Source organism: Rossellomorea sp. DA94 (assembly GCF_029834455.1).
Lineage (GTDB): Bacteria > Bacillota > Bacilli > Bacillales > Bacillaceae_B > Rossellomorea > Rossellomorea vietnamensis.
The window spans coordinates 395,343-510,685 of the sequence record NZ_CP122397.1 but is presented as its reverse complement, the minus strand read 5'-3'; the positions used below and the strand labels follow the sequence as shown (position 1 = coordinate 510,685).

The window sequence follows — 115,343 nt, the reverse complement described above, 5'->3', positions numbered from 1 at the left end:
AATCACATCACGATTATGATCCCAGATGATGACCTTCACATCCCCGTGGCCATGTTTCTCGAGGGACGGACCTAGATGATCTTTAATGAAGTCCCGTTCTTCTTCCCCTGTGTACAGGCATGAATCCCACACCTGCTTCGCTTCCGGTTCATTCTGGATCGTCAATCCCCAGATTCCGATCCCCTCTTCTTCCATCGCCTCTATATACTTCGAGTAGTAGTCTGCCCATACGGATTGAAACTCGGGCAATAGTTTCCCTCCGTTGTTCATTTCACCGTTCGTTTTCATCCATGAAGGAGGACTCCACGGAGAAGCCACGATGGAAAGTTCCCCTCCGGCTACTTCCTTCGCTTCCCGGATAAGGGGAATCACGAGCTTCTTCTCCCTCTCGATGGAGAAGATTTCCAGCGAAGTATCTCCATCTTCCACATAGGTATAGTTCCCTAATGAAAAGTCACAGCTGTTGATATGCGTCCGGCCGAAGCGGTAACCAAGTCCTTCTGACGGATCGAAATAACGGTGGATGATTTCTTTCCTTTTTTCAGGGCTGATGAGGGAAAGGCTGTGAGCCGCTGCTTCGGTGAATGCACCGCCAAATCCCAATATTCCCTGATATTTAAGCTCCCGATCGAGTTGGATGTGGGTAGAAGCACGGCCTTCAGAAAAAGAAACCGGTTCTTTTTCAGAGAACCGATCTCCTGTTTCTTTAGCTGTCAAAATCACCTTCATATTCATTGGGCTACTTCCTCGGCATTGGTATGGAGGCCATGCTTCTGTTTATGATCCCGAATGACTTCAGCATAACGGAAAGCACTGTCTTTCCAGATTCGCTCCTGGGTATCGAAGTCGATATAAAGGATGCCGAAACGCTTATCATATCCGAAGCTCCACTCGAAATTATCCATCAGTGACCATAAATAATATCCTTGAATGTTCATGCCTTCTTCATTAAGGTCAGAAACCGCTTGAAGATGCAGATTCAAGTAGTTGACACGTTCGTGATCATGCACTCTTCCATTTTCCAGCACATCATCATAGGCGGCTCCGTTTTCCGTGATATAGATTGGCAGATCCGTATATTCCTCTCTCAGGCGGCGGATGAGGTCCTTGAATTCATTCGGCGCGATATCCCAGCCCATGCCTGTTTTTTCATAATCGGAATAAGCTCCCTTATGCATGAAATCATTGGCGGCACTGAACTCGACGATCCCTCGGCTGTAATAGTTGATCCCGAAGAAATCACATTCCGTTGAAATCAGGTCCATGTCCCCTTCTTTAATAAAGTCATAGGAGTGAACATATTTTGAGAATAAGTTCATCATGTCCTTCGGGTATTCCCCTTTGAATACAGGATCTAAGAACCAGCGATTCGAGTAACCGTCGGCGTTGTTGGCAGCAAGAAGGTCATTCACTGAATCCGTGTTTGGATACACAGGTGACAGGTTCAACGTGATGCCGATGTCGGTTTCAGATTTGAATTCTTTCTTCAGCAGTTCAACCGCTTTTCCGTGGGAGAGAAGCATATGGTGGACTGCTCTCACCGCTTCATCCAGATTCGTATGCCCCGGTGCATGCACCCCTTGATGATAACCAAGGAACCCTGCACACCAAGGTTCATTATGGGTGATCCATGAATCGACGACCCCATCAAGTTCCTTGAAGCACGCTCTTGCATAGTCCATGAACCATTCTACAGATTCACGGTTGACCCATCCGCCTTCTTCATGGGCCCACATCGGCAGGTCCCAGTGATACAATGTCACGGCAGGCTTGATGCCTTCTTCTTGAAGTTTTGCCGCCAATTTTTTGTAAAAGTCCATCCCTTCCTGATTGTATTTCCCCTTTTCAGGAAAGATGCGAGGCCAGGCAATGGAAAAACGATAAGTGTCTACACCAAGGCGCTTGATATGCTGAATGTCTTCTTCGAATCGGTGGTAGTGGTCACAAGCGACATCACCATTATGCTGCTTATATACTTTCCCTGGAATGTCACAGAACATATCCCAGATGGACGGAGTTCTTCCTCCTTCATTATGTGCACCTTCGATTTGATACGATGATGTGGCGGTTCCAAAGGTAAATGTTTTATCAAATTTCATCGGTCATTCTCTCCTCTATTCTTTGATTGATCCTGCTGAAATGCTGTTGACGATATATTTAGACAGGAATAGGAAGGCAATCATGATTGGTACGACTGAAATCGCGATTCCTAAGTACATTGAACCTAAATTTTGTGCCACTTGAGATCCCTTCAAGAATCCCATCAATACTGGCAGCGTATATTTCTCAGGTGAGAACAGGATGACGAGTGGCATGATGTAGTTATTCCATGATCCAATGAACGTGAAGATCGACATCGTCGCAACTGCCGGCATCATGATCGGAATCGCCACTGTATGGAAAATCTTGAACTCACTTGCCCCATCGATGCGGGCAGCTTCGATTAAACTTGGATGAAGCGTGGTCTGGATGTATTGTCGTAAGAAGAATACGACGAACGGACTTGCTATGGCCGGAACGATCAGAGGAATGAAGGAATCGAGGATCCCCAGATTTTTACTCAGTTCGTAGAAGCCGATGAGCCCCAACTGTCCTGGGACCATCATCATCACAAGCATGAACACGAACAGGAAATTCTTCCCCTTGAATGTGTAAAAGGCAAATCCATAGGCAGTCAATGCTGAGAAATACCCTGATAATAAAGTCGTAAGGACAGAGATGATCAGACTATTCTTGAACCCCGACCAGATGTTTACGTACTCCATCATCGTCGTGTAGTTTTCAACTAAAGAACTCCCCGGTACCAAGGTGAATCCAGACAGGATCGCTTCATTTGACCTTGTCGCATTCACAAGCATCATCAGGAATGGAATGAAGCAGACAATCGCCATCAACACAAGTACGATGTAGATGATGCTCTTCACAATGGTGTTTCTGGTTTTCAGTTTGGACTCATGTGGCAAAAGTTCAGGCTTTGACTTTTCTACCTTTTGAGCCGGTACATTTTTTTCTACCGCTGTTTTCCCCAACATGCTTTACACCTTCCTTGCTTGTTTGCGTTCATTTCCATACATCCCTTTGAAGACAATCGCCGAGAAGATCAAGGTAATGACGAACAATCCATATGCGACAGCTGAAGCATATCCATAGTTATTAAACTTGAATGCCTGATTGTACAGATACAGTACCATCGTATTCAGTGATCCATCCGGAGAACCGATACCATCTGTCAGAAGCATTGGCAGATCAAATAATTGAAGACCGCCGATCAGGGATGTGATCATGATATAAAGCAAGATCGGTTTTAATAAAGGGATCGTGATTTTCGTAAACGTCTGCCATCTGTTTGCACCATCGATCAAAGCAGCCTCATAGTAGTCCTTCGAAATTCCGGAAACCCCCGCCATGACGACGATGAACGAATGACCGAACCACATCCACGTAAGGATCAGGGATACTGACAACTGTGCAGTCGCAGGCTCGTTCAGCCAATTAATCGGTTCTGATATAAGACCTATATTTAATAGAATCATATTTAATGATCCATGCTGCCAGTCCAGTAAGATACCAAACAACAGGGCGACCGAACTAATCGTGATTAAATTAGGTAAATAAAAGATTGATCTGAAAAACGCCAAACCTCTCAACTTCATTCTCATATCAGAGAAGATTAATGCGAGTACAAGGGCAAGACCAATTTGCAGGGCAAAGTTGATTCCCCATATTTTCCACGTGTTGAAAAATGCTTCCACAAAATAGCTGTCCGTGAGTAAACGGGTGTAGTTGGCAAGACCGACGACTTCCGCTGTCCCGCTTCCTGAATAGTTTGTAAAGCTGTAATAGAATGTAAGAGCAACAGGATAAATACTGAATATTAAAAAGATGATCCAAAACGGGGCGATAAACAGATAACCAAATCGATCTACTTTCTTCATTCCCCAGCCCCCCCTAGTTGATTAATAGATTTTCGGCAGGCGAAATGAAGCCACGCCGCCTGCCATTACATGTTTACTCTATTAGTTTTTTGGTACTTTAATGTCCGGATATGCGTTTTGTACTTTTTTATAGAATTCTTTGATGGCATCGTCTTTGGATTTCTTTCCGTCCACATACTGTTGCACGGCATTTCCGTAGAACGTATCAAGCTGCTGATCGTATTTCGTTACGATACCAGGCTCGATTTCTTTTGCCTGCTCAAGGAAGAATTGATAGTTGTTCTGTCCGCCAAGGAATTCACTGCTGAAGTCATCCTTGATCGCATTCGTTACAGGGTTGTAGGCAAGGACATCGCCCGTTTCTTTCGCCCAATCTGTCAGGAATTCGTCATCCTGAGTCATCATTTTCACAAAGTCATAGGCAAGTTCTTTGTTTTCTGATTTGTTGTAAACCCCTAACCATGTTCCACCCCAGAAGTACGGGCTTGGTCCACTTGTAACGGCCCAGTCACCTGTTGTTTCCTTTACGTTCGTTTTCAGGACGCTGTGAAGTCCCCAAGTAGGAAGAACATAAGAGAATACTTGTGTTTCTTTCTCTTTACCGTTTTCTTTCATTTTGATCGGCTTATCCATCGCTTCGAACCATGATGGAGACCATTCTGCAGCAAGAGCTGTATAATTGTTTTCACGAAGCTTCTTCGCTGATTCCATATACTCGATCTTTTCATCTGTCAGTTGAAGCTCATTCTTGTCGTTTACCCAAGGTTGTGGATTATCTCCTTGAGAGAACCAGCGGATGGAGCCTTCATCCGGGAACATGCTATAGCCTTTTTCTTTCATTTTCTCCGCTACTTTGAATACATTGTCCATGGAGTTCATCATGTTTCCTACTTCAGTTGGATCATCCGTACCAAGTACTTCTTTCGCGATGCTTCTTCTGTAGAAGATCCCGCCAGGAGTCGTTTGCCATGATAATGCTCTTACATTACCGTCTTTATCTTTACCTAGGTCAAATACATAAGGTACATATTTATCTTTGATTTCATCAACATTGTATGGTTTTTCTGATAAGTTTTCCCAGTAGCCAGCGTCCACCCACTGCTTAAGGAACGCGATTTCCCCTGTGAATACATCAGGAGCCCCTACGCCACTTTCAAGAACAGGCTTTAATTTCGTCGGATAATCGGCAATCGGAACGATCGTCAATTCTACCTTCACACCATTTTTCTCTTCAAACTTTGTGATCGGTTTCTTCAGTTCATCCGTGAAGGACCATACCTTTAAATCTACGTCTTTATCTTTCGAGCTACCCGATGACTTGGAATCTCCCGAACAGGCCGAAAGTACCCCTGCAACCAGTACAACCGTCATGAATATTGCCAAAATCTTCTTCATCTTAATCCCCCTTTTACATTTGTAGATATAGATACGAAAGCGGTTTCGGTTCACTTCAATTAAAAATTTCGAAACCGGTTTCGAAATTCCCGAAAAAATATAAGATTATTTCTTTTTTTCTTTTTTTACCATCGTACAAGATTCCCTGATAATGAGTTCTACCGGGATGACTTCTGTGGATAACAGCTTCTTCTTCTGGATGATCTGCTTCATCAGTAAGTGCCCCGCCCGTGAACCGATCCGGTCCGTATCCTGTCTGACCGTGGTCAGCTTCGGCGTGAGATAGGAAGACATTTCGATATCATCATACCCGATGATGGAGATATCCTCAGGAATCCTTAATCCCTTCTCTTTGATGGCTTCCATGGCACCGATGGCCATGTGATCACCTGCAACGAAGACTGCCGTAGGGATGGTTTCAAGTTCCAGGAGTGTTTCCATTGCAGCTTTTCCTTCTTCAATCGAGAACATCCCGCCGTTAACAAGATACCCATCAAGAATGGGGAGATGCTGCTCATCCATGCCCTTCGTGAAGCCTTTGATCCGCTGTGCTCCCGCATCGATCGACGGATCCCCTGAAATGTGGGCGATTCTGGTATGGCCCAACGAATGCAGATGTTTGACGGCCAATCTTCCACCCTCGATATTATCGGAATAAACAACAGAACAGTTCTGGTTGCTCATGTCGATCACGACAATCGGCAGGTGGCTATTGATCATGTCCTGAACCTGTGGATCGTGGGGATCTGAGCAGATCACGACGATTCCATCCACGGCACGATATAAGAAATGCTCCAGGTAACTTGTATCCCGATTTCGCAGATTCCTTGATGCGAAAATCAAATCATACCCTTCCCGTTCCACATACTTGCGGAAACTTTCAATAAGGGCGCTGAAGAAAGGATGTTTCAATCCGACCTCATTGTCCTCTGCAAACATGACCCCGATCGTCCATGATTTCTTCGTTGATAAGGACTGGGCATGGGCATTGGGTAAGTAACCCATTTCAGCCGCTGCATCGAGGATTTTTTGCTTCGTTTTTTGACTCACATCCGTATAATTGTTAAGAGCCTTAGAAACTGTCGTACTGGAAAACCCAGTGCGTTTTGCTAAGTCATAGATTGTAACCATTGCTGTCTCCTCTTCATCGAAAGCGCTTTCGTTAATTGTTATTATAGTCCAGACTTTTGATGGAATCAATACTATTTTTAGAAAACTTTAAAAAGTTTCAGAGATTTTGCCATGCCGCTGAGTTAATGAGTGTGGGGGTAAAAGGAATCCAGCCGAAATGAGCGGAAATCCGGCCGACACTGGACGGAATCCAGCCGATATGACAGATTATCCAGCCGTTTTACATATTTTAGAACTAACAACCTCATCCTCTCACCTACCCCACCCTCATAAATCAAAAAAGCAGCCCCCTAAAGGACTGCTTTTCTCTCAAACTATTCTTTCACTACTTTCCGTTTCCGTCCACCGATCTTCCCTTTGAATTTCATCAAGGTTTCATACACGATCGGCACAATGACGAGCGTCAAGAGCGTCGAGCTGGTCAATCCGCCGATAACGGTTACCCCGAGCCCTTTCGAGATCAATCCGCTTCCTTCAAGACCGAGTGCCAGCGGGAACAGGGCTCCGATTGTGGCAATGGCCGTCATAAGGATCGGGCGGAGTCGGGTGGAACCGGCTTCCAGCAAGGCTTCCCTTGTGGATAGGCCTTCGTTTTCTTTATGAATGACACGATCGACTAAAACGATCGCATTGGTGACCACGATACCGATCAGCATAAGTGCTCCAATCATAGAGGAAATACTGATTGTTTCTCCTGCAATCAATAACGCTACCAATGCACCGATGATCGTGAATGGCAGTGAGAACAGGATGGCAAATGGCGCTAGACCGCCGCCGAATGTGATGACAAGGATTAAGTAGACAATCGCGATCGCTGCAAGCATCGCTAATCCTAATTGTGTGAAGGATTCCTTGATGTCTTCTGTTACCCCGCCCATGTTCACATCGATGCCGGATGGAATATCCATATCCTTGATTTCCTTCTGGATATCCTGGGATGCTTTCGAGACATCGTCGGTTTTCAGTTCCCCACTCACTTGAGCAAAGACTTTTCCGTCACGTCGTGAAACGGTATCGGATGTTTCACCTTCCTGGACTTCAACAACGTCTTTAATTGGAACTTCCATACCCAGTGGTGACTGGATGGTTTTATCCGTTAAGTCGTTGATGTTTTCATACTTTTCCTTCTCCACATCAAGATAGACATTTACTTCTTCTCCATCTTTTTCAATGGTCGTAAGGACCGGACGCTGTCGTGTCTGACCAAGTTCCATGGCGATTTGACCTGCTGAGAGGCCCAGTTCGCTCAGCTTTTCCTGATCGGCGATGAACGAGTACTCATCATAGGATTCAGAGATGCTTGATCCGACTTTTTTGAAATCCTTCTTGTCTTCCATCATGTCTTGAATATCGTTGACAACAGGTTCGATGTCTTTCAGGGTTTCCCCGTATACATACACGACAATTTCATTGCTGCCGGCACTTGCAGAGAAGTCCTGGGAAGCCCATTCCCCTTTATCTGTTGCTTGTTGAAGGTCTTTGATGACCTTTTCTTTTTCTTCAGAGAAATTCTCTGTATCGTCTTTATATTGAACGTAGAAAATGGCATTATTGTTGCTTCCCGGACTCATCGGGTTTTCCCCGCCGACAGAGTACTGAATGGTTTCAGCTCCTTTACGGTCCTGGAAATATCCTTCTGCATCCTGTGCGATTTTCTGAACATCTTCTTCCGTTTGACCAGGTTCTGGTTTATACGTCGCCATGATCATCTTCTCTTCATCGGATGGGAGGAAGCTGACACCGATCAATGGAACCAGGAACAAGCTTCCGACCAGCATGGCAATCGCCAGGATCGATGTGATGATTTTATGGTTCAGCGTCCAATTCAATACGCCTTTATACCAGTTCGCTAAACGGCTTTTCTTCTCGATATGCTTCTTCCCAACGCCTTTTTTAAACATGGAGTGGGCAAGCATCGGTACGATCGTAACCGCTACAAGAAGGGAAGCCAATAGAGCAAACACAATCGTTAAGGCGAATGGCAGGAATAGTTCCCCGATCATCCCTTGTACCAATCCTAATGGAAGGAACACGGCAATCGTGACGATCGTAGAGGATGCGATCGGAACGAACATTTCTTTCGTTGCTTCACGGATCAGGTCTTTCCCTTTCAGCATTTCACCTTTCAGTGACATCCTTCTATAGATATTTTCCACGACGACAATGGAGTCATCGATAACCCGCCCGATGGCCACGGTCATCGCACCAAGGGTCATGATATTCAACGTGATATCCATTTGTTTTAAAAGTAGAATCGCAATTAATAGCGATAAAGGAATCGAAACGACGGAAATCAGCGTCGATTTGATATCCCGTAAGAACAGGAGAATGATGATGACTGCGAACACAGCACCGAATAATGCTTTGTTCAGCATCGTGCTGACTGATTCCTCAATCGGCTCCCCCTGGTCAAAGGTAGAAATGATTTCTACACCATCAATGTCTTTTTCAAACGTTTTGATCTTATCTTTGACGGCATTGACAACATCCACCGTATTGGCGTCTGCCGTTTTTACCACCTGAAGTCCGATGGATTCTTTTCCATTCGTTCTGGAAATGGATTCTGCTTTACCAACCAGTTCAATATCAGCAATATCTGAAAGTTGAATCGTTGGGATCTTCATGCCTGAAGATGCTGCTCCAGCAGGAGGTGCTTGTGGCGTTTGCCCCTGTGCAGAAGGCTGTTGCTGACCTTGAGCCGAGGCTCCACCAGTGCTTGGAGTCACAGGAATCTTCATTTCTTTCAAATCTTCAATCGTCGTGATGTTTCCGTCGACCACGACGGATTTCTGGCTATCTTTGAACGTGTATAATCCCAATGGTGCCGTCACGTCCGAGCCTTTGATCATGTTTTGAACCGTTTCTTCTGTAAGTCCGTACTCTTGAAGCTTTTCTTCGTCAAATACAAGACGGGCTTCTTGCACCTGTTGACCAGAAGCCTGTACAGAAGCTACCCCGTCCACTCCCTCGAGTTCCGGAACGATCGTATCTTCTACTGTTGAGGTCAACTGTGCCAATGAGTGGTCTTCATTCGCTACACTAAGGGCAATGACCGGAAAGGCGTTAAAATTGAGTCTTGAAACTTCCGGCTCATTGACTCCATCCGGAAAAGGAAGATCGGAAAGAGCCTCTTCCACTTCGGTCTTGGCTTCATCCATATCCTTTGAAAACTTGTATTCTATCTGAACGGCTGAAGCATTCTGATATGAGGTAGAGCTGACGACATTTACCCCATCTAAATTCTTCAAGCGTTTTTCAATCGGTTCTGAAACCTTGTCTGCAACATCTTCCGGCGTGGCGCCAGGATAAACGGTTGTCACACTGACAATCGGGGTATTGATGTTCGGCAGTGTTTCGAGTTTCATATTAAATCCTGAATATAGTCCTGCAATAATGACAATGATCGTCATCAGCCACACAGCAAACTTATTCTTAAGTACGAAATTAATAATACTGTTCACGTTGTATTCATCCCTTCTCTCTTATTCTGACCGACTAGTCATAACACAATCTAATATAACTGACCACGCAGTCATAAGTCAATATACTTATAAAACAAAAGGTTTATTTTTTGTGACCAATCGGTCATAATGTACATAAGGAGTTTATCAAGGAGAGGAAAGTATGAAGGAAAAAGAAAAATTAATCATTGAAACATCCATTAAGCTTTTTGCCACGAAAGGGTTCAACGCTACCTCCGTTCAAGAAATCGTGAATGAATGTGATATATCGAAGGGTGCCTTCTATTTATATTTCAAGTCAAAGGAAGCCCTTCTGCTCGCCATTATGAATTACTATTTCACCATGATCACGGACAAAGTAAACGAGATTGAGAACGAGGATTTATCACCATACGATAAATTCCAAAAGCAATTAGAATGTCAGCTGATTGAAATCTGTAAACATAAAGAGTTCATCATCATGCAGATCAGGGAGAACGCCATGCCGTTCAATGATGAAATCCATGATCTCCTCAGCGAGATGAAGATGAACACTCACCGGTATTACCGAAGAAGATTATTTGGGATCTATGGAAAAAAGATCGAACCCTATTTTTGGGACATCACCATGATGATTCAAGGTTTTTTCCATTCTTATTTAGAATTGGTCATGCTGGATAAAATCGATCTGGACTTTTCATATCTATCCCATTTTATATTGAGACGAACAGATGACCTTGTGGATGGTTTGCTCAAAAGCGGAGATAAGCCGGTGCTATCCTTTGAGAAACTGGATGATTTGGTGAAGGACTTTACCTCTTCGTCGAGAATCACTGAGTCGACACTCATTCACATGATCCAGGACGCGCTGGAGGTTGCTGAGGATGAGAGTATCCGGATTTCCCTGGAAGTCATTAGAGAAGAAATACAAAAAGACGAAACCCGCCCCGTCGTCATCAAAGGAATGCTTGTGAATCTGGCAGAGGATACTTCAATGAAGCACCTTATGAATGCTTTGAGGCATTTTTATCAAATACAATGAGGAAAGACCCGCTTCCGACGCGGGTCTTTCCTCATTTCCCCCTATACCCTAAAACTCTTGAATCCGTTCCGATTCATGTATGATAACCCCTTCTCCGAACGTCCCTACAGCCGCCCGGTACATGGCATAGGCAACCTGTTTGCCCGGAATGCTTCTGTATCGTTTCAGCCTGCCCACCATGACAGGGCGGAGCGCTCTTGAGAAGATCTCTCCCGCTTTTTCACCCAATCGGAACTCCTGCCTCTCCCCCAATAAAAGGGATGGCCTGAATAGATGAAGGGAAGGATAATGAAGCTCCTTCAATTCCTTCTCCAAATTCCCTTTGACCTTACTATAAAAAAACGGTGATTCCGGACTTGCACCAATCGAGGAAATCACGAGATACTGCTTTGCTCCATGTGCTTTCCCAAGTTTCCCAAGTTGAATGGGATACTCGTAGTCCACTTTCTTAAAGGCATGTTTCGTCTTGGCTTTCTTAATCGTGGTTCCGAGGCAGCAAAACACATCATCAATTTCCTCATGGGGCAGAAGCTTCATCCCATCAAATGAAATGATCCGTTCGTCCAGCTTCTCATGTTTCACTCCACTTTCTCTTCTTACAAAGGAAATCACTCTTGTATATTCAGGACTCTTTAGGAGGATATCCATCAGGTGGGAACCGACCAGGCCGGTCGCCCCTGCGATTAAGGTTACTTTAGACACATTATTTTCCCCTCTCTATATGGGTGATCTTTCTTAAGTATAATGCATTTCCATATAAAATCCTTATGTAACCACTAATAGTCTCCTCCCTATAGCCAGTGGCCGGTTCCAACTGCAAAGGCGTTAATCAACGTTTGGTGATTAACGCCTTTCGGTTACCCCTATAACTCTTCATCTTCAAAAAACTGCTGTAATTTCTCCTCTTGTTCAGGACTCGCTTTTTCTGTCGCATAAGGATTATCTTTTACACCTTGTGTATCCAAATTGGTTTTGATGGCGAAAAATGGACCTTTTGGTTCCTCGGCAATGACACGGTCATTCAACTCGTTGAAGTCCGGCATATCTTTATTTCCTTTATCCATCTTATCTTGCCCCTTCCCGGCTTCTATCCGTATTTTTATAAGCAATCAAAACGATGTCATCTGCAGATTGCTGACAAAGTTCATTTTCCATACTCTTCACTTTATTCAAGGCATCTTCAGACAAATCCGCCACGGGATATTCTTTCATAGCCGACCCCTCCTATCCATTCTCATTTGCTTGACCGATGACTTTCTCTGCAATGACGCCATTTCCTTCTTCAACCGCATGATGTTCTTCCAACGATTCTCCTGGAACGTATACCTGGCTTGGATCGCGTCGCCGGTCATTCATGGTGAATTCAGGATTCAATGGGGTGTCCATAAGCACATCTTCCGATTTCTTGTCGTTACTCATTTGTACCACCTCCACTATTTAGTATGGCTCACTACAGGAGAATCATTCCAATTTAAAAAGCGCCTGAGCAACGACCGTCGCTCAGGCGCCTTTCATCCTATTAAACCCATGTATAATCCTTTCCCCAGCTTTCCCTGGCAAGGACCTTGATTTCGTCGACTATTTCATTCTCAACCGCAAATGCATCCCCCTGCTCATACGGATTGTAGTGGAAGGCATAGAGCCGGGAGACGAACTCATGGAACGGAAGGGAGCATTCGCCTTCCAGTTCCCCGTTATCCATAACGGAAGGTTCGATTCCCTGTCCCCAATTCTGCGAACCGTCATTGTTCGGATTATAGAAATAAATCCGGTACTCCCCCCTCGGATCCTGTGTGATCCGGAGAATGGATACGGCGTGGAATCCAAGGAGCTTCCCGTGGACATTCGTGATGAAAATCCCTACCGGATTCGGATAGATCAATCCGTAATCATCATTGTATTCCGGATGATGAGTCGCATAAAACAGCCTGACAAAACCCGGATAGTCAGAAATGAGTCCGGTCAACGGATCGATGACCGTGCTGAAACCCTTCTGGACCCAATCTCCATAAAACTCCGGATTCACCCAACGATGTCCATCTTCCCCTCTGAGAGAAACCCTTCTCATCATTTCACTATAGATACGATCAAGATGCGGGACGAGAACAAGTGAAACCGGATCAAGCTCCTGATGAAGCTCAGGCGCCAATCCTCCGCTCAAGTCCTTTGAATGAACGGGTGTACCTTCAAACATGATATCGATGTCGCCATCCCTTGCAGCCCTTGGGATCAGTTCAAGCAGATACCCGGGAGCATGCTGCGCCCACAGGCTGATCCCCCGCGCTGTTTGACAGGTTGGGTTCAGGCCTTGACCGATACCGATGGGCTGCCCGAGGACATTGATGACACCTGCAAGGAGTACGGAGTTTGCTGTAATGCCATCTCCCGTTTTACATGAATTCAGAAGCGTCTTTCTTACCTCGGCCCTGATATCGAGTTCGATCAGCCTTTTGAGTCCCGGTGAGACCGGGGAATAGGAAAGAACTCCTCGTTCAAGCATGAGGGCAAGTCCGTATACGGATTGCTTCGTGGCCGGGTAGATCGCCACTTTCACAAGTTGAAATACAAGCTCTGCATTTTCATCCAGGTTCGCTTTACCTTTATCATTCAACTGAAGGGCTGTCGGTACAAGCTCAGGAAACTTCCTGCATAAATATCTTAGAAGGATGGCGTGCTGCGGAGCCACCAATCCGGTATCACGCATAGACCCGGCAAAATGTACCGCCTCTTTCTCCAGCTCTTCTTGAGATAGTTCCAACAGCTTCTTGCGATATTCACCCGGTTTCACAATACTTTTACTTAACGGGGTCGGGCCTTCAATTGCCGATACGTATTTCTCCAACACCAGACGTTCCGCTGCACTAAGATCGGAATGGAGCATTTTCTTAGCGGTCTCGATCATGGAAACGGTTCGTTTCACCATGATGGGACGCTGTGCCGTCAACCGTTCGATCTCTTTGATCAACGTAGTCGTAAGGGCTTGATAAGACAATTTATCTGAAAGGAAGTGAAACAATTCTGTAGCCCTTTCACTCTGTTCCCCACCTTCTATCCGCGCCGCTTCCGTCGCTTCAGGGAAAAGCAGATTCAGGTTCAGTACCATTACTTCATTCAGGAAATCCTGCGCCATCTCCGCCGTCACATCGGGATGTTCATATTGAGCTTCGGCTATGGAAAGCATCCTTAGCTCGCTCAGGATTTCAATAATCGAGGGCAGACCCTTTGCTTGCAGGGATCCCGCCACAAGTGGCGGTTGAAGCTTGGATGCTTTTTCCCAGGGACCGTCCTGGAATACCCCGGCTTTTTCAAAGCGGCTTGCACTTTGGTATAAAATTCCGAGACCTTCGTCAGTGTCCAGTAATCGTTGAGCTTCCTGATAGACGTCCGTTTGATACATTGATTTCGCAAACGAAGCTGCACTCTCCAATTCATTCAGCGCCAGCAAAAATCGCTCTTCCAGCTTGGAAGTTAATTCAAAAGCCATTTCAAAACTCCTTTATCGATCAGAATATCGGACAGGTTGTTCAGGCAAAAGACCAGCCTAAATATAGAAATTAAATTGTTCGTACTCTTTTAAAAGGTCCCTCATCACTTCGCTGTCTTTTCCATAGAAGAAGATGGTCCCGTAATGGTTTCCGAACCCGATCCTCTGGGCCACTTTCCCCTGGGCCGGGCTGAACATATCATGTTTTTCGAAATAAGGATGATTTTCAAGCTCGTCCGGCACCTCAAGCTTTTCTACATAATTGACATGAGGGTGAACCATTAAACACCCTGCATGGGCCTCGGCTTTCTCACCTGTCGAAGGGAAGAATTCTCTCAGTTCCTCTTCCGTTGTGTTCGGATCTCCACAAAGAATCTGTGCCTGGTACGCATTAAAACCATATGCCCGCTCAATTAAATCAAAGATATGACCACCAGGTACCCTGGCTGCAACTTCACCGAAATGAAGTGTACCGTCTGACGTGATGAAATATTCAGGATGGATGACTCCATATTCTATTTCAAACGCATCGATGAGCTGTTGAATGGCCTCCCGGATGATCGGACGCTTTTCTTCAAGTGTCGGAGAAGCCGGTACGAAATTCGAATAACCCAATCTCACGTATTCCGTTATATTTAAAAATTGGATCTTTCCTTTATGAATGAACGCTTCACACGAGAATTCCTGCCCGTCTAAGTGACTCTCCATCAACAATGGAAACTCAGATTCAGTGAGGGCATCTATATCTTCAGGATTCTCGATGGCCCGGTGTCCGACAGAGCCTGCTTTATCAAGAGGCTTGACATGAATGGGATCGTTCTTATCCCCTTCGACTTTCAAAAGGGCTTCATTTACTCGTTTCAGAAAGCGTCTTACATCCTCTTTATCCCTTGCTTCTTCAAATACACCTACTTTGATTCCCGCAATTTGGGCTTTACGCTTCATCATCCCTTTATCCCTTAAGAGGAGAGATCGGTTAAAGACACGGGGTTCGCTGCGGAAACGGGAGTTCAGTGCTCCTGCCCACTCCACGCATTCTTCATATAAAGGAATGGCGACTTCAGCACCAAGGGCATTCAGCTGTTTGTAAAGATGATCTGAACCTTCATTCAACCGATCGAAGTCCCAGCCGATAAAGGCAATATCATGCTTTTCTGCATAAGACTCGAAATCAGGTGGACCCACAACAACGAACGGTCGTTCAAGCTTCGTACACGCCTCGATGGCCGGCAGGCTCCAACCGATTAGTGCCGTTAAATAGGGTTTGGTTTTTTCTTTCACATTCTGTTTGGCCTGCTGCATTTCAAGTTGATCTAGTCCCATATTTTCCTCTCCCTTTTCACGTATTTATTCAGATTCATCTTTAGCATAACAAAGGCCCTGCTGAGAATGAAGTATTATGCTGAATTTTCAGTCTTTTCGACAAATAAAGTGTTAATGCGACTTTACCCGACACCGACTGCCTCTCAAGACCTCTTTAGATAAAAAAAGGCATATTCCCAACTTCGGAATATGCCTCATTTTCTTTATGAAAGATGTTAAAAAGGGATTCCTTCTTTCTTCGAGATGTCATCATTGAAAGTTCCCACTCCGCTGATTTTTCCCTTTTGAACATCCGGTTGTACGGAAGGATTGGAAGGATAGGTCTTACCATCAAAGCGTAAGCGTTTATAGCCTCCTTTTATCCCCCCACCGGAAACATACATGATCATATTTTTCCAACCATTCGTTTTCTCATTCTCGATGATCACGGGTGACCTGAGTAATGAAAAGGTCGTAACCAGCTTGTACTCACCGTTTTGATTTGTGAATAGTGCACCGCTGCATCCCCCACTTCCACACACTGGGGAACCAACCAGATAAACAAATGTTTCAGGCTGTTGATCATCGTTCAAGTCGATATGATTATAATAGTACTGAATGTGATCTTCACCCTTTTTTAAATCAAAAGCTTTACTAAATGCAGCTTCAAGCATTGGATCTCTTTTCGTTTCTGACTGGACATAGGTCACATCACTGACATCCACTTCAGAATTTTCCCCGTTCGGATGAGCACTTCCGATGGAACCTGTGTACGAGAAGAAGACTATAAATACTACCAGAATCAAAATATGGATATACTTCATCGGATCACCTCAATCAAATTGGTATAACCATAGTTTTACCAGCCTTACTGAGATTATCTGAAGTTTCTATCCGGAAGTCACCATTTTCTAATGCAGAAAATCCCCCTGACACATTCGTCAGGGGGATTCAACAGCTTTTATTCACCTAGATCAACATTATGATATACCTGTTGAACATCTTCAAGATCTTCAATCGCATCAATCATTTTCTCGAATTGAGCTTGATTGTCTTCAGAAAGTTCAACATCATTCTGAGCAAGCATTGTAAGCTCTGCCACTGTAAACTCAGTGATACCGGCACCTTTAAATGCTTCTTGAACAGCGTGGAATTGATCCGGCTCTGCATAAACGATCACGGAATCATCTTCTTCGATGATGTCACGAGCGTCCACGTCCGCTTCCATCAGGATTTCCATTACGTCTTCTTCAGATTTCCCTTCGATGCCAATGACTGCTGTCGCATCGAACATATACGCTACTGATCCACTCACACCCATATTCCCGCCATTCTTACCGAAAGCAGCACGAACCTCGGATGCTGTACGGTTGACATTGTTCGTCAAGGCATCCACGATGACCATGGATCCGTTCGGTCCGAAGCCTTCATAGCGCAATTCGTCATAATTTTCTTCTGAACCGCCCTTTGCCTTTTCGATGGCACGATCGACGATGTGTTTCGGTACGCTATACGTTTTCGCACGTTCAAGAACGAATTTCAACGTTTGGTTAAGTTCAGGATCCGGCTCTCCCTGTTTCGCTGCAACATAAATCTCGCGGCCGAATTTGGCATATATACGACTCGTATTGGCATCCTTAGACGCTTTCTTTTCTTTAATATTATTCCACTTACGTCCCATATCGTTTCACTCTCTTTCATTTATCTATGGATAGTTTCTGATTATAAAAGGTATATTCGTTTCTATTATACATGAAAAAGGCACCTTTTGGCTAAGTGATTCCCTTCCATCCTGTTCCGAAAAAAAAGCCGACTCAAGTGAGTCAGCCTTTTTCCTGGTATGCACTGATGGCTTCGTATTCCTCTTCCAGCAAGCGTGGAACCCGGATAAAAATCGGCATCAACCTCGTATAAGCTTCCGTCGCTTTCGGGTCTGGCTGATGGGAATGAACGGACCCTACCATTTCACTTACTGCTTCCAAAGAGTCGATCATTCCACTGCCGTACATCCCGAGTACGACGGCACCAAGGCATGAGCTTTCAAAGCTTTCCGGTACTTCCACTTCCTGATCGAACACGTCGGCAAGCATCTGGCGCCACAGCTCAGAGCGGGCAAATCCACCGGTTGCCTGGACCCGTTTCGGCGTACCGATCAATTCCTCCAGGGCAAGTAAAACACTGTACAAGTTCATGACGATTCCTTCAAGGACGGCACGGATCATATGCTCTTTTTTATGATGCATCCCGAGGCCGAAGAAAGAACCGCGTGCTTTTGCATTCCAAAGGGGAGCGCGTTCCCCGGCCATGTAAGGATGGAACAGGAGTCCTTCTGATCCCGGCTCTACTTTTGCCGCAATATCCGTTAGTACTTCATAGGGATCCTTCCCTAATCGTTTCGCCACTTCCACTTCACCGGAAGCAAGTTCGTCCCGGACCCATCTGAAGATCATTCCACCATTGTTCACGGGTCCGCCGATCACCCAGTGCTTATCCGTTAAGGCATAGCAGAAGATCCGTCCTTTTGGATCGGTCACCGGCCGGTCCGTCACAGCCCGGATCGCACCACTTGTTCCGATCGTCACGGCGACCACTCCCGGCTCGATGGCATTGACACCAAGATTTGATAGAACCCCGTCGCTTGCGCCGACAACAAATGGCGTATCGGCAGGTAAGCCCAGCATCTCTGTGTATTCAGACTTTAAACCAACCAGGCTTTCTGTTGTGGATACCGGAGTCGACAGCTGATCCTTCGAGACTCCGGCCACTTTCATGGCTTCCTCATCCCAAGCCAGGTTTTCCAGATGGAACATCCCTGTAGCAGAAGCAATGGAATAATCCACTACATACTTCCCAAACAAACGATGGAAAACGAATTCTTTAATCGAGATGAACTTTGCCGCTTTTCCGAACAATTCCGGCTTTTCGTCCTTCAGCCAGGCAAGCTTCACAAGGGGTGACATCGGATGGATCGGCGTACCGGTCCTTCTGTAAATCTCCATCCCGTTCATTTCTTTCTTGATTTTCTCCGCCCATGCAGCACTTCGGTTATCTGCCCATGTAATCGAAGGGGTCAATGGCTGGTCGTTTTCATCCACAAGGATCAAACTGTGCATGGCAGAACTGAACGACACAAATGAAATCGTTTCATTTGTACTTGAAGCCACTTCCTTGACGCACTTCAGGACTGCCTGAAAAATCTCTTCAGGATCCTGTTCAGCCGTCCCGGGCGTTGGTGTATGTAATGGATATTCGATCCCGTGACGCTCGATCGCTTTTCCTTCTTTATTAAATAGTACGGCTTTTGTACTGGTGGTCCCGATATCGACACCGATCATGAATTCTGACATCTTCGTTCCTCCTAAATAAATAGAGAAAAGGAAGAAGCGACATGGCTCTTCCCTCTTCTGCTATTATTCTATCCTATTTTAGCTAATGAATATCCCTAAAATGAACGCAACGGCAAATCCTACAAAACCGATGAGGGTTTCCATCACTGTCCAAGATTTTAACGTATCTTTTACATCTAATCCAAAGTAACGGTTCACGAGCCAGAAACCACTATCGTTTACATGGGAGAATACTGTCGCTCCTGAAGCGATGGCAATAACCATCAAACCAAGAACGGGACCTTGCATACCAAGAGTTTCGATCAGCGGGCTCATCAATCCTGCAGCTGTTACCATGGAAACAGTCGCCGATCCTTGAGCGACACGAACGACCATGGCGATCAAGAAGGCAAGTGCGATCGGTGGCAGGCTTGAACCAGCCATCATATTTCCTAATACTTCCCCAACACCGGAGTCGATCAATACTTGTTTGAATACTCCACCGGCACCCGTTACAAGGATGATGATCCCTGCAGGCTCAAGTGCTTTCGTTGCAATGTCCTGAACTTCCTGGCGGGAATATCCGCGCTTTGTTCCTAACAGAACGAACGTCAATAATGTTGCGATTGTTAAAGCTACGAATGGATGTCCCAAGAAAGTCAGGATGGAACGAATCATGTTTCCTTCATCCAGGATAACACCCGAAAGCGTATTCAATAGAATCAATACTAATGGAATCGAGATAAGAGAAGCAATCAGTGCGAAACTTGGAAGCTCTTTATCGTACTCTATTTCTTCTGCCTGCATATAGTCAGGAACCACTGCGTGAATTCGTTTTGAAATCCATTTTGCAAAAAGTGGACCAGCGATGATCATGGATGGAACACCGGCAATCGCACCAAACAGGATGACCCATCCAAGGTCCGCCCCGATCAAGTCAGCAACCGCGATCGGTCCCGGAGTCGGTGGGATGAAGCTGTGTGTGACGGCAAGACCTGCAAGCAATGGAATTCCATAGTACAGGAGTGACTTGCCTGTTTTTCTGGCCAATCCGTATACAATCGGTACAAGAATGATGAATCCTACATCAAAGAATACGGGAATGGCAACGAGGAAACCTGTGATCCCAAGGGACCATTGTGCCTTGTCTTCCCCAAATTTGTTAATCAAGGTCTGAGCCAGTCGTTCCGCTCCCCCTGATACTTCGAGCATGCGTCCGAACATCGCACCTAACCCAACGACAACCGCGACAAATCCGAGGGTTCCGCCCATACCGCTCTGTATAGATGCCACTACTTCCTGCAGCGGCATGCCGGCCGCGATCCCTACGATTAAACTTACTAATAATAGGGCAACAAAAGCGTGAAGCTTTGTTTTAATTACTAAAAATAATAAAAGAAAAATTCCGGCCAGTGCCACTAAAATGAGCATTTGATCTGACATTGTGTATCCCTACCTTTCTTTCCTCACGGCAGCCCTGCTGCCAAATTTTTTATACCACTTGATCCTGCTTATATGTTCCCGACGGGCAAGTAAAGCGTTTGCAAAACACTCTATGTAACTATGACTCTCCCATTTCAGTATGAGAGCTGCCAATTCGAGAGAACAAAACGAGCAGGAAAATTATTTTCTGTCTATCTCTATTATAAAAAATATTTTTCTTTTTGCAACCGTTTACAGAAATTATTTTTATTTTTCTACAAATCTTGTATAATGAAACTATGAAAACCCTTACAGGAGTGGTGTCAATGAGTCAACATCAACATTGTTTAGCAAGCATCCGTTCTCACTATCCTCAATTCAGTGTGACGGAGAAAAAAATCGCCGACTATATACTGGAAAACCCGAACGAGATCATCCATTCAACGATTAACGGTCTGGCAGAAGATTTGGGAGTGGCCGACTCTACTGTCTTTCGCTTTTGTAAACGAATCGGCTTTAAAGGCTATCAGGCCATGAAAATCGCCCTTGCCTCTGAAATCGTGACCGGACTTAAGGACATTCACGAACGCATCGATGAAGGTGACACGGCACAAACGATCGCCACAAAAGTATTTAAGTCCAATATCAAAACGATCGAAGACACGTTGATGGTGGTGGATGAGAAAAAGCTGATGAAAGCCGTGGACATGATGACTAGCGCCCGCTCCATCGAGTTCTTCGGAAGCGGCGGATCCGGTGTCATCGCCCTCGACGCTTACCATAAATTCATCCGGACCGGTCTGCGCGTGCATGCGGCAAGTGACAGTCACATTCAGCTGATGACCGCTTCCCAGATGACGAGTGACGATTGCGCCGTGTTCATCTCCCATTCAGGATCGACGAAGGATATTCTTCAGCTTCTCGACATTGTGAAAGAAACCGGGGCAAAGACCATCTGCATCACCAATTTCGCTAAGTCCCCATTAAGTCAGAGGGTCGACACGCCCCTCTTCACCGTTTCAGAGGAAACCGACTACCGCTCAGAAGCTCTGTCGTCCCGCATTGCTCAGTTAACATTGATTGATGCTCTCTATGTGAACTTAATGATGAGAAGGGAAACAGAAGGACAGGATGCCCTCCGGAAGATGAGGAAGGCCATTTCGGTTAAAAGGCTATAAAAAAAGGTTGATCAGTTCAGAACTGATCAACCTTTTTTTATTTTAATCCAGATGACTCATCAGTGATGCTTCATATTCCGTCACCGCTTCATCCAGCATGTGAAGACCGGCGTCGATCTGCTCTTTTGTCACCGTAAGGGGTGGAATCATGCGGATCACTTCGGAGTGATTTCCGCACAGATAAAATAAAACCCCTTTTTCAAGCGCCCGGTCAAGGATATCCATCAAGCCTTCCTGATTCGGTTTACGCGTCTTCGGATGGACGATTTCAATCCCGATCATCAACCCCACCGCCCGGATGCTGCCGATCACAGGATGTTTTTCTTTCAACATCTCGAGCCTTGAAACGGCGTATGCCCCCATCGTCTTCGTATTATCAAGGAGTCTTTCCTCCTTCATGACTTCCAGGGTGGCAAGACCGACAGAGCAAGCGATCGGGTTCCCGCCGAACGTCGTGCCATGGCTTCCAAGCGGCCACTGCTTCATCAGCTTATTGGACGCCACCGTCGCGCTCAGGGGAAGACCCGACGCAATTCCTTTCGCGATCGCCATGATATCCGGCGTCACATCGAAGGTTTGTGCCGCAAACCAATTACCCGTACGTCCGAAGCCCGTTTGGACTTCATCGAAAATCAGTAATATATCATGCCGGTCACAAACCTCCCTTACCTTCTTGAGCCAGGCTTTCGGAGGGACGATATATCCCCCTTCACCCAGCACCGGTTCTAAAATGACACACGCCACTTCTTCAGGAGTGACCTGGTGATCAAAAAGCGTTTCAAAATCCTTTTCAAGCTTGCTGACAACATAGCGGGCTGAATCCTCTCCTTCCGGACACTCCCGTTCATTCGCATACGGAATTTGATACGTCAAACCCGAAGGCTGCATGAACTTCCGATACTTACTCTTTGAGGTCGTGACACTGAGTGCACCCAATGAACGGCCATGAAAACACCCCGTAAAGGATATGACATAAGGGCGCTTCGTTACATATTTAGCAAGCTTGATCGCCCCTTCGATCGCTTCCGTCCCGCTGTTGGCAAAGAAGAAACTATCAAGGTCACCCGGAAGGATCTCCGCCAATTCATCAGCCAGGCGAAGGATCGATTCATACATGATGACACCGGAAGGACCGTGCATCAGACCGTCCGCTGCATCCTTGATCGCCTGGACGATTTTCGGATGACGATGGCCCACATTTGTCACGGCGATGCCAGAGGTGAAATCAAGATACTTCCTTCCGTCAAGCCCATAGTAGTAGCACCCTTCTTCTTTCACAACCGGTAAATTCGGATGATCCTTTGCCATGCTCGGTGCCAGACGATCCGGCATCCGTTCGATAAGCTGTTCAAACGTTCGTTCCATTTCAGTACCCCCAGATATTCTTATAGTATAATGCTAGATTGTCGAGGTTTTACATAAAGAAAAAGTGCGCCAGTAATGCGACGATTGGCAGTGTGATGATGGTTCGTTGGATGAAGATGATGAAGAGATCCAGAAAGCTGATGGGAATCTTGGATTTGATCAGCAGGATCCCAATTTCAGACATGTAGATTAATTGAGTCAAAGACATGGCCGCGATCACAAATCTCGTTAACTCACTTTCGATCCCGCTACCCACCACTGCAGGCAGGAACATATCGGCAAACCCGACGATCATCGCAGGGGCAGCATCCGCAGCCTGCGGGATTTGCAATAGTTCAAGGAGTGGGACGACCGGGTAAGCCAGCACATCAAACACCGGTGTATATTCTGCCACCACTAAAGCAAGCGTTCCAAGGGCCATGACGAGTGGAATGAGTCCGAACCAGATATCAAATACGTTTTGCAGTCCTTTTTTGGTCACTTCACCGACACTTTTCACTTCAGATGCTTTTTCAACAGCTTTTTCGAAGCCCCATTGAAGACGGGAAACATCTTCAGGTACTGTTTCAGAGATTTGCATTCCCACCGGCTCGTAATACGTATCTTTCTTACGGGAAAGAGGCGGGATGCGCGGGCAAATCACCGCTGCTGCGATCCCTGCAATGACGACGGTTCCGTATAATTGCACAAACATGGATTCTAAGCCTATGAAACTGACGATCACGAGGCTGAAAGCGATGGAAGCAACAGAGAAGTTGGTTGCAATGACGGCAGCTTCCCGTTTTGTGTAGTAGCCTTCTTCAAATTGTTTCGTTGTAATGAGGACACCAACGGTCCCACTCCCCATCCAGGAAGCCAGGGCATCAATGGAAGACCGTCCGGGCAGCTGGAATAAAGGCTTCATGATCTTCTGCAGCAGGGTCCCGAAGAAATCCATCAGTCCAAAATCTAATAGAAGAGGCATCAATAATCCTGCAAACAAAAACCATGTGGTCAAAACAGGGACCAACGAATACAGAACCGTTCCGCCTGTATAGTCGGATATGATCCATTCCGGTCCGATCCCGTTGACGGTCATGATGGCAAAGACTGAACCGATGACACGGATGGCGATCCAGAACGTACCTACATCGAACAGCCCTTTTAAAAATGGCTGGGTGACGATCCACTTAGGTTGAAGAAGCTTTGTATAAATGGCCATGAGAGCGGATATCCCAAAAATGATCGTCATGAATAATGGCAATACTCCTTCAAATATCCCTTGAAAATAAGAAGCAAAGATCCCGACCCCGATGGTCATGTTCCCTTCGTACGTCACAGGGACCAAAAACAGCAATACTCCTATTAAGGAAGGAATGATAAACTTCATTGCTTCCTTAGCTGATCTCCCGGACCGGGTTTGTAACTGACTGACATTCTGTTTTCCAACCTCCATTGTCAAACACCCCTTTGAAATGATTCATTTATCCTTCTACTCACCAAAGAACTTGCAAGTATCATGCCAACCTTTCATCTAATGCTGTATTTTTTCATTTTTCTGACAACCGAAGGCTGACTGATCCCAAGATTTTGAGCCATTATAGTCGTCGTTTTATACTGCTGCCTCGCTTTCTTCAGCACCTGCTCTTCAACCGCTTCCAGGACGTCCTTTAATGATTGTCCTTCACGGTCAAACTCTGACAGATCCCCACTATGCTTTATGTATTGCCCGGGCAGGTTTTCCATTTCAATGAGCTGCCTCGAAGATGTGACAATCAGCCTCTCGATCAGATTCATCAACTCCCTGACGTTCCCTTTCCATTCCTGAATGAGAAGCTGATGGATCACCCCTTCATCCAATGTCTTCCGGCGCTGATATTTTTCACAAAAATAGCCCACAAAATAATCGATCATCGTTATAATATCCGATGTCCGTTCCCTTAAAGGCGGGATGGTTATGGGAACGACATTCAGGCGGAAGAATAGATCCTGCCTGAATTCCCTGTTCTCCACGGCCATCTCCAAATCCCTGTTCGTCGCTGCCAGGACCCGAAAGTCCACCTTCCTTTGCTTCGTGCCACCGACCCGGTAAAATTGTTTCTCTTGGATGAATTTCAAGATTTTCACTTGATTGGGTTGAGACAGTTCCCCGATTTCATCAAGAAACAGGGTACCGCCTTCTGCAAGTTCAGCCAATCCTACCTTCCCCTTGCGATCGGCCCCGGTGAAAGAGCCGGGTTCATAACCGAAGAACTCAGCTTCAAATAAGGATTCCGGTATGGCACCGCAATTGACTTCAATGAAAGGCCCCCCTTTTCTTTGACTTTTATTATGGATGAATTTCGCAATATGGGACTTGCCGACACCGGATTCCCCTAACAACAGGACATTCACATCCACTTCTGCCACCTGCAGGGCAATCTGGAGAACCCTCTTCATCTCATCACTTGTGGCAATGATCCCTTCCGAATAATAATGACGGCTCCTGAGGATTTCGAGTTCACTTTTCACCCTTTCCATCTCATCTTCCATGTCCTCTAAGTATTTCTTCATATTCAATAATTCCGTGACGTCATGTGAATAGCTGACGACCCGCACAAGCTCACCATTTTCATGGAAAACCGGGATCCCTGTGACCAGGAGCTTTTTTCCATCCTTACTTGTCTGAACCAGGGTAATTTTCCTTTTTTCCTTTAAAACCAATGGAGTCAAAATCGGTGTGAAGATTCCCTCTCTCTCAAGATCATAGACGGATTTCCCTACCATATCCTCTGACTTCACATTATAAATACCACCAGTCGCCTCACTGACTTTCAAAATGATGCCATCTGTATTCGTGACTAAAATATCGTCCTGCAATGAGTGCAGGATTGCTTCATTTTCATTCCAACTTTTTTTCGTCTCACTCACCGTGGTCACCCCTTTCATCTTCTCCGGATTATTCAATTATGAATAATTCCACTGAATTTTATTATATTAATCCATTTATACCAGACTATTTTGACTTTTTATACATTTTTGAATAATTTATTTAAGAATGCATAAAAACCCACTCTCTTATATAACAATTATTTTACTATTCAAATCATTTCGATTATCATTTTGTTAAGACAGTGAAAGGTGGGAAAAGGATGACACATGCATTAACGTTGGAACACGCCAAAGAGATGGATAGACAGGATACGCTTGCCCATTTCCGAAAGGAATTCTACATAAAGGAAGATCACTATTATATGGATGGGAACTCCCTGGGCCTACTATCGAAGCGAGCCGAGGAATCGCTTTTGACCTCATTGAATGATTGGAAGGAACATGGCATCGATGGCTGGATGGACGGGCAGGAGCCGTGGTTCTATTATTCTGAGAAGCTTGGAGAAATGACGGCTCCTTTAGTGGGTGCAGAAAAGGAAGAAGTCATCGTGACGGGTTCCATCACGACGAATCTTCATCAATTACTGGCCACCTTCTATCAACCTCAGGGAAAACGAACGAGGATCCTGGCAGATGAACTGACTTTCCCGTCGGATATTTACGCGGTTCAAAGTCAGCTTGAATTAAAGGGTTATTCCCCTGACGAGCATCTAATACAGGTGGAAAGCAGGGATGGATTTACCCTGCGGGAGGAAGACATCATTCATCAAATGACCGATGAGATTGCCCTTATCCTCCTACCGTCCGTCCTTTACCGAAGCGGGCAGCTGCTGGATATCAAACGCTTGACGGATGAAGCCCACAAACGGGGCATTGTCATCGGATTCGACCTCGCCCATTCAATCGGAGCCCTTCCTCATCAGCTGCACGAAGACGGTGTGGACTTTGCGGTGTGGTGCAATTACAAATACTTAAACAGCGGTCCGGGTGGTGTCGGGGGATTATTCGTTCACAACCGCCACAGAGGGAAAAAGCCCGGTCTTTCCGGCTGGTTCAGTTCACGGAAGGATGCACAGTTCGATATGGATCATACGCTTACTCATGCTGATTCAGCCGGTGCTTTCCAAATCGGGACCCCCCATATTTTGAGCAGCGCCCCCCTCCTCGGTTCCCTTCAACTGTTTGAAGAAGCAGGGATCGAGAATCTGAGACGGAAATCCCTTTCTCTTACAAGATTCATGATGGATGTCTTCCAGCAGGAGCTTAATGGCTATGGATTTACCATCTGTAACCCCCTTGAAGATGAATGCCGGGGGGGACATATCAGTCTGCAGCATGAGGAAGCGGCGAGGATCTGTAAAGCCTTGAAAGCAAACAGGGTGACACCTGATTTCCGGGCACCCAATGTGATCCGCCTGGCACCTGTGGCTCTTTATTCGTCGTACGAAGATGTATGGGAAACGATTCATATTTTGAAAAACATCATGGAAAAAGAAGAATACAAGCAGTTTGAAAATACACGGAACGTTGTCGCTTAACACAGAAAGGATGAGGCAATCATGAAAATCATCGATATTTCAAGACCCTTGCATAATGAAACCCCTGTTTGGCCGGGAGACACGCCTTTTTCCTTTTCCTTGAACTGGACGAAGGAAGAATCGGGATCCGTCAATGTCGGTCAGCTGACCATGAGCTCCCATACCGGGACCCATGTGGATGCCCCCTTCCACTTCGACAGTGACGGGAACCGGATCCTCGATATGGCCCCAGAACGTTTTATGGGACCGTCCATCGTGGTTTCGTTGGAAGGCGCGCCTGAAATCGGTCCTGAACAATTAATAGAGCTCGACTTGACTGATGTCAAAAAAGTTCTGTTTAAAACCAATGCCTGGAGTGATCCAAACCGATTCCCCGGGCATATCCCCCCTGTCACGAAAGAACTTGCCCCTTTTTTAAAGAAAAAGGGCATTGATCTGATCGGGGTGGATCTTCCCTCTGTTGACCCTTTAGACAGCAAGGAATTGCACGCCCATCACTCACTGCGGGAACATGACATCGGAATCCTCGAAGGGATCGATCTTACCCATGTAACTCCTGGGATATACGAGCTTGTAGCCCTTCCCCTTCCTCTTAAAGAAGGGGACGGATCCCCGGTTCGTGCCGTTTTGATTGACCGGACGTAAAATATTCGTGAACCTTTTTTGTCCTTCGGTTCGAATATATCTCCACTCCTTTTTCATAGACTGATAGTAGAAGGCTGCAATCATATAGCGATAGCTATAAAAAGGAGTGGGGTTTATGATGGGAATCACGATCACCATCGGTTTTATCGCGATACTTGGAATCATCATGGGAATTCTTATTTATTTTTTAAGACAGGCCTTGGATTCGAATGATTCGAAGAAGGTTGATTCACGAGATGACCATTTTTCACAGTAAGGGGCCGGTTTACTGATGTTCGCTTGTATGTGAAGCATGTCATAGAACGCTCAATAAATCGCAAAAAAGCCCCGGCGTCCTTCATTTTCCAGGACGCCGGGGCTTTTTTATTCGATAATGTCCTTTTCTCCCAGTTTCATAGGGCTTGAACAAAGGGGACAAACCTTGGATTTGGTATCTTCATGGGTATCGGGCCTCTGCCAGGCAATGCACTCAGAGCTTGTGCACACCCAGGCAAGAATCTTACCCACCTTTCCGCTTCTCGCCTTTTTAGCTGTTTTCGGCTCAGCGTGTGGAGTCTGTTTGAATAAGTCAGCAATAAAGCGCGAGCACTTACGCTGTTCGCCTTGATAATAGGCCGGTGAAGAAATGAACAATTTCTCTTTTGCCCTCGTGATGGCTACATAGGCAAGGCGCCTTTCTTCCTCCACTGCACCCGAAGTCTTCTCTTTTTGGCTCGGGTCCTTATACACCTTATCCTCGAGCTTATTGGCGTTGAGAGCTGAACTGTGGGGAAGATTCCCTTCGATGGCCCCGATTAAAAACACAACGGGGAACTCAAGGCCCTTTGACCGGTGAATCGTCATAAGGGATACACTGTCCGTGTCCCTGCCTCCCCTTTGATTCGAATAGATCTCCTCATACTTCGCTTTCATCTCATCAATGAAGGTAATGAAGCTAGAAATCGTATCAAAGCGCTTCGCTGAGCCTTCAAGCTCGTCCAGCATTTCTTTAATGAGCTCCTTCTGCTCCGTCACCACGTGAGATTCCTGGGCGTCGATGTACTGGTGATAGAATTCCTTCCGGATACGCTTGATGGCACTTTCCGGTGATTGGTCACCGATCGCCTTCAGGAACTTCATCCGTTCTTTCACATTCTTCACCTGGAAAGGCTTCAGCCCGGATAAAGTCGTTAAGTGAATGAGGGGATACTTCTTCCGCTCCTTCTGCTCTTCTTCCAGGATGTGAGCCATTCCCCGGTCTCTTCGGATAAAAAGGGTGGGCAGCAGCGATTCCATGGCTGAAAAATTTCTTGGGACGATCGATAATCGCAAGTAATCCACCACGGGCTTCACGGTCCAGTTATCATAGAAAAGGGAATCCTTCTGATTGTATGGTGTGAAGGGAATCTCCTTTAACAGGAGCTGCTCAAAGACGGCACGCCCACTGCTCATCGTACGGTGGAGAATCGTCATATCTCCATAACCGTAGCCTTCTTCTCGTAATCTCTGAATCTCTTCTGTGATCCAGACGGCTTCTTCATCGGCTGTAGCGGGTCTTGAATAGAGAGGCTTCTGTCCCTCCACTTTTGTAGCGATCAGCTCTTTTTTTCTCCGATGTTCATTCCGTCCGATGACTTCATTCCCGAGCCCGATGATATAAGCGTCTGAACGGTAATTTTCTTTTAAGGTCACGACTTTGGCATCCGGAAACTCCTCATCAAAATCCAAAATGAATTCGTTCCTGGCCCCGTTAAAGGTGTAAATCGTTTGATCATCATCCCCGACCACGAACAGATTACGATGAGCCGCAATCAATTTGATCAATTCATATTGAACCAGATTCGTATCCTGGAATTCATCGACCATCACATACTGGAAACGGTGCTGAAGGGAAGTCAGGAGATTCGGATTTCCCAATAGTAATTGATAGGCCTCTGTCAAAATATCATCAAAATCCATTTTATGATTCATGCGCTTCCACTCTTCATATTTCAAGAGGATGCTTCGCACTTCTTTTTCTGACTTGGACTTCTCGGGGAGCTCCCGTATATCTTTCTGATTCAGCTTATAATGAGAAAGCTTGGCGAGGAGCGTCTCGGCGTCATACGGATCATATATATTCATTTCTCTCTGGATCTGTTTCAAAATGATTTGTTTATAGCGCTCGTTCCCAATCACTTCCTGTGTGTAATGACGGGATCTGAGCAAGTAAAGGAACAGGGCATGAAACGTGCTGGCATGTACCTGTCCACCATGTTCTGCTCCCGGAAGCCTTGAAATCCGCTGCTTCATCTCTTCCGATGCTTTTTTGGTAAATGTGACAAGCAAAATATTTCTTGGCTGAATGTCCTTCACGGCCATTAAGTAGCCTGCACGGCAGACGAGCACCGTCGTTTTTCCCGTTCCAGCACCGGCAAGGGTCAAGCATGGTCCTTTCACATGACGGACCGCTTCAATCTGAGCCGCATTCAGATGAATGCCCGCTTCCTCCATCGTCCGAAAGAAAAAAGCATCCTCGTCATGGGAGGATATCAGCTGCTTCGTGGTTTCCCCCTTATGGAGCGGAGACACGGGGATCTCCTTCTTATCTGCTTCATATGGATAAATGGAATAGTTGGATACTACTTTATTCAAAGCTCATTCTCCTAGCTTTTCTTTCGATTCATAACCTTCTCATCATAACAAGAGCCCTCCGTGAATAGCAATGACAATCTCAGGACGAAACAGATGCACGAGACGATATGTAAATACTGTTAAACGATTGTTTAATCCCCCCAACCCTAGTAGAATAAATGTTTTGAAACACTAAACAAACGTTTGTTTAAATCAGATATGCTCCCAGAGGATTAATATATTGAAAGAAAAGGTATTAGAACATTAGGTGATAAACAATGAAACTGACAAAATGGGGCTACACCCGCTTCAACAGCATAAAAGCAGAATTCGACCACTTCCCCCACTCCCTCGTCATCCTGAGGAAAATCAGAAACTACTACTTCATCAACAAAATCCACTGGTCCCACCTCGACCCCGTCGTCGAAACCCATCACCTAGAACAAATGGAACTGCTGGTGAATAGGGAAATGGATCTCGAGGAGAATTACATTAGAAGGAGATTGGATTAAAGGCTAGAATTTATTGTTTGGATTATCCATGCCTTATAAGTGATACTCAATGAAGAAGCACAGAGTGGAATGTAGCGGAAGGTGCTCGACTCCTGCGGGAAACGCGTGAAAGTTGAGACCCCACAGGGCTTTAGCCCGAGGAGGCTCAACTCACGCCCCGCGGAAAGCGAGCACCTGCAGCGAAAAGGAACGGTCTCTGCCTTAATGAATACTCCTTACAGAGCTACTAAGCTTTTTAAAAAATAAAAAACCAAGAAAAAATAAGATAAACCAAGATAACCGCCCATTTCAATTCAAAAACCACCCAAAATCGCACTATATTGATTATTCTGAACATTTGCATTAATTTTATAATTTGTTAATATATAATTAATAAATGATTTACAAAACAATCTTTAAAGGAAGGCGTGATTCCAATGAAGTGAGTTAGCAAAGCATGTCAGCATCACATCTCGCTTTTGAGATCGGCCCGTGAAAACTGATTTCAAGATGTGTGGATATGCGGGAATGCGCAATCTTATTTCAGGAGATGATTCCAATGAAGAATGTAAGCGAAGCATGCTAACATCATGGTACGCAAGAAGATAGCCAGTGAAAACTATCTTCGTAACATGTGGGCGTGTGGGAAAATCAGCGGCAAACGAAAATAAACTAATAAACCATGCAAGACCATTAATTTAATGTTAAATGAATGTTACGTATGTGTATTAGTAAGAAAGGATAGTAAAGTTAATTGAATAAGGTTTACTTAAGTTAAGGCGCTGTTTATGTGGTATAGGCATAAGCAGCGTCTTAAATTTGTGGTCAGTATTCTTCTTTTAATAAAGAGCAGACAGCCGCATCGCAAAAGACACCTTTTTCAAATGCCGCTTTTCGCAATACGCCTTCAAATGTAAAGCCGGCCTTTTCGAGACTCCTCTTCGATGCCATATTTTCCGGATCGTAATAGGCCTCGATCCGATTAAGATTCATTTCTTCAAAGCCGTATCTCAGGATCGGCTGTAATACTTCCGTGATGACCCCTTGTCTCCAATAGGATGGATGTACCTCAAACCCCACCTCGGCTTTAAAATGTTCTTTCTCCCATTGATGAAAACCGCAGCTGCCGATGATCTCGTTGGATTCTTTCAGGGCAATCCCCCATCGGATTCCTTCATTCAGATGAAACCTTTCGTTCCACTTCTCAATGATCTCCAGTGCCTGTTTTTCCTCATGGAACGATTCCAGATCATAATATCGGGTGACTTCATCTTTTGAGAAATAGTCAAAAACACGGGGAGCATCCCCTTCTTTCATCTGCCGTAAGCGAAATCTATCTGTTTCAAGTGCCGGAAAGGTTCGTGTCAACATGTTCATTCTCCTTTTCTATTTGTTCTCCTTATGTATTCAACATGGGATTTTCCAATGCCTTCTTGTTTGAGAAAGTTTTTATTCATTCACCGTTTGTGTTCTTTCCTTCATCTGGTTACAATCGATGTAATAGATGAAAAAGGATGGGGATGACATGAAGGCCGATAAAATACTGGTAAGCACTGCCCTATTCACCGGGAATGCAGCTGCTCCCATCAACGGATTCGTTGCAGTAAAGGATGACGTGATCATTGGGGTCGGTCCCCGTTCGGAGATGGAGAGTTTCATAGGACCCTCTACGGACGTCAGGGATGCCGGAAACCGCCTGGTGACAGCTGGGTTCCATGACTTTCATCTTCATTGGTTTTTAGGAGCGATGTTTGAGGGGTTTTGCCAACTGACTTTCGGGACCACAGAGGATATGACAGCAAGAATGGTGGCGGAATATGCCCGGGACCATCCCGATGAGGAATGGGTGCTTGGATTTGGATGGCATCATGTCCGCTGGCCGGAGCAGACCACCCCCACCCGCCATTCATTGGACCGGTACCTGCCCCACCGCCCCGTTGTTCTGCTCAATGAAGAAGCTCATAGCGCTTGGTTGAATACAGCTGCCCTCCAGAAATTAGGGATTCACCGGGATACTCCCGCACCTCCTTTTGGTAAGATTGAAAAAGATGCCGACGGTGAACCAACCGGATTTTTATATGAGACGGCCGTACAGTATGTAACGGAGGCTTTTACATTCGAGAAGAAAGTAAAGAACAGATTGATGAATGGAATGCTGAAGAAGACGGCATCCTATGGGATCACTTCCGTTGCCGACATGCTGCCTCTTCCCGGCTATACATTGGGAGACCCCGGGTTTTATCGGGAATTTGAAGAAAAAGGGGAGCTGACGACCCGCATTCACTTCCTGGACGTGCTGGATGGTGACCTCGAGCGTGGCATACTGTTTAGGGAGAAGTATCAATCGGATAAGCTTCAGTTTTCTGGTTTGAAGCAGTTCCTCGATGGGGTCCCCTTGACGTATACGGGGTATTTGCTTCAGCCATACTCAGACCGGCCGACGGAAATTGGCGGGACCATTTATGAACCACATGTTTATCAAAAGTGGATTGAGGATGCTGACCGGGAAGGGTTCCGGATCCGCCTGCACGCTTGCGGGGACGCCGCTGTCCGGTTGGGCCTGGATGTGTATGAGCATGCGAGGAAGGTCAATGGTGCAAGGGATTCCAGACATACGATCGAACATATTGAAGTATGCGACCCAAAGGATTTCGAGCGCTTCCGGAAGCTCGGGGTCATCGCATCCATCCAGCCCGAGCATCTCACGTCAGGTTCGATGGAATCCCATGCATATCTGGACAGACTCGGGATGGAGCGGGCACGCTATACGTGGCCGATCGGTTCATTGCAGAAGCATGACGCAGCCATTGCGTTTGGAACGGACTTTCCGATTGTGGACTTGAATCCGATGCTGGGCCTGTACAGGGCGGTCACACGGAAGCACGAAGACGGCTCTCCTCAAGGCGGATGGAATCCTCATGAGAAAATTTCATTGGCCCATGCCCTGATTCATTACACGAAATCCCCTGCTTACGGAAACTTCAGGGAGCATGATTTAGGAACGATCGAAGTCGGAAAAAAAGCTGATTTAGCCGTTCTGGACCGGAATCCATTTGAAGTTGATCCTGAGGAGATCCTTGAGACGAAGGTATGGATGACAGTGATGGACGGCAGGATTGTGTATGAAAAATAGCGGAAGTGTATAACGAAAAAGAGGTCCGTCCCTCATATCCGGGGACGGACCTCTTTTTTTATTTTGTTTCCGGTTGTTGCAGTCCGCCGCCGCGGATGGTCTTTTCCTGGAATGGCAGGTTGAGTTCTTTGCTTAGCTTTTCAAGGAAGCTCAGTTCACGCTTGGATACGAGGCAGATGACGGTACCTTCTGCACCCATGCGGCCGGTTCTTCCTGAACGGTGAATGTACTGCTTTGTGTCGCTCGGGAAATCGAAATGGATCACGTGTGTGACATCGGTGATATCGAGCCCTCGTGCCGCGACATCGGTTGTCAGAAGCATGGACACCTTCCCTGAGCGGAAACGATCCAGGGATTGCTTGCGCTCCATCTTGTTCGATTCTCCTGCTAAGACTTCGAGCTCGACTCCCTTATATTTAAGCTTCTCTTCCATTTCAGAGAGTCTCTCCAGTTGATTGAAGAATACAAGTGCCTTAATTCCTTTGAAGTAAGAGATACTCCTGAGGGCTTCCACCTTATCCCGCAATTCACTATATACAAAGACATGGTCGACTTTCGGATTATCAAGGTTGGCTTCCATTTTGACAATTTCATGGTTCTGTAAGAGAGATTCGGCTACTTGTTCCGTTTCATCTGATAAAGTTGCTGAGAAGAAAAGCACCTGACGTTCTTTCAAAGTTGATTTGATGATATCCTTCACTTCCCGGATATGCTCTGATGAAATCATTAAGTCAAACTCATCGACGACGATGGTTTTCACTTCATGCATCTTCAGTTTTTTCATTTTCATCAATTCGATCAGGCGACCCGTTGTTCCGACAACGATATGAGGCTTTTTCTTCAGCTTCTCGACTTGTTTCTTGACGTTCGCACCACCGATGAAGGCAGCACTCTTAATGTCCGTCCCCTTAGCCCATTTCTGGATTTCCTGGTGGATCTGCATGACCAGCTCTCTTGATGGTGCAAGGATGACTGCCTGTGCCTGTTTTCTTGATGGATCGATGGCCTGGATGATCGGGAGTAAATAAGCCAGGGTTTTCCCCGTCCCCGTTGGTGATTCACACACAACGTCCTTCCCTTCCATGATAAGGGGCACGACTTTTTCCTGTACGGGAGTGAATGCAGTAAACCCTGCTTCTTCCCAGTTTTTTTGTAGTATTGGCGAATGGATGATGCTTGAGATTGAATTCATTCGTTTCGTCCTTTCTTAATCGGTAAAGGCAGAAGGCTCTTCCTCAATGGGTAAGCTGATTTCCACTGCCGTCCCTATTTCTTTATCACTTTGAAAGTGTATATGTCCTTTATGACGCTGGATGATTTTCTTGCATACGGCGAGACCGAGGCCCGTACCTTTTTCTTTCGTCGAGTAAAACGGTTCCCCCAGATGTTCGATTCTTCCAGGCTCCATGCCGACTCCATTATCCTTCACGATTACCAAGGCGTCTGTCCCCTGCTCTTCCAATGTGATCGAGACCTTCCCATCCCTGGATGGGGGGATGGCTTCCACGGCATTCTTTATGATATTGATGAAAACCTGTTTAAGCTGATTGGACTCTCCCGACACATACAAAGGTTTTTCAGACAGATTCTCATATGTTATGGAAACATTATCAAAATTAGCCTGTGCTTCCATCAGGACGAGGACCTGTTGGAGGATCTCATTTATTCTTTCAGGACGAAAGTGAGTTTCCTGTTGTTTCCCAAGGATCAGCATCTCACCTGAGATCAAATCAATTCGATCCACTTCAGAAAGCATAATGTCCAAATGATCGTGGTTAATGGTATTGGTCGTTTGCATAAGTTGGATAAATCCCTTGAGAGATGTGAGCGGGTTGCGTATTTCATGGGCAACGGCAGCTGCTAACTGACCTATGACGGAAAGCTTTTCCGATGCGACGACCATTTCTTCGTTTTCCCGATTGGATGTGATATCCCTTGCGATGGCGAACATTCCTGTCACCTCACGATTAATGATAATCGGAACGAGGGAGCACCTGAGGATCTTTCCTTTATTATCGCCGATATGGATCTTCGTTTCAAAGGTGGATGCGAGGCCTTTGAACGTAGCAAAAAAGTAGTCTGTCACCCGCTTCATTTCTTCTTCATCCAGGAACTTACTGAATTTCACTTCTTTTAACTCTTCTTGAGTGAATTCAAGTAATACCTCGGCTTCTGCGTTGACAGATATGACATGTCCATCTAAGCTCAGCTCCAAGACGGCGTCGGGATTCTGCTCGAACAACGAATGATAATGCTGATTTCTTATCTGAAGCTGTTTCTCTTTTTTCGATAGTTTATCGTTTGAGAGAATCAGCTCATTGGTCCTGCGGTAGATCAGGAAAAAAATGATGATACCTGTGACAAATGTAAATAGCCAGCCCTTATAGCGCTGAAAATAAATATACATACTAAGCTTCTCATGTGCGATGATCATGGAAACATAATCTGAAAACACAATCCATAATGCGCCTAACAATACATAGGTGACGGATATCTTCAAGGCAATATCTTTAGCTTGTTTCATGATGTGACATTCACCTAAATTCCAATAGTCTTTCTCCTATGGTTTCTCAGTTCTTATCCATTTATCAAAAATCTTCCCCCTTATTCTCTCCTTCCAGGAACAATGTAGATAAGGGGTAGATTCCCACGCTTTGTATCAGGAGTGAAAGCATGATGACTCCGAAAGTTAAGGAGTGCAGAAGAAAGGGGCCTTGATCATCTAAACCTAATAATAAAGCAACAGACATTGTTCCTTTAATTCCAGACCAGGTTAAGATGGATACTTCCTTCCATCCATACGTCATCCTCCATGTTTCTTTCATTTTTACAACACCAATAATAATAACATAGCGAACGAATAATGAGAGAACAAAAAGGAAGAAGATCCAGCCGGTTAAAGAGAAAGATAAATACCGTGTCGTCTGGATTCCGATCAATAAGAATAAAAAGGTAAGAATGGTCGGTTCAATAACGGTCCAGAATCCATCCAGGTCCTGCCTGAAGTGATTTTCCTTTATTGTTTTTCCATATTCATAGGAAAGCATGATTCCTGAGGATACTGTTGCAAGGACGCCTGAGACACCCAACTCTTCCCCCACATAAAAGGTTCCGTATGCAAGGATGATACTCAGCATGATCTGATATCGCGAATCTGTCGTGAAGTGGATCGCTTTACTCGCCATCCATCCAAGCGTCACACCCAATACGATCCCTCCCAGAGAAACCAACAGGAATTCTCCCATGAAAGAAGAAACGGAAAACGTTTCCCCTCCAAAGTAAATTCCGGCCACAACAGTAAAGAGAACAATACTTGTGCCGTCATTGATCATCGATTCCCCCTCCACTACATCGGCTATGTCGTCTCTGTTTGAAGACTCTTTCAATACCGATACCACTGAGACCGGATCTGTCGGTGTTAAGATCGCAGAAATCAGTAAAGCTTCTCCATAGGTCATAGGGATCCATGGGTGCAAACCGTAATACGTAAGGAGACTCATCAATAATGTAGTGATGACAATACCAATCGTACTTAGGAGAGTGATGATTCCAGCATGTTTCTTTAAAGCCTTTGCGGGAAATTGATAAGCGGATATAAATAAAAGTGCCGGCAGAAACCACTGGAATATAATATCCTTCGTCAGGGTGACATCAGAAAACGCGGGAATAAACGAAAGACCTATTCCAATCAGAAGCAAAACAACCGGAACAGGAATGTTCTTCTTCTTTTTATCAAAGGTAAAGACACTATAACCAATCATAAGCAGGATTAAAATATGTATAGGTTCGATGATTCACACCTCCAGTTACAAGATTATTTCCACTCATTATATTTTACTAAACTTAACATCCATCCTTTTTCCTAATTTTTCAAATTGGTGTTTATTTTTCTTTAGGGAGGTAAAAAGAGAACAATATGATAGTGAAGGCAGGTGATACGAATGTTAAGTATGATGTATGGGAGTAAACCTTTCAGTAAAAGCGGTACAATCACTCTCCCCCATAAATGGAGGGAGAAGTTTGGACTGTTGCCGGGAAAACTTGCAGAGCTCGTCTATCAAAACAATTGCCTCTATATTAAGCAGGCCACGCGGGACTCCACCCATAACAAACGCTACATCTCAGAAAAAGGAACGGTCCACATCCCGAAGGAACTCCGGGAAGAAATGGGCATGACGTATCCATCCTCCTACTGCTTGCACGTCAACGAAAAAGACAACTGTTTTATGATCACAACGGAGAAATAATAAAATGAGGTCCGTCCCTCGCTGCTTTAAAGCGATGAGGGACGGACCTTTGGTTGTTGGGTGGTGATGCTGCTTCCCGTGTCGGAGATGGATAGTTTGCGGACCTCCATGGTCGGGAAGGATTGTTCGAGCTGGCGGAAGAGCCATTCACTTGCTTCCCGTTCCACAAAGCAGGCAACCGTTGGGCCGGCCCCGCTTAAAGCGACGCCGAAAGCACCGAATCGATCCGCCACTTTTTCAACGGCATCGTAATGGGGTAGAAGCTTTCTCCGGTGAGGCTGATGATAACGATCCCGTTTCATCATCTTCCCGACCATTTCCCAATCACCGGTCAGGAACGCCGCCACTAAAACATTGGATACCGCTCCAGCACTAACGGATTCTGCAAATGATAGAGATGCCGGGAGGACATTTCTCGAATCCGACGTTTTCAGCTCCACTTTCGGAATGACACATACAACATCGATTGGAAGGTCAGGCACTGAGATCAGGTTAACACCCTTTTCATCTTGACAACTGACGACAAACCCTCCGTAGAGCGATGCCCCGACGTTATCGGGATGACCTTCGAAACGATTGGCCAGAACCAGCTTCTTTTCCTGTGTCAAGTTGAGGTCGCATAAAGCATTGGCGAGTTCGACCCCTGCCACGACAGCCGCGGCACTGGATCCGAGACCCCTGGTTAATGGGATATCACTTGATACATATAAATGACATGGAGAAGGCTTCCTTCCATATTCACCCGCCACTTCCTTGACGACTTCTACGATGAAATGCGACTCATCTTCAGGAAATACCTCCAGGGCAGGTGACAAAGGTATCACCTGCCAGTCATCTGATTCATGTGCCTCGACGGTTAAAAAGACATCCAAAGCCAAACCGAGTGAGTCAAATCCTGCTCCTAAATTAGCTGTGCTTCCCGGGACGATGATTTTCCACGAGCGCGGTTCCCGGCCCTTCATACCCCGATCGTTCCCTTGATATAGTCCTTCACCAGTTCACGATCATTTGGCAGCTTCACCGGTGTCACCGGGCTGCACTCCATGGCCGTAACCGGATCTTTCAATCCATTCCCCGTCAATACCGCGACAACCTTCGCCCCTGGTTCAAGGAGCCCTTTTTCCAATGACTTCTTGATCCCTGCGATGGAAGCACAGGAAGCCGGTTCCGCGAAGATCCCTTCTTTCCTTGCCATCAGCTGATAGGCTTCCAGGATTTCTTCATCCGTCACTTCATCAATATGTCCGTTGGATTCCTTCAGTGCGTCGACAGCCAATGTCCAGCTCGCCGGGTTCCCGATGCGGATGGCAGTGGCAATCGTTTCGGGCTGGGGAAACACGCGGTCGTGGACAAGGGCTGCTGCCCCCGATGCCTCAAAGCCGAACATGCGGGGAAGCGATGAAGCGCTGCGAACTGAATATTCCTTGAATCCTTTCCAGTATGCTGAAATATTTCCTGCATTCCCGACAGGTATCGCGAGCACATCCGGGGCTTCCCCTAATCCTTCGATGACTTCGAAGGCCGCCGTTTTCTGTCCTTCCAGTCGATATGGATTCACCGAATTCACAAGCGTGACGGATTCCGTTTTACTCAGCTCCCGGACAATCTCGAGGGCTTCATCGAAATTCCCTTCGATTGAAATGATTTCGGCCCCGTACATAACGGCCTGAGCCAATTTCCCTTGGGCGATTTTCCCCTCCGGAATGACGACGATGCATTTGATCCCCGCCCGTGCCGCATAAGCTGCAGCTGAAGCAGAAGTATTGCCTGTCGAAGCGCAAATGACCGTCGTGCTGCCTGATTCCACCGCTTTCGCAACGGCCAGGACCATCCCCCGGTCCTTAAAGGAGCCTGTCGGGTTCGCCCCCTCAACCTTTGCATAAAGCTCGATGCCCCACTCCTCGGACAACGACTTCAACTCGATCAATGGTGTGTTTCCTTCGTTCAAGCTTAAAAGGGGAGTATCTGCATTTAATGGAAGCTGTTCTCCGTACTCTTCCAGTAGTCCTTTCCATTTCATCCTTTTTCTCCTCCTTCTACGCGGTATGAGCTTTCGATCGAATGAACCGCTTCATAATCCTTCAGCTCCATGAGGATGTCTTCGTAATGCTCCAGGGATGCCTTATGAGTCACCAGGACGATTTCAGCAAACTCATCACTGTCCAGGGGATTCTGGAGTATTTTCTCGAAACTGACTCCGTGATTTGAAAAGATGGACGTCAGTTTGGCCAATACGCCCACTTCATCACGAACATGCAGCCGCAAGAAATATTTTGAATGAATTTCATCAGGTTCTTTTAGTTTCTTCGGGAACTGTGGATTCACGGCACTCTTCCCATTCACACCCAGTCTCATATTCTTCATGATTCCCACCATATCGGATACGACAGCAGTCGCTGTAGGAAGACTCCCTGCACCCGGACCGTAAAACATCGTTTCTCCCACTGCTTCGCCGTACACGTACACGGCGTTATATTCATCATGTACAGACGCGAGGGGGTGTTCATTTTGGAGCAGGGTCGGCTCCACGCTTACCTCGACCTTTTCCCCTTCCCGGTGGGCGTAACCGATGAGCTTCATCGTGTAACCGAATTGATCGGCATATTGGATGTCATCTCCCGTTACTTCCGTGATGCCCTTCACTTTCACATCCGCCAGGTCCACATTCATGGAGAACCCCAGAGTGGACAGGATCGCCATCTTCCTTGCCGCATCCAATCCACCGACATCTGCCGTCGGATCCGATTCAGCATAGCCGAGATCCTGGGCCTCTTTTAGAACATCATCGAAGGTCCGTCCCTCTTTCGTCATCTTTGTCAAAATGAAATTCGTTGTCCCGTTGACGATTCCCATCATTTTCGTGATGCGGTCCGAAGCAAGGCCGTCTACTAAACTTCTTAAAATCGGGATGCCTCCTGCGACGCTTGCTTCGTAGAATAAGTCACAGCCATTTTCCGAGGCCGCTCTTAATAATTCAGGTCCATGGAGGGCCATGAGATCTTTGTTTGCCGTGACGACATGCTTACCTTCGTTTAATGCATGCAGGAGATGCTCCTTCGTTGCTTCGATTCCACCCATGACCTCGACCACAATATCAATTTCAGGGTCAAACAGGACTTCCTCAGGATTCAAGGTCAATATGCTGTTTTCGATATCCAGTCCCCTGTCTTTCTCTAAATCCTGAACGAGGGCTTTTTTCACCGTCACCGGGCAGCCGATCTGATGAGATAATTTATCCTGATGATTCTCTACTATCTTCACCACTCCGGCTCCCACCGTTCCGAGTCCTAAAAGTCCGATTGAAATTGATTCCATAAGCCGAAAACCTCCATTTGTTTATTTCTGGTGTACATTTGTATTTGTATAGTGGACATTATAGTTGAAAATATTACCTTTTACAATAGGTTTTTGCGTATTTTCAGAATGTAAGAGCTTACAAGTTTAATTGATAATAATCGTTTTAGTTATCTCCACGAAAAATCATGCTGGATTTGTACTTTTCAAGGATCACCTATGATTTATTGATCTTTTTTTGAGGTTATTGCAGTACATTCTCCATTCCCCGTGGCACTCCCTATCCCCAACTTGTAGATAATTGCGTCATTTTAGTGATCAATTGCGTCATTATTATGTTTATTGCGTCATTTTCTCGATAATTGCGTCATTCCACATAGTAATTGCGCCTTTTACCATTTATAGGAATATCACCGAAACCCTGTACAAAACGGTAAAAACAGAGGACCGCTCCCAACTACTCACGCAGTCAAGAGCCGTCCCATCTTTACACAATATGATGCAGCTGTCTTGCCATTTTGGATAAATCCCGATATACAGGGATTTTACTCGGATCGGCGTTCCCGCCGCTGATGACGCAGCCTACCTTCTTCCCCTGCACCTTGACTTTTTGACACATGGCTGCCGCCAAGGATGCGGCTCCCGCTCCTTCGACCAGGGTTTTCTCCCGTTGAAGCATGAACATGATGCTATAGGAGATTTCTTCATCGGTCACGGTGACCATGTCGTCCACATACTTCCGGATGATCGGAAACGTGAGCTCTCCAGGCTTCTTGACGAGGATCCCGTCCGCAATGGTATGAACATGCTCAAGGGAACCTTTATTGCTTCCTGTAAAAAAATTATACGTAGCCGGCGCCCCCAAAGCTTGCACGCCGACAATCTGTACCCGGGGATTAAAGGCTTTCACGGCCAGTGCCATCCCTGCGAGCAAGCCCCCTCCACCGACGGGGACGAGAATCATGTCTAAATCACTGAGCTGTTGAAGCATTTCCAGTGCGACTGTCCCTTGTCCAGCCATCACTTTATGATCATCAAATGCATGAACATACGTCGAACCTTTTTTGATTTTCTCCTCAAGTGCTGCCCCGTAGGCTTCCTGATAGGTGTCTCCAGTCAAAACGATTTCAGCTCCGTAATGTTTCGTTGCCGCAACTTTAGTAGAAGGCGTCCGCTTTGGCATGAAGATTGTTGAAGGGACCCCTCGCTTGGAGGCAGCCAGCGCCACCCCTTGGGCATGATTACCTGCCGACGCGGCAATGATCCCTCTCCCTGCTTCTTCTTCAGACAATGACATGATTTTATTCATGGCGCCCCTCACTTTGAAGGAACCCGTCCGCTGCAGGTTCTCCATTTTCAAATAGACTTCTCCACCAGTGAACGCATTCAGCGTCGATGATTGCTTTAACGGTGTTCGATGCACCTGATGACTGATTCTTTCCATTGCTTCTACCACTTCAGTGTTATCCATTAAATTCCCAAGTCACTCACCTCATATTTTTTTTCGTAGTCTTCGATATGTTTACCGTAATGCAACGTTAAATCGATTTCATCCAGACCCTTCAGAAGCATCGTCTTCCAATAAGGATCAATGTCAAAGGAGACACGCAGCCCTTCAGAATCACAGATGGTCTGGTGCTCAAGGGACACTTCGATTTTATATAAATCAACTTGACTCTCATTCTTCATGAGGCTATCGACTGTTTTATCATCCAACTGAATCGGCAGGATCCCATTCTTTAAACAATTGTTATAAAAAATGTCTGCGAAGCTCTTCGCGATGATCACCTGAAATCCATAGTCCTGAAGGGCCCAGGGTGCATGTTCCCGTGAAGACCCGCATCCGAAATTCTTTCCGCCGAGAAGAATCTCGGAATCCCGGTATTTAGGGGTATCCAATGAGAAGTCATGTCTCAGGGACTTCCCATCGTCTTCAAACCGCCAATGATAAAATAAGAACTGACCGAAGCCTTTACGCTCGATCCTTTTCAAGAATTGTTTCGGTATGATTTGATCCGTATCTACGTTGTCCCTCCTGAGAGGAAATACATTTGCTTCTACATGATTGATTGCCACCCTTTTCACCTCCTATGAAATCGGCATTTTTTCAAGCTTTCGTACGTCGGTCAATTTCCCTGTGATGGCCGCAGCTGCTGCCATGGAAGGACTGAGAAGATGGGTTCTTGAACCATTACCCTGCCTGCCTTCAAAGTTCCGGTTAGAAGTGGACGCACAGCGTTTGCCTGGTGGGACGATGTCGTCATTCATGGCGAGACACATGCTGCAGCCCGCTTCCCTCCATTCAAAACCAGCTTCTGTAAAGATCGTATCCAAGCCTTCCTCTTCTGCCTTTTTCTTCACTTTAAACGAACCAGGAACAACCAATGCGGTGACGCCCTGCTTAACACTGTGCCCTTTCACCACTTCAGCCGCCGACCTCAAGTCACTCAAGCGTGAATTCGTACAAGAACCGATAAATACATAATCAACTTCTATGTCCTCGATTCTCATTCCGGCGTCAAGCCCCATATAATGAAGCGCCCGTTCAACCCCTTCCCTTTCAGAAGGGTCCCCGTACTCATCCGGATGAGGGACGGACCTTGAAATCCCGGCACCCATCCCCGGGTTCGTCCCCCATGTCACATGAGGTTCAATCTCTTCACCCCTCACCTCGATTTTGTGATCATAGGTGGCATCTCGATCGCTTGTCAGGGATTGCCACTCTTCCTTGCACTGTTGGAATGATTTGTTCTTGGGAAGGTATTCCCTGCCCTCTAAATAGTCAAAGGTCGTTTCGTCGGGACTGATCAATCCGGCTTTCGCACCTGCTTCAATGCTCATATTACAAACGGTCATTCTTTCTTCCATGGACAGATTGCGAATCACGTCTCCCGTGAATTCGATGACATACCCGGTGCCGAAACCGACTCCATAGGTGGAAATGATGTTCAGGATCACGTCTTTTGCCGTGACACCGAATCCGAGTTCCCCGGAGACTTCGACTTGAAGGGTCCGGGGCTTCGATTGCCACAATGTCTGGGTCGCCAGTACATGCTCCACCTCACTCGTCCCGATCCCAAAGGCCAGTGCTCCGAACGCTCCATGGGTTGAAGTATGGCTGTCTCCGCACACGATCGTTTTCCCCGGTTGGGTCAGACCCAGTTCAGGACCGATGACGTGGACGATTCCTTGATCGGGATGATGGATGTCTGCCAGGGTGACACCGAATTCTGCACAGTTTTTCTTCAACGTCTCCATTTGCAGTCGGGCGATCTCATCCCTGACAATGTGACGCTCTCTTGTCGGAACGTTGTGGTCCATGGTCGCGTACGTCAGGTCCGGTCTCCGCAGCTTGCGATCTTTCAGGCGCAACCCCTCGAATGCCTGGGGGGACGTTACTTCATGTACAAGGTGAAGATCGATATACAATAAATCCGGCTTGCCCTTTTCCCTGTGTACGATGTGTTTTTCCCAAATTTTTTCGATGATATTTTTCCCTGCCATGAACTCCCTCCTGGTTTGGTCAGATTTTTTTTAATGAAGACTGTTTTGGTGGAGAGAGTGACCGTTGATTTTCGCTCCGGTCACCCCCTCCATAAATTTTTATTACAAGTACGCTGCCAGGATGGAAGACAGGGCATGATCTGCTTCCAGACGCTCTACGACCAGCTGACTCATGGCACCCGTTCCGACGACGGTACCGCGTCCCATCGTCCAAAGGTCTCCTGTCCGGTAACCTGCATTCAGGACTTCCTGGACCCCCATTTCGATCATTTCCGCTTCTTCTTTCAAGCCGAAGGAATGACGAAGCATCATGGCAACCGATAGAATCATAGCCAGTGGATTGGCTTTTCCTTTTCCGGCGATATCAGGGGCGGATCCGTGAACCGGTTCGTAAAGGCCGAATGAGTCCCCTCTTAAACTGGCGGAAGGAAGCATTCCAAGTGAGCCTGTGATCATGGAGGCTTCGTCGCTCAGGATGTCACCGAACATGTTCTCGGTCACGAGCACGTCGAATTGTTTCGGCTGATACATCAGCTTCATGGCTGCAACATCCACAAGCATGTGTTCGACTTCTACATCCGGATATTCACCGGCCACTTCGTTCACGACTTCACGCCACATTCGACTGGTTTCCAGAACGTTTGCCTTGTCGACCGACGTTAATTTTTTCTTGCGTTTCTGAGCCAGCTTGAATGCTTTATGGACGATCCGTTCAATTTCACTTTTTTCATAAACCAGGGTGTCAACGGCCACTTCATCCCGCTTCCCCTGGCGGCCGGACGGCTGACCGAAATACAATCCACCCGTCAGCTCCCTGACAATCACCAAATCTACTTCTTCCACAATCTCCCGTTTAAGCGGGGATGCCCCCAGTAAACTTTCAAATGCCTTCACCGGGCGCAGATTCGCGAAAAGGTCGAACTCTTTTCGGATGGCCAGGAGCCCTTTTTCAGGACGGATTTCTTTCGGCAAGTGCTCCCATTTCGGTCCTCCGACTGCCCCTAATAGGACGGCATCGCTCTCTTTACAAAGCTTGATCGTTTCAGGAGGTAACGGTGTACCGAAGCGATCAACGGCCGATCCCCCGATGAATCCTTTCTCGACTTCGAATTCATGACCGAACCAATCACCCACTGCCTTCAGTACTTCTAATGCCCCGTCCATAATCTCTTGACCGATACCGTCTCCTGGTAGTACAGCGATTTTTCTCTTCATTAGAATTACCTCCTGATTTTTTGGTTTATGAGGAGCCTTATAATTCAAGGCTCCTGTGGTTTATAAGCTGGCTTGCACCGCTTCTTTCCCTCTTGAGTGTGATCGCTGTGCCGACCGGTTCACAGCATTTAGATACGCGCGGGCTGATGCTTCCAATACATCCTGAGCGGTTCCGCGTCCGCTTGTATTTTCACCGTCATACTCCAGTCGGACATACACTTCGGCGAGTGCATCACGGCCGCCGCCCACTGAGTTGATTTTGTAATCCAATAGCTTTGACTTACCCGGAAGGATTTTTTCGATGGTATTGTAGATGGCTTCCACGCTTCCGGATCCGGTTGAAGCAAGGCGGGTGACGTTTCCGTCTTCAAACTTCAATTCGATCGTAGCCGTCGGGATATTGTCCATCCCATATTGAACCTGCATTCTTTCCAGTGTGAATCCGACACCTTCAGTCATTTCCGTCTGTTTATTCGTCAGGATGCTGAAGAGGTCTTCATCGACGATTTCCTTCTTCTTATCCGCAAGATCTTTAAAGGTGTGGAACGCTTCGTTCAACTTTTCATCCGTTAAGTCAAAGCCCAGCTCGACGGCTTTATTTTTGAATGCGTGACGTCCTGAATGTTTTCCAAGAACGAGACGGTTGGAATTCACTCCGATCAGTTCCGGTGTGATAATTTCGTACGTTGTTTTCTCTTTCAATACGCCATCCTGATGGATGCCTGACTCATGGGCGAAGGCATTATCCCCTACAACCGCTTTGTTAGCCGGTACCCTCATCCCCGTCAGCTTACTGACAAGAGAGCTTGTTTTCTTGATTTCATCCAGCTTCAGTCTGGTCGTCGCCCCGTAGAAATCTTCACGGATGCGTAGGGCAACAGCGACTTCCTCCAAGGCTGCATTCCCAGCACGTTCACCGATTCCATTGATGGTTCCCTCAATTTGGTCGGCTCCGTTTTCAATGGCTGCAAGGGAATTGGCCGTCGCCATCCCCAGGTCATCATGGCAGTGTGCCGATAGCTTTACCCCGCCGATATTCGGTACGTTTTCTCTTACGTACCGAAACAGTTCACCGTATTTATGTGGGGTGATATACCCCACCGTATCGGGAAGATTGATGACGGAAGCTCCGGCATCAATAACCCTCTCCATGATCTTCACTAAAAAGTTGAGATCTGATCTGCAAGCATCTTCCGCCGACCACTGAACGACCGGGAAAAATTTCTTCGCGTACTGAACCGCCTGCACGGCTGTATCGATGACCTGATCCGGTGTCATCTTCAGCTTATGGGTCATGTGAATCGGGGAGGTTGCAAGGAAGACATGCAGCCTTGGTTCCGCCGTTCCTTTAAGGGATTCCCATACCGCATCGATGTCCCGCTGCTGTGCCCGCGCAAGTCCCGTTACCGAGCTGTTCTTGATCGTGGAACCGATCCGCTGCACGGCATCGAAGTCCCCTTTTGAAGCTGCAGGAAATCCAGCTTCAATGACGTCCACCCCGAGTCTCTCCAGCTGCTTCGCTACCTCGATTTTCTCAATCGTATTCAGATTTACGCCCGCTGACTGTTCTCCGTCCCGTAGAGTCGTGTCAAAGATCTCAATGGTTCGCACTCGCTACCACTTCCTTTTCTTTAGTAGAAGGTTTCTGTACAAATGGCATCATTTTACGAAGCTCCCTGCCAACGACTTCGATCGGGTGCTGACTTTCACGCTGATTGATGGCGTTGAATTCCGGACGGTTCGCCTGGTTCTCCAGGATCCATCCCTTCGCAAATTTTCCTGTTTGGATATCCGCCAGTACTTCCTTCATGCGGGCTTTTGTTTCCTCATTCACTACCCTTGGACCTGAAACGAAATCTCCCCATTGAGCCGTATCTGAGATTGAATAGCGCATTCCTTCCAATCCCTGTTCATACATCAAATCAACGATCAGCTTCAATTCGTGTAAACACTCGAAATAGGCGACTTCTTTTTGATAACCGGCTTCGACCAGTGTTTCAAATCCTGCTTTCACAAGGGATGTCACCCCTCCGCAAAGGACTGCCTGTTCCCCGAAGAGATCGGTTTCTGTTTCTTCCTGGAAGGATGTTTCCAAGATTCCTGCACGTCCTGCGCCGACACCTTTGGCATACGCCAGGGCCAGTTCTGCGGCTTGACCTGAAGCGTCTTGATAAACCCCGAAGAGTGCAGGTACCCCGGCTCCTTCTTCAAAGGTCCTTCTTACAAGATGTCCGGGTCCTTTAGGGGCAACAAGGAAGACATCCACATCTTCCGGAGGAACGACCTGATGGAAATGGATATTGAATCCGTGTGCAAATGCGAGTGCTTTACCTGATGACAGGGCGGGCTTGATTTCTGCTTCATATACTTTCGGCTGATGCTCATCCGGCAGGAGAACCATGATGACATCCGCCTGTTCGCTCGCTTCCCTAACGGAGTAGACATCGAATCCGTCCTTTTCCGCCTGGTCCCACGACTTTCCTTTCCGCAATCCCACTACAACATCAAATCCGCTTTCCTTCAGATTTTGAGCATGTGCGTGACCCTGTGAGCCATAACCGACAACCGCTACTTTCTTCCCTTTCAAAACCTCTTCATTCACATCTCCGTTATAATAGACCTTTACCATTTCCCTCATCCTCTCCATTTTTTTGAATAATACGTTTTTTAACATTACTTCTAATTTACAATTGAATACTGTTTCAGATCCGTGACCGATTTTCCATTGCCCCTTGCAAATGCCGTGATGCCGGTTCGGGCGATCTCTTTGATTCCATATGGTCTTAACAGGTCGATGATGGCTTCGATCTTGGATGTCTCACCGGTTACCTGAACCGTTACACTGTCCCTTGCCACATCAATGATGGCGGCTCTGAACGGTTCAACAATGCCGTTGATTTCAGAACGTGTCTGCCCCGTACTCAATACCTTGATAAGAGCCAGTTCCCTGGCAACGACTCCTTGATCCGTGATGTCGGAAACCTTGAGGACATCGATCTGTTTATGGAGCTGCTTCAGGAGCTGTTCGATTTTACGATCGTCTTCTACGTTGACGACGAAGGTCATCCTCGAAATCCCTTCCGTTTCTGTATATCCGACCGAAATACTTTCAATATTGAACTGCCGCTTTGTAAACAATCCGGTCACCCGGTTCAAGACACCGCTCCGGTTATGAACAAGGGCTGTTACAATCCGCTTCCTCATGGTTTCACTCCTAACATTTCGTGTAATCCTTTACCTGGAGCCACCATCGGGTAGACATTTTCCTTCGGGTTCACCCAGCAATCGATGAGCACCGGTTCATCACTTGTTAAGGCTTCTTTTAAAACAGAATCTACTTCTTCCTGGGTTTTTACTTTATATCCCTTGATCCCATATGATTCAGCCAGTTTCACAAAATCTGGCTGGGTGGAGAACACCGATTGGGAATACCTCTCTTCGAAGAACGTTTCCTGCCACTGCCTCACCATTCCAAGTGTGCCGTTATTGAGAAGGACCACTTTTACAGGAAGGTTCAATTCTTTCAGGAGGACAAGCTCCTGGAGAGTCATCTGGAAGCCTCCATCCCCTACAAAGGCGACCACTGTACTGTCCGGGTTTGCTAACTGTGCCCCGATCGCTGCGGGGAATCCGAATCCCATCGTGCCGAGTCCTCCGGATGTGACCCAGTTATTCGGCTTTTTAAAAGAATAGTATTGGGCCGCCCACATTTGATGCTGACCCACGTCCGTTGTGACGACGGCTTCCCCGTTCGTCATTTCGTACACCTGCTCAATCAACCGCTGTGGGGACAATACATCATGAGCCTGGTTATACCAGAAAGGATATTCCCTTTTGTATGATGTAAGATGCTGATGCCAGGCATCGAAATCGGGCTTCTCGGTCTCATGTTGAAGGAGCCTGGCTAGCGCCTGTTTCGCATCGGCCACGATCGGAATCTGGGTTTCAACGTTCTTGCCAATCTCAGCCGGGTCAATGTCGATATGAACCACTTTGGCTTTCGGTGCAAAGGTAGCGAGATTCCCTGTTAAACGATCATCGAAACGGGCCCCGATATTGATGAGCAAGTCACATTCATGGATAGCCATATTACTCGTATAACACCCGTGCATTCCCGCCATGCCAAGAAACAGGGTATGGTCTGCCGGGAATCCCCCTAGTCCCAATAAGGTGTGAACCACCGGGATGTCATATTGTTCAGCGAATGCCTTCAATTCATCTGTCGCCTTTCCGTGAAGCACTCCTGCCCCTGCAAGGATGACGGGCTGCTTCGACACCTTGATCGCATCCACCAGCTTCTTGATTTGGAGGGGATTCGGATAAAAGTTAGGCTGATAACCGGGTAAGTCCATCTCCACTTCGTGTACCGGGTAGGCCTGCTCTAAGGTCAAGTCTTTTGGAATATCGACAAGTACGGGTCCGGGCCTCCCGGTTGATGCGATGTGAAAGGCTTCCTTCACGATCCTCGGTAAATCTTTAATATCCCGTACCTGGTAATTATGCTTGGTGATCGGCATCGTGATGCCTACCACGTCCGCTTCCTGGAATGCGTCGGTCCCGATAACCCCCGACGCCACCTGCCCCGTAAAGACGACCAGTGGAAGGGAGTCCATCATGGCATCGGCAATCCCCGTCACGAGATTGGTAGCACCCGGTCCAGATGTCGCAATGACCACACCCGGCTTCCCTGATACCCTTGCATAACCCTCAGCCGCGTGGATGGCCCCCTGTTCATGACGGGCGAGTACGTGCTTGATCGGGGCTTTGTATAGAGCATCGTAAATCGGCAAGACCGCTCCTCCAGGGTACCCAAACAGAATCTCAACCTTTTCCTCCTTCAAAGCTTTCATGAGCATATCAGCACCGTTGCCGTTTTCTGTCAGTGTCTGTGAAGCCGGTTCTGCCTCTACCTTCGCTCTCATTGCCTATCTCCTCCTTTATTACTTTTTCTTTCAAACAAAAAAGACCTTTCCACCCACTACGACAGAGTTCATCTTTCGCAGGGGCGAAAAGGTCTTGATCCTTTCCACGGTACCACCCTCGTTCAGAGATGATCGATATCATCTCCCTTGGCAGGCTGATCGGTTTCATCAGCCTTTGTTTTTGTAACGAGTATCATCTACTCGATCGTTCCTACTTACACGGTTCAGAACGATACTCAGAGGGGATGTCGGTATTGGTTGTATTACTGGTTTGCAGCACCACCAGCTCTCTGAAAATACAGCTCCCAATCCTTTAACCTCTTCAACGCTTTCACTTATTCCGTTTTCAAGATTCCACCTGTACTTGCTGATGTAACAAGTTTTGCGTATCTTGCAAGATACCCTTTTTTGATTTTCGGAGAAGGCTGTACCCACTCCTGTTGCCTGAACGTCAACTCTTCTTCAGAAACCATGAGGGAAATCGTCCGGTTTGTAAGATCAATGAAGATGGGATCTCCATTTTCCACCACACCGATCGGCCCTCCTTCGGCTGCTTCAGGGGAGACATGCCCGATGGAAATACCACGGGATGCACCTGAAAATCTGCCGTCTGTCATGAGTGCGACTTGCTTCTCAAGTCCGCGTCCTGCAATGGCTGCTGTCGGTGCCAGCATCTCCGGCATTCCCGGACCGCCCTTTGGACCTTCATATCTGATAACGACAACATGACCTTCTTTCACTTCTCCGCTTTCAATTCCGGCAAGGGCATCATCCTGGGATTCATATACAATCGCTTCACCCATGAATGTTTTAATGGATGGGTCGACTGCCCCTACTTTGATGACACCGCCATTAGGAGCAATATTCCCGAAGAGAACGGATAATCCCCCGACTGGACTGTGGGCATTTTCCCTGCGGCGTATGACATCATCATTTTGAATATGAGCATCCTTCACATTTTCATAAAGGGATTTCCCTGTAACGGTGATGCGGTCTTTGTGTACAGCTTCCATTTCACAGAGCTCTTTAATGATGGCGCTGACCCCTCCGGCATTGTGAACATCCTGCATGGAGTAATCCGAGGCCGGGCTTATCTTGGATAGATAGGGAACCCTTTCTGCGACTTTATTGATCCGGTTGATGTCGTAATCGATTTCCGCCTCATTGGCAATTGCCAGCGTATGGAGGACGGTATTCGTCGAGCCTCCCATCGCCATATCCAGGGCGAATGCGTCATCGATGGTATCTTCCGTGATGATATCCCTCGGTTTGATATCTTTCTTAACCATTTCTACGAGGTACTTTGCTGCATCCTTGATTAACTGGTGACGCTCATCAGAAGTAGCCACGATCGTTCCATTCCCCGGTGGAGCCATTCCTAGCATTTCCATCAGGGAATTCATGGAGTTCGCCGTGAACATCCCGGAGCATGACCCACAGGTCGGACAGGCATTTGCTTCGATATCGAGAAGCTGTTCTGCCGTCATCCTTCCTGACTGGTGGGCGCCGACCCCTTCGAAAACGGATACGAGTGATAGTGGCTTCCCTTCACTTGAGACTCCTGCTTCCATGGGGCCTCCCGATACAAAAACGGAAGGGACATTGGTTCTGACTGATGCCATCAGCATTCCCGGTGTGATCTTGTCACAGTTTGGAATGTAGAATACTCCGTCAAACCAGTGAGCATTGATGACCGTTTCTGCCGAGTCGGCGATCAGTTCGCGACTTGGGAGTGAGTACCTCATCCCGATATGCCCCATGGCGATCCCGTCATCAACACCGATCGTATTGAATTCGAACGGGATTCCCCCCGCTTCCCGGATCGCTTCTTTCACCACCTGGGCGAATCCGTTTAAATGCATATGACCGGGGATGATGTCGATATAAGAGTTACATACCCCGATAAATGGTTTTTCCATGTCTTCGAGCTTGACTCCCGTCGCGTAGAGTAAACTGCGGTGGGGAGCCCGGTCGATCCCTTTCTTGATCATGTCACTTCGCACGTCATCACCTCCAACTTAGCCAACTTGAGCGTTTTGTTTGTAAACTTTTCTTCCATCCTGCGTGACAGTGTTTCTGAATTCCTGTAATAATTGATTTGTATACTTTCCAGGTTTTCCGTCTCCGATGACACGTCCGTCAACTTTTACAACGGCAATGACTTCAGCGGCTGTTCCTGTTAAGAACACTTCATCTGCTGTATATACATCATGTCGGGTGAAGACTTCTTCTTTCATCTCGAAACCTGCTTTTTCGGCAATTTCGATGATGGCATTCCGGGTGATCCCTTCGAGCGCTCCTACATATCCTGGAGGTGTAAGGATTTTCCCTTTCTTCACGATGAAGATGTTATCAGCTGATCCTTCTGCTACATATCCTTGATCGTTCAACATCAAAGCTTCGCTTACGCCTGCAAGGTTGGCTTCGATTTTAACGAGAATGTTATTTAAGTAGTTTAATGATTTAACTTTAGGTGAAAGTACATCCGCACGATTTCTCCGGCTTGCGACGGTAACGATATCAATGCCCGTTTCGTACAAGCTTTTAGGGAATAAAGCCAGTTGTTCAGCTATGACGATGATCTGTGGCTTCCTGCAAGTGAATGGATCCAGCCCCAGGTTTCCAACCCCCCTGGAAATGACCACCCGTATGTAGGCATTTTCGAGTTTATTTTTTTTCAATGTATCAACGATAATGTCGCTCATCTCTTCTTTAGAGAGTTCAATGTGCAGCATGATGGATTTTGCTGAGTCATAAAGGCGATCAACATGTTCATCCAGACGGAACACGTTCCCATCGTACATTCGAATCCCTTCGAACACTCCATCTCCATATAGAAAACCATGGTCGTACACAGATACAACTGCGTCTTCCTTTTTTACGTATTGTCCGTCTAAGTAGATCCACTGTTCGTTCATGTTAATCATTCCTTTCCCGGTTGTAATTTATTTGATTATTCAGAAATTTATTTTCGCAACGAAAGTACGTTGACTTGATAAGCCTACTCAGAACGCGGCTGATTGGTTTGTGACTGCCGCTTCCCGCCGGCTCTGTTTTTTATATTGAGGACAATATTACTCCCGTTTCCCAGGAAGGTCAACAGGCTTTTTGTAAATTATTTGACTATTTAGATTAATCTGATTATAAGTAAACGCTTACATCTTTGTCCTTATAGAGTTTGTGGGAAGAAAAAATTTTTTAAGAATTTTTTCATTAAGGGTGGTGAATGGTGGTTCAGATTTGGAGAATACCTCTTGAAAAAATTTTCGACAAAATCCTACAGGTATCGGCGTTCGGGGTGTTTGTACCCAGCCGGATCGGATCTGGAATAGGCATGTTCATGCAACAAAAAAAAATCAATCCAGAGTCTGGCCTCTGGATTGATTCTTCTATACCCATGTGAACATATAATTCTGATCTTCGACATCGTTTGCTTCTTTGACGATTTTCAACGGTTTGAAGGTATCGATCATGACAGCGAGCTCCAAGGTTTCTTTTTTTCCGACACTGGCTTCCGTCGTTCCTGGATGAGGCCCGTGTGGAATTCCACTCGGATGTAGGGTGATCGACCCTTCCTTGATCCCCTTCCTGCTCATGAAATTCCCTTCAACATAATACAGCAGTTCATCACTGTTCACATTGCTGTGGTTATAGGGAGCCGGGATCGATTCAGGATGATAATCATATAATCGCGGCACGAATGAACATACGACGAAGTTATGACCTTCAAACGTCTGGTGGACAGGCGGCGGCTGATGGACACGGCCGGTGATCGGCTCGAAATCCTCTATGTTGAATACCCATGGATATAAATATCCATCCCATCCGACGACGTCCAGTGGATGATGATCCAATACATGGGAATGAAGCGCACCCCTGGATTTGGTGATCACTTCAAACTCTCCCTTTTCATCGTTCGTTTCAAGCTTCTCAGGTCCCCGCAGATCACGCTCACAAAACGGACTGTGTTCCAGCAGCTGCCCGTACTCGTTACGATAGCGACGAGGAGTGGTGATCTGGCTGAAGGACTCGACGATCAGCATCTTCGTCTCTTCTTCAGGAACGACCCGGTAGATGGTTCCGATCGGAATCACCACATAATCACCTTTTCCATACGTGATCGTTCCGAACATCGTCTCTACCTTTCCTTTACCAAAATGGATATAAAGCATTTCATCACCGTCACCATTCCGGTAAAAGCTTGTCATCTCTTCCGTGACATAGGCGGTTCCAATCAATAAATCGGAGTTACCAAGTAAATACTCACGGCTCTTTAAGGCACAGCCTTTCTTCTCGACTTTGTCTGTAAAGAAATGTCGATGACGCAGAGCACCCTCTTCCTCAAATTCCGGCATATAACTGCCTAAAAACTCTGTTTTCGCCACAGCCGTAGGCAAGTGATGATGATACAGGATCGATTGGGTTCCCGAAAATCCCTTCGTTCCCATGACCTGCTCCCTGTAAAGCGTTCCGTCTTCCTTTTTAAACATGGTGTGACGTTTATGAGGTATGTTCCCCAATTGACGATAGTACATGGTCTTCCCCCTTTCTTCTCTCTACAATCGTATTCCTTAATACTCCTAATCCCTTAATCTCTAATTCCACTACGTCCCCGGGCTTCAACCACGGATGCTTCTCGGGACCAAGCTCTAAAATGCAGCCGCTGCCGACCGTACCGGATCCGATCACCTCACCGGGATACAGGGTGACGTCTTTCGATGCGCGCTCGATCATGTTTTCAAATGTATAATGAATATCCTGATAATTCCCCTCGGATAAGAGCTTCCCATTCACTTTTGCCGTCATGGGCAGATCAAGACGTTCCCCGTTTCGATACGTATCCATCTCATCTTTCGTCACTACATAAGGTCCGAATGACGTGGCAAAATCCTTTCCTTTCGCAGGACCGAGCCCGACTTTCATTTCATGCTTCTGGATGTCCCTTGCACTCCAGTCATTCATGATCATATAGCCGTAAATGAAGTCTTGCGCGCTTCCTGGGGAAATGTTCCTGCCTTCTTTTCCGATGACGCAGGCGATTTCCAGCTCGTAATCGAGCCACTCACAGCCGGCAGGTTTCGCGATGGGATCGCCTGGACCTTTTACAGCTAAGTGATTGGTGAAATAAAACACGGGAATGTCATACCATTCCGGCACCACATCGAGCCCCCTTCGTTTACGGGCCGTTTTCACATGCTCTTCGAAGGCATAGAAATCCCGGATGCTCACAGGTCTTGGAATCGGTGCCTTCAGTGTGACGTCCCGTAATGGATACACTCCCTCTTCTCCCTCTGAAAAAGCACCCAGCTCCTTCATCCGTTTCAGTCCTTCGTCACCAAGATCGATGATGGATAACATATCTTTAGGGAGTGAGCCTCCGCTCACAGCATGGATGTCCACGACAAGTTCATCCTGAACCATCCCCGCCTTTACTTCTCCATCTATAAAAAAACTAACCAACTTCACGTGTCATCACCTTTTTCGAATCAATTCAAATGAATCGGATAATGGTTTGGTGTACATCTGGCCGGCAAGCCTTCCCACCGGTTTGAGTTTCTCTGAATCTATTTTCCCGTCATAGTAGAGTTCATCATTGACCCTGACACACTCCACCTTCCCGATGACAAGGCTTCCTGCACCAGGATGATCGCCGAAGTGAAGGACCTCATGAAGCACGCATTCCAACTGAACCTTGCTTTCCGTCACTCCAGGAGGCTTTACAGTGATGGACTCCTTTTTCGTCAGTCCGACCTGTTCAAATTCATCCACGTCGGAATCAAATTCGATGGCACAGTTATTCATCTCCTCCACAAACTCTTCACTGACGATGTTGATGACAAATTCCTTCGTTTTCTCGATATTTCGAAGGGTATCCTTTTTGCTGCCATCTTTCCCTCTTCTCATGGGAGAGAAGCAGACGAGCATAGGCTCTGCAGAAATCGCCGTAAAGAAGCTGTATGGAGCGAGGTTCGCATTCCCTTTTTCATCAATGGATGAAACAAAGGCAATCGGTCTTGGCAGAATCGAGCCGATCATCAATTTATACGCTGACTGCCACTCAAGGGTCTGGGGTTTGATGTCCATTTCACTTCACCCCTTTGTTATTCAAAATGGATTCCAGCGCTGCAACAAATCGTTTATTATCCTCTTCTGTTCCAACCGTGACCCTGACCGTGTCCGGGTATCCCAGAAGCGTTCCTGAACGAACGACGAGACCCTCTTTTACGAGTTCATGGGACACCACGTCCCCATTCAAGCCTGTGTCCACCATGATAAAGTTGGATTGAGAAGGGAAATAGGATAAGCCCATCCGGTCGAATTCCCCCTCCAAGTAATGACGACCCTGTTCGTTCTTATGGGTGCACTCCCTTATAAACGCCTGATCTTCCAGGGCAATGATCGCCGATTTCTGGGCAACGGTATTCACATTGAAGACATCCTTCACTTTACGGAGCTGTTCAGCAATTTCCTCATTCATGACTCCGAACCCGACCCTTAACCCGGCAAGGCCATAAATTTTTGAAAATGTCCTGAGGACGATCAGGTTTTCGAATGCCGTAAGAAGCGGCAGGGTTTCTAAATAATCATCGGTTGTCACGTACTCCATATAAGCTTCATCGACCACCACGAGAACGTTGGATGGGACACTTTCGATAAACTGCAGTAGTTCCCTTTTCCCTACAATGGTCCCCGTTGGATTATTGGGGTTGCAGACAAAGATCAATTTTGTTCTTGGTGTGATGTGGTCATGCATGCCCTGTAAATCATGGGTACCGGCTACGAGAGGGACAATGACGGGTGTGCCTCCCTCTAACAACACATTGGTCTGATACCTCGGAAACGTCACATCGGCCATGATCGCCTCGTCTCCGCTGCTCAAATAGGCCCTCGTCAACAGCCGGATCACTTCATCCGATCCGTTCCCGAATACGAGTTGTTCTTTCGGAACGCCCAAGAACGCTGAAACTTTTTGACTCAGGTCCACCGCAGCCCCGTCGGGATATAAAAACAAGTCGCTTCCGTTTTCTTTAAACCACTCTTTCACTTTCGGGGAGCAGCCATATATATTTTCGTTTTCCGATAACTTTCTGATCGAGCTGAGTCCATGCTCCTTCTTTAAATCCAGAAGCGTCTTCCCCAGCACATATGGAGCGATATGTGTGACCGCTTCCCTTGTTTTGAACTTCAGTGCCATACATATACCCTCGCCTTCCTCATGGATGAAGGGGGTTGACTCATGTGTTAGCTTGTCTTCCCGTTCAAATAGGTACCTGCAATCGGTACGATATTAAGCGTAGAAGCAGCTAATCTCTTCATGAGTTAACCCCCTGACCGGTCCTTTGACCCCCGTTATATATATTCTATCTATCTATTTTTTATAGGTTTCCTCTGCGCTCCTGTTCGCGTTCGATGGATTCGAATAGTGCTTTGAAGTTCCCTTCGCCGAATCCCCTCGCCCCTTTACGCTGGATCACTTCGATGAATAGTGTAGGACGATCCACGATAGGCTTCGTAAAAATTTGAAGCAGGTACCCTTCGTCATCCCTGTCCACTAAAATATTCAACTCTTTGATTTGCGAAATCTCTTCATCGATTTCACCTACACGCTCTGAGAGCATTTCGTAGTAGGAATCCGGAGTGCTCAGGAACTCTACTCCATTTTCCTTAAGAATCCCGACTGTCTTCACGATATCCTCTGTCAGGATGGCAATATGCTGCACTCCCGGACCACCGTAGAACTCAAGATATTCCTGGATTTGTGATTTGCGCTTCCCTTCAGCAGGTTCATTGATCGGGAATTTGATACGGCCGCCGTTATGCATGACCTTGGACATCAGGGCAGAATATTCTGTTGTGATATCTTCATTCGTGAAATGACGCATTTCCTTGAAGCCCATCACTTTTTCGTAGTATTCCACCCACTCTTCCATGCGCTCCACATTTCCGACGACGTGGTCGACAGCGATGATGCCGGCATCTTCGTTTTTAAGCGCCGTATCATATTTTTCAAATCCAGGCATGAAAATCCCTTTGTAATCTTTACGTTCCACAAGTGTATGGATCGTGTCCCCATATGTACCGATCACGGCTTTCTTCACTGTTCCGTTATCGTCTTCCAGTGTGGAAGGGGGCATGATTTCAATGGCACCACGTTCCACCGCTCCACTGTAAGCCTTCTCAATATCATCCACGACAAGTGCGATGTCTTTGATGCCGTCTCCGTGTTTCTTCACGAATTGGGATACCCGGCTTCCTTCATGCAGACTCCCTGTAATGAGCAATCTCACCTTGTTTTGTTGCAATACATAGGATACCGTGTCACGATTGCCTGTTTCGAGCCCTGAATAAGCAACGGTCTTAAATCCGAATGCTGTACAGAAAAAGTGGGCTGCCTGCTTTGCATTACCTGTATAATATTCTAAATAATCGACATCTCTTACCGGGAATACCTCTTCTGCCTTAGCCTGCTTTTTTGCTACGTTCTCTTGCATATTAACCCCTCCATTAAACGTAAGTATATTCTGAATATTATATTAAATCGTTTTATACAACTTCTCAAGAATGGCTAGTAAAGCTTAAACGCTTCTCTGTGATGAAGTCCGTCCCTCTTTTTATCTCACTGGCTCCTTTTTTCTGGGTGGCATATGCACGGCATCCCCCTTTAAACCTTCGACCGCTTCGAGCATGGTCTCATTCATGCTGGGGTGGGGATAGAGCGGAAAGCGAAAGTCCTCATCCCTCGCTGCCATTTCGAGTCCCATTACACCTGCCGTGATCAGCTCGACCGCACCCATTCCCATCATATGAATACCAAGGATCATATCCGTTTCACTGTCTGACACGACTTTGACGAATCCGTCCTTCTCCTCTGTGAGCTGGGCGTACCCATTTCCCCTGACAGGGTTCTCACTCACTGTGACCGAATAGCCTTCACTCTTCGCTTCCTCTTCTGTAAGGCCGGCGTACGCAATCGAGGGACTCATCTGCACCACCGTAGGCACGAACCGCAGATCCACTTCTACCGGAAGACCCGCCATTGCCTCTGCAGCTGCCTTCCCCTGCTTGATCGCCTTCACGGCGAGGGACGGACCTCCCGTCACATCCCCGATCGCCCAAATATGGGGAATGGAGGTCCGTCCCTCCCGATCTGTCTGGATATATCCCTGCCCGGTTGTTTCGATACGAAGGCGGTCGAGACCGAGATCAGATAGATTCGGTTTTACTTGACCGCTCACGACAAAGTGAGAACCTTCAATGGAGACCGTTTCTCCATCTTCTTTTTGGAGCTCTGCAAGGACAAGTCCGTCCCTCTCACTGGCCTTTTTCAGTACGCAATCTTTGATGACACTGATTTTCTGTTTTTTTAACTGCCTGGACAATTCTTTGGAAAGGGAGGGATCCAATGCTAATTCTTCACTCAGGATTAGCGTGACCCGACTTCCCAATGTTGAGAAAACGGACGCGATCTCCAATGAAATGTAATCTGCACCATACATGATCAGTTCCCGGGGGATGTCCTCCAGCTCAAACACCTGTCTTTCCTTCAGGATCGTATCATCATTGAAGATAATTTCATCCGGATAGTGAAAGCCTCCACCTGTTGCGACGATCGCCTCTTTAAAATTAAGAAGACTGAACTCATGCCCGTTTTCGACTCCGATACGGGATTCTGACAGGAATGAAGCCGTCCCTTTTATGATTTCAACCTTGTTTGCTTTACAGAGGGATTCCACACCGGTACGGAGCTGGGTGATTTTTTTATTTTTATAGTGTTGAAGAGTCGCAAGGTTTGCCTCTACTTCCCCGAACTCCATCCCCATTTCCTTCAGGTGCTTCGTCTTTTTGAATTCCTGGGCAAAATGGGTAAATACCTTTGATGGGATGCAGCCTTTATTCAAGCAGGTACCCCCCAGGTCCTCCCGTTCGATCAGCGTGACCTGTCTACCGAGGCCCGCTGCTCTGATGGCTGCGTGATAGCCTCCGGGACCTCCTCCGATGACAATGACGTCTTTTTCTTCTGTAATTTCTCCCACTACCATTTATATCAACTCCAAAAGCATGGATTGAGGCTCTTCGATCAAATCCCTCAAACGATTTGTAAAGGTCACGGCCGACCCGCCATCCACCACTCTGTGATCAAAGGACATGGATACATTCATCATGGAGCGGACGACAATGTCATCGTGTTCATTCACCATCGGACGCTTCTTCGTTTTATGAAAGGCTATGAGGGCCACTTCCGGCTCGTTAATGATCGGGGTGGCCCCGATCGATCCGTTCAGCGGGCCGACATTACTGACCGTGAAGGTACCTCCTTTGATCTCTTTCATCGCAAGCTTGCCTTCCTGAGCCTTGACGGTGAGGGCCTTCATTTCAGCCTGGATTTCGACCATTGTCATTCCTTCCACCCCTTTGATGACAGGAACGATCAGACCATCATCCGTGTCGACTGCGACACCGATATTATGGTGTGGCTGAAGCTCGATACATTCTTCCTCTTCATTGAGGCGGGCATTGAAGATCGGGAACTCTTTTAAACAGACAGAAAGAGCTTTGATAAAAAACGCCCCCATGGAAACGGACTGTCCCCCTCTTTTCATCGTATCTTTCCAGACTAATAGATTCGTCACGTCGATTTCTTCAAAATGGGTGCAGTGAGGGATGGTTCTGAGTGAATGAGCCATCTTGGAAGCAATTTGTTTTCTCCTGCCCCTGAAAGGGATGGTGTTTGGCACGGTTTCTGCTGGCTTCGGTTGAACAGCAGGAACAGTTTCCTCTTCAGGTTTTGGAGACGCCCCTATGTCGCCTTTCATATAGAGGAGAACATCTTCATCGACGATTCTGCCCCCGGCCCCTGAACCAACCACTTCTTCTATATTGACCCCATTTTCTCTTGCGATTTTTCTCGTATACGGGGAAGCAAGGATCCTCTTCTTCTTTAAGACCTGAGTCGTCTGGGAAACGGTACGGCGGCTAGCATCCCTGCTTTCCTTTTCCATCAGCAATACCGTCGATCCGACGGGAATCGTCTCACCTTCACTTACGGTGAATTCCTTAATCACACCTGAAAATGGTGCCGGGATTTCCGCCGTCATTTTATCTGTTTGTACCTCTACAAGTGGTTGATCCGCTTTTACGATATCCCCCACCTTCACAAGAAAGTGATTGATATTGGCTTCGGTCATCCCTTCCCCGATATCATGAAGCTTAACTTCCATGGACTCCCTCCTTGTCTAATAGCGCGCCACTTTCTCCACTGCAGCAAGCACTCGTTTACTGTCAGGCAAATAGAAATCTTCAAATCCGAAATACGGGACAGGTGTATCGAATCCTGTTACGCGCTCTGTGGGCGCTTTTTGATATAAAAAAGATTTGTCATTGATGATTGCAAGTACATCATTTCCAACCCCACCCGTTGCATGGGCTTCGTGGACGATGACGGTCCTCCCGGTCTTCTGGACAGAGTTTGAGATCAAATCCTTATCAAGGGGATAAAGGGTTCTGAGGTCAAGTACCTCGCAGGAGATGCCTTTATCCGCCGCTTCCTTCGCTGCGTCCTCGGCTACCTTCACCATCGCACCCCATGCAATGATTGTGACATCCTCCCCTTCTGCTACTACCTTTCCCTTCCCGATTTCCACGGTGTACTTCTCTTCCGGTACTTCCTCTTTAGAAGACCGGTAGCATCTCATGGGCTCAAGAAACAGGACGGGATCGGGGTCTTCAATCGCCGCAATCAGAAGACCTTTGGCATCATACGGTGTGGCCGGACAGACAACCTTGATTCCCGGCATGTGAGTGAAAAGTGCCTCTGTGCTATCGGAATGGATTTCCGGCGCCCGGACCCCGGCCCCATAAGGAGCCCTGATGACCAGTGGGCAGGTGAAAGACCCGAGTGTGCGTGCCCGTATTCTGGAAGCATGGGTCATGATCTGCTCATATGCCGGGTAGATGAATCCTAAAAACTGGACCTCCGTCACCGGGCGGAATCCATTCAAACCCATCCCGATGGCGGCACCGATAAACCCGGCTTCACTTAAGGGTGTATCCAGCACCCGGTCTTCGCCGAATTCCTGTTGCAGGCCGTCAGTCGCCCGGAACACTCCCCCGTTCGTCCCGATATCCTCCCCCATCAACAGGACGTCCTCGTTTTCTTCGAGCATCACTCTCATGGCATCCGTGATGGCCTGAACCATCGTCAACGTCTTCATTTTCGTTAAGGTGCTCATTCTATTCACCTCTCAATTGCTCAATGAGCTTTTCTTTTTGTTCCTGGATCGTCCATGTCGGTTTGGCAAACACATAATCGAAGATCAAACCCGGATCCGCGGCTGGATATGCTTCCAGTTCGTCGACGGCAAGGTCCACTTCTTTCGCACATTCCTTTTGGACAGAAGCCGTCCATTCCTCGTCAAGCCAGCCCCTTAGCTTCATGTATTTGGTTAAACGATCGACGGGGTCATTATCTTTACGCCTGGACTCGCTTTCCTGCTGGTTACGGTACTTCGTCGGATCATCGGCTGTCGTATGGGCACCATATCTCCATGTCACCGATTCGATTAAGGTAGGTCCGTCCCCGTTCCTTGCTCGCTCCAGTGCTTTCAATGTTTCAAAATAAACGGCAAAAATATCATTGCCGTCGATGCGGACGCTTGGGATATCATAGGCCAGGGCTTTCTGGGCGATGGTCTTTGTCTTCATTTGCTTGTGGATGGGGACAGATATGGCATATTGATTATTTTGATTGAAAAAGACGACTGGAGCCCCCCATACACTTGCCAGATTCAATCCTTCATGAAAATCGCCCTCGGAAGTGGCGCCGTCGCCGAAATAGACAATGGCCGCATTCCGGGTTCCTTTTCTCTTTTCAGCGAAAGCCGCGCCTACCGCATGTGGAAGCTGGGTCGCAATCGGGATGCCTGGAGTGAAGATATTCTTCCCTTCAGGAGGGACACACCCTTCATTCCTCCCTTTCCAGAAAAGAAGGATATGAAGGAGCGAATGTCCGAATGTCATGGTTGCGCCATGATCGCGGTAGGATGGAAATAACCAGTCTTTCTCCTGCAGGGCAAGGGCGCTCCCCACCTGGGATGCCTCCTGACCTTCATATGGTGCATAGGTTCCGATACGGCCCTGGCGCTGAAGGCTTACGGCTTTACGATCGAAGGTGCGGATCCTCATGAGATGCCGGTAAAACGTACGGGCCAATTCTTCTGAAATGTCTTTTTCATACTCGCTTTGAACCAGTTGTCCTTGTTGGTCCATGACTTGGACCAGTTGAAATTCCTCGATCATTTCATCACCTCGTGTGGTGCAATATTGTTGGAGATTCGGGATAATCATGAAACTGCCTGGATTTACGTTCTCACCGACCACTTCGGACGCTTCGCATGGGAGAAGAAGCTGTTCCTTCTCGTGCGTGCGTGGATCCGGTCCTCGCAGAAACGGTTGGCCGCTTCCACCGTGGTCATGTGCTCATTTTCCGACTGCAGATAGATGTTTTGAAGGCTGTTGTAAATGGCGCTTGTCTTTTGAAGGACCCGTTCTTTGTTCGGCTCATATAATTCGTCCGCCACCTGGATCAGTCCTCCGGCATTGACGATGTAATCAGGGGCATACAGGATCCCTTTTTCGTGCAGCTTCAGCCCATGGGAAAGATCTAATAGCTGATTATTGGCAGAACCCACCACCGCCTTTACCTTTAACTGATCCACCGTGTGATCGTTGATGACTCCCCCGATGGCACATGGCACGAAGACATCCGCATCGACAGAATAAATTTCCTCTCCGGATACGACCTTTATGGCTGCACCCATGTTCTTCGCTTTCGCAACCAATAGATCGATGGATTTCTGACTGATATCCGTTACATACAGATCGGCTCCCTCTTCCAGCAGTCGCTCTGCTACTTTAAACCCGACTTTCCCGAGCCCCTGAATGGCGTAGCTTTTTCCATGAAGGTCTTTTGAACCCCAGACATTTTGGTTTGTCGCCTGCAACCCATAAATCACCCCCATGGCCGTCGGGATGGATGAATCACCGCTTCCGCCGTACTCTTCATTGACGCCGACGATACAATTTGTCTCTTTCAAGGCATAAACGAAATCTTCAGGCGTGGTCCCCATATCCGTCCCTGTATAGAATCGTCCATTAAGGGATTCGACGAATTGACCGAAGGCACGGAACAGCTCCGGATGTTTATCTTTTTCCGGATCTCCGATAATGACCGCCTTCCCTCCACCGAAGTCGACGTCGGCCGCTGCACATTTATACGTCATGCCTTTGGATAGGCGCAGGACGTCTTCAAGCGCTTCATCTACTGATGAATAAGGTCTCATGCGGCATCCGCCAAGAGCTGGACCGAGGGTGGTATTATGTATGGCGATGATGGCTTTCAGCCCTGTTTCCTCATCGTTGCAAAAAACGACCTGTTCATGGTTCTGTATTTTCTGGAACATATCCATATCATTTCCCCCTACAAGCTCTCTGTTTGTAACCGCTTTCAATTCAGTCGATACTTTAGACACTTTGCTTCCTCCTTTTACTACCCGCTTCATAAATGGATCTAGCTCTCTTGTATTCTTTCTTTGATTATCTCTTTCGGTAATACCACTTGCTTCACTTCACCTTTTCCGATAAGTCTGTCACTCTCTCTATCTCTGACAGTCACTTCCGTTACGATGACGTTTCGTTCATATTCAATAACGTTCGCTCTAATTTCAAGAAGGGAACCTGTTTTCGCCGGAGCCACATGCCGGGCGTTCACCTCTGCCCCCATTCCTTCTTCGTGATCTTCCAAATAGGGTAGAATGACTTTCCTGGATGCCCATTCCATGTGATACACCATTGACACCGTTGAATACACGGGATGAACCACGTTTCCTTCAAACTGGGCATACATGCCGGGGATGACTTCAGTTGTAATAACGGCGGTATGTCCTACTGCTAATCCAGACTTCATTGCTTTCCCCCTTTAAACCAACGAATCATACATTTTTATATAACGTTAATTCAACGATATAATAACATTTTGTTTTATAAATAGTCAATAAATTGTTAAAATATTTAAAATATTATATTAATATAAGTTATGCAAAGTGATTCTATTAACGCAAAAAAGCAACGGAACCAAAGCCCCGTTGCTTTTTACAGAAGGTTGTTTATTCTTTTTATATTCTATGAAAGAAGTGCCCGATCACTTGCCAGTTGACTGCCACGGATCCTCTGGAATTCGTGAAGCAATCCTTCGACGGTGAGATGCTTCTTCTGTTCTTCATTCACTTCAAGGATGATCTGTCCCTTATCCATCATGATCAAGCGGTTCCCGAGATCCAGGGCCTGCTGCATGTTATGGGTGACCATCAATGTAGTGAGCTTGTATTTCTCCACAATTTCCTTTGTCAGGTTCGTAATCAGATCCGCACGGGCCGGATCAAGGGCAGCCGTGTGTTCGTCCAATAGCAGGATCGATGGCTCTGTGAAGGTCGCCATCAATAGGGAAAGGGCCTGCCGTTCTCCACCTGACAATAATCCCACCTTGGCATTCAGACGGTTTTCAAGTCCGAGATGAAGGGTTTCAAGTACTTCTTTAAAGAACACTTTCCGCTTCTTCGTGACCCCCATCTTGAAGGTTCTCGTCCGGTTGCGGGAATACGCCATGGCCAGGTTCTCCTCTATGGTCATGGATGGCGCCGTCCCTGCCATGGGATCCTGGAATACGCGGCCAATGAGCTTTGAACGTTTATACTCAGAAACCTTCGATACTTCGTGGTCATCGATCAACACATTTCCGATATCAGGAATCAACACCCCTGAGACGATGTTCATCAGTGTCGATTTCCCCGCGCCGTTACTCCCGATGACCGTCACGAAATCACCTGGTTTCAGAGAGAGCTGAATATCATCAAGGGCGATTTTCTCATCGGGTGTCCCTTCATTGAATACTTTATGAATTCGATTTAATTGTAACACCGCCATCACCCTTTCTCTCTGAAATCGACGTTTGGTTTACCCGTTCCGCCATCCGCTGCGCCTTTCGTTTCTTATCCTTGTAACGATCCATCACCTTAGGCATGACAAGGGCCAGAATGACGATGGTTGCTGTGATCAGTTTCATATCTCCTGTTTCAAGGAAATCGACACGAAGAGCCATGGAAACGACCAATCGGTAGATGATTGCCCCGCCGATAACGGCTAAGGTCGTACGGGCAATCGTCTTCGTTCCGAATAATGCTTCTCCGATGATGACAGAAGCGAGCCCAATGATGATCATCCCGATTCCCATTCCGACGTCGGCAAAACGGCTGTATTGGGCGATGAGGGCACCGGATAGCGCCACCATCCCATTCGAGATCCCCAATCCAAGAATGATCATCAGATTCGTATTGGCAGAGAAGCTGCGGATCATCCGCTGATTATCCCCAGTCGCTCTCAACGCCAACCCGATTTCCGTTTTCAAAAATGCGTCTGTCAAAAATTTGATCACCAGTGTAATGATCGTCATGATGAACAGAATGCTCCATGTTCCCGGAACTGGCTCCCCAAGCCCGATGCCTGTCCATACTTTATTAAGGGCGGCATCGATTCCAAGAGGGGACCAGAATCCTTCTATCCCTGTAAACGCAGTATCCTGACTGAGCAGGGGTACATTCGATCTCCCCATGATCCGAAGATTGATGGAATAAAGGGCGATCATCATCAAGATCCCTGATAATAAGGCATTTATTTTACCAAACGTATGAAGTAAACCTGTTATACATCCTGCTACAAATCCGATCACTATCGCCGTAATCGTTGCGATGACGGGGTTTACGCCACTGACGATCATGGTTGCAGCGACAGCGGCCCCTGTTACGAAGCTGCCATCGACTGTTAAATCAGGAAAATCCAATATCCGAAAGGACAGGTAGACTCCGAGGGCCATAATAGCGTAAATGATTCCAGATTCAAAGGATGCGAATATTGCTGTTGGCACGAATCATCATCCCTTCCTATTTTTCTTCGATAAACTTCCCAAGGTCTGACCAGGCTTCCTGTACTTCCACACCTTGTTCTTCAGCTGCCGCTTTATTGAACATCAACTCGAAGTTTTCCGGAGCCTGTACAGGGAGTTCAGAAGGCTTTTTCTCCCCTTTTAAGATCTTCACCGCCATCAACCCGGTTTGGTAACCAAGATCTTCATAGTTGAATCCACTTGCAGCAATGGCTCCTTTTTTCAATGAATCGAGTTCCCCGACGAATAGAGGAATATCCTTTTCATTCGCTACCGTGATGACCGACTCAAGGGCTGAAACGACTGTGTTATCTTTCGGGATGTAAAGGGCATCGACCCTTCCCACCATGGATTCAGTCGCCTGTTTCACATCTGCAGACGTTGAAACCGTTGCTTCAACCACTTCCACGCCTTTTTCTTTCGCGAGTTTATTCACTTCAGCTACCTGCACAACAGCATTTTGCTCTCCGGAATTATATACAATCCCGATCTTCTTCGCTTTCATTTCATCCGTGATAAAGTGGAGTGTCTTTGAAATCGCTTCTGGGTGAGTATCCGTCGTACCAGTAATATTCTCACCTGGCTCGTCAAATGACTTGACCAGTTCAGCACCGACAGGATCCGTGACAGAGGTGAATACGATTGGAATGTCTTTCGTTGCATTCAGGGCAGTTTGTGCACTTGGGGTAGAGTTTGCAAAGATTAGGTCTACACCGTCCCCGACAAAGTTCTTCGCAATGCTTTGTGAGTTACTTTGGTCTCCTTGAGCGATTTGAACATCATACTTAACGTTTTCGCCTTCCTTGAAACCGTTTTCATCCAAAGCTTTCTTAAAACCTTCAAATGCCGCATCCAGTGATGGATGTTCCACAATCTGGGTTACCCCGATGACATATTGCTTCTCACCATCTCCACCGCCGGAACTCTTATCACTACCACATCCTGATAGAATCAGCATTCCAAATAACATAGAGATCACAACAAGTAATAAACTCTTCTTCTTCACAGAAATCCCCCTTTTTCTCTTCCTGATATATGATCAGTAGTCTACTAGACTAGCAAATCCATGTATGATAAAAATATGAACGAACGTAAATACAACGTTATATTATCACTCCAGTCACAAAATAGTCAATAATATTCGGAAAATTTAAAAATTAATACTAGTATAGTCGGTCTTGGGGGGAATATCTAGAGGAAGTTACGGAAAATTTTTGTGCAATAGCTTTCTGACATGAGGATAGAATCTGTGCCACTTTGTGAACCCTACCAAAAAAAGCGCCCTCCCTAAAAGGAGCAGCGCTTAGAAAACCTTAATCTTTTAAGAACGCATTCCGTAACTGGAAAGCTCTCTGAAAATCCTGTTTGCATCGCTCATCATTCTTTTGAGCAGCACCTCTACCGTAGGAATATCCTCTACAAGACCGGACACCTGCCCGCCGTTGATGAAGCCCTGATCCAGTTTCCCTTCAAGCGCCCCAATCCGGTGATGATCCTCGGATGTCATGTGGTTGAACTCATCAGGAGCGATTCCCTCCCGCTCTTTTTGAAGCAACCCATCTGCATAAGGTGTCTTCATCACACGTCTCACCCTGCCGACAGAACGGCCCACGATGACCGTGCTATCGTCCTTCGCATCCACCAGGGTCGATTTATAGTTTTCATGAAAAGGAGCTTCTTTGGTCGCGATGAACCGTGTCCCCATTTGCACTCCGCTCGCACCAAGGGCAAGCATGGAAGCAAGTCCCCGTCCATCACCGATTCCACCTGCTGCCACTACCGGAATCTTTACCGTATCCACGAGTTGAGGAATAAGGGCCAGAGTGGTCGTTTCCAGATTGGAGTTGATCCCGGCGGCTTCATACCCTTCCGCGACGATCACATCCGCACCTGCCTCTTCCGCTTTCTTTCCCTGTTTTTTCGAAGCGACGACACAGATCACCTTTACATTGTGCTCATGAAAATAAGGAATGAGCGGGGATGGATTTCCCGCTGATAAGGAAACGACAGGTATGCCGTGTGTCACCACTAAACGAACCATCTCCTTCAGATGCGGTGTGATGGAAATCGGGATGTTCAGGGCGAAAGGCTTGCTGGTTCTCTTTTTCGTTTCGACGATGATCGCTTCCACTTCCTCCACGCCCATGGTCCCGACTCCAATCGTTCCAAGTGCTCCTGCTTCAGAGATTGCCGCCGTCAACGGGGCATTGCTGATGTTCCCCATGCCACCTTGAACGATAGGATATTTTATATGTAAGACGTTCGTTAAGTTATTCATTATAATCCCCCTTCGTTAAATTTATGTTATACTTTTTGGGATTGTTCGACAAGAGCCTTCGTCAAATTCAAGAGGTCCGTCCCTCAAAAAAACCACCTGCCGATTCAAAACGGCAGGTGGTTTTTTTCAATCAAGCAATAACGGATGTGTCATCACGTTATAGCTCACATCTTTGTTTTTCAGTTCGTTTCCGTCTTCGAATACACTTTCAAAGAATCGGGATGCCGGCTCTGCGAGTTCTTTGTAGTATTCTCCGAACAGAGTGGCCGCGTGGGCTCCGAGCCATTTTTCAGGCAGGAGTTCTTCCGGCAGGCCTGGGTCGACGAAAAGGAATTTTCGGTATTCATGGACGAGCTTTGTTCTTTCCACGAAGCATTCGGCATCGCTCATTTGTCCTTTACTGATTTTACTCTTATCAATCATGTATTGTTGGCTGTACCGGGAAATGAATTCCTGGTATCGGTCATTGATTTCGTTCAGATCCCAGCTTTTTTCTATTAACCGTTGATTTTCATTCGGACCTTTATGTTCTGCGATGAAGAAATCGACGTACTCTTTAATATCGTATTTATCGATAAGGGATTGCACCTGCTTCTCCAGGTTGTTGGGAGAAATCCAAGTACTTGTCGACAGCGTTCCAAATCCGCTCCAAACCAGTTCTTTTCTCAGTTCATCACGGATACTCCTGATTTCTTCGGGAATGGAATACATGAGGATCCTCCATTTTCCGTCCCATTGCTCAGGCTTCAGCTTAAATATCCTGTTTGCCGCTTCTTCCATGCGGACCTCGCCGCGTTCAGTCAGGGAGTAATAGCTCTTGTTCCCTTGTTTCTCCGCCTGGACCCATCCTTGCTTGTTCATCCTCGAAATCGCGGCACGGACGGCCTGATCATTATGACCAAATTCATTCAGCAGGCGAATCAAGCTGCCGATCCATATTTTATTTCCGTAGTGGCGAATATAGTCTCCGTATAGTGTAAAGATCATTGATCTTGTATTCATCGCTGCCTCTCCTTTTATCCTATCGCGTTCATTTATGACGTTAATTTTACGTTTAGTAAATATAATAGCATAAAAAATCCAGGAAGATAAATGAATATTCTTAGATATATATTCAAAATTAAAAAATCAGGCTCCCCCAAAGAGCCTGTCCCTCAATGATACACCCTCAACATCTCCAGCATCTTTACAAAATCATACGTGTTCACGACCTTTTCCTTGGACCAGTTTGCCTCGATCCAATGTACAAGCTCCTCCTGACTGTTGAACACTTCCCCGCTCGTGTCCGCCTTCCTGATCATAAATCTGCCGTTATCTTCATCTGCGACGACAAGACAGGGAATTTCACTTTCGACTGTCATGATTTCAAATTCCATCTTTATCACCTCACGTCTATCCTTTCTAAAAAGGAAACCTCTTAATCACAAAAAGCCCTGCAAAAACAGGGCACTTACGATTCTATATTTTCAACGAGGGTCGCGATTCCCTGACCTACTCCGATGCACATGGTGGAGAGGCCGTATCGTACTTTCCTCTTCTTCATTTCATAGAGAAGGGTGGTCAGGATACGGGCCCCACTTGCCCCAAGCGGATGACCGAAGGCGATGGCTCCCCCGTTGACGTTGACGATTTCTTCGTTCAGTCCGAGTTCACGGATGCAGGCGAGGGACTGGGCCGCGAAGGCTTCATTCAGCTCCACCAAGCCGATCTGATCAAGGGCGAGGCCCGAGCGCTTAAGGACCTTCTGTGTGGCATAGATTGGCCCCAGTCCCATGACGGAAGGCTCCAGGCCCGCAGTGGCTGACGTCACGTAGCGGGCGAGGGGGGTGACCCCTAATTCTTCCGCCTTTTCCCTGCTCATGAGTAAAAGAGCCGATGCTCCGTCATTCACACCGGAAGCATTCCCGGCCGTCACGGTCCCCCCCTGGAACAGGGGCTTAAGTTTCTGCAGCTTCTCACTATTGGTGTCGGGTCTTGGATGCTCATCCATCATGAAGGTAGAGACATTTCCTTTGCGGTCACGAAGCTCCACCGGTACAATCTCTTCTTTGAAACGTTCTTCGTCCATGGCACGCTTCGCCTTCACCTGGCTCCAATAAGCAAAGTGATCCTGTTCTTCACGTGAAATGCCAAATTGCTTCGCCACGTTCTCAGCCGTTTCCGGCATGGAGTCGGTCCCGTATTTTTCTTTCAGCCGGGAGTTGACGAAACGCCAACCGATCGTCGTATCGAACATTTCCATATTGCCTCTCGGGAATTCTTTTGAAGGCTTGGCCATGACGTACGGGGCACGCGTCATGCTTTCGGTTCCACCTGCTATGAAGACCTCCCCTTCTCCTGCTAAAATGGCCCTTGCTGCATAGTTCACAGCGTCCAGTCCCGAGCCGCACAGACGATTGATGGTCGTCGCACCGACCTCGACAGGAAGACCCGCAAGGAGAGTCGACATACGTGCGACATTCCGGTTATCCTCTCCGGCACCATTGGCGTTTCCCAGTACCACTTCTTCAATCGTATGGACGGGGACAAGGGGATTCCTTTCCACCAGAGCTTTTATGACATGAGCTCCAAGGTCATCAGGACGCACTTCTTTTAAAGCTCCTTTATATCTTCCGATCGGGGTCCGGACGGCATCGACAATGACAACCTCTCTCATGATTGGGGCTCCTTCTCTTTTGGTGCTGAATAATCATAGACCCCTTTGCCTGTTTTTCTGCCAAGGCGGCCTGCCTTCACGTACTTCTCTAACAGTGGCGCCGGACGATACTTCTCGCCAAGCTTTTCATGGAGATACTTTAAATTATTCAATCGTGTATCCAATCCTACTAAATCACCGAGTTCAAAGGGACCCATTGGGTAATTTAAGCCAAGCTTGATCGCTTTATCTATTTCCTCGGGAGACCCTAGTCCTTCCTGAAGCATGTAGAAGGCTTCATTCCCGACGAGTGCCGAGATCCTGCTTGTAACAAACCCTGGGAATTCATTGATGACCACTGTTTCTTTCCCCATCAGGCGGGCCACCTGCCCGATGACCTCCGCTGTTTCATCACTCGTTTCCAATCCCCTCACGATTTCGACGAGTGGCATTTTATGTACAGGGTTGAAAAAGTGCATGGCAATCACTTTATCCGGACGTTTCGTAAAGGACCCGATTTCAGTCGGACTCATGGTGGACGTATTGGTCGCCAGATAGCAATACTCAGGTGCATGGGCATCCAGGACCTCGAATACGCCACGCTTGATGTCTGTCTTTTCCGGAACGGCTTCGATGACCACGTCGGCATCCCTGACGGCAATCGATAGATTCGTTGAATAGCTCATCAGCTCTTTTGCTTCTACATACTCCTGCTGTGTAAGCTTGTTTCTTTCGATCCCCTTCCGGAAGATGATTTCGATTTCTTCTCTTGCGTGATCCAACTGCTCTTGTTTAATATCAACCAGTGTGGTTCTGAAACCTCCTGTTGCACTTACATAGGCAATCCCTCTACCCATCACACCCGAACCCACTACCACGATATGCTGTGTCATCCTTCATTTCCCCTTTCTTGCAATAAGGGGTTGACCTTGTTAGGACAACCCCTGCTTGATGTTTTTTATACGCCAAATGGATTTAACGGACGGTTTCCGAAGTACGAAATGATACTCTTCGTTTCAGTATACAGATCCAGCGTTTCGACACAGAGCTCACGGCCGAACCCGGACTGCTTATAGCCTCCGAATGGAGTCCCCGGGAAAGCCGAGAACGGGCAGTTCACCATGACGATCCCAGCCTGGATCGCCTTCGATACTCTTGTCGCACGGCCATGGTTTTGAGTCCATACGGCAGAACCCAATCCATATTCACTGTCGTTCGCCAGTCTGATCGCTTCTTTTTCATCCTTGAATTTCATTACGACCACAACAGGTCCGAAGATCTCTTCTTTTACCACCTTCATATCATGATTCACATCGGTGATGATGGTTGGCTCATACCAGTAGCCATTTTCGAAGCCTTCTACTTTCGCTGGGTTTCCTCCAGCTAAAATCGTTGCTCCTTCTTCTTTGGCCGACTGGACATATCCATCGATCGTATCCAGTTGACCCTGGTTGATGATGGCCCCGATATGCGTTCCTTTGTCATGAGGATCAGCCAGTTTCAGCTTCTTCGTCTTCTCGACGAACTTTTCCATGAACTCATCGTAAATATCTTCGTGCACATATAATCTGGAACGCGCTTCACAGGATTGGCCCGTATTATAGAAGATTCCGAATAGGGAACCATCCACAGCTGCATCCACATCGGCATCATCAAATACGATATTAGGGGATTTTCCGCCTAATTCGAGGGTGACTCTTTTTAACGTTTGAGACGCTTTTTCCATGATGTTTTTTCCAATCGGAGTGGAACCGGTGAAGGCCACTTTATCAACCTTTTCATGCTCCACTAAGTAATTACCGACAGAAGAACCCGCTCCCGGAATGATGTTGACGACCCCTTCAGGTACTCCCGCTTCTATACAGATTTCACCTAGTACAATGGCCGTCAGAGGAGTAAGGGTGGCTGGTTTCACGACAACCGAGCAGCCTGCGGCAATGGCAGGTGCGATTTTCCATGCAGCCATCATTAATGGATAATTCCAAGGGATTATCTGAGCACAGACACCGACCGGTTCTTTCTCTGCGACGTTTGAGAATTGACCCGGTACGTTATTGACCGTTCCGCGGTGACCCACGATCGCACCTGCATAGAATTCAAAGTCTTCGATTGCCTGCATCACTTGACCTTGTGCCGCGGATAACGACTTCCCGCTGTCCGTGATTTCAAGGGATACAAGTTCATTGAAACGGGATCTCATAATGCCTGCAATTTTATTAAGGACACGGGAACGTTTATTGATCGGGAACTTCTTCCATTTACCGAAATCGAATGCATTCCTTGCTGCCTCTACCGCTTTTTCCGCATCTTCTGTTGATGCCAGTGAAACAGTGGCGATTGCCTCACCTGTTGCCGGGTTGTATGTCGTGAAGGTTTCCCCAGAGGTGCTTTCCATACGCTGACCGTTGATCACCAATGAATAATGCTCTCTTTTCATTTCAAGGACTTCAAAACTTTGCTCTTTTACTGTAGACATAACTCCATCTCCTTTTTGATTGAATTATTTTCCGTGAAAGGCTGGTTTTCTTTTCTCCATGAAGGCTGATACACCTTCGCGGTGATCCTCTGTCTTGCCTGCGATCCGCTGGGCATATGCTTCTTTTTCCAAGTATTCGTTGAAGGACAGATCCGCACTTCCCTTCAATAAGCGCTTCATCAAGCCGATTGCCTTTGTCGGCATGGAGGCGATCCTTTCGGCAAAGGCTCTCGTCTCTTCCTGCCACTCATCAATTGAAATGAGCTTTGTGACAAGACCCAGTTTCTCCGCCTCATCCGCTTTGATTTTCTCTCCAAAAACGGCCAGCTCAAGGGCTTTGGCGTATCCAACAATCTTCGATAAGTAATAAAGATTTCCTGAATCCGGAACGAGACCGACATGCACAAATGCCTGAATGAAGCTCGCTTTCTCTGACACGAGCCTGAAATCACATGCAAGCGCAAGGCTGAACCCCGCTCCTGCAGCCACTCCATTGACAGCGGCGATGACAGGTTTTTCGCACTGCTCGATTTCCTTCACCATCGGCCCGTAATGATTCCGCAGCACTTCACCGTGATCCATGCTTTCATCCACTTCACTTAGATCCTGCCCTGAGCAGAAGGCCCTGCCTTCCCCCGTGATGACGATGGCTCTCACTTCTTCATTTCGCGAAGACTCTTTTACCGCCTTTTGAATTTCCATATTCAGTTGACGGATGAATGCATTCAGCTTATCGGGACGATTCAGGGTGATCCAGGCTACGTTATTCTTCACTTCATAGTTAATCGTTTCAAACATAGTGCAGCCTCCTTATTTTCCTTTGAAATCAGGTTTGCGTTTTTCCACGAAAGCCTTCATGCCTTCTTTCTGGTCTTCCGAGGCAAAAAGGAGATAGAAGTTCTTACGCTCATACTGCATTCCTTCATAAATCGAGGAATCCACGGCTTTATGTACTGACTCCTTGATCAAGCGAAGGGAAAGCGGAGGCTTGACAGCCAATTTCCTCGCAAATTTCTCTGTTTCTTCCATTAATATCTCTTTAGGGATCGTCCGGTTGATGACTCCCCATTGGAGTGCTTGGGCGGCTGTAAACATGTCTCCGGATAATAGCCATTCCATAGCACGGGATTTCCCGATCAACTTTGTAAGCCTTTGTGTCCCGCCTGCTCCCGGCATGACCCCAAGATTTACTTCGGGAAAACCGAAGCTTGCATCCTCCGTTGCGAATAAAAGGTCACAGCAAAGGGCAAGCTCAAATCCGCCACCTAACGCAAACCCCTGGACCGCTCCGATGATCGGCTTCTTGATCCAGGCAAGGCGGTCCCATTCGGTGAATTGATTCAAGAGCTCCAGATCAATGGCCCCGTCCTCTGCCATTTCATCAATATCCGCTCCTGCGGCGAAAGCTCTCCCCCTGCCGGATAACACCATCACCTTCACATTGTCGTTCCTGTCAAACGCTTCGAAAGCATGGACCAGTTCCGATACCATGGGACGATTGATGGCGTTCAGGACTTTCGGTCTGTTCAGTTCGATGAAACCAACTCCGTCCCTCTCGCTCACTACGATATATTCGTACTCTTTATTCATTCACTTCTTCGCCGATCATAAGGGTGACAAGATCTGCGGCAAAGCCCATAAGGTCCTTCCCGGAAGCTTTTCCTTCGTCGGATTTCATGGCTGCCTTCAGTGCTTCATGGCTTTCGTAATACATTTCACACATTAAGTAATATTTGCCTTCCCCACCCATCGGAGATCCGACAATGCGAGTGACATCCATCTTCTTCAAGCCGGGAATCTTCGCAGTGATCGGACCGTGGGTATTGAAGTAATGCTCATCGAATTTCTCTTTATTTTCAGGGTGCTTATATAACGCAATCAGTTTTACCATAATGGAATCTCTCCTTTAGTTTTCAGTAGTTTACTAGATTTTTACATCATCGTGGATATAGGTTTCATGGCTTCGAACGGGTTCCGGCACTGTTTGCAGTAGAGGATGCTTCTGCAGGCGGTGGGCCCGAACAGATTCTCCATGGACGTATAGGCGGAATCACAGTACGGGCAATGAATCTCCCAATCTTCTTCCCCTGTAAAATGTTCTGGAGGCGGCGCAATGCCGAATTCCTTCAGCCGCTCCCGTCCATTCATCGTCAGTCGGTCCGATGTCCATGGAGGAGAATAGACGAACTCCACCTGTACAGATCGGACGTCCAGCTGTTCCCTGCATGCCTTCTCCACATTGCCTTTAATGATGTCCAGTGCAGGACAGCCTACAAAAGTGGGAAGAAGCTCGATCACAAGATTTCCTTCCTGTTGATCGACGCGATTGACCATTCCGAGATCCACAATGCTGATGGAATCGATTTCAGGATCTTTCACTGTTTGAAGAACATCTAAAACGGTAGCAGTCATTTCCCTCATCCTTTACCAGCTTGCAGCCGGATTTGTTTGATAGACTTCGCTTAAGGTCGAAAGTGCCGTATCCAGTTCAGATGTGTGTTCACCTAAGCGTCCATTCCCCTTTTTCATTCCTACAATCGGTGGAAAGGATAGTTGACAGGACCTGAAGACCGGCTCGAGCGCGAGCTCCCAACGTTTTGTTAAACTTTCTTCCCCTTCGATCAATGCCATTTGGGACATTTCTTTCCCCCTTGGCCCCAGGGTCAGGACCCCAGCGAATTCTTCCAGCACTCTTTCCATTGCCTTATTCATACGCTCCCTTGCTTCCCCGCCTGCATTCATCAACTGAATGAACCAGGTTTTCCAGTGAAGCAGGTGGTAGTACAATTCTGTGTTGATCTTGACGGCCATCTCGGCTAGTGGTTCATAGGAAGAATTCTTAAGCGCATCGATGCGCACTTTTTTCGCCACACTGTAAAAATAATGCCGCACCACGGCAAAGGCCCAATCATAGCGTGGTTCCTCCATGTAGTTTCCGGGTCCGTTCACTTCTTCAAGGAGAATGGCATTTCTTCTTTCGGCCGCTTTCCGACCATGGGCGAGATGGTCCTGATCGCCTTCTCCCAACTCTTCAAGAAGCTGATAAAACATGGTCGCATGCCCCATTGTGTCCTGGTTGATGGAAGAAAACGCGACATCCTCCTCGATATGGGGAGCGAGCCCCAGCCATTCAGATCCCCGGTAAGCAAGGATGAAATCGTCATCAGCCAGCTGATATAAGAGGCTCAAGAGGGCTTCCTTATAATTTGCATTCGGAATGTCCTGTAGACTTTTCACGTTCATTTCTTCTTCACCAACTCTCCCCACGACATGATTTCTTTCTCATCAAGCATTTCCTGTTCGTACTGTCTCCACTTTTTCTTCAAATAGCCGTAGCCCTTGGCGTTACGGTAATCTTTATTATCAAGACGGGAGACGCTCTCTCTTTCTTCGGGCGTCATCATCCGGACATCCGACCGTTTCACTACCCATATATCCGAAACAGGCTCTCTTCTCATGAAATTCTCTTGAGCCATCACCATAGCAAGCTCATGGTTGGGAGCCAGCAGACTGAACTGGTGCTGCATCTGTGCTCCGTCCGACCGTTTACTGAACACTTCAAATTCCTGATAAAAGTTCTGACCCTTGTCTGACATCTCTTCTCATTCCCTTCTAACTTACTCGGTCACCAGGGCTTAACGCTTCCCGGACCCACGCATTATTATCGTAGGATAATTCCCTTAAACGGAGGCGATCCTTCGATTTCGGCCCGTTGTTGCGAATGATTTCCTTAAAGCGACTCCAGTCTGGCTGCTTATAAATCCATAAGTCCTGTTCTTCATCAAAGTACATGGTTTCATCCGGGAGCGTCAGTCCCAATGACAGCATCCTTGGAACATATTTCGTGAAAAAGTCCTGTCGAAGCTGTTCATTCGTTTTCGTCCGGATGTTGTACTTGATGGTAATATCCTGCTTGGAAGAGCCCGTCGTCTTCGCATCACCAGGTCCAAAGAACATCAGAAGAGATTCCCACCAACGGTCCACCGCATCCTGGACCAGTGCCTTCTGATCCGGTGTTCCTTCTGCGAGAGCCATGATGATCGCCTCACCATGCTGGGCATGGAATACCTCCTCGGCACAAATCCTCTTCAGCGCCCTGGCGTACGGTCCGTAGGAAGCATGAAGCATATTCGTTTGTGTGATGATCGCCGCCCCATCCACAAGCCAGCCGATCAATCCTGCGTCCCCCCATGTCGGTGCCTCCATATGAAAGACGTTATGAAACTTCAAATCTCCGGAAAACAAATCTCTCATGATATGCTCTCTCGTTTTCCCGTAAGGCTTCATCAAATCTTCCGCTACACGAAGCAGAAGCTGTCCGTGCCCCATCTCATCCTGAACCTTCGCCATGATCCCCAGTTTTCTTCTAAGGGTAGGTGCTTTCGGGACCCACTCCTTCTCAGGAAGTGCCCCCATGATTTCACTGATGCCGTGCATGGAGATCAGCTTGATCAGCGCATTCCGGTATTCATCCGGCATCCAATCATCGGCTTCTATCTTTTCGTCATTTTCGATCTTTTTCATAAAATGAGCCATACGCTCATCTTCCGTCAATGGTTGATTTGTCAATACGTCACTCATTGCAGCCCCTCCTTCATCACATCATTTCAACGTTATACTGAAATGGTGTGATAGGTATTTTTTTCAAAAAAATTTATTGAAGCATGGCTTCTCCTCTAAGATCGACAATCCGGATGGCTTTACCTTCCGAGCGGGGTATTTCCCTGGGATCTCTCACTTTGACATCCATGGAAACATAGCAACGGTCTTTCATCAGGCTCTTCACTTTTCTTTCGAGCTCACTCAGGCGGTCATGATGTAAGTCATTCGACACCCCATTAAAACATTCATCCGTCACCTCGACCTGCAGCTCCACCAAATCCAGTGCCCCTTTTTTCTTTAAGTGAACTTGATAATGCGGTGCAAGTTCACTTATCTGAAGCAGAAAATGCTCCATTTCAGATGGAAACACGTTCACACCCCTGATAATGAGCATGTCATCGACTCTTCCTTTCACCCTGGACATTTTCACCGTTGTTCGTCCACATGAGCATGTTCCGTGCTGAATCGAAGCGATATCGCCGGTTCTATACCGGATGATCGGAAAGGCTTCCTTCGTTAAGCTCGTAAACACAAGCTCCCCGACCTCCCCTTCCGGCAGGGTCTCTAACGTATCAGGGTTAATGACTTCAACGAGGAAATGATCCTCTGCTATATGAAGGCCGTCCCGTGCTTCATGACATTCCATGGCAACCCCGGGACCGATGACCTCACTTAACCCGTATATGTCGCATGCTCTAATATCCATCTTCCGCTCCAGCGTCTTCCTCATTGAATCCGACCATGGCTCGGCTCCGAAGATTCCATACTTTACAGAAAGGGAAGCCGGATCCTTTCCTTGAGCCTCCATTGATTCAGCTAAATTGAGAACGTACGAAGGTGTACCACATATGATGGACGGCTTAAAGTCTTCCAATAATGTGATCTGCCTGGACATGTTCCCTCCTGACACCGGAACCGTGATCATCCCGAGCTTCTCACTGCCATAATGAAGACCAAGTCCGCCGGTAAATAAACCATATCCATATGCGTTATGCAGGACATCCCCCGGTTTCCCGCCTGCCATGCTGATTGCCCGTGCCACGATTTCTCCCCACATCTCAATATCATTCTGGGTATAGCCTACGACAGTGGGCTTTCCGCTCGTACCACTTGAAGCATGGACCCTTACCATTTCCTCGCGCTCTACGGCAAACAGGCCGAATGGATAATGATCCCGAAGGTCTTTTTTGATTGTAAGCGGTAACATTTTTAAGTCTGACAAAGACTTTATATCCTCCGGCTTGATGCCCCTTCTCTCAAACTGCTCCCGGTAAAAGGGAACTTTCTCATAAACGACTGAAGCAACATGTTGCAGTCTCTCTAGTTGAAGGCGCTCCGTTTGCGATCGACCGGCAGTTTCAATCTCATGCAAAATCAATGTATCGGCCTCCCTGTCATGATATAAAAATATATTTATATAACGTTATTAATTCGTTTACGTAAATAAGTGTTATATTCAACTACTCAAAAGATAACGTGTCTGCTGAAAATTGTCAATATATTTTCAGAAAATTTAATTAAAGTACATTTGTTGACGGCAAGGTAAAGTACATTCTATCTCCTGAAAAGAAGGACATCTCATGCCAATACAGAATCTTACATATGACACGTTCAAATAGGAGGCAATAATATGACCACTTTTGAAGGAACGAAGGAAATACAGGCATTAGAGTTGGAAATCATGGAAAAGAAAAGGCAGCTTGCACAGCTACGCAAAGAACAAGCGCCGCAAAAGGTTGAAAACTACCTCTTTTTAACAACTGATCAACAAACCGTTACACTGGAGGAACTTTTCAAAGACAAGGATGAACTTATCATCATCCATAATATGGGGAGGAATTGTCGCTATTGTTCCATGTGGGGAGATGGCTTTAATGGGGTGTATCATCATTTGTTAAGTCGTTGTGAATTTGTTCTATCCTCTCCAGACGACCCGGCCGTTCAAGAAGACTTTGCAGCTTCAAAAGGGTGGGCCTTTCCACTTGTATCATCTAAAGAAAACACTTTTTCACAAGATCTCGGGTTTAAAAATGGGAAAACCTCCATGCCCGGAGTATCCACTTTCAAAAAAAATGAAGAAGGCATGATTTATCATTGCAGCTCTGCTTACTTCGGGCCCGGAGACGAATATTGCGTCATTTATTCTTTACTGGATTTATTACATGCTCCATCTGAAGATTTTGTCCCTCAGCTGAAGCATAACCTTCGTTCATCCTTTCAGCTCACTCATAATGTTGCAGTTGGAGTGAAGCATTACCATGAAGCGATTCAATTTTACACGAATATCATTGGAATGAAGGTTGAAGAGCAGGGACAAAAGGAAACAAAGTTCTCAATGAATGGGCGGAATTTCTTCATTGAAGATAGTGATCATAACACCGTGCATTTCGAGTTCGCTGTGGATGATTTTGATAGAAGTAAGCAAAAGCTCCTGGACAGCGGCTGCAGGGTAGATCATGTCTATCATTCGAAAAGTGAAATGATATCGGATCCATTTGGATTGTCATTTCATTTGTATGAGGTCCGAAAAAACAATTAAATATAAAAAAGCCTGTCTTGAAATCATCCAAGGCAGGCTCTTTATTATATTATTCAGTAGCCGGTTTAAGGATTGTCTCTTCCTTTTCCGCTTCTTCCTGTAATTCTTTATCCCGTTTTATCTTCCCGTTTCCAACCGACAGGGCCACTCCGACGCCGATGGCAATGAAAATCAGGCCTGTTAAGAAGACGGTGGTAAACGCATCGGACCATGCGGTTTCAATCGAAGCGATCACGATATTGCCGATTTCTTTCGGTACTTCCAGTAATCCTGGTGTCACAAGCAGTCCGAATAGGGCATCCGTTTTTTCGCTTAACCCTTCAAGGATCTGAGCTGCAGCAGGATTATCCTGCTGTGCCGCTACATCCTTCATATTTTCCTGAAGGGATTGATTCATCACAGCGTTTAATACGGTGATCCCGATCGTCCCACCGATGGAACGGAAGAACGTTGCGGAAGATGTGACGGCCCCCAGTCTCGATTTAGGGAATTCATTCTGAACTGCGATCATAAGGGTCGGCATGACAAGACCCATTCCGAATCCCATCACGATCATGTACATATACGCTGTATATTCCTTCGATTCAGGACCCATCGTACTCATCAGGAAGAATCCAACCACGGTAATCAGCATACCAACCGTCAACACTGTACGGTATCGCAGCCTTAATAATAATCTTCCGCCGATGATACTCGCCGTGATCAAGGCGATCATCATCGGTGTCATGGTGGACCCGGCTTGAGTAGGCGTCACACCGAGGATCCCCTGCATGAACATTGGTACGAACATGATCGCACCGAACATTCCTAATCCGAGAAGGAACCCTAGGGCATTCGTCGTAGCAAAGACCCGGTTTTTAAACAGGCTTAAATCAAGAATCGGTTCCTTCGCTTTGTTTTCAATGAACCCGAATACCAGAAGCAAAACGATGGATCCGCCAAAGAGCATGAAGCTCGTTCCTGACATCCACTCGAATTTATCCCCTCCGAAATTCAGTCCAAGCAATAAGAGGACCAGTGCCGGGATCAAGGTGATGATTCCCAGGTAATCAATGCTTACCTTATCCGTCGGGCGACCGACATTTTCATATTTCAAACCGATGAATAATAGAAGGGCTGATAACAATCCAAACGGTACGTTGATCAAGAAAATCCAGTGCCAGCTGATTGTATCGACAATGAATCCGCCAATGAACGGTCCGATGACCGAGCTCAATCCGAATAATGCACCGAACACCCCCTGCCACTTTGCACGCTGCTCAGCAGTGAAAATATCCCCGATAATGGTTTGGGATAAAGGCATGATCATCCCCCCGCCAATCCCCTGAAGGCCGCGGTACAGCACGAGCTGCTCCATGGAAGTGGCAGTGGCACATAGACCTGACCCGATAATAAAGATGATGACTCCGATTAAATACAATAATCGTCTGCCATATAAATCCGATAATTTCCCCACGATCGGTGTAACCGTTGTGGAAGTGATCAAATAAGCCGTGGTGACCCACGCAAAAATGGAAAACCCGTTCAATTCTGCGATGATGGTAGGCATCGCGGTCCCGACCACGGTTTGTTCAAGGGCACTGAAGAACATCCCGATGATCAGACCGGTCAGAACCAAACGTTTATTTATCCCTGGTTGTACTGACATATGTTTCTCTCCTTATTCTTCTGTATTGTTCTCAACGGCTGCAGCCAGCTTTTCATAGATGGTTACAAGTTGTTCCACATCTTCTTCTTCAAGATAGGATAGGTATTGGGAGAAAATTTCCCTCCTTACCTTTTTCGCCCTCTCGAAAACCTCGCGACCGCTCGTTGTAAGCTCGAGCTTCACAATCCGGCGGTCACTCTCGTCTCTCTGCCTCGAAACCAGATCATTCTTAAGAAGTCGATCGATCATGACAGTGATGGCACTTGGCTTTACATCTAACTTCTCAGCAAGCTCCGTCGATTTCATATCTTCTGAAGTCGACAAAAGATATAGTATGAAAAACTGAGGACCTGTTAAATTCATATCTTTCAATGCAACCGCCATTTCCTGCTGAATATGGCGATTCGTTACGTGAAATGCTGTAAACAAGCGATCTATATAAGAGTGCTGGATCTGTTCCAGGTCCAAGATCATCCCCCATTTCTATTCAACCATTTAATATTTAACCTGTTTAAATATTAATCACCTGATGTAAAAAAGTCAACATTTTTTTCTCCTCTACATTCGGCAGGAAAACTATCAGAAAACATGCATTATAAAAACTTTTATACGTAAATGCTTTCATAAGAATTTATCATTTACACGGGGTTATAACACTCTTTATAATCGGGTTGATTGTTTTTCAAACTACCGTAATTAAAAGGAGCGTGCTCCATGATGAAACAAATTCAATCTTTATTAAACATATCTCTTGGTGCGTTATTAATCGCATTGAATATACATTTTTTCCTTTCACCCAATAAGGTGGGCACTGGCGGGACGAGCGGAGCCGGCATCGTGCTTGCTCAATTTATGGATCTGCCTGTCGGCGTCATCATGTTTACACTGGATATGTTATTATTCATTCTCGGCCTCATATTGATCGGTCCAAGTTTCGGCCTGAAATCCGTTTTCGCGAGTACAACCCTCAGCGGAATGGTGTGGGGGTTGGAGGTGTTCCATCCCCTTCAGAACCCGATCGGTCATGATGTCCTGATTCAAATTGTCATCGGGACGCTGATCGGAGCCATCGGAGTCGCCATGATCTTTAACCAGGGTGCTTCAGCCGGAGGTACCGGCGTCCTGGCGAAAATCATCCACAAATTCACCGGGCTGGAACTGGGACGGGCCGTTCTTGCTTCGGATATTCTGATTGTCCTTGCGTCTGCCTGGTTCTTTGGACTGCAGGTCGGACTATATGCATTTTTTGGCTTGCTGCTCAAAGGGATAATGATCGACCGCACGCTTCAATTTTTCAATGAAAGCAAAGAAGTGGTCATCATCAGCGAACATAGTGAAGATATCAAGGAGTTCATCGTTGGAGACCTGGAGAGAGGGGCCACCGTCCATTCGGCCAAGGGAGCCTTTTCCGATGACCAGAAAGAAGTCATCACCACCATCGTGGGACGAAAGGACTTCTCCAAGTTGAAAGCGCATATTCAATCTACCGACCAGAAAGCATTCATTACGGTTCACAGCATGAACGAAATCTGGGGTAATAACTTTAAATCATTTGCTTAAATGGGCTGATACTGGAGTCGGGTGTCTTTTTTAGAAGGCATCCGATTTTGGATCAGCCTCTTTTTCATATATGATAGGAAAAGGAAATATCGATTGAATGGATGATGACCGTGAAAAAAAGACAGACCACAGAATTAAAAGTATATAGCCATCTAAAGGACGCCTTATTGGCCAGGAAGATCGCACCCGGTACCCAGCTTGTCGAACAGATCATCTCTCAGAAGATGGCTGTAAGCAGGACCCCTATCCGGCATGCGTTGAAACGGCTCGAAGCAGAGGGGCTGGTTCAGATCATCCCGAACCGCGGGGCATTCGTCGTCCATCCTTCCAGGGAAGAGATCATTTCTTTTTTTGAATTGAGGAAAGAAATTGAATTTCTGACTGTAAAGTACGGCCTTCCTAAAGTTAAAAAATCCGATATGTCCAAGCTTTATTCGTTTCTTGAAGAGGAACAGGAAACGTATAGAAAAAAGGACCTGTTAAAATACGTCGAGCTTAATAAGCAATTCCATTTGTTCCTTGCGGAGGTAAGTGGAAATAAGTTTCTGATCCGCTATATGGACGAAATGCTTACCCAATCGAACGTCTATTTGTTTTTATTTGATGTGTTTTATCATGTAGAGCCGGGTGAAAATGTCCGTTTCCGGGAACACGAGGAAATGGTGAAGGCCATTGAAAACAAAGATCAGCAGACGCTCCTTGAATTGATCGACCTTCATTTGAAGCACAGCTTTGACGATTTGCGGATGGAGGATCATGGATATTCGTCCTTGGAATCGGTCTTGACAGAGTAGAATGATATAAAAAAAGCCGATCACCTGAATTCAGAGGATCGGCTTTTTTTGATTAAAACAATTTCGTTGTCCAGTCTTCACAATTCCATACTTCCGTCGCTACATCCTGGTAGAAGTCGGGTTCGTGACTGATTAAGAGCACGGTACCTTTGTATTCTTTTAACGCCCGCTTCAACTCTTCCTTAGCCTCTACGTCCAAGTGATTGGTCGGTTCATCGAATACAAGGACGTTCGATTCCTTATTCATTAATTTGCATAGGCGTACCTTCGCTTTTTCCCCACCGCTCAGCACTTCCACCTTGCTTTCGATATGCTTGGTCGTCAGACCGCACTTCGCCAGGGCAGCGCGCACTTCCGCCTGGTTCATGGAAGGAAACTCATTCCAAACCTCTTCAATGCACGTGTTGTTGTTCTTTGTTTTGATTTCCTGTTCGAAATATCCGATATGGAGATAATCCCCAAGCTCCACTGAACCGGAGATCGGTTTGATTTCCCCGAGGATGCTCCGTAATAGAGTCGTTTTCCCGATTCCGTTGGCTCCGGATAGAGCAATCTTCTGCCCGCGCTCCATCTTGAGGTTGAGGGGCCTTGATAACGGTTCATCGTACCCGATCACAAGATCCTTCGTTTCAAAGATGACCCTGCCTGCGGTCCTTGCTTGTTTAAAATGAAATTCCGGCTTCGGCTTTTCCGCAGCCAGTTCGATCATATCCATCTTATCCAGCTTTTTCTGACGGGACATGGCCATGTTTCGGGTGGATACCCGGGCCTTATTACGCGCCACAAAGTCCTTCAACTCCGAGATTTCCTGTTGTTGTCTCTTGAACGCTGACTCAAGCTGCTGCTTCTTCATTTCGTGGACACGCTTGAATTCGTGATAGTCTCCTGCATAACGATTCAATTCCTGATTTTCCATATGATAGATCAGGTTAATGACACTATTTAAGAATGGAATATCATGAGAGATCAGGATAAAGGCATTTTCATATTCCTGAAGATAGCGTCTCAACCAGTTGATATGCTGTTCATCAAGGTAGTTGGTTGGCTCATCAAGTAACAAGATGTCCGGCTTTTCAAGTAAAAGCTTCGCCAGTAAGACTTTCGTCCGCTGTCCCCCGCTTAAATCGTGTACATCCTTATCCAAACCGATATCATCCAATCCAAGACCACGGCCGATTTCTTCCACCTTGGCATCAATGATGTAGAAATCATTATTCGTCAGGGCATCCTGAAGTGTACCGGTTTCTTCAAGCAATTCTTCCAGTTCTTCAGGAGTGGCGTCACCCATCTTGGCAAACAGCTCATTCATTTCCGTTTCCATATCAAAAAGGTATTGAAAGGCCGTCTTCAACACGTCCCGGATCGTCATCCCCTGCTTCAGCTTTGCATGCTGATCCAGATACCCGATGCGGATCCGCTTCGCCCATTCCACTTTCCCTTCATCAGGCTCAAGCTTCCCAGTGATGATGTTCATAAATGTAGACTTTCCTTCTCCGTTGGCACCGATCAAGCCGATATGCTCACCCTTCAACAAACGGAAAGAAACGTCATTAAAAATCGCACGGTCACCGAAACCGTGGGTTAAATTTTTGACTGTTAATAAACTCATGTCGTAAACACCTTTTCTTTCTATACTAAAATTCGCTCTCTCTATTATAAGGGTCCTATTGCTTAGAAGATAGGGGGAAATGAGCTGGTGTCTTTTTACTACCGTTTACCCGATGGCCCCTGCTACATCATAGTCAGCGGGATCGAGTTCAGTTGATTCACCCATCACCAGTTTGGCAAGCTCCGATCCAAGGTATGGACCAACCGTCAAACCTGATGCCCCAAGACCATTTGCCACCCAGACATCATCAAACCCCGGTATCGCTCCGAAAACCGGAAGGAATCCAGGAGTGAACGGCCTGAATCCGACTCTCGTTTCCACTACTGCCGCGTCTCCAATTCCAGGTGCGACAGCCGTTGCCTTCTGAAGGACTTCGTGTAGTCCGCCCGCTGTTACCCGGTGATCAAAGCCCACATCGTTTTCATGTGTGGCTCCAGCTACGACTTTCCCCTCGGGGAAGGCAAGGAGGTATTGATCATTCGGAGGCATGACGACGGGCCATTCACCCGTCTCTCCCCCGCCTATTTCCAAATGGAGGATTTGTGCTTTCTGGGAGGTTACAAGAAAGTCTATTCCGAGAGGCTGAAAGAGTTCCTTCGCCCAGGCACCGGCAGTTACGATCACTCCATCCGCCCGAAGCACTTCATCCGCTATTTGGACGCCGGTAATCCTGTTTTTTTCGTGTAACAATCCGGCATCCCCTTGTCTTAGTGTTGCTCCGTTCTTTTTAGCCCCGTTCAAGAGCGCATCCCGCATTGCCCTGCCATCCACCCGGGCAGCGCCGCTTACGTGAACAGCCTGGAATTCTTCTGATAACAGCGGAAAGCGCTGACGTGTTTCTTCTGAAGTCAGAAGCGTCAGTTCACCGATTTCCGGAGCATCCTCCCTGCGTTTCTCTGCTCTCTCCATCATTTTATGGAGCTTATTCACATCCGTGTGGAGGCTGATGGCCCCCACACGTTTATATCCTGTTTCAGTTTCTCCGTCTGCTTCTAACTGTCCTATGATGCTCGGATAATACCTCGCCCCACCCTTTGCCAGGCGATACCACACTTTATTCCTGCGCTGTGAAAGCCATGGACAGACGATTCCCGCCGCTGCATCCGTTGCCTGTCCAGGGTCATTCCGGTCAATAATCGTGACATCCGCTCCTGCTTTCGCAAGATGATACGCTGCGGAAGCCCCGAGAATGCCTGCCCCAATGATGATATATGATTTCATGCAAAACACCTTTTCAGTCCATTTTTTCTTTATTTTACTTGAGAAGAGGGGCGAACTCAATGGCTGGACGTTTCAATGGATGAGGATCAGCTTGTACCTGGTACATCCCCTCCTATATGGACCAGGTACACAATCATCACCAAACCAAAAACCACCATCAATTCCAGACAATTCTCACTACTTTTCCCAAAATAGATTGACAAGTTGTTTTGATTCATGATAAAAATTGTATAACCTAATATTGAATAAGCTTTGAAGGAAACTAGTAGCGTACATTTCCCTGTTTAAGAGAGCCGGTGGTTGGTGTGAACCGGTACATAGATGAAGCGAATTTCGATTCCGGAGCTTCTTTTGACGAGATCAAAAGACGGGTAAGACCGTTATGTGTGAAGAGTGATGAGAACTATTTTCTCATAACTAGGGTGGTACCGCGATATCCAAATCGTCCCTACGATATGTAGGGGCGATTTTTTTATTTGGTCAGAAATTATCCTCACACGTCAATAAAAACCGAAAGGAGTATGAGAATGAGTCAGCGTGAACAATGGTCATCGAAAATCGGCTTTATTTTAGCGGCAGCCGGGTCTGCCATCGGATTGGGGGCCATCTGGAAATTCCCTTATATTGCCGGTGAAAATGGAGGCGGAGCATTCTTCCTGATCTTTATCTTATTTACTTTATTACTCGGCCTTCCATTATTACTGGCTGAATTCTCAATCGGACGTACAGCCGGAAGCAATGCGGTAGATTCGTACCGAAAAATCGCTCCCGGGACCAAATGGCACTGGGTCGGGATCCTCGGGATGATTACATCCTTCATCCTGCTTTCCTTCTACAGTGTCATCGGGGGATGGATCGTCGTTTATTTATTCAAAGCTGTTACAGGTCAATTGAACGGCCTTTCTTCAGATCAATACGCAGAAGTATTCGGGGCAACGATTTCAAATCCCGGGATAAGTGTATTCGTTCAGCTCCTCTTCATCTTGATGACCATCATCGTGGTGGCCAAGGGGATTGAAAAAGGGATTGAACTCGCAAGTAAAATTATGATGCCGGCATTATTTATTCTTTTCATTTTGTTAGTGATCCGCGCAGTGACCCTTGATGGGGCAGCGGAAGGAGTTTCATTCCTGCTCAAGCCCGATTTTTCCAAAGTAACGTCACAGACGATTTTAGAAGCGATGGGTCAATCGTTCTTTACGTTAAGTGTCGGGGTATCGGTGATGGTGACATACAGCTCGTACCTTCCGAAAACACAGAGTCTTCCCCGTTCGGCCATTTCGATCGTGGCGATGAATATCTTCATCGTATTACTGGCAGGACTTGCGATTTTCCCGGCAGTCTTCGCTTTTGATCTGGAGCCTGGCGCGGGTCCGGTGCTGCTATTTAATGTACTGCCTACCGTGTTCAGTCAGCTTCCATTCGGGATGCTCTTCTTCATTGCATTCCTTGTGCTATTCTTGTTCGCAGCATTGACTTCAGCGTTCTCGATGCTTGAGATCATCGTATCGGTCATTTCGAAGGGGGACCCCGGAAAACGTACGAAATGGTCGTGGATCATCGGTCTCGCCATTTTCGTTTGCGGTATCCCATCGGCTTTATCTTTCGGGGTGCTTGGTGATATCACGTTGTTTGGGAAAACCATCTTTGATTTAGCCGACTTTACAGTAAGTAATGTATTGCTTCCAATCGGATCATTGCTGATCGCTCTCTTTGTACCGCTCAAAATGAAGAAAACCGCTTTATATGATGAATTAAAGCAGGGCAGCGGGTTGAAACGGGGATTATTTGAAACATGGTTCTTCTTGATACGCTTTGTGGCGCCGGTGTTAATACTATTCGTCATGCTTGATGTCCTGGGAGTGTTTTAATCACTCCCGCTCCATACAAAAGGGTTGACCCATAGCGCGGGTCAACCCTTTTCTTTATGATGCTCCATACCCCATGATCACTCCGCACGCCAATCGTTTCCCTGCATCACCTGAAGGCTGTGACCTGAAGTCATCAGGGTTTTGATGAATGATGACACCCTTCCCTATCACATCTTTCACATTGAATTTATTCGTAAAAAAGGACATCTTTGCGTAGCCGTCATTTGAAAATAAAACGGGAAAATCCCCTGCATGATTCCCATGCGGCTGATTGGTCGGATTCCAATGCCCTCCTGCAGACGTGAAAGGTTCATTAGGATCTCCTATTTCACATACCCCTTTTTCATGGAGGTGAAATCCGTGGGGACCGATCGGCTTTTGATCACCCTTTCCTTCTTTAAAGGATGGTAAACCTGTCACCTCGGCAAATACTTCCACCCCATTTTGCACTTCACGAAAAAATACATATCCTTTGAGCCCCGGAGCGAGTGGACCTCCCTGAATGTGAGCGTAGGCCATATTCGAAGCATTTCGGTAATGGGAATAAGCAGGATAACCATATTGATAATAATTCATCCATGTGCCCCCTTTCTTCACCCTATTTTATGTTGGGACCCGTGGCGACATGATGAAAAACCCGGAACATTGATTTTAACCAAACGTTTGTTTAACACCGATAACCCCTTTCTTATCAAGGGTTCGCCCCCTTAGTCAAACGTTTGTTTAAATTTTCATCTCCCAAAAGACCGACCTCCCTGATCATTCTCTCAATCAGATGGGTCAGCCCTTCCTATATGCAGAGGCGGACCGAAATATGACTGGTTTTATTTTCCTATTACTATTATCCCTTTTCATTTTGTCCTAAAAATGGTATATTTTCAGAAACTTCTGATTTCTATTCCTGTGCCCCACACTATTTTAGGAGGGATTGCTATGCAATGTGAAATGAGGTTAATTCCATATTTCATGGACGAAATGATTGTGGATACAAATGAAATTCCTAAGGGCGTTGACTTAATCCAAGCCCCCAGCATGTGGAAAAATGGGTATAAAGGGAAAGGTGTAACCATCGCCATCCTTGATACGGGATGTGATATGAACCACCCCGATCTTGCAGGTAGGGTGAAAGGATTCCGAAATTTCACCGACGATGATGACGGTGCAGAAGATAAGGTAACGGATTACAGCGGGCACGGTACCCATGTGGCAGGGACCATTGCCGCAAACGAAAATGGTGATGGGGTCATCGGAGTGGCTCCAATGGCTGACTTACTGGTGATTAAAGTTCTTGCAGGCAGCCGTGGAAGTGGGCAGTATGATTGGATCGTAAATGGTATTCTCTATGCCATCGAGCAAAAGGTCGACATTATTTCAATGTCTTTGGGAGGACCTTCAGATTATGACCCTCTGCATGAAGCCATTCAAAAAGCGGTGGATGCCAATATCCTGGTGGTTTGCGCTGCAGGGAATGAAGGCGACTCCAATAGCGGCACTGATGAATTTTCCTACCCTGCCTGCTACAATGAAGTCATTTCGGTCGGCGCCATCGATCTTCAAAGAAAGTCTTCCTACTTTACCAATTCCAATAATGAAGTTGACCTGGTGGCACCCGGCGAACAAATCCTGTCGACCATTCCCGGAGAAAAATATGCCAAGCTCAGCGGAACCTCCATGTCAGCTCCCCACATCTCTGGAGCGTTAGCCCTGATCAAGGAATTTGAACAGGCATCCTTTGCCCGGAAACTTTCTGAATGTGAAGTATATGCGCAGCTCATTAAGCGGACTGTACCACTTGGCTTCCCGAAAACACTGGAAGGTAACGGCCTGGTCTTTTTAACCGCTCCTGATCTCCTGCGCGAGCACTTGAGAAACCAACCTCTTGCCCAGATTGGGTGAAGGATGTGGATTGCAATATTTAATTATTTAACACAAAAAGAACAGCCATCAATGGCTGTTCTTTTTGGTGTTGGAGTTATTGCAGTCTGCTTTCGACTTCCTGACAGATTTGATCGGCACTCAGTCCGCTCGCTTCGATGACAGGGCCTTGAGTCGCTACATTTTGAATACCCATTACATCTGTATCCATTCCTGTCACGACACAGCAGTCACACCCGTTAGCATCGGATTCCTGCTTAAGCTCCACTACTTCATGCCCCTGTGCCCGTAAGGCTTCAACAACGTTTGTTAAGGATTGTTCAACACCAATTCTCATGCCTTTACACCTCCTGGTTCTATATATAGGTTTTTCTTTCGATGAAAAAGATATTCGTCCATTATTTTTTATTTACTTGTCTGCCGCTTTTTTTCTGACTTTGTCCTTCTGTATTTCCCGTCTGGGTATCAGATGCAAATTCCACATCGTTTTTGGCCTTTTGTTTTGCCAGCTGTTGAGAAGTTTGATCCATACTCTTCCTACCCTGCTTAGACATGCTCATCCCTCCTCTGACTTTTATAGAATTAGAATCCCCATTTTCAGGCAAAATATTTGAAGGGCATCCGATTCCCACTGGAATGTTTATTTTTACATCAACCCGGGTAAATAGTCTCTATAACAACAATGAAAAGGGTGGTTTTTACATGGATGAAGCAAAATTACATGAATTGATTGATGGATTAAACGAAGATTTAGCCAATGAGTATGCGGCAGTCATTCTTTACACTAACTACGCTGCTGTAGTGAGCGGCTTATATCGTCAAATCTTAAAACCTTTCTTTGAAGAGGAAATTCCTGATGAGCAGGGTCACGCTTTATACCTTGCCGAAAAGATTAAAACGTTAGGCGGTCAACCGACAACGACGCCTGCAGCCGTTAAACAAACGGATGATGTGAAGGAAATGCTTGAAGAAGGACGTAAAGCCGAAGCAGATACCATCGAGCGCTATAAGAAGCGTAAAGAACAAGCAGAAGAATTGGGTCTTGTTGAGCTCAGCATCAAGCTTGATGATATGATTGCTGATGAAACTCATCACCTTGAAGAATTTGACCGTCTGTTAAAGGACCCTTCCTTTAACTAATGATAAAAGACCGCTGTTTTCAGCGGTCTTTTTTTACGTTATAATACGAAGCTTCTTCCATTCATCCAGCAATAAAGCCTGGTATTTCGGAGTCAAATACCGATCATCGATCAGCTTCAGGACTCCCTTGTCCTCTTCCGAACGGATAAGCCTGCCTCCTGATTGAAATACTTTATTCAACCCGGGATACACGTATGCATAGTCATACCCATTCATTCCCATGTCATTAAAATAGTCCTTGATGATTTCCTGTTCATCAGTAGGCTGAGGCAGCCCCACGCCTACCACGATCACACCCTTTAACCTGTCTCCTTTCAAATCGATCCCTTCTGAGAAGATCCCTCCGAGGACCGCCAGACCGATAACGGGTTGTTCTCTATCACTCCGGAACTCCCGGAGGAATTCTTCTCTTTCTCTCTCGCTCATATTCGGCTCCTGAATAAGGACCACGGCGTCCATTGATTCTTTATTCATCCTGTCATACGCTTTCTGCATATAAGAGTAAGAAGAAAAGAAGATGAGATAATTTCCTTTGTACCCATTGAACGTTTCCTCTATGGAATGAATAATGATGGGAAGGGTCCGTTCCCTGTCCCTGAATCGGGTGGAAATCGGGTGGATTCCTACCTGCCACTGGTTGTGCTGGAATGGGGAAGGAATCAGAAATCGATAATCTTCTTCACCCCCGCCCAACTGCTGAAAATAATACGAAAACGGAAGGAGTGTGGCAGAGAAGAATACCGATGATTGATAAGGACGTGTAACCTGCTTAATAAGCTTCGATGGATCGATGCAATAAAGTTTCACCTCTACATCTTGGGAGCTGCGACCAATGACAAAGCGATGTTCTTCGGAGTAGAGATTTGAAATCCTTACAAAACTGATGCTATCGAAATATAGCTGCATAAATTCCTCCGACCACTCCCTGCCCGTTTCCCCCAGGCACTTTTCCGCTATTTCAATAAAGCCTGCAATCGTCTCGACGAATGAACCGTCCAATTCCACCCGGGTGTCAGCATCTTCTTCTTTTTTCAATCGCAGAAATTGCTTATTTACAGCAGTGATTGCCTGCTTCAATCCCTCATGGTCAGGATGTCGCTTTTTGATTTGTAAGAAAGCAGATTTTGTCAGGGCGGCAGAATACATTTCTCGTCCCCTGCCTACAAGATTATGGGCCTCGTCAATGAGGAGATTCGTCTTTTTCTTACTTTCATCACTCATTCTTTTCAGGGATACCCTCGGATCGAAGATATAGTTATAATCACAGATGACTCCGTCAACCAGGTAGGAAAGATCGATGGAATATTCAAAAGGACACACCCTATGCTTGCTCGCATACGATTCGATGATCGGACGCGTGATGATGGTTTCCTGTGTCAAAATATCAATCAGCGCTCCGTTAATGCGGTCATAATAGCCGTTTGCAAATTCACAATACTCTTTCTGACATATCGTTTCTTCTTTAAAGCAGATTTTGTCTTTCGCCGTAATCGTAACCGTCCTGTGTGCCAGACCTTTATTTTCCAAAAGGAGAAGCGCCTCTTCTGCCACTGTACGGGTGATCGTTTTGGCCGTCACATAAAACCATTTGCTGTTTCCTTCTGCCATCGCTTTTATGGCAGGGAACAGGGTGGAAATGGTTTTCCCTGTTCCTGTTGGAGCATTGGCATAAAGGGATTTCGATTCGGTTACTGTTTTATATACTGCACCTGCGAGTTTTTTCTGTCCCTTTCGATAAGAAGGATAGGGGAATGTCAGACCCGGGACACTTTTCAATTTACTTTCTTCATTTGTCAGTATCACAGTGGCAAACGGTGTATACGCGATCAGTGTTTCCTTCACGATGCGTTCAAGCTCTTCAATGGAATAAGTATGCATGAAGGATTTCGTTCTTTCTGTTTCAACTTCGATATAGGTTAATTGAACACTCACATGGGAGAGTTCCTTTTCCTTTGCCAGCAGGTAAGCATAGCATTCACCCTGAGCCCAGTGAACACGGCTCCCTTCTTCGATCAAGTCCAGACTTTTTGCCGTCGATTTGATTTCCTCCACAGTCACTTCTCCGTCGTCATAGTGGATGCCGTCACAACGGCCCTCAAGGTGATAGACGAGACCACCGGCTTCTTTCTCCCCTTTCAGGAAGACTTCTTTCTCATCGCCTTCTTTATATTGTTTTTGCCATTTCTGATGGAGTCTTGTACCGATGAGCATAGAAGAACGGGACTGGAATCTCAGGTCGATGCTCCCTTCCTTATAAACAAACTCAACTAACTCCCTGATGGATACTTTCATGGTTTTTTTCACGGATGTTTCACCTCCTGTTTTCAAAAGGAAAATGATGATTCTAACTGATTTCAGATATACATATATATTAGACAAGCTGTGTGGAACGGAGGATTCGGGAGAATGAAGGCAAGATTCGTCTTTTATTGCATTGGGTTACTGTCTCTATCATTAGGGGTTTCACTTATTATCAAAGGGGATTTGGGAGCAGCTCCCTGGGATGCACTTGCCGTCGGGGAATCCACACTGCTTCACCTTTCTATCGGGACATGCATCTTCATGAATGGATGCATTCTCATCCTCATAAACGCACTCCTGTTAAAAGAAAGGATCCAGTGGTTGGCAGCCCTCTCCATCTTTGTGATCGGGATGATGGTTGATTACTGGATCACGACCGGCCTTAAAACAGTTGAACCCGTTGGATTCGGGCAGCAACTATCTCTTGTCTTGATCGGCATCCTGCTTCTCGGGATCGGAATCTCTATCTACCTTCAAGCAAAGCTCCCTTCCAGTCCCATGGATACCTTCATGGTGGCGATCCACCGACGGTTCGGATTGAACCTGCGCAATGCCCGGTTGTTAAATGAAGCGATTGCCATCACCCTCGCCATGGTCTTCCACGGGGCTGTGGGAATCGGGACGGTCATCGTTGCCTGTCTGTTAGGGTTTATCATTCATATCTTCTATCCTATCATGGAACGTATGTACGGGAAATGGAGTTGAAGATTTTTTTAAGCAAACAAAAAAACACTTAGCTCTTCCCTAAGCGTTTTGATTATTCACATACGTATTGGCAGGTTTCGCATCAAACTTTGCCAGTTTTTCCTGATTTAACGGCAGGCTGATCGTTGCCACCGTCCCTTTATTCACAATGCTTGAATAATGGACAAGCCCACCCATGGCAGCGATGATCCGCATGGACACGGATGTACCGAGCCCGGTCCCCTGATCCTTTGTCGTGAAAAAGAGGGTCCCGATTCGTGCAATCTGTTCTTTCGTCATGCCTTTCCCTGTATCCGTGACGGTGATGATCACCTGTGTATGTGTGACTTCGAGGTGAATGGTGACACTGCCTTGTGGAGGAGTTGCCTCAATGGCGTTCTTGATGATATTGACGAATGCTTGTTTCAATTTATTCCTGTCTGATAATAAATAACCATCTTCCCTCAAGTCTGCCTCAAGATATACCCCTTCCTTCAATGCGTAGGCATTGAGGAGGACGGTGACATCTGAAAGGACTTCTTTGACATTGATCTTCTCGACCTTTTCAAGCTCCGGCTTGGCAAAGTTCAAATAATCATTGATAATGTCCTCTGCCCTTCCCAATTCACTTAGTACGATCTTCAAATATTCTTCGTGATCACCTTTGACCTGTTTTTTCATTAATTGAAGGAACCCTTTCACAACCGTCAGGGGATTGCGCACTTCATGAGCGATGGAAGCTGCGAGTTCACCAAGAGTATTGAGTTTCTCCGACTTCATGATTTCTTCCCGCATTAACTTCTTTTCAATCATCCATTCACTCAATTGAGCTGCGAGTCCCACTCCCAGCACCTGGATCCCGCCGAATATAAGGACATAGATTCCCATCTCCCGGTTACCCGAAACAGGGACACCGGAAATGAAGGCAAAGGAAAGCAGGATGCCGAGCATGACCAGAGCCGGCCAAAAACCCAGTAACACCGCAAATGTCACTCGCTTTCGTGGAGGGAATGTCCAAAAACGATTGGAAATCAAAAATGGCAGGATCCCGGCCAGAAACGCACTGATGAATCCGAAGACAATCGCATCACCTCCATGGATGATACGTGCCGCCAAGATAAACAGAAAGACAATGACCCCGGCTTTCCTACCTCCGTACAACATGGAAAGAACCAATGGGATATACCTGAAATCCCAATACAATCCGAAGCTTTCATAGGCGAAAATCAAACACATGAAAGCGGCAATCCCATGTAATACACCAATGAAAACAGGGGATTTCCCTAGCCTGTGATTTTCCAGGAGAGAGGTTTGAATGAGAACAGGAGCCAATATAATCAGTACATGTAATAATAATTTCTCAATCAGCATCGAAATGTCTCCCAGAAAAAAGTATTACTTTACACATACGACAAAATTTAGATAAATCCTTTCTCCATAGACATAAAATTACAAAAAAAGTCATAGGGACGGACCCCGGCAATCCTGCCCGGGGTCCGTCCCTCATAAGAGGGTTAATTCAATTGTCCTTTATAGGTGAGGTCTTTGGGTTCGAGGTGGTTGTAATGGCCTTGAAGTATCTTCTGTATATCCCCGATGGTTTGCTGTATCTGTACACTTTGTCCTTTCACCTTGGTGAATTCCTCCGCTACATAAAAAGGCTGACTCAAGTAAGCTTCGAGTCTCTCCCCTATTTCGAACAGCTCAAGATCTGATTCCGGGATTTTTTCCTTCCCGATCGTATTCATCAAGACGCGGATTTCTTTATATCGCCTTAATACTTTCTTTGCCTTCTTATGGGTCGCAGCGTGGCTTGCATCCAAAGCTTCGTCTTCGAGCAGGATGGATGTCGACTGAACGGGATGGATGGCCGGGTACATCCCACGGGTAGCGAGATCTATGTCGAAATAACACAAGGTATCAAGTGGACCAAACGGGTCATCTTCATCGACCGCTTCTCCGCTTGGATCAAATAAAATGGTTGTGATGTCCGGATAGCCCTCTGCTTCAAATCTCTCTCTCAATTCATACAGCTCCCCTGAGACGATAAACGAACGATCAACATACAAGAGGATACTTTCCTTATCCCCCACCAACGAAACCTCCGCAAAGGCATCCCCGATCGTGTGGCATTTCGCATCGACGAATCCTTCAAGGTCACTTAAACCGGGATAGGTTTGATCCGGAGTTAATAAAATGGCATGGTAACCCTTCTCCTTCAACACTTGTGTCATTTCAGCCAAAACAACAAATTGGCCGACCTGGGATCTCGCAACGAATCCGTTGGTCCCCCCCTGAACAATGGGTGCAAATAAATCAAGCGGTTTAATCCCCGTTTCGATCATACTAACTTTCCCTCCTTGAATAATTAATTCATCCAACGTGCAATTTGCCAGGTTTGCAAGGGTCACGATCGTTTTCACCTCGGCGCGTCCAACCGATATTTTTCCTGTACATAAATTTGACACAGTGGCAGGCCTTAATCCCACCGTTTTGGCCGCAGATGTGAGATTCGGTACACGCTTACGCAGCAATGAAACATTTAACCTTAAATGTTCTTTCATGGTAAATATCCCCTCCTTACTTTATAAGGTAATCTATTTTACCTTTAAAAGCAATAACTTTTTAACTCAAAGCGTAATTTTTTTACTTTTAAAAGTAAAAACTAATCATCATTTCTCATTCCTCTTTTATATTAATCTTAATTTCTCTTATATTATTGTCCTAAATAAACAAGGTCCTACTTATAATGAAAAATAAGATTCTTTATTTAAAAGGATGAAAGCAGATGAAAAATACGAAATTACCCGAAACGCCCAAAATCCAGCGCATCGTCATCGAGATGATGGTCGCTTTCTTTGTCCTGTTTTCCATCATCGTGTACTGGCTGCCTGTTGAAAAGGCCACACCACCCCCTTTCTTGCAAAAGGAAAATGAGCGTCCCCTTGTCATTGCCCATCAGGGGGGAAAACATCTTGCACCAGGGAATACCATTGAAGCGTTCCAAAATGCCGTGGATCTTGGAGCCGATGTCATCGAAACGGATATACATATTACCAAAGACGGCCAATTGGTAACGATTCATGATCCCACAGTTGATGCGACAACGGACGGACGTGGATATGTAAAGGACTACACATTGAAAGAGCTCCAACGGCTTGATGCGGCATACTATTTCCAAGATCTGAAGGGGGATTACTCATTCAGGGGTAAACATGTATATGTCCCTACCCTAGAGGAAGTCTTTCAGCGTTTTCCCGATATGAGGGTCAATATTGAGGTAAAAGATGACAACCCGGAAGAACGGATAGAGGAAATGGTACAGAAGTTAATAAAACTGATTGAAGAATACGATATGGAGGATAAAATCCTCATCGCCTCATTCGACCAGGACATCATCAATCTAGTCGAAGCCTACTCCAATGGAAGGGTCGCCACACAAGGTGGCAAACAAGAAGCCAAGAAATTCGTCATCCTGCACAAACTGTTCATGCGAAATCTTTATAAAACGAGTGTCGACGCTTTTCAACTTCCCCTTCAAGAAGGAAATCTGGACCTTACACAACCGATTCTGATCTCAGGCGCACATCGCATCGGCCTTCAGGTACATTACTGGACCGTCAACGACCGGGAAACGATGGAAAGACTCATAAACCTCGGTGCAGACGGCATCATTACAGATCGACCTGATTTATTATTGAACCTACTGGAGGAGAGATAATACTTTCTTCTCTGAGAAAAGGGTATGATATAAAGATTCCTCACCAAAAACCTACAAAAAAATTACAAATATAATGGTAATGTTCATACTATTGACCTATATAAGTGTTTGTCAATCTCTGTTAGGCTTAAATTAAGTCAAATGACGAAAGAAGAATAAATATGACAGTAAATGTGTTTTTAGACGACTATCGACACTGTCCACAAGGGTACATTCTCGCGAAGGATATCGATGAATGTATTGACCTGCTTCTTAATTATTCTATCGCTCATCTTTCACTGGATCACGACTTAGAGAGTAAGACACGTAATGGTTTAATGCTCGTCCACTACATGGTGGAAAAACAGTTATTTGCAGAAAGAATCACGATTCATTCCGCAAACTCTGGCGCGGGCAAGAGAATGTTCAAGTATTTAAAAGAGGCACAGAACGACCGGAAGATGCCTCAGTCCATCCAAATTCTATTACGGCCATTGCCTCTAAGATGAGTTATCATATATAAAGAACTGTTCCCTGAACAGTTCTTTTTTTGTCAATTTATTTAATTTGGTTTTTTCTTACTTTATAATAGGGAATAGCGATTTTATTAAAGAGGGGCATATTATGGGTTTTCTGAAAAAATTTCAATTTGTCGGGGGAAGGATTGCTAAAACGGGACTTGCCGTTTTCCTTACCGCCCTCGTATGTGAACTGTTAAACTGGCCGGCGACCTTTGCCGTCATAACCGCCATCGTCACCATTGAACCGACGGCTGCCAATTCTATCAAAAAAGCGTACGTCCGCTTTCCGGCATCGGCTATCGGTGCTTTATTTGCCGTGATCATCACTCATACGTTAGGGGCCCACGCCCTTACCTATGCCCTGGTCGCGCTCCTGACGATCATCACCTGCCATAAGCTTCATCTGGGTGCGGGTATCCTGGTCGCTACATTAACGGGAATCGCTATGATTCCCACGATCCATGATCACTACGTAGCAACGTTTTTCATCCGCCTTGGAACGACTACAATCGGGCTGATTGTATCGACTTTGGTCAATCTGTGGATCCTTCCACCCAAGTACAGCAACACAATTTCAACCAATATTCATAATCTCTATTTCAAAACGGGAAACCTGCTGGAAAGAAGGGGCTCTGAGGTCCTCCAGAATCATTCTCTGCACAGAGAGACGAAATTGATATTCAATGATATTTTAAGGGAGATTGATGTGACGGATACTCTTTGCGAATACCAAAAAGAAGAATGGAAGCTCCACCGCTCCAACCGTCAGGAAATGCGCTGCTTCCATTATGAATATAAGAAGCTGAACATCTTGAGACAGATCCTATTTCATATCGGTAACATCATCTATCTACCCGTCCACTATTCTTTCAGTGAAGAAGAAAAGGAACGGATCATGGATGCAACATTAAGTTTAAAAGGAATCATGCATCACCCTTCCTTTGATATTCCCGATCAGCATTTCACCCTTATGAAGAATTTATTGGAGGAATTCTGGGAGGATCAGGAGGGGCTTCATATGAAACCATTTCAATCCATGAAGCATCACTTCTCCTGCGAAACCATCATGCTTTATGAACTGTTATCCATTCATGACCTTATTGAAGAGCTGAGTGAGATCCATCTCCTTGAGGCACAGCATCGTAACGTATTGGAAAAAGCACTGTACCCTGAATGATGATTCATATCTTCTTACAAAGCTCTTTTCGTAAACCTTGTTGCTATGTAAGGTAGCGAGTAGTGGTTGATTTCCGCTGCAGGTGCTCGCTTTCCGCGGGGCGTGAGTTGAGCCTCCTCGGACTTTGCCCTGCGGGGTCTCAAGATCCAGCTACGGTGGCTAGCCCCTCGAGGTCATAAGCTAAATGGGCTAAGAAGGCAAAAGAACGCCTTCTTAGCCCATTTAGCTTATACTTGTCGGGGCTGAGCAAGCCACCTTCGCTTTACAGGCTTTCCCGCTATTCCCGTCGGAGTCGAGCACCTTCCGCTACAATCAACTTTATTGGTATGGAGGATTAATTTACTTCTGTACACCTCTAGAAAACATCATTTTCAGTGTGTGGAATGGTCGATTTCAGCTTGAATAGTAAAATGCTGTTTCATTCGTTTTTTCACTGGTAAGCTCTGTCACGCTATCTCATTTAGATGGGGAGGGGAACGGCGTAGACTCCTGCGGAAAAACGGACGAGACAAGACCCCGCAGCGAATGCGAGGAGGCTTGGCCGTTCGTCCGCCGGAAAGCGAAGCCGTTCCCCTCACCATCTATCCATACACACATAGACAGAGCCTCAGTAGTTCCTATGTTAGAAAACAACCATCTTTACGAAAAGAGCTTTTTACAAAAACGAAAAAATCCGAACGAATTCGATATTCAAAGAATGTCGAGTCACGTTCGGATTTCTTTTGTCTGAAACGGATTTGTCTAAAAGCCTTATTTCAGGGCATTATTCGCTAACATTGCAATGACCATATCATCCATTGGAGGGTTATGAAGCCCTGCTCTCACATCACGATAATAGCGCTGCATGGAATTGGTCCGGAAGAGGCTCCTTGCTCCCACGATCCTCATGGCAATGTCCACGATATGAAAGGCGCTGTTTGTGACAATGTGCTTAACAGAAGAAAGTTCTGCAGCCATATCCCCCCGCTTTGCAGGCTCCCTTACCCACTTATCTGCCACGGAATACAGAATCTGCCTGGCTTTAAACAACTCTAGCTCAATTTCACCGATTTTCCGCTGGACCTCGGGAACATCCTTGATCGGGCCGGGCAGACTGTTCGGGGAGTAGTCTTTGGCAAACTGGATGGCATCATTACGTGCGGCCATCGCCACCCCTATATAACAGGCAGGGATATGTAGCAGCCATGCTTTAGGAAGATCACTCTTCCCTTGGTCACTGTCCCGCTCCACGAGGGAAGAAGATGGTAACTGGACGTCCTTAAGAACGAGGTCATCGCTCCCTGTCCCCTTCATGGAAATCGTATCCCACGTCTCCTCAATGCTCACGCCTTCCAAGTCATGATCCACAAGGAAGAATCCTTTCTCCTCCGTATCACCGATCACAGCCGATACTAAGGAATAGTCCAGCACTCTCGCCATTGAAGTAAAGGATTTCCGGCCTGTTATTCTCCAGCCCTTTTCGGTTTTGATTGCTTTGGTCTGAGGAAGTCCCCCACGTGTCGGACTGCCCGTTGCCGGTTCTGTGGCCGCACGATTCACGAGAGCTTTGTTTGACACAATCTTCTCACAAAGATCCTTGAAGATCTCTTCCTCCCAGGCACGGGTCTCTGTAAGCTCCATCACTCCCCCCAAGTGCCAGCCAATGGACAATGCCGTGGCGGCATCCCCTGTTGCCAGTCTCTCCTGGATCATCACAAGCTCATATAAGTTGATCTCTTCTCCCCCATATTCTTTCGGAAGAGACAGATTTCCGTATCCACTTTTTTTGAGGTCGCCGAAATTTTCATAAGGGAACGCATCCTCTCTATCGTACTTCTCCCCTCGTTCTGAAAAAGTATCGGCAAGTTCCCCGGCTAAGTCAACCAATTTCCTTTGGCGTTCATTCTGTATAAACGATTGATATACATCCAATGAAACAGCACCTCCCAATGATAAAATGACGCTTCTCTTCTCCGTTTATCATAATCAATTTCGCTGCCCGACTCAAAGATAAAGCTTACTAATCTGATCGGGTTACATTTTCTCCTTAAATCGAATAATTGTTTTTGCAATGAACATTCTATAAATAACATCACACACACTAAGGAGGAGATGACCTTGAGCGACAAACGCAATAAATGGTACATATTGATTCTGATGCTCATATCGTGGGTATTCCTCTTATTGGCAGGAAAAGAAACCTTAAAACGATATTTACCCGCCTCCATGTTCATGTCACTTCTTGTGTATTCTGAAAATGTGCTGGCAGAGAGAATCCATTGGTGGACCATCTCAACAAGGCTTTTCCCGAGAGTAAACGGCGTTATGCCATTTGTCATCGGGGTTTTCCTGACAGGATCGGTGTGGATCCTTAAGTTCACTTATCAAAACATATACCTTTATGTATTCGTCAACCTTCTTGTTGATACATTTTTCACGTACCCTTTTTATTCCCTTTTCAAAAAACTGGGTGTGTGGAAATTAACCCATTTAAAGCAATACAAGCTATCTCTTCTGTTTTTCATGAAATCACTGCTCATGTATGCTTTCCAAAAATATATCGGGGAAAAGCTTTATTCAAAAATCAAAGCCCCACTTCAATAAAAAACCTGTTGCCACAATGGCAACAGGTTTCTTTTTTTGTAGATTATGATGCATTTTCTTTATCTTCGACTTTGTATTCCTGCTCCCAAAACTCTGCATTTTTGATACCGAGTTTTTTCGAGTTGAAGACTGGATCAAGCCCCTGCTTCTTCTGTTCTTCGTAATCTTTAAGCGCTCTGAGTGCCGGTTTGGCAAGGATGAGGATCGCGATCAGGTTCAGCCATACCATAAGCCCAAGTCCGATATCTCCCAACGCCCACGCAAGGGCAGCTTCTCTTACCGCTCCGTAGAAAGTGGCTCCAAGAAGGACTACCTTCAGCACCACCATGGCCGCCTTTGAATTCTTGCCTCTCAACAAGTAAGCCACATTCGTCTCAGCCATGTAATAGTATGCCATGATCGTCGTAAAGGCAAAGAAGAATAAAGCGATCGCGACGAATGATGCCCCGAATCCAGGAATGACGGATTCAATGGCAGCCTGTGTATAGCCAGGACCCGCTTCAATACCATCGAGATTGTTTGCAAGCATCGTCCCGTCAGGACCTTCCGTATTGAATGAACCCGTAAACAGGATCATGAATGCTGTTGCCGTACAAACAAGAAGGGTATCAATATAAACCGAAAACGCTTGAACCAAGCCTTGTTTCGCCGGATGTGAAACCTCTGCCGCCGCAGCAGCATGGGGTCCTGTACCCTGACCTGCTTCGTTGGAATAGATTCCGCGTTTTACTCCCCACGATACAGCCATACCGATGATACCGCCGAACACAGAATCGGCACCGAATGCACTTTTGAAAATGAGGGCAAAAACAGCCGGTATTTCAGCAATATTCATCCCGACGATGATAAGGGAAAGAAGAATATACGCAATGGCCATGAATGGCACAACGTACGAAGCCACTCCCGCAATACGTTTGACTCCACCAAAGATGATGACACCGATTAACACGACAAGACCGATACCTGTTACCGTCGTGTTAAGGCCAAATGCATTTTCCAGTCCCAATGCAATCGAGTTTGACTGGATCCCCGGCATCAGAATGCTCATAGCGAGTAATGTCGCAAATGAGAATAATACGGCATACCACTTCCAGCCAATACCCTTTTCAATATAATAGGCTGGTCCACCGCGGTATTCCCCGTCCTGCTTCACCTTATAAATTTGAGCCAATGTCGACTCAATAAAGGCACTGCTTGCACCGATGAAGGCAATCGTCCACATCCAGAAGACGGCTCCCGGACCACCGAAGGCGATGGCAGTAGCCGTACCGGCGATATTCCCCGTTCCTACACGTCCGGATAATGAAAGAGCCAAAGCCTGGAATGAAGACACCCCTGCACTTGAGCTTCCACCCTTAAACATTTGAACCACCATATCTTTAATCAACCGGACCTGCAAAAACTTCGTTAAAATAGAAAATAGTAAGCCTACGCCTAAACAAAAATAAATCATGACCGGAGACCAAAGGATCCCTACGAGCTTGCCAACGAATTCTTCCACGGCATTTCCCCCTTTTATTTTTATAAAAATTTTCTAACTATTAAGAATTATATTTTATTTGACACAATATAGACAATCCTTTTTTATGACGAAAATTTCCTAAACGTAGAAAAACCCTTATATGCCAAGACTTTATACTCGCAAAAAAATTTTGGGGCATTCTATAAAAGAGGTGATAAAATGTCGAAAAGAAAACTTCTCGTCCCTGAATCCCGAGCCGCAATGGATGAGCTCAAAGCGAGAGTGTCGGGTACACTGGATCCAAAGGAAGCCAAATATGAAATTGCAAAGGAACAGGGTATCCCTCTTCAAAGAGGTTATAATGGGAAATTAACGTCTGAACAAGCGGGCAAGGTCGGAGGATCGATCGGTGGTAATATGGTGAAAGAACTTGTCAGAATGGCCCAGGAGAATATGTCAAAAAAATGATCATTCAAAAAGCTGACATACGCTTGATGTCAGCTTTTCTTCTTATGGAGTATTTCTTTCAAATGGTCAAGATCCTCATAGATGGCCTTTTCCAGCGACCGATTATAGAAAATCGAAGCTGGATGAAAGGTTGGAAAGATGGAATACGTTTCCTCACTCCAGGTCCATTCATTAGAATCGAGATCTTTCAACCGCCTTACCTTCGACTGGATCAACTGGCCATGACAGTCCGAAATCGTATATTTCCTCCCCACTAATCTTTGCAACCCTATATTTCCCAACGTGACAAGCTGTTTCGGCTTCACATGTTGGAGTTCATAATCCAATATCGGTGCATGGGCCAGCTGTTCCTTAAGGATCGGTGCCCTGTTGTATTTCTTTTCGATCATTTCATTGTCTACGCTTTTCTTTTGTACGATTTTGTAAGGTCTGCTCCTGACCGTAGAGGTGAAGTAAATATCTTCTCTTTCTAATCCGAGGTAATGAAAGAACTGATCGAGTACCTTACCTGCTCTCCCACTGAAGGGCATCCCATTATGAATTTCAGTTTCCCCGGGTGCCTCCCCGACAATAATGATGGTAGGGTTCATCGGTCCCCTTCCATGGACAAAGCCTTCACAGTCATACCCTTTCATCCGGTCTTTACAGAGATTCACCAGTGTTTCCGGTATCACGCACATCATCCTTCACTTCTTATTATTTTCGTTATTCCCGATGTGGATGGAGTCTACACATTCACATGTTTAATTCCCTCTCAGAAAAGGAATAGTATGGATAAAAGAAAGATTAAAGGAGATGGATGGATTGTCACAAGCTGAACTGAAACAACAAATCTTAAAGGTTCTTGACGAAAGTAAAGTAGGTACGCTGGCGACTGTGAAGAATAATAAGCCTCATTCCCGCTATATGACGTTCTCGCATGATGAACTCACTTTATATACGCCAACGAGCAATGAAACGCATAAAACCGATGAAATCGAAGATAATCCCAATGTCCACATCCTCCTCGGCTATGAAGGGGATGGATACGGAGACACTTTCGTTGAAATCGAAGGGCGCGCTTCCGTCGAAGATTCTGCCCGTTACAAAGAAAAACTATGGAATGACCATATGAAGAGATGGTTTGAAGGCCCGGATGATCCCAATTACATCGTCCTGAAAATCCAGCCGACAGCCATCCGTCTGATGAACGATGAAGAAGATTCGCCGCAGTCGCTTGAATTATAATAAAATGATTCCTTGACATGTTATAAGATTAATGATATATTTAGTTATTGTAATCTTGTAACATACATTGAAACGATAGAGAAGATAATTCGTAATTCTATTCTGTTTTGATTTAACAACTTATTCACACTGGATCGGCTTCGGAGCCGTTAGGATGTAAGAGAGGTAGGGCTTACGTCGTTTAGGTATATCAAACGACTCAAGGAATTGCCCGCGGCTGTTTATTATCTGCAAACAACGTTCAAGATATAAATATATTACTTGTGATGTTGCAAGTTACAGAATTGCCCTTATCCGATTAAGGGCAGTAGCAAAGGGGATCGCTAACGGGATGATTAGCCCCTTTATAAGGAAAAACACCTCAAAAGCGCTGACTTTTGAGGTGTTTTTTTGTGTTCTCGTTGAATCTTCCCTGTCTGTCTTCTGCCTTCTCAACCGCTCTCCTTCAACTGGCTGTGATACAACCCATGATAAAAGCCCTTCGCCTTGAGGAGCTCATCATGAGTGCCCTGTTCAATGATTCTTCCTCCATCAAGGACCAGGATTTGATCAGCCTGCCGGATCGTGTTAAGGCGATGCGCCACCACTACGCTCGTCCGTCCGTTCATCAACCGTTTGAGGGCATCCTGGATCTTCAGCTCCGTAATGGTGTCGATACTACTCGTTGCTTCATCCAGGATCAGGATGGACGGATTGGAAAGGATGGCCCTCGCAATGGACAACAGCTGTTTTTGACCCTGACTGATCCCGCTTCCATCCGCCCTCAGCATCGTATCGTAGCCCTCGGGCATCTTCTCGATGAAGGTATGGGCATTGGCGAGCTTAGCGGCATCCTTTACTTCGTCATCGCTCGCATCGAGCCGGCCATAACGGATATTGTCGGCAATCGTCCCCTGGAAGAGGAAGCTATCCTGAAGAACGAAGCCCATCTGCTGACGTAAGCTTTTCCGTTTAATGGCCTGAATATTTTGACCGTCGATCTCTATCCTGCCTTCATTCAGCTCATAAAACCGGGATAGTAGATTCGTGATCGTTGTCTTACCAGCCCCTGTCGGTCCGACCAGGGCAACGGTTTCACCGGGTCGTATGGAAAAGGATACATCCTCAAGCGTCTGATCTCCTTTTTCATAGGAGAACGACACATGTTGAAACTCGACCTTTCCTTCAACGGATTGTAGTTCCGCGGCATCTCCTTCGTCCTTCGCTTCTTCCTCTTCATCTAAAATTTGAAATACACGCTCGGCACCTGCAATCGCTGAGAGGAGCGTGTTATACTGATTCGCAAGCTCATTCAACGGCCGCGTGAACTGCCTCGCATACTCTGCAAATATGACAATGACACCGATCGTGATCATGCCATTCAGGGCAAAGACCCCTCCCACTCCGGCAATCACGGCAAAGCTGAGATTATTCAGCACGTTCATTAGTTTCGGGATGAAACCGGAATACGTATCCGCCCAATAGGCAGCTGTCTTCAGCCTCTGATTCTTTTCACCGAATTCTTTGATGGCCGTTTCTTCCCTGGAAAACGTTTTGATGATGCTGTGACCAGAGATGGTTTCTTCGATATATCCGTTCATTTCACCTATATTGTGCTGATATTGTTTAAATAAGCGGCCTGTCCGTTTCGTGATCCACTTCATGCCGAAGACCATGAGCGGGACAATGGTCAAGGTAATGAGAGTGAGGAGCGGGCTTAACCAAAGCATGATCGAGACGGTCCCCACTAATGTAAGGACACTGGATATGATTTGAATGAACGAACTATTCAAGGTGGCGCTCACATTGTCAATATCATTGGTCACCCTGCTCATCAGTTCGCCATGCTTCCGTTTATCAAAGAAAGGGATGGAGAGTTGATGCAATTGATGGAAGAGGTCCTTCCGCAACCTGTATACCGTATCCTGTGCGACACCGATCATCCAATAATTTTGGAACCACACGGACAGAGAATGCAGGATGTACACCGCAACCAGGCCGGTGATCAGTCCCACCAGCCCCGATGTCTCCTTCGTGACGATATAGTCATCAATCGCCTTCCCCACAAGAAAGGGGCCGAGAAGTGCCGCTGCCGAACTGATGAACACCATTAAAATGACCAGATACAAAGTGACCTTCATTTTGGAAAGGTAGTTCCACAGGCGTCGAAGTGTCCCTTTTGCATCTTTCGCCTTGTCGTTTTCCCCCAATTTCTTTCGTATATGCCTAGACATGATGGATTTCCCCCTCTCCGAATTGAGACTGGTAAATCTGTTGATAGAGAACGGAATCCTCTACCAGGGACTGGTGGGGCCCTTCTCCGATCAATCGTCCATCTTCCAACAGCAGAATAAGATCGGATTCCATCGCCGTACTGACCTTTTGAGTGATGATCATGGTTGTACACTCATATTTCTTCAATGCTTGAAGGAGCTTCGACTCCGTTTTCAAGTCCAATGCACTCGTACTGTCATCCAGCAGGAGGATCTTCGGTTTTCGAATGAGGGCCCTGGCAATGGAAAGCCTTTGCTTCTGACCTCCTGAAAGGTTGACCCCTTTTTGCCCGAGGACCGTATCATATCCGTTCGTGAGATTCAGGATGGTTTCATGGATTTGGGCATCTTTTGCCGCTTGAATCATTTCTTCCCTTGTGGCATCTTCCTTTCCCCACAAGAGATTTTCTGAAACCGATCCGGAAAACAGGATGACTTCCTGAGGGACATATCCGATATTTTTTCTTATTTCCCTTAATGGAATGGTCCGGATTTCCCGTCCGTCCAATTGAACGGTTCCCCCTGTTGCATCATACAGACGGGGGATGAGCTGAAACAGGGAGCTTTTACCTGATCCCGTAGCCCCTAAAATGGAAACGGTTTGTCCCGCTCCCACCTTAAAGGAAACATCCCGAAGCACCCTTCCCCTGGTGGATGGGTATTGAAACGATACATCCTTAAACGATATTTCTCCTCTTACCACTTTGTTGCGAGAGTCTACCTCCGTTCCATCCTTCAAGTCAATCTCCGTTTCAAGTACTTCCTCGACCCTTTCAGCAGAAGCCCTCGCTCTTGAAAAGCTGGTGATGATAAAAGAGAATATGGAAAATACAGATGAGATTCTCGTGACATAGGTGACAATCGCCACTACTTCCCCAACCCTGGTACCACCAGAGGCCACATCAATACTTCCGAACCATAGAACGGAAAGAAGGGCAAGGTTCATGACAAGCATCAAGAGAGGCATAATGATCTCCATGAACCTGAGGGCACGCACCGTTCGATCCTTCAAATCTTCATTCGCTTCATGAAAACGGCTTTCTTCATGCTTACTCCTCGTATACGCTTTGATCAACCTCATTCCGGAAAGGTTTTCCTTCATGACCTCGTTTACTTTATCGAGCCTTGATTGAACTCTTTCAAACAGACTCCACCCGCGTTTCAACACCCAAAATAGGAACAGCCATAACACCGGAATCACAACGATTAGAATAAGCGCAAGCCGGGCATTGACGATCAGGGCCATGATGGTGGAACCCACTACAAGCAATGGAGCCCTTAGCATGATCCTGAGGCTCATGAAGATCGTATTTTGGAGCTGCCTGACATCATTCGTCATTCTCGTGATGAGAGAAGAGGCCGGAAGCTTATTAAAACTCGCAAACGAAAACGACTGGACTTTCCTATACAGACTTTCCCTCACATCATATCCGAATCCCTGACTCGTATGCGCAGCAAAAAATGAGTTCGTCACACCTGAAAAGAAGGCAACGAGAGACATCCCGACCATGATGAATCCCCATTTCAATACGATGTCCAAGTCTTTATTCAGAATTCCTTCATCGATGATCCGCGCCATGAACAGCGGATTCAGTAGTTCTACTGCAAGCTCTACCAGCATCAGACTCCAGGCAACGGCCATGGCAGCACGGTAAGGCTTTAAGAAACGTATGACCTTCAAACGAACACCCCTCTAAACAAATATCTGCCATTATTTATATGTATCATCATATCGTTTTTTTATGCAGGGTGGTAGTTGGAAGCACCAGACGTGCTCCCTATCATGAATTGAAAAAGAGACCGCGACAATTTCGAGGTCTCTTCTTAATATATGCAGTTATTCAACTCTGATAAAGCATTTTCTTTATCAACCCATAACAGTAAAGGTCCGTCCCTCTATCTCATCCGCCGGGCACTAGCGTTCAGGCGCGCATTTCGGATGACCTGATTGATGACTTCCGAAAATATGAGCCCGATAGCAATGGAACCGGAGATCATAAAGGCTTTGGCTGCCAGATTGATGGCGGCATTGTAATCATTTTGAACGAAATTTCTCATGGCATCGTACGCAAGCCCCCCGGGTACGAGGGGGATGATCCCGGCAACAGAGAAGATGATGACCGGGGTTTTGTACATTTTCGCAAACACCTGACTCACTACAGCCACGACAAAGGAGGCAAGTAACGTAGCAAGAACGGTGTCTGCTTCATTTAAACTCATCAGTATGTAAATGATCCAGCCAAGCATCCCGACAATTCCGCATTTAAAAAGGGACTGCTTTGGAGCATTGAAGATAATCCCGAATGCAGCGGCGGAAATGAAGCTGGTCACTAATTGCTCGATGATGTGCATTCCCTTTTCACCCCAATCTCACTTTACGTTAATGTAAATACGACAGCAATGCCCGTCCCAATGGCAAATGCCGTTAAAAAAGCTTCCGCGCCCTTTGAGAGACCTGAAACGAGATGACCCGCCATCAAGTCCCGGACCGCATTGGTGATCAGGAGACCGGGAACAAGGGGCATCACGGATCCAATGATGATCTTATCCAATTCCTGCCCGATACCAAGCTGTACAAACCCGTATGACACCATGCCGATGATGAAGGATGCAAGAAATTCCGCGAAGAACTTTATCGGGACGAGGCGGTGTAAATAAATCAGGCTCGTAAACCCGACGCCTCCCGTGATCAGAGCTGGAATGAAGTCCTTCCACATCCCCTGGAACATGATGAGAAAACAACCACTTGCAATCGAAGCCGCTGCCACTTGAATCAGGAAGGAATAAGATAGATCGGACTGATCCAGCTTCTCAAGGGCATTGTATGCTTCTTCAAGTGTCAGATGCCCTTTACTGATCTGCCTTGAGATACTGTTCACGAGGGTCACTTTCTCAAGATCCGTAGACCTCTCATTAATTCGGATGAGCTTCGTTTTGGTCGGTTCCGACGTTTCAATCGAGAAGATGATCCCAGTGGGGGTCACATAGCTATGCGATTCCGATATCCCATAAGAAGCGGCGATGCGCATCATCGTGTCCTCGACGCGATACGTCTCCGCCCCACTTTGCAGCATAATCTTCCCCGCCAGCAGGCTGACCTCCATAATGTCATATCTTCTTATCATTTTTGCTTCCATACGATCTCTCCACACGTACTATTTTTTGAATAGGTCTAGTTTATAGGAAAGCAGTGGTGTAAGCAATGAGGAACGGGGTGATTTTCCGTAGATTTGATCTTGAGGGATGGAAGGAAGGCAGCTTCAAGCATCATTTACTTCATCCCTCTCTTGGAAGGCTTTTCGTTCCGATGGGTCGTTTGTTGGCAGGGATCCCTTTTTTATCTTTCTTTTATACAACATGTACGCACCCGTCACCACCACAAACCCCACGAGGACCACCATTTGATAGTCTTCAATCACTTCAAGGATCACTTCTTTCTCCCCGTCATATAACTTCCCGATCGTCAAGAACAGAAAAGTGGATGGTGCTATACCAAGCATGGTAAGAAGGAAATATGCCTTCACATCCATTCTCGCCATACCTGCAAGAAATGGGATGACATTCCCCAAGTGAAGCGGACTCGTAATCGCCACGCTCCAAACACCGTATCGATTGAATTTTTTCTGGGCTGTGCGGAGCTTCTCAAGCTTCTGGGGCTTAAGCCTTCCTTCTATGTTATCCCCCAGTTTTAAACTGATAAAGTAAGGAATATAGCTTCCCACTGTGTATAGGAGACTTCCTGCTAAAGAGATGAACACGATTTGCATCCACGTTAGGTGGAGGATGAATCCCATCGTTACGATAAAGAACGTTCCAATAAAAGGAAAGGCACTCCCTTCAATGAATAGAGAAAACAGTACACCCCATATCCCCCACTCTTCTGCTGAATTTATTATCCATTCCGTCATGTGAATCACTCCTGTACGCTTGTATCTTCAGTATAGAAGAGACCCTCTGACACCAACAGAATCCGCGGAGGTAATTTACGCTAAGTCTTGAGATGTATTGACAGAACGAAAGACCGGCCCTGAGACAGGCCGGTCTTTCGTTTCTTTAGGATGCCTTTCGGCTGATTTCCTGTTGATGCGACTGCACTTTGATCAATCTTGGTGCGATATTGACGATGATCACCATCACAACGGAGCATAATACTGCCGATCCCAACATCGTGATCCCGTTTACTATAAGAGAAAATAGCAATGGAGACATCTCATCCGGTGCATACTCGGCAAAAAACACGAATCCGGCAATGAAATGCCAGAAATAACGAGCAAGG

General features: G+C 46.5%; 106 protein-coding genes and 1 other annotated feature (2 of these 107 cut by a window edge). Of the genes, 21 read left to right on the top strand and 85 right to left on the bottom strand.

The window, feature by feature from the left end; genetic code table 11:
- From P8596_RS02635 to P8596_RS02605, 7 genes are all read right to left on the bottom strand, one after another.
- Positions 1-735: the 5' portion of a glycoside hydrolase family 30 protein gene (locus P8596_RS02635; protein WP_279725749.1), read on the bottom strand. The gene continues 594 nt to the left of window position 1, outside the view; 735 of the gene's 1,329 nt are visible here — the first part of the coding sequence; it begins with the start codon at positions 733-735; its stop codon lies beyond the left edge, outside the window.
- Positions 732-2,099 (bottom strand): GH1 family beta-glucosidase, encoded by a 1,368-nt coding sequence (locus tag P8596_RS02630; protein WP_279725748.1) that lies wholly within the window; start codon positions 2,097-2,099, stop codon positions 732-734. The genes P8596_RS02635 and P8596_RS02630 overlap by 4 nt, the downstream gene beginning before the upstream one ends.
- Before the next feature lie 15 nt (positions 2,100-2,114).
- A complete protein-coding gene (locus P8596_RS02625) occupies positions 2,115-2,891 on the bottom strand; it encodes a carbohydrate ABC transporter permease (protein ID WP_051758424.1) in 777 nt (258 codons plus the stop codon).
- A 144-nt stretch (positions 2,892-3,035) separates the two neighbouring features.
- Positions 3,036-3,935 carry a carbohydrate ABC transporter permease gene (locus P8596_RS02620; protein ID WP_034761119.1) on the bottom strand — a complete coding sequence of 300 codons (900 nt, stop codon included), beginning with the start codon at positions 3,933-3,935 and terminating at the stop codon, positions 3,036-3,038.
- An 81-nt stretch (positions 3,936-4,016) separates the two neighbouring features.
- Positions 4,017-5,330 carry an ABC transporter substrate-binding protein gene (locus P8596_RS02615; protein ID WP_079530771.1) on the bottom strand — a complete coding sequence of 438 codons (1,314 nt, stop codon included), beginning with the start codon at positions 5,328-5,330 and terminating at the stop codon, positions 4,017-4,019.
- 105 nt (positions 5,331-5,435) lie between these two features.
- Positions 5,436-6,461, bottom strand: coding sequence for a LacI family DNA-binding transcriptional regulator (locus tag P8596_RS02610; protein ID WP_279725747.1), 1,026 nt, complete (start codon positions 6,459-6,461; stop codon positions 5,436-5,438).
- 314 nt (positions 6,462-6,775) lie between these two features.
- Entirely contained in the window at positions 6,776-9,922 is a 3,147-nt protein-coding gene (locus P8596_RS02605; RefSeq protein ID WP_279725746.1) for an efflux RND transporter permease subunit, read from the bottom strand.
- Between the two features lie 163 nt (positions 9,923-10,085).
- Here P8596_RS02605 and P8596_RS02600 point away from each other — a divergent pair, with 163 nt between their 5' ends.
- Positions 10,086-10,943, top strand: a complete 858-nt coding sequence (locus P8596_RS02600; protein ID WP_279725745.1) for a TetR/AcrR family transcriptional regulator — start codon at positions 10,086-10,088, stop codon at positions 10,941-10,943.
- Positions 10,944-10,991: 48 nt separating this feature from the next.
- Here the strand turns inward: P8596_RS02600 and P8596_RS02595 are convergent, their stop codons facing one another.
- The 10 genes from P8596_RS02595 to P8596_RS02550 all read right to left on the bottom strand — a co-directional run bounded on the left by P8596_RS02595 (position 10,992) and on the right by P8596_RS02550 (position 20,498).
- On the bottom strand, positions 10,992-11,645 hold the full coding sequence (locus P8596_RS02595) for an NAD-dependent epimerase/dehydratase family protein (RefSeq protein WP_279725744.1): 654 nt from the start codon (positions 11,643-11,645) through the stop codon (positions 10,992-10,994).
- A 161-nt stretch (positions 11,646-11,806) separates the two neighbouring features.
- Positions 11,807-12,007, bottom strand: coding sequence for a hypothetical protein (locus P8596_RS02590; RefSeq protein ID WP_279725743.1), 201 nt, complete (start codon positions 12,005-12,007; stop codon positions 11,807-11,809).
- A 1-nt stretch (position 12,008) separates the two neighbouring features.
- On the bottom strand, positions 12,009-12,155 hold the full coding sequence (locus P8596_RS02585; RefSeq protein WP_156030069.1) for a hypothetical protein: 147 nt from the start codon (positions 12,153-12,155) through the stop codon (positions 12,009-12,011).
- A gap of 12 nt (positions 12,156-12,167) precedes the next feature.
- Positions 12,168-12,362 (bottom strand): hypothetical protein, encoded by a 195-nt coding sequence (locus P8596_RS02580; RefSeq protein ID WP_224521475.1) that lies wholly within the window; start codon positions 12,360-12,362, stop codon positions 12,168-12,170.
- Between the two features lie 100 nt (positions 12,363-12,462).
- Positions 12,463-14,427, bottom strand: a complete 1,965-nt coding sequence (locus P8596_RS02575; RefSeq protein WP_224521476.1) for a hypothetical protein — start codon at positions 14,425-14,427, stop codon at positions 12,463-12,465.
- A 57-nt stretch (positions 14,428-14,484) separates the two neighbouring features.
- On the bottom strand, positions 14,485-15,750 hold the full coding sequence (locus P8596_RS02570) for an ATP-grasp domain-containing protein (protein ID WP_224521477.1): 1,266 nt from the start codon (positions 15,748-15,750) through the stop codon (positions 14,485-14,487).
- Positions 15,751-15,965: 215 nt separating this feature from the next.
- Positions 15,966-16,553, bottom strand: a complete 588-nt coding sequence (locus P8596_RS02565) for a hypothetical protein (protein ID WP_279725742.1) — start codon at positions 16,551-16,553, stop codon at positions 15,966-15,968.
- A 137-nt stretch (positions 16,554-16,690) separates the two neighbouring features.
- Complete coding sequence (locus P8596_RS02560; protein WP_279725741.1) at positions 16,691-17,410, bottom strand: YebC/PmpR family DNA-binding transcriptional regulator; 720 nt, start codon at positions 17,408-17,410, stop codon at positions 16,691-16,693.
- Between the two features lie 142 nt (positions 17,411-17,552).
- The gene (gntK, locus tag P8596_RS02555) at positions 17,553-19,076 is read right to left on the bottom strand and encodes a gluconokinase (protein WP_279725740.1); all 1,524 of its coding nucleotides are present in this window, start codon (positions 19,074-19,076) and stop codon (positions 17,553-17,555) included.
- A 78-nt stretch (positions 19,077-19,154) separates the two neighbouring features.
- The gene (locus P8596_RS02550; RefSeq protein WP_034761093.1) at positions 19,155-20,498 is read right to left on the bottom strand and encodes a GntP family permease; all 1,344 of its coding nucleotides are present in this window, start codon (positions 20,496-20,498) and stop codon (positions 19,155-19,157) included.
- Between the two features lie 305 nt (positions 20,499-20,803).
- On the opposite strand from P8596_RS02550, the gene P8596_RS02545 reads away from it, so the two are divergent.
- Positions 20,804-21,655, top strand: coding sequence for a MurR/RpiR family transcriptional regulator (locus P8596_RS02545; protein ID WP_034761092.1), 852 nt, complete (start codon positions 20,804-20,806; stop codon positions 21,653-21,655).
- 42 nt (positions 21,656-21,697) lie between these two features.
- On the opposite strand, the gene P8596_RS02540 is transcribed toward P8596_RS02545, so the two are convergent.
- From P8596_RS02540 to P8596_RS02530, 3 genes are all read right to left on the bottom strand, one after another.
- Entirely contained in the window at positions 21,698-23,020 is a 1,323-nt protein-coding gene (locus P8596_RS02540; RefSeq protein ID WP_279725739.1) for an aspartate aminotransferase family protein, read from the bottom strand.
- Between the two features lie 49 nt (positions 23,021-23,069).
- Entirely contained in the window at positions 23,070-24,455 is a 1,386-nt protein-coding gene (locus P8596_RS02535) for a YjiH family protein (RefSeq protein ID WP_224521482.1), read from the bottom strand.
- A gap of 74 nt (positions 24,456-24,529) precedes the next feature.
- A complete protein-coding gene (locus P8596_RS02530) occupies positions 24,530-25,927 on the bottom strand; it encodes a sigma-54 interaction domain-containing protein (protein WP_481900331.1) in 1,398 nt (465 codons plus the stop codon).
- Between the two features lie 203 nt (positions 25,928-26,130).
- Here P8596_RS02530 and kynU point away from each other — a divergent pair, with 203 nt between their 5' ends.
- The 3 genes from kynU (at position 26,131) to P8596_RS02515 (ending at position 28,309) form a co-directional block, all read left to right on the top strand.
- A complete protein-coding gene (gene kynU / locus P8596_RS02525; protein WP_279725737.1) occupies positions 26,131-27,408 on the top strand; it encodes a kynureninase in 1,278 nt (425 codons plus the stop codon).
- Between the two features lie 21 nt (positions 27,409-27,429).
- Positions 27,430-28,053, top strand: a complete 624-nt coding sequence (gene kynB, locus P8596_RS02520) for an arylformamidase (protein ID WP_279725736.1) — start codon at positions 27,430-27,432, stop codon at positions 28,051-28,053.
- Positions 28,054-28,168: 115 nt separating this feature from the next.
- Entirely contained in the window at positions 28,169-28,309 is a 141-nt protein-coding gene (locus P8596_RS02515; RefSeq protein ID WP_167562116.1) for a hypothetical protein, read from the top strand.
- Between the two features lie 107 nt (positions 28,310-28,416).
- On the opposite strand, the gene P8596_RS02510 is transcribed toward P8596_RS02515, so the two are convergent.
- Positions 28,417-30,666 carry a UvrD-helicase domain-containing protein gene (locus P8596_RS02510; protein WP_279725735.1) on the bottom strand — a complete coding sequence of 750 codons (2,250 nt, stop codon included), beginning with the start codon at positions 30,664-30,666 and terminating at the stop codon, positions 28,417-28,419.
- 257 nt (positions 30,667-30,923) lie between these two features.
- Here P8596_RS02510 and P8596_RS02505 point away from each other — a divergent pair, with 257 nt between their 5' ends.
- The gene (locus tag P8596_RS02505) at positions 30,924-31,157 is read left to right on the top strand and encodes a hypothetical protein (RefSeq protein WP_224521487.1); all 234 of its coding nucleotides are present in this window, start codon (positions 30,924-30,926) and stop codon (positions 31,155-31,157) included.
- 804 nt (positions 31,158-31,961) lie between these two features.
- Here P8596_RS02505 and P8596_RS02500 read toward each other — a convergent pair.
- A complete protein-coding gene (locus P8596_RS02500; protein ID WP_279725734.1) occupies positions 31,962-32,507 on the bottom strand; it encodes a GNAT family N-acetyltransferase in 546 nt (181 codons plus the stop codon).
- Between the two features lie 154 nt (positions 32,508-32,661).
- On the opposite strand from P8596_RS02500, the gene P8596_RS02495 reads away from it, so the two are divergent.
- Complete coding sequence (locus P8596_RS02495; RefSeq protein WP_279725733.1) at positions 32,662-34,269, top strand: amidohydrolase; 1,608 nt, start codon at positions 32,662-32,664, stop codon at positions 34,267-34,269.
- 58 nt (positions 34,270-34,327) lie between these two features.
- Here P8596_RS02495 and P8596_RS02490 read toward each other — a convergent pair whose 3' ends face one another.
- The 3 genes from P8596_RS02490 to P8596_RS02480 form a co-directional block, all read right to left on the bottom strand.
- Positions 34,328-35,461: a DEAD/DEAH box helicase gene (locus tag P8596_RS02490; RefSeq protein ID WP_279725732.1), complete on the bottom strand. Its 1,134-nt coding sequence runs from the start codon at positions 35,459-35,461 to the stop codon at positions 34,328-34,330.
- A gap of 15 nt (positions 35,462-35,476) precedes the next feature.
- The gene (locus tag P8596_RS02485) at positions 35,477-36,793 is read right to left on the bottom strand and encodes an ATP-binding protein (protein WP_279725731.1); all 1,317 of its coding nucleotides are present in this window, start codon (positions 36,791-36,793) and stop codon (positions 35,477-35,479) included.
- A gap of 64 nt (positions 36,794-36,857) precedes the next feature.
- Entirely contained in the window at positions 36,858-38,030 is a 1,173-nt protein-coding gene (locus P8596_RS02480; protein ID WP_279725730.1) for a cation:proton antiporter, read from the bottom strand.
- 180 nt (positions 38,031-38,210) lie between these two features.
- Between P8596_RS02480 and P8596_RS02475 the strand changes: the two genes are divergently transcribed.
- Entirely contained in the window at positions 38,211-38,516 is a 306-nt protein-coding gene (locus P8596_RS02475) for an AbrB/MazE/SpoVT family DNA-binding domain-containing protein (RefSeq protein WP_229596063.1), read from the top strand.
- 26 nt (positions 38,517-38,542) lie between these two features.
- On the opposite strand, the gene thrB is transcribed toward P8596_RS02475, so the two are convergent.
- The 41 genes from thrB to P8596_RS02270 all read right to left on the bottom strand — a co-directional run bounded on the left by thrB (position 38,543) and on the right by P8596_RS02270 (position 81,813).
- Positions 38,543-39,478 (bottom strand): homoserine kinase, encoded by a 936-nt coding sequence (gene thrB / locus P8596_RS02470; RefSeq protein WP_279725729.1) that lies wholly within the window; start codon positions 39,476-39,478, stop codon positions 38,543-38,545.
- Complete coding sequence (gene thrC, locus P8596_RS02465) at positions 39,475-40,536, bottom strand: threonine synthase (protein ID WP_279725728.1); 1,062 nt, start codon at positions 40,534-40,536, stop codon at positions 39,475-39,477. The genes thrB and thrC overlap by 4 nt, the downstream gene beginning before the upstream one ends.
- Complete coding sequence (locus P8596_RS02460; protein WP_224521496.1) at positions 40,533-41,831, bottom strand: homoserine dehydrogenase; 1,299 nt, start codon at positions 41,829-41,831, stop codon at positions 40,533-40,535. The genes thrC and P8596_RS02460 overlap by 4 nt, the downstream gene beginning before the upstream one ends.
- A gap of 466 nt (positions 41,832-42,297) precedes the next feature.
- Positions 42,298-43,281 (bottom strand): threonine ammonia-lyase, encoded by a 984-nt coding sequence (ilvA, locus tag P8596_RS02455; RefSeq protein ID WP_279725727.1) that lies wholly within the window; start codon positions 43,279-43,281, stop codon positions 42,298-42,300.
- Positions 43,281-43,886, bottom strand: a complete 606-nt coding sequence (gene leuD, locus P8596_RS02450) for a 3-isopropylmalate dehydratase small subunit (protein ID WP_224521498.1) — start codon at positions 43,884-43,886, stop codon at positions 43,281-43,283. Before leuD ends, ilvA begins: the two co-directional genes overlap by 1 nt.
- Before the next feature lie 12 nt (positions 43,887-43,898).
- On the bottom strand, positions 43,899-45,314 hold the full coding sequence (gene leuC, locus P8596_RS02445) for a 3-isopropylmalate dehydratase large subunit (RefSeq protein ID WP_279725726.1): 1,416 nt from the start codon (positions 45,312-45,314) through the stop codon (positions 43,899-43,901).
- 102 nt (positions 45,315-45,416) lie between these two features.
- Positions 45,417-46,529: a 3-isopropylmalate dehydrogenase gene (leuB, locus tag P8596_RS02440; protein WP_079530756.1), complete on the bottom strand. Its 1,113-nt coding sequence runs from the start codon at positions 46,527-46,529 to the stop codon at positions 45,417-45,419.
- 60 nt (positions 46,530-46,589) lie between these two features.
- Positions 46,590-48,140 carry a 2-isopropylmalate synthase gene (locus P8596_RS02435; RefSeq protein WP_061810024.1) on the bottom strand — a complete coding sequence of 517 codons (1,551 nt, stop codon included), beginning with the start codon at positions 48,138-48,140 and terminating at the stop codon, positions 46,590-46,592.
- Positions 48,127-49,158 carry a ketol-acid reductoisomerase gene (gene ilvC, locus P8596_RS02430; protein WP_034761041.1) on the bottom strand — a complete coding sequence of 344 codons (1,032 nt, stop codon included), beginning with the start codon at positions 49,156-49,158 and terminating at the stop codon, positions 48,127-48,129. Before ilvC ends, P8596_RS02435 begins: the two co-directional genes overlap by 14 nt.
- Before the next feature lie 50 nt (positions 49,159-49,208).
- Positions 49,209-49,733: an acetolactate synthase small subunit gene (ilvN, locus tag P8596_RS02425; RefSeq protein WP_034761039.1), complete on the bottom strand. Its 525-nt coding sequence runs from the start codon at positions 49,731-49,733 to the stop codon at positions 49,209-49,211.
- A complete protein-coding gene (gene ilvB / locus P8596_RS02420) occupies positions 49,730-51,451 on the bottom strand; it encodes an acetolactate synthase large subunit (protein ID WP_279725725.1) in 1,722 nt (573 codons plus the stop codon). Before ilvB ends, ilvN begins: the two co-directional genes overlap by 4 nt.
- A 335-nt stretch (positions 51,452-51,786) precedes the next feature.
- Positions 51,787-53,454 (bottom strand): dihydroxy-acid dehydratase, encoded by a 1,668-nt coding sequence (gene ilvD, locus P8596_RS02415; protein WP_279725724.1) that lies wholly within the window; start codon positions 53,452-53,454, stop codon positions 51,787-51,789.
- A 15-nt stretch (positions 53,455-53,469) separates the two neighbouring features.
- Positions 53,470-54,369 carry a branched-chain-amino-acid transaminase gene (gene ilvE / locus P8596_RS02410; RefSeq protein WP_034761033.1) on the bottom strand — a complete coding sequence of 300 codons (900 nt, stop codon included), beginning with the start codon at positions 54,367-54,369 and terminating at the stop codon, positions 53,470-53,472.
- Positions 54,370-54,840: 471 nt separating this feature from the next.
- Positions 54,841-55,986 (bottom strand): homogentisate 1,2-dioxygenase, encoded by a 1,146-nt coding sequence (locus P8596_RS02405; protein ID WP_254652901.1) that lies wholly within the window; start codon positions 55,984-55,986, stop codon positions 54,841-54,843.
- The gene (locus P8596_RS02400) at positions 55,952-56,917 is read right to left on the bottom strand and encodes a fumarylacetoacetate hydrolase family protein (RefSeq protein WP_279725723.1); all 966 of its coding nucleotides are present in this window, start codon (positions 56,915-56,917) and stop codon (positions 55,952-55,954) included. Before P8596_RS02400 ends, P8596_RS02405 begins: the two co-directional genes overlap by 35 nt.
- Positions 56,918-56,923: 6 nt before the next feature.
- Entirely contained in the window at positions 56,924-57,535 is a 612-nt protein-coding gene (locus tag P8596_RS02395) for a flavin reductase family protein (RefSeq protein WP_224521506.1), read from the bottom strand.
- A gap of 1 nt (position 57,536) precedes the next feature.
- Complete coding sequence (hisC, locus tag P8596_RS02390) at positions 57,537-58,646, bottom strand: histidinol-phosphate transaminase (RefSeq protein ID WP_224521507.1); 1,110 nt, start codon at positions 58,644-58,646, stop codon at positions 57,537-57,539.
- 181 nt (positions 58,647-58,827) lie between these two features.
- Complete coding sequence (gene hppD, locus P8596_RS02385) at positions 58,828-59,943, bottom strand: 4-hydroxyphenylpyruvate dioxygenase (RefSeq protein ID WP_254652899.1); 1,116 nt, start codon at positions 59,941-59,943, stop codon at positions 58,828-58,830.
- A gap of 120 nt (positions 59,944-60,063) precedes the next feature.
- Positions 60,064-61,491 (bottom strand): dihydrolipoyl dehydrogenase, encoded by a 1,428-nt coding sequence (lpdA, locus tag P8596_RS02380; RefSeq protein ID WP_279725721.1) that lies wholly within the window; start codon positions 61,489-61,491, stop codon positions 60,064-60,066.
- Positions 61,492-62,670 (bottom strand): dihydrolipoamide acetyltransferase family protein, encoded by a 1,179-nt coding sequence (locus P8596_RS02375; protein WP_254652897.1) that lies wholly within the window; start codon positions 62,668-62,670, stop codon positions 61,492-61,494. It lies immediately after the preceding gene.
- Between the two features lie 15 nt (positions 62,671-62,685).
- Positions 62,686-63,681 carry an alpha-ketoacid dehydrogenase subunit beta gene (locus tag P8596_RS02370; protein WP_279725719.1) on the bottom strand — a complete coding sequence of 332 codons (996 nt, stop codon included), beginning with the start codon at positions 63,679-63,681 and terminating at the stop codon, positions 62,686-62,688.
- A gap of 1 nt (position 63,682) precedes the next feature.
- Positions 63,683-64,747: a pyruvate dehydrogenase (acetyl-transferring) E1 component subunit alpha gene (gene pdhA / locus P8596_RS02365; protein ID WP_254652896.1), complete on the bottom strand. Its 1,065-nt coding sequence runs from the start codon at positions 64,745-64,747 to the stop codon at positions 63,683-63,685.
- Positions 64,748-64,809: 62 nt separating this feature from the next.
- The gene (locus P8596_RS02360) at positions 64,810-65,916 is read right to left on the bottom strand and encodes a Leu/Phe/Val dehydrogenase (RefSeq protein WP_279726953.1); all 1,107 of its coding nucleotides are present in this window, start codon (positions 65,914-65,916) and stop codon (positions 64,810-64,812) included.
- A 101-nt stretch (positions 65,917-66,017) separates the two neighbouring features.
- On the bottom strand, positions 66,018-66,413 hold the full coding sequence (locus P8596_RS02355) for a thioesterase family protein (RefSeq protein ID WP_279725717.1): 396 nt from the start codon (positions 66,411-66,413) through the stop codon (positions 66,018-66,020).
- 215 nt (positions 66,414-66,628) lie between these two features.
- Positions 66,629-67,423 (bottom strand): ABC transporter ATP-binding protein, encoded by a 795-nt coding sequence (locus tag P8596_RS02350; RefSeq protein ID WP_279725715.1) that lies wholly within the window; start codon positions 67,421-67,423, stop codon positions 66,629-66,631.
- Positions 67,398-68,426: an ABC transporter permease gene (locus P8596_RS02345; RefSeq protein WP_061810012.1), complete on the bottom strand. Its 1,029-nt coding sequence runs from the start codon at positions 68,424-68,426 to the stop codon at positions 67,398-67,400. Before P8596_RS02345 ends, P8596_RS02350 begins: the two co-directional genes overlap by 26 nt.
- Before the next feature lie 16 nt (positions 68,427-68,442).
- The gene (locus P8596_RS02340; RefSeq protein WP_034762640.1) at positions 68,443-69,414 is read right to left on the bottom strand and encodes an ABC transporter substrate-binding protein; all 972 of its coding nucleotides are present in this window, start codon (positions 69,412-69,414) and stop codon (positions 68,443-68,445) included.
- A gap of 351 nt (positions 69,415-69,765) precedes the next feature.
- Positions 69,766-70,722 (bottom strand): NAD(P)H-dependent flavin oxidoreductase, encoded by a 957-nt coding sequence (locus tag P8596_RS02335; protein WP_279725713.1) that lies wholly within the window; start codon positions 70,720-70,722, stop codon positions 69,766-69,768.
- 126 nt (positions 70,723-70,848) lie between these two features.
- Positions 70,849-71,724 (bottom strand): phenylacetic acid degradation operon negative regulatory protein PaaX, encoded by an 876-nt coding sequence (paaX, locus tag P8596_RS02330; RefSeq protein WP_034760985.1) that lies wholly within the window; start codon positions 71,722-71,724, stop codon positions 70,849-70,851.
- A 152-nt stretch (positions 71,725-71,876) separates the two neighbouring features.
- Positions 71,877-72,098: a hypothetical protein gene (locus tag P8596_RS02325; RefSeq protein WP_098351222.1), complete on the bottom strand. Its 222-nt coding sequence runs from the start codon at positions 72,096-72,098 to the stop codon at positions 71,877-71,879.
- 74 nt (positions 72,099-72,172) lie between these two features.
- Positions 72,173-73,378: a thiolase family protein gene (locus tag P8596_RS02320; protein WP_254652889.1), complete on the bottom strand. Its 1,206-nt coding sequence runs from the start codon at positions 73,376-73,378 to the stop codon at positions 72,173-72,175.
- On the bottom strand, positions 73,375-74,250 hold the full coding sequence (locus P8596_RS02315; RefSeq protein ID WP_229596094.1) for a 3-hydroxyacyl-CoA dehydrogenase: 876 nt from the start codon (positions 74,248-74,250) through the stop codon (positions 73,375-73,377). Before P8596_RS02315 ends, P8596_RS02320 begins: the two co-directional genes overlap by 4 nt.
- Positions 74,251-74,315: 65 nt before the next feature.
- Entirely contained in the window at positions 74,316-75,833 is a 1,518-nt protein-coding gene (locus P8596_RS02310; protein WP_279725711.1) for an aldehyde dehydrogenase family protein, read from the bottom strand.
- Between the two features lie 24 nt (positions 75,834-75,857).
- On the bottom strand, positions 75,858-76,631 hold the full coding sequence (locus P8596_RS02305) for an enoyl-CoA hydratase-related protein (protein WP_254652887.1): 774 nt from the start codon (positions 76,629-76,631) through the stop codon (positions 75,858-75,860).
- A gap of 12 nt (positions 76,632-76,643) precedes the next feature.
- Positions 76,644-77,423 carry an enoyl-CoA hydratase/isomerase family protein gene (locus P8596_RS02300; protein WP_254652886.1) on the bottom strand — a complete coding sequence of 260 codons (780 nt, stop codon included), beginning with the start codon at positions 77,421-77,423 and terminating at the stop codon, positions 76,644-76,646.
- On the bottom strand, positions 77,416-77,724 hold the full coding sequence (locus P8596_RS02295) for an EthD family reductase (RefSeq protein WP_034760972.1): 309 nt from the start codon (positions 77,722-77,724) through the stop codon (positions 77,416-77,418). The genes P8596_RS02300 and P8596_RS02295 overlap by 8 nt, the downstream gene beginning before the upstream one ends.
- A gap of 41 nt (positions 77,725-77,765) precedes the next feature.
- On the bottom strand, positions 77,766-78,245 hold the full coding sequence (gene paaD, locus P8596_RS02290) for a 1,2-phenylacetyl-CoA epoxidase subunit PaaD (RefSeq protein ID WP_156030065.1): 480 nt from the start codon (positions 78,243-78,245) through the stop codon (positions 77,766-77,768).
- Between the two features lie 12 nt (positions 78,246-78,257).
- Positions 78,258-79,076 (bottom strand): 1,2-phenylacetyl-CoA epoxidase subunit PaaC, encoded by an 819-nt coding sequence (paaC, locus tag P8596_RS02285; protein ID WP_224521519.1) that lies wholly within the window; start codon positions 79,074-79,076, stop codon positions 78,258-78,260.
- Positions 79,073-79,429, bottom strand: coding sequence for a 1,2-phenylacetyl-CoA epoxidase subunit PaaB (gene paaB / locus P8596_RS02280; RefSeq protein ID WP_034760966.1), 357 nt, complete (start codon positions 79,427-79,429; stop codon positions 79,073-79,075). Before paaB ends, paaC begins: the two co-directional genes overlap by 4 nt.
- 16 nt (positions 79,430-79,445) lie before the next feature.
- Positions 79,446-80,414, bottom strand: coding sequence for a 1,2-phenylacetyl-CoA epoxidase subunit PaaA (gene paaA / locus P8596_RS02275; RefSeq protein WP_034760964.1), 969 nt, complete (start codon positions 80,412-80,414; stop codon positions 79,446-79,448).
- Positions 80,415-80,487: 73 nt separating this feature from the next.
- The gene (locus P8596_RS02270) at positions 80,488-81,813 is read right to left on the bottom strand and encodes a phenylacetate--CoA ligase family protein (protein ID WP_279725710.1); all 1,326 of its coding nucleotides are present in this window, start codon (positions 81,811-81,813) and stop codon (positions 80,488-80,490) included.
- Between the two features lie 252 nt (positions 81,814-82,065).
- Here P8596_RS02270 and P8596_RS02265 point away from each other — a divergent pair, with 252 nt between their 5' ends.
- Positions 82,066-82,974 (top strand): DUF899 family protein, encoded by a 909-nt coding sequence (locus P8596_RS02265; protein WP_224521521.1) that lies wholly within the window; start codon positions 82,066-82,068, stop codon positions 82,972-82,974.
- Positions 82,975-83,023: 49 nt separating this feature from the next.
- Here the strand turns inward: P8596_RS02265 and P8596_RS02260 are convergent, their stop codons facing one another.
- The gene (locus P8596_RS02260) at positions 83,024-84,622 is read right to left on the bottom strand and encodes an MDR family MFS transporter (protein ID WP_279725709.1); all 1,599 of its coding nucleotides are present in this window, start codon (positions 84,620-84,622) and stop codon (positions 83,024-83,026) included.
- A gap of 12 nt (positions 84,623-84,634) precedes the next feature.
- Positions 84,635-85,090 (bottom strand): MarR family winged helix-turn-helix transcriptional regulator, encoded by a 456-nt coding sequence (locus P8596_RS02255; protein ID WP_224521523.1) that lies wholly within the window; start codon positions 85,088-85,090, stop codon positions 84,635-84,637.
- Positions 85,091-85,336: 246 nt separating this feature from the next.
- Between P8596_RS02255 and P8596_RS02250 the strand changes: the two genes are divergently transcribed.
- Both P8596_RS02250 and P8596_RS02245 read left to right on the top strand, forming a co-directional pair.
- A complete protein-coding gene (locus P8596_RS02250) occupies positions 85,337-86,182 on the top strand; it encodes a YitT family protein (protein ID WP_224521524.1) in 846 nt (281 codons plus the stop codon).
- A 110-nt stretch (positions 86,183-86,292) separates the two neighbouring features.
- Positions 86,293-86,976: a GntR family transcriptional regulator gene (locus P8596_RS02245; protein ID WP_224521525.1), complete on the top strand. Its 684-nt coding sequence runs from the start codon at positions 86,293-86,295 to the stop codon at positions 86,974-86,976.
- Between the two features lie 52 nt (positions 86,977-87,028).
- Here the strand turns inward: P8596_RS02245 and P8596_RS02240 are convergent, their stop codons facing one another.
- Together P8596_RS02240 and P8596_RS02235 are read right to left on the bottom strand one after the other, a co-directional pair.
- Entirely contained in the window at positions 87,029-88,585 is a 1,557-nt protein-coding gene (locus P8596_RS02240; RefSeq protein ID WP_279725707.1) for an ABC-F family ATP-binding cassette domain-containing protein, read from the bottom strand.
- Between the two features lie 105 nt (positions 88,586-88,690).
- Positions 88,691-89,806: an NAD(P)/FAD-dependent oxidoreductase gene (locus P8596_RS02235; RefSeq protein WP_279725705.1), complete on the bottom strand. Its 1,116-nt coding sequence runs from the start codon at positions 89,804-89,806 to the stop codon at positions 88,691-88,693.
- Positions 89,807-90,049: 243 nt separating this feature from the next.
- Positions 90,050-90,259: a binding site (T-box leader), on the top strand.
- A gap of 74 nt (positions 90,260-90,333) precedes the next feature.
- Here P8596_RS02235 and P8596_RS02230 point away from each other — a divergent pair.
- Positions 90,334-91,677: a sodium-dependent transporter gene (locus P8596_RS02230; RefSeq protein WP_079530729.1), complete on the top strand. Its 1,344-nt coding sequence runs from the start codon at positions 90,334-90,336 to the stop codon at positions 91,675-91,677.
- A 54-nt stretch (positions 91,678-91,731) separates the two neighbouring features.
- Here the strand turns inward: P8596_RS02230 and P8596_RS02225 are convergent, their stop codons facing one another.
- Positions 91,732-92,253, bottom strand: a complete 522-nt coding sequence (locus P8596_RS02225) for a superoxide dismutase family protein (protein WP_254652880.1) — start codon at positions 92,251-92,253, stop codon at positions 91,732-91,734.
- 357 nt (positions 92,254-92,610) lie between these two features.
- On the opposite strand from P8596_RS02225, the gene P8596_RS02220 reads away from it, so the two are divergent.
- Positions 92,611-93,573, top strand: coding sequence for a S8 family peptidase (locus tag P8596_RS02220; protein ID WP_224521530.1), 963 nt, complete (start codon positions 92,611-92,613; stop codon positions 93,571-93,573).
- 76 nt (positions 93,574-93,649) lie between these two features.
- Here the strand turns inward: P8596_RS02220 and P8596_RS02215 are convergent, their stop codons facing one another.
- A complete protein-coding gene (locus P8596_RS02215) occupies positions 93,650-93,889 on the bottom strand; it encodes a YkuS family protein (RefSeq protein WP_060671538.1) in 240 nt (79 codons plus the stop codon).
- Positions 93,890-93,950: 61 nt separating this feature from the next.
- Positions 93,951-94,106 (bottom strand): hypothetical protein, encoded by a 156-nt coding sequence (locus P8596_RS02210; protein ID WP_167562109.1) that lies wholly within the window; start codon positions 94,104-94,106, stop codon positions 93,951-93,953.
- A gap of 148 nt (positions 94,107-94,254) precedes the next feature.
- Between P8596_RS02210 and P8596_RS02205 the strand changes: the two genes are divergently transcribed.
- Complete coding sequence (locus P8596_RS02205) at positions 94,255-94,692, top strand: ferritin-like domain-containing protein (RefSeq protein ID WP_060671539.1); 438 nt, start codon at positions 94,255-94,257, stop codon at positions 94,690-94,692.
- A gap of 33 nt (positions 94,693-94,725) precedes the next feature.
- Here the strand turns inward: P8596_RS02205 and P8596_RS02200 are convergent, their stop codons facing one another.
- Complete coding sequence (locus tag P8596_RS02200; RefSeq protein WP_279725703.1) at positions 94,726-96,996, bottom strand: helicase C-terminal domain-containing protein; 2,271 nt, start codon at positions 96,994-96,996, stop codon at positions 94,726-94,728.
- 102 nt (positions 96,997-97,098) lie between these two features.
- Between P8596_RS02200 and P8596_RS02195 the strand changes: the two genes are divergently transcribed.
- On the top strand, positions 97,099-97,698 hold the full coding sequence (locus P8596_RS02195; protein ID WP_279725701.1) for a YczE/YyaS/YitT family protein: 600 nt from the start codon (positions 97,099-97,101) through the stop codon (positions 97,696-97,698).
- Positions 97,699-97,737: 39 nt separating this feature from the next.
- On the opposite strand, the gene P8596_RS02190 is transcribed toward P8596_RS02195, so the two are convergent.
- Positions 97,738-98,994 (bottom strand): ATP-binding protein, encoded by a 1,257-nt coding sequence (locus P8596_RS02190; RefSeq protein WP_408005958.1) that lies wholly within the window; start codon positions 98,992-98,994, stop codon positions 97,738-97,740.
- Positions 98,995-99,191: 197 nt separating this feature from the next.
- Positions 99,192-100,241 carry an ATP synthase beta subunit C-terminal domain-containing protein gene (locus P8596_RS02185; protein WP_159361119.1) on the bottom strand — a complete coding sequence of 350 codons (1,050 nt, stop codon included), beginning with the start codon at positions 100,239-100,241 and terminating at the stop codon, positions 99,192-99,194.
- A 224-nt stretch (positions 100,242-100,465) separates the two neighbouring features.
- On the opposite strand from P8596_RS02185, the gene P8596_RS02180 reads away from it, so the two are divergent.
- The 3 genes from P8596_RS02180 (at position 100,466) to P8596_RS02170 (ending at position 103,075) form a co-directional block, all read left to right on the top strand.
- A complete protein-coding gene (locus P8596_RS02180; RefSeq protein ID WP_279725700.1) occupies positions 100,466-101,398 on the top strand; it encodes a glycerophosphodiester phosphodiesterase family protein in 933 nt (310 codons plus the stop codon).
- 161 nt (positions 101,399-101,559) lie between these two features.
- Entirely contained in the window at positions 101,560-101,886 is a 327-nt protein-coding gene (locus P8596_RS02175) for a cyclic-phosphate processing receiver domain-containing protein (RefSeq protein WP_224521535.1), read from the top strand.
- 115 nt (positions 101,887-102,001) lie between these two features.
- Entirely contained in the window at positions 102,002-103,075 is a 1,074-nt protein-coding gene (locus tag P8596_RS02170) for an aromatic acid exporter family protein (RefSeq protein WP_061809994.1), read from the top strand.
- A gap of 750 nt (positions 103,076-103,825) precedes the next feature.
- Here the strand turns inward: P8596_RS02170 and P8596_RS02165 are convergent.
- The gene (locus tag P8596_RS02165) at positions 103,826-104,986 is read right to left on the bottom strand and encodes an acyl-CoA dehydrogenase family protein (protein WP_224521537.1); all 1,161 of its coding nucleotides are present in this window, start codon (positions 104,984-104,986) and stop codon (positions 103,826-103,828) included.
- 186 nt (positions 104,987-105,172) lie between these two features.
- Between P8596_RS02165 and P8596_RS02160 the strand changes: the two genes are divergently transcribed.
- Entirely contained in the window at positions 105,173-105,658 is a 486-nt protein-coding gene (locus P8596_RS02160; RefSeq protein WP_224521538.1) for a hypothetical protein, read from the top strand.
- Between the two features lie 43 nt (positions 105,659-105,701).
- On the opposite strand, the gene P8596_RS02155 is transcribed toward P8596_RS02160, so the two are convergent.
- Positions 105,702-107,159, bottom strand: coding sequence for an alanine/glycine:cation symporter family protein (locus P8596_RS02155; RefSeq protein WP_229596119.1), 1,458 nt, complete (start codon positions 107,157-107,159; stop codon positions 105,702-105,704).
- Between the two features lie 180 nt (positions 107,160-107,339).
- Between P8596_RS02155 and P8596_RS02150 the strand changes: the two genes are divergently transcribed.
- Entirely contained in the window at positions 107,340-107,588 is a 249-nt protein-coding gene (locus P8596_RS02150; RefSeq protein WP_224521540.1) for an alpha/beta-type small acid-soluble spore protein, read from the top strand.
- A 29-nt stretch (positions 107,589-107,617) separates the two neighbouring features.
- Here P8596_RS02150 and P8596_RS02145 read toward each other — a convergent pair whose 3' ends face one another.
- On the bottom strand, positions 107,618-108,268 hold the full coding sequence (locus tag P8596_RS02145) for a uracil-DNA glycosylase (protein WP_481900330.1): 651 nt from the start codon (positions 108,266-108,268) through the stop codon (positions 107,618-107,620).
- A gap of 124 nt (positions 108,269-108,392) precedes the next feature.
- On the opposite strand from P8596_RS02145, the gene P8596_RS02140 reads away from it, so the two are divergent.
- Positions 108,393-108,815 carry a pyridoxamine 5'-phosphate oxidase family protein gene (locus tag P8596_RS02140; RefSeq protein WP_279725699.1) on the top strand — a complete coding sequence of 141 codons (423 nt, stop codon included), beginning with the start codon at positions 108,393-108,395 and terminating at the stop codon, positions 108,813-108,815.
- Between the two features lie 431 nt (positions 108,816-109,246).
- On the opposite strand, the gene P8596_RS02135 is transcribed toward P8596_RS02140, so the two are convergent.
- From P8596_RS02135 to thiT, 6 genes are all read right to left on the bottom strand, one after another.
- The gene (locus P8596_RS02135; RefSeq protein ID WP_279725698.1) at positions 109,247-111,028 is read right to left on the bottom strand and encodes an ABC transporter ATP-binding protein; all 1,782 of its coding nucleotides are present in this window, start codon (positions 111,026-111,028) and stop codon (positions 109,247-109,249) included.
- Complete coding sequence (locus tag P8596_RS02130) at positions 111,021-112,709, bottom strand: ABC transporter ATP-binding protein (RefSeq protein WP_279726951.1); 1,689 nt, start codon at positions 112,707-112,709, stop codon at positions 111,021-111,023. The genes P8596_RS02135 and P8596_RS02130 overlap by 8 nt, the downstream gene beginning before the upstream one ends.
- A 254-nt stretch (positions 112,710-112,963) precedes the next feature.
- Positions 112,964-113,419, bottom strand: a complete 456-nt coding sequence (locus P8596_RS02125; RefSeq protein ID WP_034760918.1) for a threonine/serine exporter family protein — start codon at positions 113,417-113,419, stop codon at positions 112,964-112,966.
- Between the two features lie 23 nt (positions 113,420-113,442).
- On the bottom strand, positions 113,443-114,204 hold the full coding sequence (locus P8596_RS02120) for a threonine/serine exporter family protein (protein ID WP_034760917.1): 762 nt from the start codon (positions 114,202-114,204) through the stop codon (positions 113,443-113,445).
- Positions 114,205-114,327: 123 nt separating this feature from the next.
- The gene (locus tag P8596_RS02115; protein WP_279725697.1) at positions 114,328-114,975 is read right to left on the bottom strand and encodes a DedA family protein; all 648 of its coding nucleotides are present in this window, start codon (positions 114,973-114,975) and stop codon (positions 114,328-114,330) included.
- Between the two features lie 145 nt (positions 114,976-115,120).
- Positions 115,121-115,343, bottom strand: partial view of an energy-coupled thiamine transporter ThiT gene (gene thiT, locus P8596_RS02110; protein ID WP_224521544.1) — the 3' portion only. 374 nt of this gene lie beyond the right edge of the window; 223 of the gene's 597 nt are visible here — the last part of the coding sequence; its start codon lies beyond the right edge, outside the window; the stop codon is at positions 115,121-115,123.

Coding starts and splice junctions, on each gene's coding strand:
- P8596_RS02615 (WP_079530771.1), bottom strand. CDS start 5,330: ATGAAGAAGATTTTGGCAATATTCATGACGGTTGTACTGGTTGCAGGG.
- P8596_RS02540 (WP_279725739.1), bottom strand. CDS start 23,020: ATGGAACGAACGTTTGAACAGCTTATCGAACGGATGCCGGATCGTCTG.
- P8596_RS02220 (WP_224521530.1), top strand. CDS start 92,611: ATGCAATGTGAAATGAGGTTAATTCCATATTTCATGGACGAAATGATT.
- P8596_RS02610 (WP_279725747.1), bottom strand. CDS start 6,461: ATGGTTACAATCTATGACTTAGCAAAACGCACTGGGTTTTCCAGTACG.
- ilvB (WP_279725725.1), bottom strand. CDS start 51,451: ATGAGAGCGAAGGTAGAGGCAGAACCGGCTTCACAGACACTGACAGAA.
- P8596_RS02325 (WP_098351222.1), bottom strand. CDS start 72,098: ATGGAATTTGAAATCATGACAGTCGAAAGTGAAATTCCCTGTCTTGTC.
- P8596_RS02265 (WP_224521521.1), top strand. CDS start 82,066: ATGACCACTTTTGAAGGAACGAAGGAAATACAGGCATTAGAGTTGGAA.
- P8596_RS02340 (WP_034762640.1), bottom strand. CDS start 69,414: ATGTTATTTGGAATGCTGATTCTATCAGGATGTGGTAGTGATAAGAGT.
- ilvA (WP_279725727.1), bottom strand. CDS start 43,281: ATGGATAACACTGAAGTGGTAGAAGCAATGGAAAGAATCAGTCATCAG.
- P8596_RS02515 (WP_167562116.1), top strand. CDS start 28,169: ATGATGGGAATCACGATCACCATCGGTTTTATCGCGATACTTGGAATC.
- P8596_RS02625 (WP_051758424.1), bottom strand. CDS start 2,891: ATGGCGATTGTCTGCTTCATTCCATTCCTGATGATGCTTGTGAATGCG.
- P8596_RS02300 (WP_254652886.1), bottom strand. CDS start 77,423: ATGAATAAAGAGTACGAATATATCGTAGTGAGCGAGAGGGACGGAGTT.
- thrC (WP_279725728.1), bottom strand. CDS start 40,536: ATGAAATGGAAAGGACTACTGGAAGAGTACGGAGAACAGCTTCCATTA.
- hisC (WP_224521507.1), bottom strand. CDS start 58,646: ATGGCACTGAAGTTCAAAACAAGGGAAGCGGTCACACATATCGCTCCA.
- P8596_RS02480 (WP_279725730.1), bottom strand. CDS start 38,030: ATGATTGGTTATAGTGTCTTTACCTTTGATAAAAAGAAGAAGAACATT.
- lpdA (WP_279725721.1), bottom strand. CDS start 61,491: ATGGTAGTGGGAGAAATTACAGAAGAAAAAGACGTCATTGTCATCGGA.
- P8596_RS02310 (WP_279725711.1), bottom strand. CDS start 75,833: ATGTCTACAGTAAAAGAGCAAAGTTTTGAAGTCCTTGAAATGAAAAGA.
- paaA (WP_034760964.1), bottom strand. CDS start 80,414: ATGAGTGACGTATTGACAAATCAACCATTGACGGAAGATGAGCGTATG.
- P8596_RS02320 (WP_254652889.1), bottom strand. CDS start 73,378: ATGAGAGAGGTTGTCATTGTCGATGCCGTCCGGACCCCGATCGGAAGA.
- P8596_RS02205 (WP_060671539.1), top strand. CDS start 94,255: ATGGATGAAGCAAAATTACATGAATTGATTGATGGATTAAACGAAGAT.
- P8596_RS02180 (WP_279725700.1), top strand. CDS start 100,466: ATGAAAAATACGAAATTACCCGAAACGCCCAAAATCCAGCGCATCGTC.
- paaD (WP_156030065.1), bottom strand. CDS start 78,245: ATGACTGCTACCGTTTTAGATGTTCTTCAAACAGTGAAAGATCCTGAA.
- P8596_RS02485 (WP_279725731.1), bottom strand. CDS start 36,793: ATGAAACAAGCTAAAGATATTGCCTTGAAGATATCCGTCACCTATGTA.
- P8596_RS02370 (WP_279725719.1), bottom strand. CDS start 63,681: ATGAGCACCTTAACGAAAATGAAGACGTTGACGATGGTTCAGGCCATC.
- P8596_RS02150 (WP_224521540.1), top strand. CDS start 107,340: ATGTCGAAAAGAAAACTTCTCGTCCCTGAATCCCGAGCCGCAATGGAT.
- P8596_RS02145 (WP_481900330.1), bottom strand. CDS start 108,268: ATGTGCGTGATACCGGAAACACTGGTGAATCTCTGTAAAGACCGGATG.
- P8596_RS02120 (WP_034760917.1), bottom strand. CDS start 114,204: ATGGAAGCAAAAATGATAAGAAGATATGACATTATGGAGGTCAGCCTG.
- P8596_RS02195 (WP_279725701.1), top strand. CDS start 97,099: ATGAAGGCAAGATTCGTCTTTTATTGCATTGGGTTACTGTCTCTATCA.
- P8596_RS02580 (WP_224521475.1), bottom strand. CDS start 12,362: ATGAGTAACGACAAGAAATCGGAAGATGTGCTTATGGACACCCCATTG.
- P8596_RS02375 (WP_254652897.1), bottom strand. CDS start 62,670: ATGGAAGTTAAGCTTCATGATATCGGGGAAGGGATGACCGAAGCCAAT.
- P8596_RS02115 (WP_279725697.1), bottom strand. CDS start 114,975: ATGACGGAATGGATAATAAATTCAGCAGAAGAGTGGGGGATATGGGGT.
- paaC (WP_224521519.1), bottom strand. CDS start 79,076: ATGAACGTGAAAAGTCTACAGGACATTCCGAATGCAAATTATAAGGAA.
- P8596_RS02170 (WP_061809994.1), top strand. CDS start 102,002: ATGGGTTTTCTGAAAAAATTTCAATTTGTCGGGGGAAGGATTGCTAAA.
- P8596_RS02505 (WP_224521487.1), top strand. CDS start 30,924: ATGAAACTGACAAAATGGGGCTACACCCGCTTCAACAGCATAAAAGCA.
- pdhA (WP_254652896.1), bottom strand. CDS start 64,747: ATGATCGAGGAATTTCAACTGGTCCAAGTCATGGACCAACAAGGACAA.
- P8596_RS02305 (WP_254652887.1), bottom strand. CDS start 76,631: ATGTTTGAAACGATTAACTATGAAGTGAAGAATAACGTAGCCTGGATC.
- P8596_RS02560 (WP_279725741.1), bottom strand. CDS start 17,410: ATGGGACGTAAGTGGAATAATATTAAAGAAAAGAAAGCGTCTAAGGAT.
- P8596_RS02475 (WP_229596063.1), top strand. CDS start 38,211: ATGTTAAGTATGATGTATGGGAGTAAACCTTTCAGTAAAAGCGGTACA.
- P8596_RS02530 (WP_481900331.1), bottom strand. CDS start 25,927: ATGAAAGGGGTGACCACGGTGAGTGAGACGAAAAAAAGTTGGAATGAA.
- P8596_RS02225 (WP_254652880.1), bottom strand. CDS start 92,253: ATGAATTATTATCAATATGGTTATCCTGCTTATTCCCATTACCGAAAT.
- leuC (WP_279725726.1), bottom strand. CDS start 45,314: ATGGCAGGGAAAAATATCATCGAAAAAATTTGGGAAAAACACATCGTA.
- paaX (WP_034760985.1), bottom strand. CDS start 71,724: ATGAATACAAGATCAATGATCTTTACACTATACGGAGACTATATTCGC.
- thrB (WP_279725729.1), bottom strand. CDS start 39,478: ATGAAGGGCCGGGAACCGCGCTCGTGGAAAATCATCGTCCCGGGAAGC.
- P8596_RS02395 (WP_224521506.1), bottom strand. CDS start 57,535: ATGGACATCAAACCCCAGACCCTTGAGTGGCAGTCAGCGTATAAATTG.
- P8596_RS02315 (WP_229596094.1), bottom strand. CDS start 74,250: ATGACACAGCATATCGTGGTAGTGGGTTCGGGTGTGATGGGTAGAGGG.
- P8596_RS02135 (WP_279725698.1), bottom strand. CDS start 111,028: ATGTCTAGGCATATACGAAAGAAATTGGGGGAAAACGACAAGGCGAAA.
- P8596_RS02585 (WP_156030069.1), bottom strand. CDS start 12,155: ATGAAAGAATATCCCGTGGCGGATTTGTCTGAAGATGCCTTGAATAAA.
- P8596_RS02230 (WP_079530729.1), top strand. CDS start 90,334: ATGAGTCAGCGTGAACAATGGTCATCGAAAATCGGCTTTATTTTAGCG.
- kynB (WP_279725736.1), top strand. CDS start 27,430: ATGAAAATCATCGATATTTCAAGACCCTTGCATAATGAAACCCCTGTT.
- P8596_RS02295 (WP_034760972.1), bottom strand. CDS start 77,724: ATGGTAAAACTGATTGCGTTATATAAGCACCCTGAAAATAAAGAGAAA.
- kynU (WP_279725737.1), top strand. CDS start 26,131: ATGACACATGCATTAACGTTGGAACACGCCAAAGAGATGGATAGACAG.
- P8596_RS02550 (WP_034761093.1), bottom strand. CDS start 20,498: ATGTCAGATCAAATGCTCATTTTAGTGGCACTGGCCGGAATTTTTCTT.
- P8596_RS02250 (WP_224521524.1), top strand. CDS start 85,337: ATGATGAAACAAATTCAATCTTTATTAAACATATCTCTTGGTGCGTTA.
- P8596_RS02570 (WP_224521477.1), bottom strand. CDS start 15,750: ATGGGACTAGATCAACTTGAAATGCAGCAGGCCAAACAGAATGTGAAA.
- P8596_RS02335 (WP_279725713.1), bottom strand. CDS start 70,722: ATGAATAACTTAACGAACGTCTTACATATAAAATATCCTATCGTTCAA.
- P8596_RS02535 (WP_224521482.1), bottom strand. CDS start 24,455: ATGGAGGTTGGAAAACAGAATGTCAGTCAGTTACAAACCCGGTCCGGG.
- P8596_RS02500 (WP_279725734.1), bottom strand. CDS start 32,507: ATGTTGACACGAACCTTTCCGGCACTTGAAACAGATAGATTTCGCTTA.
- P8596_RS02355 (WP_279725717.1), bottom strand. CDS start 66,413: ATGAAGTCTGGATTAGCAGTAGGACATACCGCCGTTATTACAACTGAA.
- leuB (WP_079530756.1), bottom strand. CDS start 46,529: ATGAAGAGAAAAATCGCTGTACTACCAGGAGACGGTATCGGTCAAGAG.
- P8596_RS02620 (WP_034761119.1), bottom strand. CDS start 3,935: ATGAAGAAAGTAGATCGATTTGGTTATCTGTTTATCGCCCCGTTTTGG.
- ilvE (WP_034761033.1), bottom strand. CDS start 54,369: ATGAACGAACAGTGGATCTACTTAGACGGACAATACGTAAAAAAGGAA.
- P8596_RS02235 (WP_279725705.1), bottom strand. CDS start 89,806: ATGAAATCATATATCATCATTGGGGCAGGCATTCTCGGGGCTTCCGCA.
- P8596_RS02495 (WP_279725733.1), top strand. CDS start 32,662: ATGAAGGCCGATAAAATACTGGTAAGCACTGCCCTATTCACCGGGAAT.
- P8596_RS02460 (WP_224521496.1), bottom strand. CDS start 41,831: ATGGAATCAATTTCAATCGGACTTTTAGGACTCGGAACGGTGGGAGCC.
- P8596_RS02575 (WP_224521476.1), bottom strand. CDS start 14,427: ATGGCTTTTGAATTAACTTCCAAGCTGGAAGAGCGATTTTTGCTGGCG.
- P8596_RS02125 (WP_034760918.1), bottom strand. CDS start 113,419: ATGCACATCATCGAGCAATTAGTGACCAGCTTCATTTCCGCCGCTGCA.
- ilvN (WP_034761039.1), bottom strand. CDS start 49,733: ATGAGGAAGCGGATTGTAACAGCCCTTGTTCATAACCGGAGCGGTGTC.
- P8596_RS02565 (WP_279725742.1), bottom strand. CDS start 16,553: ATGAAGTATATCCATATTTTGATTCTGGTAGTATTTATAGTCTTCTTC.
- P8596_RS02360 (WP_279726953.1), bottom strand. CDS start 65,916: ATGGATATGTTCCAGAAAATACAGAACCATGAACAGGTCGTTTTTTGC.
- gntK (WP_279725740.1), bottom strand. CDS start 19,076: ATGTCAGAATTCATGATCGGTGTCGATATCGGGACCACCAGTACAAAA.
- P8596_RS02260 (WP_279725709.1), bottom strand. CDS start 84,622: ATGTCAGTACAACCAGGGATAAATAAACGTTTGGTTCTGACCGGTCTG.
- P8596_RS02490 (WP_279725732.1), bottom strand. CDS start 35,461: ATGAATTCAATCTCAAGCATCATCCATTCGCCAATACTACAAAAAAAC.
- ilvC (WP_034761041.1), bottom strand. CDS start 49,158: ATGGTAAAGGTCTATTATAACGGAGATGTGAATGAAGAGGTTTTGAAA.
- P8596_RS02215 (WP_060671538.1), bottom strand. CDS start 93,889: ATGAGAATTGGTGTTGAACAATCCTTAACAAACGTTGTTGAAGCCTTA.
- P8596_RS02185 (WP_159361119.1), bottom strand. CDS start 100,241: ATGAAAGAACATTTAAGGTTAAATGTTTCATTGCTGCGTAAGCGTGTA.
- hppD (WP_254652899.1), bottom strand. CDS start 59,943: ATGCAAGAGAACGTAGCAAAAAAGCAGGCTAAGGCAGAAGAGGTATTC.
- P8596_RS02130 (WP_279726951.1), bottom strand. CDS start 112,709: ATGGCCGTTGCCTGGAGTCTGATGCTGGTAGAGCTTGCAGTAGAACTA.
- P8596_RS02210 (WP_167562109.1), bottom strand. CDS start 94,106: ATGTCTAAGCAGGGTAGGAAGAGTATGGATCAAACTTCTCAACAGCTG.
- P8596_RS02545 (WP_034761092.1), top strand. CDS start 20,804: ATGAGTCAACATCAACATTGTTTAGCAAGCATCCGTTCTCACTATCCT.
- P8596_RS02590 (WP_279725743.1), bottom strand. CDS start 12,007: ATGGATAAAGGAAATAAAGATATGCCGGACTTCAACGAGTTGAATGAC.
- P8596_RS02600 (WP_279725745.1), top strand. CDS start 10,086: ATGAAGGAAAAAGAAAAATTAATCATTGAAACATCCATTAAGCTTTTT.
- paaB (WP_034760966.1), bottom strand. CDS start 79,429: ATGTCAGACAAGGGTCAGAACTTTTATCAGGAATTTGAAGTGTTCAGT.
- P8596_RS02240 (WP_279725707.1), bottom strand. CDS start 88,585: ATGAGTTTATTAACAGTCAAAAATTTAACCCACGGTTTCGGTGACCGT.
- P8596_RS02405 (WP_254652901.1), bottom strand. CDS start 55,986: ATGTACTATCGTCAATTGGGGAACATACCTCATAAACGTCACACCATG.
- P8596_RS02630 (WP_279725748.1), bottom strand. CDS start 2,099: ATGAAATTTGATAAAACATTTACCTTTGGAACCGCCACATCATCGTAT.
- P8596_RS02175 (WP_224521535.1), top strand. CDS start 101,560: ATGACAGTAAATGTGTTTTTAGACGACTATCGACACTGTCCACAAGGG.